At 42.2% G+C, this 115,343-nt stretch carries 99 protein-coding genes, 1 tRNA gene and 3 pseudogenes; 48 read left to right on the top strand and 55 right to left on the bottom strand.

Features of this window, described 5'->3' with window-relative positions; genetic code table 11:
* Nucleotides 1–227: 227 nt before the first annotated feature.
* The 8 genes from QUD05_RS11570 to fraI form a co-directional block, all read right to left on the bottom strand.
* A complete protein-coding gene (locus QUD05_RS11570; RefSeq protein WP_289796175.1) occupies nucleotides 228–1,142 on the bottom strand; it encodes a TauD/TfdA dioxygenase family protein in 915 nt (304 codons plus the stop codon).
* Nucleotides 1,143–1,420: 278 nt separating this feature from the next.
* A complete protein-coding gene (locus tag QUD05_RS11565) occupies nucleotides 1,421–2,221 on the bottom strand; it encodes an SDR family oxidoreductase (protein ID WP_289796174.1) in 801 nt (266 codons plus the stop codon).
* Between the two features lie 29 nt (nucleotides 2,222–2,250).
* Nucleotides 2,251–2,598, bottom strand: coding sequence for a hypothetical protein (locus QUD05_RS11560; RefSeq protein WP_289796173.1), 348 nt, complete (start codon nucleotides 2,596–2,598; stop codon nucleotides 2,251–2,253).
* A 130-nt stretch (nucleotides 2,599–2,728) separates the two neighbouring features.
* Nucleotides 2,729–3,058, bottom strand: coding sequence for a hypothetical protein (locus tag QUD05_RS11555; RefSeq protein ID WP_289796172.1), 330 nt, complete (start codon nucleotides 3,056–3,058; stop codon nucleotides 2,729–2,731).
* Nucleotides 3,059–3,330: 272 nt separating this feature from the next.
* Complete coding sequence (acsF, locus tag QUD05_RS11550; RefSeq protein ID WP_289796171.1) at nucleotides 3,331–4,386, bottom strand: magnesium-protoporphyrin IX monomethyl ester (oxidative) cyclase; 1,056 nt, start codon at nucleotides 4,384–4,386, stop codon at nucleotides 3,331–3,333.
* 71 nt (nucleotides 4,387–4,457) lie between these two features.
* Complete coding sequence (locus QUD05_RS11545; RefSeq protein ID WP_289796170.1) at nucleotides 4,458–4,649, bottom strand: hypothetical protein; 192 nt, start codon at nucleotides 4,647–4,649, stop codon at nucleotides 4,458–4,460.
* A gap of 59 nt (nucleotides 4,650–4,708) precedes the next feature.
* Nucleotides 4,709–6,460, bottom strand: coding sequence for an ABC transporter ATP-binding protein (locus QUD05_RS11540; protein ID WP_289796169.1), 1,752 nt, complete (start codon nucleotides 6,458–6,460; stop codon nucleotides 4,709–4,711).
* Between the two features lie 245 nt (nucleotides 6,461–6,705).
* Nucleotides 6,706–7,356, bottom strand: coding sequence for a septal nanopore formation protein FraI (gene fraI, locus QUD05_RS11535; protein WP_289796168.1), 651 nt, complete (start codon nucleotides 7,354–7,356; stop codon nucleotides 6,706–6,708).
* Between the two features lie 403 nt (nucleotides 7,357–7,759).
* On the opposite strand from fraI, the gene galE reads away from it, so the two are divergent.
* The 3 genes from galE to QUD05_RS11525 all read left to right on the top strand — a co-directional run bounded on the left by galE (nucleotide 7,760) and on the right by QUD05_RS11525 (nucleotide 9,217).
* Entirely contained in the window at nucleotides 7,760–8,764 is a 1,005-nt protein-coding gene (gene galE / locus QUD05_RS11530; RefSeq protein WP_289796167.1) for a UDP-glucose 4-epimerase GalE, read from the top strand.
* Between the two features lie 94 nt (nucleotides 8,765–8,858).
* Nucleotides 8,859–9,035, top strand: coding sequence for a DUF6888 family protein (locus QUD05_RS34375; protein WP_373690607.1), 177 nt, complete (start codon nucleotides 8,859–8,861; stop codon nucleotides 9,033–9,035).
* Entirely contained in the window at nucleotides 9,032–9,217 is a 186-nt protein-coding gene (locus QUD05_RS11525) for a DUF6887 family protein (RefSeq protein ID WP_289796166.1), read from the top strand. The genes QUD05_RS34375 and QUD05_RS11525 overlap by 4 nt, the downstream gene beginning before the upstream one ends.
* A gap of 208 nt (nucleotides 9,218–9,425) precedes the next feature.
* Here the strand turns inward: QUD05_RS11525 and QUD05_RS11520 are convergent, their stop codons facing one another.
* Nucleotides 9,426–10,127: a hypothetical protein gene (locus QUD05_RS11520; protein ID WP_289796165.1), complete on the bottom strand. Its 702-nt coding sequence runs from the start codon at nucleotides 10,125–10,127 to the stop codon at nucleotides 9,426–9,428.
* Nucleotides 10,102–11,397 (bottom strand): annotated as a pseudogene (locus tag QUD05_RS11515) (urease accessory protein UreH domain-containing protein). Before QUD05_RS11515 ends, QUD05_RS11520 begins: the two are co-directional and overlap by 26 nt.
* A 596-nt stretch (nucleotides 11,398–11,993) precedes the next feature.
* Here QUD05_RS11515 and QUD05_RS11510 point away from each other — a divergent pair.
* Nucleotides 11,994–12,197, top strand: coding sequence for a hypothetical protein (locus QUD05_RS11510; protein WP_289796164.1), 204 nt, complete (start codon nucleotides 11,994–11,996; stop codon nucleotides 12,195–12,197).
* Nucleotides 12,198–12,229: 32 nt separating this feature from the next.
* Here the strand turns inward: QUD05_RS11510 and QUD05_RS11505 are convergent, their stop codons facing one another.
* The 3 genes from QUD05_RS11505 to QUD05_RS11495 all read right to left on the bottom strand — a co-directional run bounded on the left by QUD05_RS11505 (nucleotide 12,230) and on the right by QUD05_RS11495 (nucleotide 15,425).
* Nucleotides 12,230–14,545: a tetratricopeptide repeat protein gene (locus QUD05_RS11505; RefSeq protein WP_289796163.1), complete on the bottom strand. Its 2,316-nt coding sequence runs from the start codon at nucleotides 14,543–14,545 to the stop codon at nucleotides 12,230–12,232.
* Nucleotides 14,546–14,617: 72 nt separating this feature from the next.
* Nucleotides 14,618–15,049 (bottom strand): hypothetical protein, encoded by a 432-nt coding sequence (locus QUD05_RS11500; RefSeq protein ID WP_289796162.1) that lies wholly within the window; start codon nucleotides 15,047–15,049, stop codon nucleotides 14,618–14,620.
* Nucleotides 15,050–15,221: 172 nt separating this feature from the next.
* Nucleotides 15,222–15,425: a hypothetical protein gene (locus tag QUD05_RS11495; RefSeq protein WP_289796161.1), complete on the bottom strand. Its 204-nt coding sequence runs from the start codon at nucleotides 15,423–15,425 to the stop codon at nucleotides 15,222–15,224.
* A gap of 213 nt (nucleotides 15,426–15,638) precedes the next feature.
* Here QUD05_RS11495 and QUD05_RS11490 point away from each other — a divergent pair, with 213 nt between their 5' ends.
* From QUD05_RS11490 to QUD05_RS11475, 4 genes are all read left to right on the top strand, one after another.
* On the top strand, nucleotides 15,639–16,988 hold the full coding sequence (locus tag QUD05_RS11490; RefSeq protein WP_289796160.1) for an ABC transporter substrate-binding protein: 1,350 nt from the start codon (nucleotides 15,639–15,641) through the stop codon (nucleotides 16,986–16,988).
* 13 nt (nucleotides 16,989–17,001) lie between these two features.
* On the top strand, nucleotides 17,002–17,913 hold the full coding sequence (locus QUD05_RS11485; protein WP_289796159.1) for a carbohydrate ABC transporter permease: 912 nt from the start codon (nucleotides 17,002–17,004) through the stop codon (nucleotides 17,911–17,913).
* 3 nt (nucleotides 17,914–17,916) lie between these two features.
* On the top strand, nucleotides 17,917–18,801 hold the full coding sequence (locus QUD05_RS11480) for a carbohydrate ABC transporter permease (RefSeq protein WP_289796158.1): 885 nt from the start codon (nucleotides 17,917–17,919) through the stop codon (nucleotides 18,799–18,801).
* Nucleotides 18,802–19,035: 234 nt separating this feature from the next.
* Nucleotides 19,036–20,127, top strand: a complete 1,092-nt coding sequence (locus tag QUD05_RS11475; protein WP_289796157.1) for an ABC transporter ATP-binding protein — start codon at nucleotides 19,036–19,038, stop codon at nucleotides 20,125–20,127.
* 332 nt (nucleotides 20,128–20,459) lie between these two features.
* Here QUD05_RS11475 and QUD05_RS11470 read toward each other — a convergent pair whose 3' ends face one another.
* The gene (locus QUD05_RS11470) at nucleotides 20,460–20,774 is read right to left on the bottom strand and encodes a hypothetical protein (protein WP_289796156.1); all 315 of its coding nucleotides are present in this window, start codon (nucleotides 20,772–20,774) and stop codon (nucleotides 20,460–20,462) included.
* Between the two features lie 828 nt (nucleotides 20,775–21,602).
* Between QUD05_RS11470 and QUD05_RS11465 the strand changes: the two genes are divergently transcribed.
* Nucleotides 21,603–22,655, top strand: a complete 1,053-nt coding sequence (locus QUD05_RS11465) for a M28 family peptidase (protein WP_289796155.1) — start codon at nucleotides 21,603–21,605, stop codon at nucleotides 22,653–22,655.
* Nucleotides 22,656–22,803: 148 nt separating this feature from the next.
* Here QUD05_RS11465 and QUD05_RS11460 read toward each other — a convergent pair whose 3' ends face one another.
* Complete coding sequence (locus tag QUD05_RS11460; protein WP_289796154.1) at nucleotides 22,804–23,256, bottom strand: hypothetical protein; 453 nt, start codon at nucleotides 23,254–23,256, stop codon at nucleotides 22,804–22,806.
* Nucleotides 23,257–23,831: 575 nt separating this feature from the next.
* Between QUD05_RS11460 and QUD05_RS11455 the strand changes: the two genes are divergently transcribed.
* The 8 genes from QUD05_RS11455 (at nucleotide 23,832) to QUD05_RS11420 (ending at nucleotide 33,159) form a co-directional block, all read left to right on the top strand.
* Nucleotides 23,832–25,481 (top strand): alpha/beta hydrolase, encoded by a 1,650-nt coding sequence (locus QUD05_RS11455; protein ID WP_289796152.1) that lies wholly within the window; start codon nucleotides 23,832–23,834, stop codon nucleotides 25,479–25,481.
* A 911-nt stretch (nucleotides 25,482–26,392) separates the two neighbouring features.
* A complete protein-coding gene (locus QUD05_RS11450) occupies nucleotides 26,393–27,079 on the top strand; it encodes a DUF6875 domain-containing protein (protein WP_289796151.1) in 687 nt (228 codons plus the stop codon).
* Nucleotides 27,080–27,402: 323 nt separating this feature from the next.
* Nucleotides 27,403–27,867 carry a CYTH domain-containing protein gene (locus QUD05_RS11445; protein WP_289796150.1) on the top strand — a complete coding sequence of 155 codons (465 nt, stop codon included), beginning with the start codon at nucleotides 27,403–27,405 and terminating at the stop codon, nucleotides 27,865–27,867.
* Nucleotides 27,868–28,179: 312 nt separating this feature from the next.
* On the top strand, nucleotides 28,180–28,428 hold the full coding sequence (locus QUD05_RS11440) for a helix-turn-helix domain-containing protein (RefSeq protein WP_289796149.1): 249 nt from the start codon (nucleotides 28,180–28,182) through the stop codon (nucleotides 28,426–28,428).
* Between the two features lie 274 nt (nucleotides 28,429–28,702).
* A complete protein-coding gene (locus tag QUD05_RS11435; protein ID WP_289796148.1) occupies nucleotides 28,703–29,884 on the top strand; it encodes a hypothetical protein in 1,182 nt (393 codons plus the stop codon).
* A 710-nt stretch (nucleotides 29,885–30,594) separates the two neighbouring features.
* On the top strand, nucleotides 30,595–30,801 hold the full coding sequence (locus QUD05_RS11430) for a hypothetical protein (RefSeq protein ID WP_289796147.1): 207 nt from the start codon (nucleotides 30,595–30,597) through the stop codon (nucleotides 30,799–30,801).
* 319 nt (nucleotides 30,802–31,120) lie between these two features.
* Nucleotides 31,121–32,188 (top strand): NADPH dehydrogenase NamA, encoded by a 1,068-nt coding sequence (namA, locus tag QUD05_RS11425; RefSeq protein WP_289796146.1) that lies wholly within the window; start codon nucleotides 31,121–31,123, stop codon nucleotides 32,186–32,188.
* 290 nt (nucleotides 32,189–32,478) lie between these two features.
* Nucleotides 32,479–33,159 carry a RibD family protein gene (locus QUD05_RS11420; protein WP_289796145.1) on the top strand — a complete coding sequence of 227 codons (681 nt, stop codon included), beginning with the start codon at nucleotides 32,479–32,481 and terminating at the stop codon, nucleotides 33,157–33,159.
* 139 nt (nucleotides 33,160–33,298) lie between these two features.
* Here the strand turns inward: QUD05_RS11420 and QUD05_RS11415 are convergent, their stop codons facing one another.
* From QUD05_RS11415 to QUD05_RS11395, 5 genes are all read right to left on the bottom strand, one after another.
* Nucleotides 33,299–33,649, bottom strand: a complete 351-nt coding sequence (locus tag QUD05_RS11415) for a histidine triad nucleotide-binding protein (protein WP_289796144.1) — start codon at nucleotides 33,647–33,649, stop codon at nucleotides 33,299–33,301.
* A gap of 315 nt (nucleotides 33,650–33,964) precedes the next feature.
* Nucleotides 33,965–34,038, bottom strand: a tRNA-Pro gene (locus QUD05_RS11410).
* A 50-nt stretch (nucleotides 34,039–34,088) separates the two neighbouring features.
* The gene (locus QUD05_RS11405; RefSeq protein WP_289796143.1) at nucleotides 34,089–34,454 is read right to left on the bottom strand and encodes a DUF1818 family protein; all 366 of its coding nucleotides are present in this window, start codon (nucleotides 34,452–34,454) and stop codon (nucleotides 34,089–34,091) included.
* 56 nt (nucleotides 34,455–34,510) lie between these two features.
* The gene (locus QUD05_RS11400; RefSeq protein WP_289796142.1) at nucleotides 34,511–35,158 is read right to left on the bottom strand and encodes a hypothetical protein; all 648 of its coding nucleotides are present in this window, start codon (nucleotides 35,156–35,158) and stop codon (nucleotides 34,511–34,513) included.
* Nucleotides 35,159–35,240: 82 nt separating this feature from the next.
* Nucleotides 35,241–35,477, bottom strand: a complete 237-nt coding sequence (locus tag QUD05_RS11395) for a DNA-directed RNA polymerase subunit omega (protein ID WP_094351515.1) — start codon at nucleotides 35,475–35,477, stop codon at nucleotides 35,241–35,243.
* Nucleotides 35,478–35,627: 150 nt separating this feature from the next.
* Between QUD05_RS11395 and QUD05_RS11390 the strand changes: the two genes are divergently transcribed.
* Entirely contained in the window at nucleotides 35,628–36,047 is a 420-nt protein-coding gene (locus tag QUD05_RS11390; RefSeq protein ID WP_289796141.1) for a fasciclin domain-containing protein, read from the top strand.
* Between the two features lie 128 nt (nucleotides 36,048–36,175).
* Here the strand turns inward: QUD05_RS11390 and QUD05_RS11385 are convergent, their stop codons facing one another.
* Nucleotides 36,176–37,645: a glycoside hydrolase family 13 protein gene (locus tag QUD05_RS11385; protein ID WP_289796140.1), complete on the bottom strand. Its 1,470-nt coding sequence runs from the start codon at nucleotides 37,643–37,645 to the stop codon at nucleotides 36,176–36,178.
* Between the two features lie 637 nt (nucleotides 37,646–38,282).
* Between QUD05_RS11385 and QUD05_RS11380 the strand changes: the two genes are divergently transcribed.
* On the top strand, nucleotides 38,283–40,010 hold the full coding sequence (locus QUD05_RS11380) for a S8 family peptidase (RefSeq protein ID WP_289796139.1): 1,728 nt from the start codon (nucleotides 38,283–38,285) through the stop codon (nucleotides 40,008–40,010).
* A 331-nt stretch (nucleotides 40,011–40,341) separates the two neighbouring features.
* A complete protein-coding gene (locus tag QUD05_RS11375; RefSeq protein ID WP_289796138.1) occupies nucleotides 40,342–40,524 on the top strand; it encodes a hypothetical protein in 183 nt (60 codons plus the stop codon).
* 393 nt (nucleotides 40,525–40,917) lie between these two features.
* Here the strand turns inward: QUD05_RS11375 and QUD05_RS11370 are convergent, their stop codons facing one another.
* The 6 genes from QUD05_RS11370 to purS all read right to left on the bottom strand — a co-directional run bounded on the left by QUD05_RS11370 (nucleotide 40,918) and on the right by purS (nucleotide 44,148).
* A complete protein-coding gene (locus QUD05_RS11370) occupies nucleotides 40,918–41,235 on the bottom strand; it encodes a YciI family protein (protein ID WP_289796137.1) in 318 nt (105 codons plus the stop codon).
* A 64-nt stretch (nucleotides 41,236–41,299) separates the two neighbouring features.
* Nucleotides 41,300–41,440 carry a hypothetical protein gene (locus QUD05_RS11365; RefSeq protein WP_289796136.1) on the bottom strand — a complete coding sequence of 47 codons (141 nt, stop codon included), beginning with the start codon at nucleotides 41,438–41,440 and terminating at the stop codon, nucleotides 41,300–41,302.
* 9 nt (nucleotides 41,441–41,449) lie between these two features.
* The gene (locus QUD05_RS11360) at nucleotides 41,450–42,004 is read right to left on the bottom strand and encodes a pyridoxamine 5'-phosphate oxidase family protein (protein ID WP_289796135.1); all 555 of its coding nucleotides are present in this window, start codon (nucleotides 42,002–42,004) and stop codon (nucleotides 41,450–41,452) included.
* A gap of 116 nt (nucleotides 42,005–42,120) precedes the next feature.
* On the bottom strand, nucleotides 42,121–42,645 hold the full coding sequence (locus tag QUD05_RS11355; RefSeq protein WP_289796134.1) for a DUF937 domain-containing protein: 525 nt from the start codon (nucleotides 42,643–42,645) through the stop codon (nucleotides 42,121–42,123).
* Between the two features lie 402 nt (nucleotides 42,646–43,047).
* On the bottom strand, nucleotides 43,048–43,719 hold the full coding sequence (purQ, locus tag QUD05_RS11350; RefSeq protein ID WP_289796133.1) for a phosphoribosylformylglycinamidine synthase subunit PurQ: 672 nt from the start codon (nucleotides 43,717–43,719) through the stop codon (nucleotides 43,048–43,050).
* Between the two features lie 150 nt (nucleotides 43,720–43,869).
* Complete coding sequence (purS, locus tag QUD05_RS11345) at nucleotides 43,870–44,148, bottom strand: phosphoribosylformylglycinamidine synthase subunit PurS (RefSeq protein WP_099102896.1); 279 nt, start codon at nucleotides 44,146–44,148, stop codon at nucleotides 43,870–43,872.
* Nucleotides 44,149–44,293: 145 nt separating this feature from the next.
* Between purS and QUD05_RS11340 the strand changes: the two genes are divergently transcribed.
* Nucleotides 44,294–44,698, top strand: a complete 405-nt coding sequence (locus QUD05_RS11340) for a Fur family transcriptional regulator (RefSeq protein WP_289796132.1) — start codon at nucleotides 44,294–44,296, stop codon at nucleotides 44,696–44,698.
* Nucleotides 44,699–44,781: 83 nt separating this feature from the next.
* Here the strand turns inward: QUD05_RS11340 and QUD05_RS11335 are convergent, their stop codons facing one another.
* Together QUD05_RS11335 and QUD05_RS11330 are read right to left on the bottom strand one after the other, a co-directional pair.
* Nucleotides 44,782–45,789 (bottom strand): SPFH domain-containing protein, encoded by a 1,008-nt coding sequence (locus tag QUD05_RS11335; RefSeq protein WP_289796131.1) that lies wholly within the window; start codon nucleotides 45,787–45,789, stop codon nucleotides 44,782–44,784.
* 105 nt (nucleotides 45,790–45,894) lie between these two features.
* Complete coding sequence (locus tag QUD05_RS11330) at nucleotides 45,895–46,329, bottom strand: NfeD family protein (protein ID WP_289796130.1); 435 nt, start codon at nucleotides 46,327–46,329, stop codon at nucleotides 45,895–45,897.
* Nucleotides 46,330–46,710: 381 nt separating this feature from the next.
* Between QUD05_RS11330 and QUD05_RS11325 the strand changes: the two genes are divergently transcribed.
* Together QUD05_RS11325 and QUD05_RS11320 are read left to right on the top strand one after the other, a co-directional pair.
* Nucleotides 46,711–48,711: a protein phosphatase 2C domain-containing protein gene (locus tag QUD05_RS11325; RefSeq protein ID WP_289796129.1), complete on the top strand. Its 2,001-nt coding sequence runs from the start codon at nucleotides 46,711–46,713 to the stop codon at nucleotides 48,709–48,711.
* Between the two features lie 67 nt (nucleotides 48,712–48,778).
* Nucleotides 48,779–49,090 (top strand): hypothetical protein, encoded by a 312-nt coding sequence (locus QUD05_RS11320; RefSeq protein WP_289796128.1) that lies wholly within the window; start codon nucleotides 48,779–48,781, stop codon nucleotides 49,088–49,090.
* A 195-nt stretch (nucleotides 49,091–49,285) separates the two neighbouring features.
* Here QUD05_RS11320 and QUD05_RS11315 read toward each other — a convergent pair whose 3' ends face one another.
* The 9 genes from QUD05_RS11315 to QUD05_RS11275 form a co-directional block, all read right to left on the bottom strand.
* On the bottom strand, nucleotides 49,286–51,118 hold the full coding sequence (locus QUD05_RS11315; RefSeq protein ID WP_289796127.1) for an EAL domain-containing protein: 1,833 nt from the start codon (nucleotides 51,116–51,118) through the stop codon (nucleotides 49,286–49,288).
* A 37-nt stretch (nucleotides 51,119–51,155) separates the two neighbouring features.
* The gene (locus QUD05_RS11310) at nucleotides 51,156–52,571 is read right to left on the bottom strand and encodes a PAS domain-containing protein (RefSeq protein ID WP_289796126.1); all 1,416 of its coding nucleotides are present in this window, start codon (nucleotides 52,569–52,571) and stop codon (nucleotides 51,156–51,158) included.
* A gap of 624 nt (nucleotides 52,572–53,195) precedes the next feature.
* A protein-coding gene (locus QUD05_RS11305; RefSeq protein WP_289794349.1) for an IS1 family transposase occupies nucleotides 53,196–53,887 on the bottom strand; the annotation gives its coding sequence in 2 pieces (ribosomal slippage) (nucleotides 53,196–53,563 and nucleotides 53,563–53,887; 693 coding nt in all).
* A gap of 210 nt (nucleotides 53,888–54,097) precedes the next feature.
* A complete protein-coding gene (gene tmk, locus QUD05_RS11300) occupies nucleotides 54,098–54,727 on the bottom strand; it encodes a dTMP kinase (protein ID WP_289796125.1) in 630 nt (209 codons plus the stop codon).
* A 160-nt stretch (nucleotides 54,728–54,887) separates the two neighbouring features.
* Nucleotides 54,888–55,703 carry a nickel-dependent lactate racemase family protein gene (locus QUD05_RS11295; protein ID WP_289796124.1) on the bottom strand — a complete coding sequence of 272 codons (816 nt, stop codon included), beginning with the start codon at nucleotides 55,701–55,703 and terminating at the stop codon, nucleotides 54,888–54,890.
* Complete coding sequence (locus tag QUD05_RS11290; protein ID WP_289796123.1) at nucleotides 55,619–56,158, bottom strand: lactate racemase domain-containing protein; 540 nt, start codon at nucleotides 56,156–56,158, stop codon at nucleotides 55,619–55,621. Before QUD05_RS11290 ends, QUD05_RS11295 begins: the two co-directional genes overlap by 85 nt.
* 2 nt (nucleotides 56,159–56,160) lie before the next feature.
* Nucleotides 56,161–56,997, bottom strand: a complete 837-nt coding sequence (locus QUD05_RS11285) for an SDR family oxidoreductase (RefSeq protein WP_289796122.1) — start codon at nucleotides 56,995–56,997, stop codon at nucleotides 56,161–56,163.
* A 271-nt stretch (nucleotides 56,998–57,268) separates the two neighbouring features.
* A complete protein-coding gene (uxaC, locus tag QUD05_RS11280) occupies nucleotides 57,269–58,690 on the bottom strand; it encodes a glucuronate isomerase (RefSeq protein WP_289796121.1) in 1,422 nt (473 codons plus the stop codon).
* Between the two features lie 157 nt (nucleotides 58,691–58,847).
* Nucleotides 58,848–59,879 carry a LacI family DNA-binding transcriptional regulator gene (locus QUD05_RS11275; RefSeq protein ID WP_289796120.1) on the bottom strand — a complete coding sequence of 344 codons (1,032 nt, stop codon included), beginning with the start codon at nucleotides 59,877–59,879 and terminating at the stop codon, nucleotides 58,848–58,850.
* A gap of 199 nt (nucleotides 59,880–60,078) precedes the next feature.
* Between QUD05_RS11275 and QUD05_RS11270 the strand changes: the two genes are divergently transcribed.
* The 11 genes from QUD05_RS11270 to QUD05_RS11220 all read left to right on the top strand — a co-directional run bounded on the left by QUD05_RS11270 (nucleotide 60,079) and on the right by QUD05_RS11220 (nucleotide 72,751).
* Nucleotides 60,079–60,564 carry a gluconokinase gene (locus QUD05_RS11270; RefSeq protein WP_289796119.1) on the top strand — a complete coding sequence of 162 codons (486 nt, stop codon included), beginning with the start codon at nucleotides 60,079–60,081 and terminating at the stop codon, nucleotides 60,562–60,564.
* Between the two features lie 137 nt (nucleotides 60,565–60,701).
* The gene (locus tag QUD05_RS11265) at nucleotides 60,702–61,025 is read left to right on the top strand and encodes a DUF1815 family protein (protein WP_289796118.1); all 324 of its coding nucleotides are present in this window, start codon (nucleotides 60,702–60,704) and stop codon (nucleotides 61,023–61,025) included.
* Between the two features lie 387 nt (nucleotides 61,026–61,412).
* Complete coding sequence (locus QUD05_RS11260) at nucleotides 61,413–62,309, top strand: inositol oxygenase family protein (protein WP_289796117.1); 897 nt, start codon at nucleotides 61,413–61,415, stop codon at nucleotides 62,307–62,309.
* 109 nt (nucleotides 62,310–62,418) lie between these two features.
* Nucleotides 62,419–62,589 carry a hypothetical protein gene (locus tag QUD05_RS11255; RefSeq protein WP_289796116.1) on the top strand — a complete coding sequence of 57 codons (171 nt, stop codon included), beginning with the start codon at nucleotides 62,419–62,421 and terminating at the stop codon, nucleotides 62,587–62,589.
* Nucleotides 62,590–63,188: 599 nt separating this feature from the next.
* Nucleotides 63,189–64,190: an ABC transporter substrate-binding protein gene (locus QUD05_RS11250; protein ID WP_289796115.1), complete on the top strand. Its 1,002-nt coding sequence runs from the start codon at nucleotides 63,189–63,191 to the stop codon at nucleotides 64,188–64,190.
* Nucleotides 64,191–64,292: 102 nt separating this feature from the next.
* Complete coding sequence (locus QUD05_RS11245; RefSeq protein ID WP_289796114.1) at nucleotides 64,293–65,321, top strand: ABC transporter substrate-binding protein; 1,029 nt, start codon at nucleotides 64,293–64,295, stop codon at nucleotides 65,319–65,321.
* 420 nt (nucleotides 65,322–65,741) lie between these two features.
* The gene (locus QUD05_RS11240; RefSeq protein ID WP_289796113.1) at nucleotides 65,742–67,298 is read left to right on the top strand and encodes a sugar ABC transporter ATP-binding protein; all 1,557 of its coding nucleotides are present in this window, start codon (nucleotides 65,742–65,744) and stop codon (nucleotides 67,296–67,298) included.
* Nucleotides 67,295–68,293 (top strand): ABC transporter permease subunit, encoded by a 999-nt coding sequence (locus tag QUD05_RS11235; protein WP_289796112.1) that lies wholly within the window; start codon nucleotides 67,295–67,297, stop codon nucleotides 68,291–68,293. The genes QUD05_RS11240 and QUD05_RS11235 overlap by 4 nt, the downstream gene beginning before the upstream one ends.
* A 212-nt stretch (nucleotides 68,294–68,505) precedes the next feature.
* Nucleotides 68,506–69,906, top strand: coding sequence for a sugar porter family MFS transporter (locus QUD05_RS11230; protein WP_289796111.1), 1,401 nt, complete (start codon nucleotides 68,506–68,508; stop codon nucleotides 69,904–69,906).
* Nucleotides 69,907–70,040: 134 nt separating this feature from the next.
* A complete protein-coding gene (locus tag QUD05_RS11225; RefSeq protein ID WP_289796110.1) occupies nucleotides 70,041–71,087 on the top strand; it encodes a Gfo/Idh/MocA family oxidoreductase in 1,047 nt (348 codons plus the stop codon).
* A 50-nt stretch (nucleotides 71,088–71,137) separates the two neighbouring features.
* Nucleotides 71,138–72,751, top strand: coding sequence for an iron uptake porin (locus tag QUD05_RS11220; RefSeq protein ID WP_289796109.1), 1,614 nt, complete (start codon nucleotides 71,138–71,140; stop codon nucleotides 72,749–72,751).
* Nucleotides 72,752–73,276: 525 nt separating this feature from the next.
* Here the strand turns inward: QUD05_RS11220 and QUD05_RS11215 are convergent.
* Nucleotides 73,277–73,852, bottom strand: a complete 576-nt coding sequence (locus QUD05_RS11215) for a TIGR04376 family protein (RefSeq protein WP_289796108.1) — start codon at nucleotides 73,850–73,852, stop codon at nucleotides 73,277–73,279.
* Nucleotides 73,853–74,027: 175 nt separating this feature from the next.
* Between QUD05_RS11215 and QUD05_RS11210 the strand changes: the two genes are divergently transcribed.
* Nucleotides 74,028–75,527, top strand: a complete 1,500-nt coding sequence (locus QUD05_RS11210; protein ID WP_289796107.1) for a DUF3131 domain-containing protein — start codon at nucleotides 74,028–74,030, stop codon at nucleotides 75,525–75,527.
* Nucleotides 75,528–75,915: 388 nt separating this feature from the next.
* Here QUD05_RS11210 and QUD05_RS11205 read toward each other — a convergent pair whose 3' ends face one another.
* A complete protein-coding gene (locus QUD05_RS11205) occupies nucleotides 75,916–78,369 on the bottom strand; it encodes an ATP-dependent Clp protease ATP-binding subunit (RefSeq protein ID WP_289796106.1) in 2,454 nt (817 codons plus the stop codon).
* Nucleotides 78,370–78,702: 333 nt separating this feature from the next.
* Here QUD05_RS11205 and QUD05_RS11200 point away from each other — a divergent pair, with 333 nt between their 5' ends.
* Both QUD05_RS11200 and QUD05_RS11195 read left to right on the top strand, forming a co-directional pair.
* The gene (locus QUD05_RS11200) at nucleotides 78,703–78,999 is read left to right on the top strand and encodes a DUF3288 family protein (protein ID WP_094353136.1); all 297 of its coding nucleotides are present in this window, start codon (nucleotides 78,703–78,705) and stop codon (nucleotides 78,997–78,999) included.
* A gap of 849 nt (nucleotides 79,000–79,848) precedes the next feature.
* Nucleotides 79,849–80,811 carry a general stress protein gene (locus QUD05_RS11195; protein ID WP_289796105.1) on the top strand — a complete coding sequence of 321 codons (963 nt, stop codon included), beginning with the start codon at nucleotides 79,849–79,851 and terminating at the stop codon, nucleotides 80,809–80,811.
* A 517-nt stretch (nucleotides 80,812–81,328) separates the two neighbouring features.
* Here the strand turns inward: QUD05_RS11195 and QUD05_RS11190 are convergent.
* Nucleotides 81,329–82,840, bottom strand: coding sequence for an MlaD family protein (locus QUD05_RS11190; RefSeq protein WP_289796104.1), 1,512 nt, complete (start codon nucleotides 82,838–82,840; stop codon nucleotides 81,329–81,331).
* 86 nt (nucleotides 82,841–82,926) lie between these two features.
* The gene (locus QUD05_RS11185) at nucleotides 82,927–83,718 is read right to left on the bottom strand and encodes an ABC transporter ATP-binding protein (protein WP_289796103.1); all 792 of its coding nucleotides are present in this window, start codon (nucleotides 83,716–83,718) and stop codon (nucleotides 82,927–82,929) included.
* Nucleotides 83,719–84,352: 634 nt separating this feature from the next.
* Between QUD05_RS11185 and QUD05_RS11180 the strand changes: the two genes are divergently transcribed.
* The gene (locus tag QUD05_RS11180; RefSeq protein ID WP_289796102.1) at nucleotides 84,353–85,393 is read left to right on the top strand and encodes a threonine aldolase family protein; all 1,041 of its coding nucleotides are present in this window, start codon (nucleotides 84,353–84,355) and stop codon (nucleotides 85,391–85,393) included.
* Between the two features lie 167 nt (nucleotides 85,394–85,560).
* Here the strand turns inward: QUD05_RS11180 and QUD05_RS11175 are convergent, their stop codons facing one another.
* Together QUD05_RS11175 and QUD05_RS11170 are read right to left on the bottom strand one after the other, a co-directional pair.
* Complete coding sequence (locus QUD05_RS11175; protein WP_289796101.1) at nucleotides 85,561–86,001, bottom strand: thermonuclease family protein; 441 nt, start codon at nucleotides 85,999–86,001, stop codon at nucleotides 85,561–85,563.
* A gap of 150 nt (nucleotides 86,002–86,151) precedes the next feature.
* Nucleotides 86,152–86,700 (bottom strand): annotated as a pseudogene (locus QUD05_RS11170) (GAF domain-containing protein); the annotation flags it as partial.
* 539 nt (nucleotides 86,701–87,239) lie between these two features.
* On the opposite strand from QUD05_RS11170, the gene QUD05_RS11165 reads away from it, so the two are divergent.
* The 3 genes from QUD05_RS11165 (at nucleotide 87,240) to recJ (ending at nucleotide 91,414) form a co-directional block, all read left to right on the top strand.
* A complete protein-coding gene (locus QUD05_RS11165) occupies nucleotides 87,240–87,755 on the top strand; it encodes a DM13 domain-containing protein (RefSeq protein WP_289796100.1) in 516 nt (171 codons plus the stop codon).
* 277 nt (nucleotides 87,756–88,032) lie between these two features.
* Nucleotides 88,033–88,530: a quercetin 2,3-dioxygenase gene (locus QUD05_RS11160; protein WP_289796099.1), complete on the top strand. Its 498-nt coding sequence runs from the start codon at nucleotides 88,033–88,035 to the stop codon at nucleotides 88,528–88,530.
* 496 nt (nucleotides 88,531–89,026) lie between these two features.
* Nucleotides 89,027–91,414 (top strand): single-stranded-DNA-specific exonuclease RecJ, encoded by a 2,388-nt coding sequence (gene recJ, locus QUD05_RS11155; protein ID WP_289796098.1) that lies wholly within the window; start codon nucleotides 89,027–89,029, stop codon nucleotides 91,412–91,414.
* 187 nt (nucleotides 91,415–91,601) lie between these two features.
* On the opposite strand, the gene QUD05_RS11150 is transcribed toward recJ, so the two are convergent.
* The 11 genes and pseudogenes from QUD05_RS11150 to QUD05_RS11090 all read right to left on the bottom strand — a co-directional run bounded on the left by QUD05_RS11150 (nucleotide 91,602) and on the right by QUD05_RS11090 (nucleotide 104,680).
* A complete protein-coding gene (locus QUD05_RS11150) occupies nucleotides 91,602–92,948 on the bottom strand; it encodes an NAD(P)/FAD-dependent oxidoreductase (protein ID WP_289796097.1) in 1,347 nt (448 codons plus the stop codon).
* Nucleotides 92,949–93,450: 502 nt separating this feature from the next.
* Nucleotides 93,451–94,239 carry an SDR family oxidoreductase gene (locus QUD05_RS11145; RefSeq protein WP_289796096.1) on the bottom strand — a complete coding sequence of 263 codons (789 nt, stop codon included), beginning with the start codon at nucleotides 94,237–94,239 and terminating at the stop codon, nucleotides 93,451–93,453.
* 18 nt (nucleotides 94,240–94,257) lie between these two features.
* Complete coding sequence (locus QUD05_RS11140) at nucleotides 94,258–95,079, bottom strand: NADPH-dependent oxidoreductase (protein ID WP_289796095.1); 822 nt, start codon at nucleotides 95,077–95,079, stop codon at nucleotides 94,258–94,260.
* A 213-nt stretch (nucleotides 95,080–95,292) separates the two neighbouring features.
* Entirely contained in the window at nucleotides 95,293–96,411 is a 1,119-nt protein-coding gene (locus QUD05_RS11135; protein WP_289796094.1) for a sulfonate ABC transporter substrate-binding protein, read from the bottom strand.
* Between the two features lie 164 nt (nucleotides 96,412–96,575).
* The gene (locus QUD05_RS11130; RefSeq protein ID WP_289796093.1) at nucleotides 96,576–97,337 is read right to left on the bottom strand and encodes a class II aldolase/adducin family protein; all 762 of its coding nucleotides are present in this window, start codon (nucleotides 97,335–97,337) and stop codon (nucleotides 96,576–96,578) included.
* Nucleotides 97,321–97,995 carry a cysteine dioxygenase family protein gene (locus QUD05_RS11125; RefSeq protein ID WP_289796092.1) on the bottom strand — a complete coding sequence of 225 codons (675 nt, stop codon included), beginning with the start codon at nucleotides 97,993–97,995 and terminating at the stop codon, nucleotides 97,321–97,323. Before QUD05_RS11125 ends, QUD05_RS11130 begins: the two co-directional genes overlap by 17 nt.
* A 167-nt stretch (nucleotides 97,996–98,162) precedes the next feature.
* The gene (locus QUD05_RS11120; RefSeq protein ID WP_289796091.1) at nucleotides 98,163–98,369 is read right to left on the bottom strand and encodes an RRXRR domain-containing protein; all 207 of its coding nucleotides are present in this window, start codon (nucleotides 98,367–98,369) and stop codon (nucleotides 98,163–98,165) included.
* Nucleotides 98,370–98,739: 370 nt separating this feature from the next.
* Complete coding sequence (locus QUD05_RS11115) at nucleotides 98,740–100,068, bottom strand: IS701 family transposase (RefSeq protein ID WP_289796090.1); 1,329 nt, start codon at nucleotides 100,066–100,068, stop codon at nucleotides 98,740–98,742.
* 86 nt (nucleotides 100,069–100,154) lie between these two features.
* Nucleotides 100,155–101,861, bottom strand: coding sequence for an RluA family pseudouridine synthase (locus QUD05_RS11110; RefSeq protein ID WP_289796089.1), 1,707 nt, complete (start codon nucleotides 101,859–101,861; stop codon nucleotides 100,155–100,157).
* A gap of 788 nt (nucleotides 101,862–102,649) precedes the next feature.
* Nucleotides 102,650–103,959, bottom strand: a pseudogene (locus tag QUD05_RS34010) (NF041680 family putative transposase).
* 334 nt (nucleotides 103,960–104,293) lie between these two features.
* Nucleotides 104,294–104,680: a hypothetical protein gene (locus QUD05_RS11090; RefSeq protein ID WP_289796086.1), complete on the bottom strand. Its 387-nt coding sequence runs from the start codon at nucleotides 104,678–104,680 to the stop codon at nucleotides 104,294–104,296.
* A 293-nt stretch (nucleotides 104,681–104,973) separates the two neighbouring features.
* On the opposite strand from QUD05_RS11090, the gene QUD05_RS11085 reads away from it, so the two are divergent.
* The 7 genes from QUD05_RS11085 to QUD05_RS11055 all read left to right on the top strand — a co-directional run bounded on the left by QUD05_RS11085 (nucleotide 104,974) and on the right by QUD05_RS11055 (nucleotide 114,510).
* The gene (locus QUD05_RS11085; RefSeq protein ID WP_289796085.1) at nucleotides 104,974–105,390 is read left to right on the top strand and encodes a response regulator transcription factor; all 417 of its coding nucleotides are present in this window, start codon (nucleotides 104,974–104,976) and stop codon (nucleotides 105,388–105,390) included.
* The gene (locus tag QUD05_RS11080) at nucleotides 105,383–106,828 is read left to right on the top strand and encodes a response regulator (RefSeq protein ID WP_289796084.1); all 1,446 of its coding nucleotides are present in this window, start codon (nucleotides 105,383–105,385) and stop codon (nucleotides 106,826–106,828) included. Before QUD05_RS11085 ends, QUD05_RS11080 begins: the two co-directional genes overlap by 8 nt.
* A gap of 30 nt (nucleotides 106,829–106,858) precedes the next feature.
* On the top strand, nucleotides 106,859–108,946 hold the full coding sequence (locus QUD05_RS11075) for a PAS domain-containing protein (protein ID WP_289796083.1): 2,088 nt from the start codon (nucleotides 106,859–106,861) through the stop codon (nucleotides 108,944–108,946).
* 25 nt (nucleotides 108,947–108,971) lie between these two features.
* A complete protein-coding gene (locus QUD05_RS11070) occupies nucleotides 108,972–109,382 on the top strand; it encodes a sensor histidine kinase (protein WP_289796082.1) in 411 nt (136 codons plus the stop codon).
* A 123-nt stretch (nucleotides 109,383–109,505) separates the two neighbouring features.
* Nucleotides 109,506–109,883, top strand: a complete 378-nt coding sequence (locus tag QUD05_RS11065; protein ID WP_289796081.1) for a response regulator — start codon at nucleotides 109,506–109,508, stop codon at nucleotides 109,881–109,883.
* A gap of 117 nt (nucleotides 109,884–110,000) precedes the next feature.
* Entirely contained in the window at nucleotides 110,001–110,408 is a 408-nt protein-coding gene (locus QUD05_RS11060; RefSeq protein WP_289796080.1) for a response regulator, read from the top strand.
* A gap of 385 nt (nucleotides 110,409–110,793) precedes the next feature.
* A complete protein-coding gene (locus QUD05_RS11055) occupies nucleotides 110,794–114,510 on the top strand; it encodes a diguanylate cyclase domain-containing protein (RefSeq protein ID WP_289796079.1) in 3,717 nt (1,238 codons plus the stop codon).
* Nucleotides 114,511–115,343: the final 833 nt, after the last annotated feature.

Here is a 115,343-nt window from a genome sequence, read left to right as displayed (position 1 = left end):
AAGCTTAAATTGATGGGTAAGCAAGTTCATCGTAAGGACTTTAGCCCTTATTTTCTAAGCACTAAAGTCCTTACAACAAATCCTCAAAACTAGCTTGACAAAGTACTACTGGTCTATGGCATTAATTTTGTGGTGTTCAGATCCCCGACTTCTCGAAGAAGTCGGGGATCTGAACACCACTAACCTCTCAAAACTTTTGGGACTACTACTTTTTACGCGAGTCTCTATTACGCAGTCACCGCCTCACGTCGGTTGTACTCAGAAGCATCTCCTTTGATCGCTTCACTTTGTTTACCATCGATGCCAACGGGGAGATCGCCGACAATTGTGACTCGTTGAACGTGGCGGGGTTGATCGCCGTAATCTGCGATCGCATAATGTTGAGTAGCCCGATTATCCCAAAAGGCTACGTCACCAACTTGCCAACGCCACCGCACTGTGTTCTCAGGACGTGTGATGTATGCTTGCAACAGCCGCAGAATATCATCTGATTCAGTTGTTGATAAGCCACGGAACTGGCGCACAAATCCGCCGATGAATAGCCCCCGCTCCCCAGATTCGGGATGGACGCGCACAACTGGGTGCAGAGTCTCGTATACAGTCGAGGTGAAGACAGCCCGGTAAGCTTTGGCATCTTCAGGTAGGTCGAATCCAGTTGCATAATCGAAGGCATTGCTATGTACTGCCCAAAGTTCGTCTGCAAGATTACGCAAATGAGTAGGTAAATCTTGGTATGCAGTCACGGAGTTTGCCCAGATTGTATCGCCACCAGTTGGGGGAATGTCAAGCGCTCGTAAGATAGAGCCGAGAGGAGGACGGTCTACAAATGTTACATCTGTATGCCAGCTATTGGCGCGGGAAGTGGTGCGCCCATAATTCAAATCCAAGACTTCTGGATTTTCTGGCAGCGATGGTACGGTAGGGTGGGCTGTAGTGACTTCACCAAAACGACGAGCGAAGGCAACCTGTCCATCAGCATCAAGCTGTTGCTGACCACGGAAAAAGATAACTTTGTATTTGACTAAAGTCTTGCGAATATCGCTGATGATGTCATCGCTGAGGTTAGAACTCAGATTAACACCGATGATTTCAGCACCGATACGTCCTGCAACTGGTTTGATATCAAAGTATTGAGAACCCATGTTTTTATCTCCAATAAATTTATGTTTGGGACTAGCCTTTTCAAGTTGGGTGAAAATTCGCCTACAAGAAACTCCTCTTTAACCTCTTAACTCTTTGTTCTCTGTGCCTCTGTGGTTAAAGAAAAGATTTTTTAACCGCAGAGACGCGGAGAGCGCAGAGAGAAAAAAGAGATTTTGCAAGTCACCTTGAAAGGGCTAATGTTTTTACTTAGGTCGTCAGCAGTTATTCAATTTTGGATTGAAGGAAAAATCTGCTGATTTCTAATTACTTTCATCTGCTAAACACCAGGGGTAGATCCGCCATCAACGATAATCTCTGTTCCTGTAATCGATGCAGCAAGATCGGACACCAAAAATAGCGCCAGCGCGGCAATTTCTTCTGGCTGGGCGATTCTTTTTAAAGGAATACTTTGGATATTTTGTGCTTTCACTTCCTCGACGGTGATGCCTTGCGCTTGGGCATTTTGCCGCGCTAAAGTCTCAGCACGCTCTGTAGCTGTAGCACCAGGGGAGATAGCGTTAATGCGAATCTTGTACTCGGCTAGCTCTTTAGAAATGCCCTTTGTGAAGTTCAGCAAAGCAGCATTGCTTGTACCACCAGCTAGGAAGTTCGGACGAGGTGTCCGTCCTGCACCACCGACTATATTGACAATCCGCCCATCACCGCGACTTTTTTGATGGGGAACGACGGCTCTAACTAAGCGGATATAGCCCAATAATTTTAAGTTCCAAGCATCCAAAAATAAATCATCTGTGGATTCTAGGAAAGCCCCAGCACGGGCTGATCCGGCATTGTTAATCAAAATATCAATCTGATTAAATTGGGCCAATGTTGTGGAGACAACTTTCTCAACATCCTCAGCTTTAGTTAAATCAGCGCTGATGGCAATAACTTTGGCGCCTGGCGTGGGTAGAGACTGGATGTCAGCTACAGCCCGATCTAAGCGTTCTTGATTACGGGCTGCGATCGCAACATTCACACCCTCACTATAAAGTGCTTTGGCAGTAGCTAATCCAATTCCCGCACTCCCTCCTGTAACGATCGCAGTTTTACCTGATAGTTTTAGTTCTAAACTCATACAAACTTCCCCTCAAAAATCTAAGTAATTTAATTGCGAACCAATAATATTGCTGATTGAGAGCCTGTATTGTGGATATCCAAGATGACTCGGCTTTCCTCAGATGTACAACCTAGAAGTATCTTGATTTCTGTATCTCGTTTTTCCAGATCAACACTACAAATAACGGCAGTTACTCTTTGACTAGACAAGCTACCTATCCAGACATCAATATCAGATCCATCTCCAGAGCGAGTGTCTTGTAAATATCCATAGTCCAGGGGATAAACGAAAGATGGATAACGTGGATGTGATGCCCCTTTTGGGCGATCTATCTTGAGATTACTAAGTGCTACAAGCCGATCTAGTTTGAACCAGAAATCAGTACTATCCCTCATACCATCTGCGATCGCTCAATACTTCAAATCTTTGCAACTAGGTTAACGAAATTCAAAATATCGGTATCTTGATAAACTTACAGTACTTTGTGACTTGTAAAAAGAAAACTATCACAGACAGCCAGAAGAATCAAGCACCTTGTGGATAAATTCGCTGTTGACACCAATGCAGGATGCCCACCCCACAAGAATCATCCCTTAATTCAGCAACGCCACTTTTTGTAGCCCCGTAAGCTGCGATCGCTAACGCGTTGTAACAACAACTCGGTTTGTAATTCTTGTTCTTCTTGGCTTTTTGAAGGTCGCTTACTACTTCAATGACTGTATCTAGTGGAGTATTATTATTTGTTGGTAAACCAAAACCGCGTGTTGGACTGGCCAATGTGGGAATATTGGATGAGACAATGAGACAAGCGATGGATTCGTAAAATTTGATCTTTCTGTGTTGGGTCGCTTCCATGTAGGTAAAGGCAAAGCGGCTTGTTTTTTAATTTCGCTCATCTCTCAATTCCTACATTTTATAGATTAATTAGTGAACCTCTTATCTATTGCATTCCACGATTATATATATACAAAAATTTAACTATTTTATTGACATACTCATGTATAGAGTTTAGTCTAGTTTTGTCATTATTCAGCTACTCGAATATTCAAGAATTAACATCTGGTGAAATTAATTATGCGTTCTGAATAACACATAATTAATTTCACCAGTAGATGTCTAATAAATAGCTAACGAACCGTTCCCCGCAGGGCTTCAGTATCAATTGGTTTGATGAGGTAAATTAACAGCAGATTCCAAACAATTGCCGCAATCAAAGGTAGTTTGCGAATTAGCTTCACTAATTTCGGGTTATAACTGCCTTCAATCTCTGTAATTTTCAAGTTGTAACCTGCACAGCGTTGCAGACGTGGGAAAAACTTGGGATGTTCAGTATTCAACATTACAGGAAAAGCCCGTCCTGCGGTTTCATTGGTGTTGCGCACAACTTGGATATCAAATTCTGTGGCATCAAGTCCCAATGATTTGTAGAAGCCGGAACGTTCATGAACTGTCAGGGTGTGAGTAGCAAATACTGATAGCAAGAAAAAGCGACTCCACAGCCTAGATTTCCAGGTGTTCCAGAGTTGCGGTTGAGAACGCAATAATGCTTTGAATATATCTCCGTGGCGGTTTTCGTCCTGACACCAGCTCTCAAAGTAGCGGAATATCGGGTAAAACTGGTTTTCTGGGTGCTTTTCTAGATGCCTGAAAATAATAATGTAACGCCAGTAGCCGATTTTTTCTGAGAGGTAGACGGTGTAAAGTACCCATTCAATTGGGAAAAATGTATAAGTGCGGGTTTTGGTAACAGTGCCTAAATCAAGGGAGAGTTTAAAATCGGCCATGGCTTTGTTGAGAAATCCAGCATGGCGGGCTTCATCACGCGCCATCATTTGAAAGATTTCCGCTAGCACTGGGCTACGATTTTTTAGCTTGCGGGATAATTCCTTGAATAGCAAGAAGCCGGAAAACTCAGAAATGCAAGAGCGTTCCAAATACTCAATAAACGCCTGTCTTGCTTCACCGTCAATGTGTTCCCAAGACTGCTCAAACGCTTCATCGCGAACAAAATGGTGGCGGTTGTAGTCTGTCCGCATTTCTGTCAACATCGCCTGTAACTCTGTTTCCTGGGCAGACAAATCCAGGTTGGCTGCGGTTTCAAAATCTGTAGTGTAAAACCGGGGGGTGAGTACAGTTTCTTTACTGGGGGTTTTAGTTTCTGGCTTGGGTAGGGTGTTAACCATGAGTGATGAGGCGATCGAATCAATAGTTCTATAACTATAAAGTTATGACAAATGCAATTATTTTGCTAGACCTATTTACAATCCTTCAGTAAAGTCGGAATTTCGGAATTTTTCTTCAACGGGTCGCGGGATTCCCCAATTAGCCAAGCTTGAAGGTGAGTAATGGGCACTCTGGGACTGGTTACTGGGTACTGGGGAAGAAATTGGTTGGGGTCTGAATCCCCATTCAAATCTTGCCAATCCCCAGTCCCTAACTCAATCATAATTCCTTCCTTCTGCCCCCTGCCTCACTTCGACTACGCTCAGTGACCACCTGCTTCCTTCACCGCAGTAATTCCTCAACTTGATGTTGGCTCCACAAAGTTCTGTATAAACCCTGTTGTTGCAAAAGCTCCAAGTGATTTCCGATTTGCACAATTTTTCCCTTTTCCATGACAAAAATTCGGTCAGCCGCCGCCGCCGCTGATAATTGGTGCGTAATAAAAATTACTGTTTTGCGTTCAGTATCACTGGAGAGATTTTTGAGGATTTTCGTAGCTGTTTGATTATCTACACTAGAGAGAGCGTCATCCAAAATTAACACTGGAGCATTGACCAACATTGCACGAGCTAAAGCAGTACGTTGGCGTTGACCGCCAGAAAGATTAATACCGCGTTCGCCAACAATAGTTTCATATTGCTGGGGAAAATTCTGAATTTCTGATTCAATTTGGGCAAGTTTAGCGACAGATTCTACCTGCTGTTGTTCGCTAACTGGATCGCCGTAGCGAATATTATTTTTGATTGTAGTGCTAAATAGAAAGCTATCTTGAGGAACGTAGGCGATCGCACCTCGTAAATCTGTCAAAGCGATCTTAGTAATATCTACCCCATCTAAAAACAATTGTCCTGATTCAATATCCAACAAGCGCGGTAAAGCATTGGCCAAAGTAGATTTTCCCGAACCAATTGCCCCAACAATCGCTACAGTTTCTCCAGCAGCAATAGTAAAGTTAATATTTGCTAAAGCTGGGGTAGTGGAACCAGGGTAATTGTAGGTGAGATTTTTCGCTGTCAGTTCCCCTTTGAGTTCAGCCACAGGCAGATGTATGGCATCGGCTGCATCTTTAATTTTTGGTGTGACAGAGAGAATAGCTTCAAGCCTATCGATACTAACTTCACCGCGTTGGTAGGCAGTAATTGTGAATCCTAAAAGGGCAGTGGGGAAAACTAGACGCTCTACATAAATTAACAATGCTAAAAAATCGCCAACCTGAAGTGTCCCAGCAGACATCCGTGCCGCTCCCAGCCAGATGATTACCAGCGAACTGATATTAGCTAGCCCACCAATTAGCGGAAACAGTGTATTGCGGATTTTTGCCAATTCTAGGTTAGCAGTCAATAGCTGCTGATTTTTCTTGGCAAAAGCTCGACGCTCGTTTGCTTCTTGAGCATAGATTTTAATTAAGGCAATGCCACTAATATCTTCCTGGATGAGTTCGCTGATATCAGAGAGCTGCTCTTGGACTGCTGCTTGTTGTTTGCGTAAGCGATCGCTAAATAAACTCACCAACAAGAGCATAAAAGGATACACTGCTAGGGCGGCTAGGGTGAGATCCACACTAATTGCCAGCATTACTGGCAGTGTCAGGGCGTAGGCAAACATTGTATTTGCCAAACTCAAGACCGCAAAACCTAATAACCGCTTGATATTGTCCACATCACTGGTAGCCCGACTAATCAAATCGCCAGCAGTATTACTGGCAAAATAACCAGGCTCCAGCTTCAGTAAGTGTTCAAAAATCCGTTGTTTCAGGTCAAATTCCACCTGACGCCCCACCCCAAATAGCCAAATGCGTGATGCCATCCGCATTAGCCACATCGCCGAACTGAGCAAGACAATCACTACTACGTAATGTAGTATTTGGTTCCAGCTGAAGGTTGTCGAGAGTTTGTCAACACCAGCACGAATCAACCAAGGGATATAAACACCCAGTGCATTGACAGACAACAAAGCGAGAATACCCAAGGAGGCTTCCCGCCAATGGGGTCGTAAGTAAGCACTGAGTTTAGCGATTCGTCGAGATTTTGCCATTAAAGCAATTGTGCAACTTTATCATCTAGATTAACTGCTAGTCCAAGAAGGCAGCTATGAAGAGGAAATATCGCTTGTGATAAATTCAGCTTTTTTACCTCTTTTAACTGGATAGTTATTGCCGTTTGGTACTAGTAGTCCACCACAGCAACTTTAATGAAGAAATAAGTTCGTAGTAAGGACTTTAGTCCTTTGATTGATAGCTCAAGCGCTTACTACGAACTCAGTAAAGTTCTCTTGCCTGATTACCGCTGAACACGCAAGAACCTGTAAATTTCAACGAGATAACTTTCCCAAGTTCTTGTTGTCAATTGCAACGTTTCCGAATTTGGTACAAAGTCTTCAAGTCGTAAACCGCGTGTGCGAATATCTTGAGGATTTCCTTGTAATAAATAGGGAGGCACTCTCAAATTATAAGAAAGAATGCTATCCCCCCTTACATCTGAGATGTTCGCTGTGGTAGGTTGCCCTAATGCCACCAGTGTCCCAGATGTTGGTGTAGCAGTTGCGACAGATGTTTCACCCGTCATTGCCAGTGGCGCTCTATAAAGGAAATAGGCGACTGCTGGTGTACTTGCCAACAGCAAAATCGTTAGTGCCCAACCGATCAAGTATCCTCCTGGTTTCTCTATTCCACCTCCTTTGATTTTCTGAGCGGCAAGAATCATCAGTAAAACAGAGGCTCCTAGAGGCTTGAGTGGAAAAGATAGCATCCTCCACAACGACGCCACAGCAGGTTCATTGGGGTTAAGAAATGATAGGGCTACGATTACCAAGATAACGACTAAGATTAATCGCCCGACAAAGGTTCCAGAGGGATAAAATCGCTGGAACAGAGAATAAACGATAGTGCCAATCAGCAGCCACAGCAGTACCCGGCTTAACAATAGAAACATAGACTAACTCTCAAATTTGCTGGTGCGGTGAGCCAGTGTGGTGGTGTTCGCGTAGCGTCTCCGTCAGGAGAGGCAGTCCGTTTTGATCGGGGTTGCCCCCAGAAAAGACTGCCATACAGGGAAACCATGCATGAAACAACTGGCGACTTCTTACTGATAGCGACGTTAGAAGCGTCACCCGTAAGGCTCAACCTAGAGGTTTCGGGAAATGGATTTATTTTATTGTCAAATTGTAATCGCACTGTTTGACTTAAAATTTCTCAAACCTCACACCCAATGACTACCGTCGTAGTGATTTTAGTGCAATTTTTTGACACTGCGTCTATTATTTATAATTTTCCAGAAGAGTAATCGCGTACCGGTAAACTAAATTAATTAAGTAATCTACTCAAAAGGAAAAATTATGTCGCCTGGAAAGCCTACTATTCTGGTAACAGGGGGAGCTGGATATATTGGTTCCCATACAGTGCTTGCTTTGAAAAAAGCGGGTTATGGGGTTGTCATACTTGATAATCTGGTCTATGGACATCGCGATCTAGTAGAAAAGGTTTTACAGGTAGAACTAATAATTGGGGACACAAGCGATCGCGCTTTGCTGGATCATGTATTTAAAACCCACGATATTGCTGCGGTGATGCATTTTTCGGCTTATGCCTACGTAGGAGAATCGGTGAGCGATCCGGCCAAATATTACCGCAACAACGTCCTTGGTACTTTGACGCTGTTAGAAGCGATGCTGACAGCATCTGTAAAGAAATTTGTCTTTTCTTCTACCTGTGCCACCTATGGTGTACCAGAATTCGTGCCCATTCCAGAAAACCATCCCCAAAATCCGATTAATCCCTATGGCGCTACAAAGCTAATGGTAGAAAGGATTCTCTCTGATTTTGATGTCGCTTACGGTTTGCAATCAGTGCGTTTTCGCTATTTCAATGCTGCTGGTGCTAATCCCGATGGCTTACTGGGCGAGGATCACAACCCAGAAACCCATCTGATTCCCTTGGTGCTAATGACAGCTTTAGGGAAACGAGAATCCATCTCAATTTTCGGCACTGATTACCCCACGCCCGATGGTACGTGTATTCGAGATTATATTCACGTTAACGACTTAGCAGATGCCCATATTTTGGGATTGGAATATTTATTAAAAGGTGGCGATAGTGAAGTTTTTAATTTGAGCAATGGCAGCGGTTTCTCCGTCAGAGAAGTCATTGCCGCAGTCGAAGAGGTGACAGGAACTTCGATACCAGTAGAAGAACGCGATCGCCGTCCTGGCGATCCCCCAGTTCTCATTGGCACCAGCGAGAAAGCCAGAACCATCTTAGGCTGGCAACCTCAGTATCCATCCATCAAAGATATTGTCGCTGACGCGTGGCAGTGGCATCAGAAGCGACATCATTCGACTTGATGGCATTGAGCCGAGATGCGCGACGTGAAAGTTGTGCATCTCGGCTCAATGCCTTAGCGACTTACTTGATAGCTTTATTGAGAGTGGAGTCTAGATGGAACCAACAACAGAACAGTTGAGAGCGTTTTACAGTAGATGTGTGAGAGCAAGTAATATGTTTCAGCCTATCAACGTGGTGCGACTGGACGAAAGAACAAAGCGCATATACGTTTTAATTGGAGACACAATACAAATAGAGATATATCCAAATGGTGAGGTGACATTTCCATGACTAAACCTGATTATCAAGCTATGTCAGATAATGAATTAAGAGATTGGGTTAGATATCATCCACAGGACACCGAAGCATTCCATATTTTAATGGACAGGTTAGACCAACGACCAAAAGTCATCACTCGCACTGATGAGGAATTTGAAATCGAGTTACAACGGCGTATTAGCCAAGCTAGTTGACAGTAAATTAAAAAAGTTCGACGGCTTATGTAGTAACCGCCTAATTATGGTAAATATTGAAACCTTTAAGAGGTTTTACTACGCAAAACCATCCCTCTCCGACTCAGAGAGGGACAGACTTGAACTAAAGTTCAAGGCAGGGGGAGGTTTATCGAACTCACGTCTTATTTAGGAAACGCTATAACGACAAGGTTTTATGTGAGAACACTCACTCGCTACCCCCTCTCATGCTTCGCAGTACGACAACTAAGATGCCGATAAATCCCACAATTGGAAGTGCGATCGCCCAAGTTGGTAATTGTTGAGATTGACCCTCTACTAAATCACCATTGACATCTCGTAGGTTTCGTGTATTCTGTGTAGACCCGCCTCCTGCCACAGTCACTTCAAATTTGAACTCAAAGGGTTTGAATCTTGCCCCAGAAACAGGTTTTCCATTTAGTTGCAATTCATAAAGGCCTGGTTTAGGAAAGACAATTTCTGCACCTGGAATACCTTGATAGCGTTCGGCAGCCACAGGTTTTAACTGTGGTTCTAACAGCGGTGGCTCTCCGGCTGCATAAGGTTCGGCATAAACAGCTAACTGACAATTACACTGTGACAGAGGAATTACCTTTCCACCTCTGCGGGTAAGTGCAAACCAAGCTTGGCTTGGTTCTCCAGCACGGGGATTATCATTTGGTTCAATGTGGAGAGTACCGCCAACATCTGAGCTTACTTCCACCTTATGAGCAAAAGCAGGGTAAAGATTAGTTATTGATATAACTAAGCAACTCAGGAATAATAAATACTTTATTGTTCTTTGATTTTTCCAGAAAAGGCCTTTGAGGGGATAACGCCTCTGTTTTTGACTCGTTGAAACGGAGCCAGAAAATAAGGATGATTTACCGCGATTTGGTTGGGGGAACATAAAACTTTTCTACGGCTAACTTTGACCAGAAAAAGCGCGATGCCTACGGCAAGGGCTTCGCCCTACGCACTAGCAAGACACTGAGAGTAACAATTACCATCAGTACTGCCGCTAATTTATTTCCCCAAGTTGATTGCAAGGAACCCAGGTAATGGGAACCAATCAACACAGCATGAATGGCACTCAAGAGCAAGGCTGGCACACCCAATAGATGAATCTGTCGCCAACGCTTGCCCAAAGATTTTTGCAACGATTCCCAACTTGTAAAAGCGGCGGGGGACATTAATACCAATGCTACAGCACCCGCAGCCATCCCCCACTGAAATTCTGGTGGCAAAAACGAAAAGGCGGCAAAATTCCATTGCAATGAGTGTTCTATCATGTGGACGGTGTGAACCACAGAAAGCACAAAAGATCCCACACCCAAGCCGCGCCGATAACGCAGTGGTGAAGCCCACAAGCCACTAATCGGACGCGCAATTAACGCCAAAATTAAGCAGATTAAGGCGGCGTGTCCGGTGTAATCTACCATTGTGTCACCAGTCCGCAGCAAGGTGATAACGCCAATGGTGAGTGTTACCCAACCGCCTAATCGAAACAACTGACTACGCCTGTCTTTACTTACCAAAGATGTGGAAACGCCTACACCTAGCATCGTGGGTAAGGTTCCCAAGCCAAAAGCCAGCATAGTAGCTGTACTCATCCATAAATTGCCACTTTCAGCGGCTTTAATTTGGGCAGCATACAGGAAACCACAGGGCATTAAACCCCAAGTCATCCCCAAAAGCATTGGTGTCCACCATTTGGTTTTTAAAGAAAGTTTTACCATTCCGCTGCTGAGGCGATCGTGTAAACTACCTTGCAATAGGGGATGTAACACGGGAATGCGCGGTAGTAAATCGGGTTTTACTTGTCCTAAGCCAAACCAAATCAACATCACACCAGTCAGAATTGCCATCCAGCGCCGGAAGTCGCTGCCAACACCCGCTAGCTGTCCACCTTGCAGCAATACCGAACCTAGCGCCCCAATGCCAGCACCGACTAGAGCATAGCTCAACATCCGCCCCAGGTTTAGCAGGATATGGAATTTTAATTGCTGTTGCCATGTATCGGGCTTTTCTAAGGTTGATGTCCGTCCCAAAGAGGCTGTTTGTGGGCTTTTCGGCTGATGAGACAGAGAAAATGCCACTGTTAGCGGGCCACACATCCCAAAGCAGTGTCCAAAACTCCCCAGGAACCCCAGGATTGCGATCAGCAACAAATCTACCATAAAAAAAGTTCCGAGTTCTGAGTCATAAGTCCTGAGTGTAAGAATAAAGATTTTGAAGAAGTAATTAAGAAATTCTTTTCTTTTTTGCTCAGTATTCAGGACTCCTCTAGTGCGGAACTGTAGGTGAAATTGCGATCGCTGTCAAAAGACAAAGCGTCAAACTTGATGTTTTCTCTAGGAAATCTAAACTTTTGCCGACAATTGCCTAAATTCTGTTATCAAGCGCTAAGTAGGTATAGCGGTTCTTAGTTGAGTGAGATACAAGAACCCCACCCCCAACCCCCTCCCCGCAAGCCTACGGTGTACACACAAGTTTTGGCGCAGTGTATCTATCCCGCCTCGGAATCAATTCCGAGTCTCATAGCGCAAGTCCTCTAAAGAGGACTCAAAGAGAAATTCCATTTAGTCCACTTGAGTGGACTTTAGCTATTAGCCTAGAACTTAAGTTCTAGGCGGTATAAGGGTTCAGCATGAAAATGTTGGACTTGTGTGTACACGGTAGCCTTGTAGGAGAGAGGTTAGAGTGTATTGCATACAAACGAGAACTTTTATATTCATAACGCCATCATTCGACCTCAGAACTAAAAGATTCTCCTTTGCTGCAAGAACATTCTCACTGGAAACAGGAAGGTTCTCGTTTGAAACAGAAACATTCTCATTTAGAACAAGAACGTTCTCACTGGAAACAAGAATACTTTAGTTTGAAACAGGAACATTCTCGTTTGCAACACAAAAGTTCTGGTTCTGAACATGAAACTTTGTGTTCAAAACAGGAAACTTGGAGACAAAAGCTAGAGTGATGAGGTTGGGAAGGTAAATTTTCGTGTTCTCATTAGAGATAATCGCGCAAATTTGCTAAACTCTCACGACAAGTCACAGTATTAGGATGATTCTCTCCTAAACCTCGCTCTAAAATATTCAAAGCTTGGAGAAACAGGGGTTCGGCTTGGTCGTACTTTCCTTGGTAATAGTAAAGTAATGCCAAGTTGTTGAGGCTGGTGGCGACATCGGGATGATTGTCTCCCAGCAGGCGTTGTCTGAGTTCTAAAGCTTGTAGAAACAGGGGTTCGGCTTGGTCGTACTTTCCTTGAGAATTGTAGAGATATGCCAAGTTGTTGAGGCTGGTGGCGACATCAGGATGATTGTCTCCCAGCAGGCGTTGTCTGAGTTCTAAAGCTTGGAGAAACAGGGGTTCGGCTTGGTCGTATTTTCCTTGGTAATAGTAAAGTAATGCCAAATTGTGGAGGTTGGTGGCGACATGGGGATGATTGTCTCCCAGCAGGCGTTTATAGAGTTCTAAAGCTTGGAGATATAGGGGTTCGGCTTGGTCATACTTTCCTTGGTGATTGTAGAGATATGCCAAGCTGCTGAGGCTTAGGGCGACATGGGGATGATTGTCTCCCAGCAGGCGTTTAAAGAGTTCTAAAGCTTGGAGAAACAGGGGTTCGGCTTGGTCGTACTTTTCTTGGGATTCGTAGAGTAATGCCAAGTTGTTGAGGCTTAGGGCGACATGGGGATGATTGTCTCCCAGCAGGCGTTTAAAGAGTTCTAAAGCTTGGAGAAAAAGGGGTTCGGCTTGGTCGTACCTTCCTTGGGAATCGTAGAGTAATGCCAAATTGTTGAGGCTTAGGGCGACATCGGGATGATTGTCTCCCAGTAGGCGTTGTTTGAGTTCTAAAGCTTGGAGAAAAAGGGGTTCGGCTTGGTCGTACTTTCCTTGGGAATTGTAGAGTAATGCCAAGTTGTTGAGGCTGGAGGCGACATCGGGATGATTGTCTCCCAGCAGGCGTTTCAAGAGTTCTAAAGCTTGGAGATACAGGGGTTCGGCTTGGTTGTACTTTCCTTGGGATTCGTAGAGTAATGCCAAGTTGTTGAGGCTGGAGGCGACATGGAGATGATTGTCTCCCAAGCGGTTTTGTACTGTTGATAAACACTGCTGATACCAAGGTTCTGCTTGGGTATATAACCCTTGTCCTTCATAGAAGCGACTCAAGCCGAGGAAAGGCCAAATTAAATCTTCATCACTGACATATTGAATGAGATTGTTTGCTACTTCAGCTGTGTGTGGTGTGGCAAGGGAAACAGCGTTAATTTCCTCAAGGGTAGGAGTTTGAGGAATTTCTTGAGCCACTGTTACCATTACCTGACAAAACGATCGCTTAAATTCCTCTCCTTGCTCTAAACCTGTAAACTTAGATTGGAAAAATTCCCGCAGTAGGGGATGTAGTTGATAGATTCCTTCACCTTTGCGCTGGAGTAGATGCAGATTCAATAATTTATCATCCCGAATTTCCTCTAACTCATCCTCATCTTGCTCTGGTAAACACTGTTCTACTAAGTTCCAGGGTATGGGTGCGGTTGCAAATAAACTGAGTACACAGCCTAATTGCTTATCATCTTCTGCTAATTCCTGCCAACTCAACTCAAAGGCTGCTTGCACTCCCCTTTGTGCTGTCATATCGGCTTCTGGCTTGACAAGTGCAGGTTGTTCTAGTGGCTTTTCCTTTTCCTTTAATCGCCCCATCATTTTCGATATAGACAAATCCTGCTTCCGCGCCAGATATCGCCCCACCAACTCTAAACCCAAAGGCAAATACCCCAGCCATGCACACAACTGTTTTGCTACATCTAATTCTCTCTCAATTCGCCCTGGTGTTTCTGCCAGCAAAGACCGTAACAACTCCAACGCTGCATCTGGTTGTAATACATCTAAAGATAATTGCTTGATAGCTGCACCCAACTTTTTGCGCGTAGTCATTAACACTTTAAATCTGGAAGATGCGCCCTGTAGGTAAGGTTTGACTTGCTGGTAATCTGTCAGATCATCCACCACCAGCAGCACATTACCCTCACGCCAATTCCGCCAGCAGTATTGTACTTGTGCAGGTAAATCAAATTCTTCTGGTGGCTTTAAATCAAGCTGAGTTCTGGCAAACCGCACGACTTGAACGCCAAAATCCTCAACTTTCGCCTGTAACCAGCACAGTCCACCTTTGTAGTTTTCGCGCTGAGTCATGGCATATTGCAAGGCGAGTTCTGTTTTACCCAGTCCACCCATTCCCAAAATAGCCGCAATGGCTACTTGGTTATTTTCCTGCAATAGTTTGTCGAGTTCTTGCAGTTCTTGATCGCGTCCGACAAATTTCACTACCCCACTCAGGGGTAAATTTTGCGGTATTTCAGGATTTGACTTTACCCGTTCCTGTTCGGGCGACTGTAGTCAAAAGTTCTGAGTACCAATAAAAGTATTTCCCTGAAAGACGTTTTTAATAGATTCAGCTAACTTCGCATTATTGATCGCACCTGCTGGTTGTGAGTTGAGGTCATTTGCTAAAGCCTGAACCTTGGCTGCTTGTGGGTCAACGTTTACAGCTGCTTCTACTTCCCGTACTGATTGAGCAATTTCGGTATCTGTATCGGCTGCGGCTTTCAATTCCAACACAGCTTGACCATAATCTAACGCCTGCTGTGTATTTTCCTGTGACGTATTGGCTAAAAAGGGCAGCTTATTTTTCTGGCGTAGCTTTGCGATTAACTCGTTACTTTTTTCTAATGCTGCTTCTCCCAGCTTTTCGCCTGTTTTTTCTAAAGCCTTAGTTAAAACTATAGTAGCGATCGCAGTTCCTACGGCTGTTAAGGTCACTGGTTCCATAAGTTAAGAATAATATTACGAGATTATACTTATTTTTCTGAGCATAACAGTTTCTCAACAGAGAAAAAAGCACATATTATAACGGTTTGCGGTTGAATGGAATACAGACCTAACCCCTAACCCCTTCCCTACATTCGCGCAGCGTGTCGAAGACAGGGAAGGGGAATAAAACTCAAAGCCTCTCTCCTGGTAGGCTACGCACATCTACTGTATAAGTCCCCTCGCTGGGCTGTTGATTTAAGTATGTATACAGTGATTGAGTTTTTCCCACAAGGCGACGGTCAATGCGCGCTCTGACCAGCATATGATTGTCGTGATTTGGGACTGTGGCAAATTCCTCATACATATCGCTTTCGCGGTCGGCGATGTGAGTCAAAAATAAATGAGGCTAAAACCCTTTTATCTCCTGACTTCTACTTTCTCCCACGGGGAGACGCTAAAAGCGATCTGCTTACTGCCTCATTCCAACAACAAATATTTATGCCGACCTACTGATTAAGCCGTAAAAAAATAATACAGAATAATCTTTTTTGAGATATTTTATGTTTTTCTTTCCTAAGGATTACTACTAGCGATCGCTACATTAATAATGTTGTACCGAAAGCCAATAAACAATTTGCAAAAATTCATTCAAAAACAAAGTTATCTGCATATAGGAGTTTTTTTCGCAACTCTCTTGAGCATCATATTGTTCAGTTGGGTAGCACTCTCGCAGCAACCAGTTACCCTCAATCTGTTAATGACTGCTCCTGATGCCCAACCTTGGAGGCAGGGTTTAATTAGAGACTTCGAGGCTGAGAACCCTGGTATTCGCATTAACCTAGTTGAAGGGCCGAATGCCACAAATTTGCTCGAAGACTTGTATACCTCATCTTTTATCTTAGGTGAATCCCCTTATGACCTGATTAATATGGATGTGATCTGGACATCCAAGTTTGCTGCTGCTGGATGGTTGCTACCTTTAGGCGATCGCATTTCTAAAGAGGAGTTGGCAGCATTTTCACCCCAGGATGTAGAAGGGGGACGTTATCAAAACCAGCTGTACCGCATTCCAGTGCGTTCCGACGTGGGAATGCTCTACTACCGAGAAGATTTAATCAAACAAGCGGGATTGAAACCACCAGAAACCTTTGATGATTTGATTAGAATTTCCCAAGTTTTGCAGAAGAAAAAGCAGGTGAATTGGGGCTATGTTTGGCAAGGTCGCCAATATGAAGGACTTGTGGCGATGTTTGCAGAAATCCTCGATGGCTTTGGTGGCTTCTGGGTTAAACCCGACACCCTCGAAGTTGGACTAGATCGACCAGAAACATTACAAGCCATTGAGTTTCTACGTAGTACCATCAGCGAAGGCGTTTCTCCTCCTGGAGTCACAACCTATCAAGAAGAAGACACCCGGCGCTTGTTTCAAAGTGGTCAAGTAGCGTTTTTACGTAGTTGGCCCTATGCGTGGCCTTTAGCACAGGCAGAAAATTCGCCAATTCGGGGCAAAATAGCGATTAAACCGATGGTTCATGCTCCTGGTAAGACGGGAGCGGCTTGTCTAGGTGGCTGGGGTTTAGGGATTGCGAAATCTTCTCAACATCCTGAAGAAGCTTGGAAAGCAATAAAGTATTTTACTAGTCGGGAAGCACAACGCCGATTCATTTTCAGTGCAGGTTATGTACCAAGTCGCCGGGAACTGTTTACAGATCCAGGGATTGTTGCTAAATACCCCCACTATCCGCAGTTATTGCAGGTCGTGGACAATGCAGTTTTACGCCCACCGATCGCGCAATATGCTCAGACATCAGATATTTTACAGCGTTATCTCAGCGCCGCATTATCCGGTCGAATGAATCCTGAACGAGCAATGCAAGCTGCTGCTGCGGAAACACGCCGACTGCTGGCGGCAGGGGGCAGGAGGCAGGGGGGCAGGGAGCAGGGGGAGAATAACTAATGACAAATGACAAATGACAAATTTACATACACTTAGAAATCGAGAACAACAGACAGCCTGGATTTTATTAACACCCGCATTGCTGCTGTTGTTGTTTGTATTTGCCTACCCGATTTTACGAGCATTTTGGTTAAGCGTATTTACTAGAAATTTGGGAACAGAGTTACAACCTGTATTCTCTGGTTTAGAGAATTATGTGCGGATGGCGGGGGATGGTCGTTTTTGGCAGAGTTTGTGGGCGACAACCGTATTCACAACAGCATCGGTCATCTCAGAATTACTGCTAGGACTGGGGATTGCCCTTGTTCTCAATCAGGCGTTTGTTGGGCGAGGCATAGTGCGTACAACTGCCATTATCCCTTGGGCTTTGCCTACTTCTCTAATTGGTCTGGCGTGGTCTTGGATTTTTAACGACCAGTTTGGGGTTGTGAACGATATTCTGCTGCGCTTAGGGCTGATTAAGACTGGAATTAATTGGTTAGGAGAGCCAACGCTGGCGATGATCGCACTGGTTTTTGCTGATGTTTGGAAAACTACACCGTTTATCAGTATCCTATTGCTAGCTGGGTTGCAGTCGATATCACAAGACCTCTATGAAGCTTACTCGGTTGATGGGGCAACTGCTTGGCAAAGTTTCCGTAATATTACCCTGCCATTGCTGCTGCCGCAGATATTAATTGCAGTGCTATTTCGGTTTGCTCAAGCTTTCGGAATTTTTGACTTGGTTGCTGTGATGACCGGGGGCGGCCCTGGTGGCGCTACGGAAGTGGTGTCATTGTACATTTACTCTACGGTGATGCGCTACTTAGATTTTGGTTATGGAGCAGCCCTGGTAGTAGTGACATTCTTAATATTAATTGCGGCGGTGGCGATCGCTAGTTTCTTACTTAACAAATACCGTGCCAAAACATCAGGAGCCATTTAGCTTATGAGTGTAACTCCCCAAACAGTTTCAACGACTCCAAAACGAACAGGGGGAACCAAGTTTTCTCTGAAAAAAATCTTGCTGTTTATCATAGTTGTATTAATAGTGCTATTTAGCCTAGCACCAGCCCTATGGCAATTGCTGACCTCGTTTAAAGTGAATGAGGATATTGCCGCCGTTCCTACTGTCTATTTCCCCACACGATTCACTTTCAATCACTACATTGAGTTATTCACCCGTCGGCCATTTTGGCGCTACATCTTCAACAGCGCTTTTGTGTCGATTACTTCTACCGCTGTAGCTTTAGCGATCGGCGCACCTGCGGCTTATGCCCTGGCACGGTTACACCCTTGGGGTGAAAAAGTTATCCTCGCCAGTATTTTAATTGTTACCTTATTTCCTGGAATTCTCTTGTTCTTAGGACTATTAGAAATTATCCAAGCGCTGAAATTGGGCAATAATTATCTTGCGCTGATTATACCCTATACTGCGATCAATTTGCCGCTAACAATTTTAGTACTTAAAAGCTTTTTTGAACAATTACCAAAAGACTTGGAAGATTCTGCTAGGGTCGATGGCTACAACACTTTTCAACTACTGTGGCAAATCGTGCTACCCATGACCCTTCCCGCCTTAGTTACTACTGGAATCCTCACTTTTATTTTTGCTTGGAACGAGTTTATTTTTGCTCTCACGTTTATGACTCGTGAAGAGTTGAAGACAATTCCCGTTGCTGCGGCTCAGTTGGGTGGTGCGACAATATATGAAATTCCCTATGGCTCGATCGCTGCTGCAACTGTCATCGGGACATTACCCCTGATTTTACTAGTTTTGTTTTTCCAGCGCCGGATTGTCCAAGGTCTTACCGCTGGTGCTGTCAAGGGATAGGGGAAGCAGCACTTCGGCTACGCTCAGTGACCGAGGAGCAGGGGAAGCAGCACTTCGGCTACGCTCAGTGACCGAGGAGCAGGGGAAGCAGAGAGGAGAATAATAATTTCTGACCAATACTTCTCTACGAGAGGCTGCACTTCGACTAAGCTCAGTGACCACGTTAACGGCTTCGCTCAGTACAAGCGACAAATGACGAATGACAAATGAAAAATGACAAATGAAAAATGAAAAATGGCTAAACTCGAACTTAAAAACTTGAATAAAACCTACAGTCCTAAAGTCGTCCCTGTTAAAGACGTTAGCTTAACTGTAGATAACCATGAGTTTCTCACTTTACTTGGACCTTCTGGCTGTGGCAAATCCACCGTCCTACGCATGATTGCGGGTCTTGAAGAACCGACTCGCGGTCAGATCCAGATTGGGGATGTAGATGTCACCTATAAACGAGCAGCCGATCGCAATATTGCAATGGTGTTTCAAAGTTATGCACTCTATCCCCACATGACGGTGTACGAAAACCTCGCTTCTGGACTGAAGCTGAAAAAAGTACCACCGACAGAAATTAAACAGCGAGTGGCAGAAGTGGCAGAAGTTTTAGGATTAGCAGAGTTAATGAACCGTAAGCCTGGTCAGATGTCTGGAGGTCAACGGCAACGGGTTGCTGTCGGTCGTGCTTTGGTGCGTAATGCCGATGTCTACCTGCTGGATGAACCTTTAAGTAACCTGGATGCACTATTGCGGGAAAGAGTCCGAGCCGATATCAAGCAAATTTTTGCCGCCCAAAAAGTGCCAGTTGTCTACGTTACCCACGACCAAACTGAAGCGATGACGCTCTCTACGAAAGTTGCATTGCTCAACGATGGCTATGTCCAGCAACTCGACCCGCCTGACCGCATCTATAACCATCCCGCTAATCTATTTGTGGCTGGATTTGTTGGTAGTCCGCAAATGAATTTGTTGACTTTACCTTGTAAGGGACAATACGCAATCTTGGGTAATTTCCAAATACTTCTCCCAAATATACCAACTGTACCACCGCAGATTGTTCTGGGAATCCGCCCAGAAAATGTCCGCATTGCTCAACCAGGTGATACCCAGACTATTCAAGGGCGAGTGTTTTTAGTAGAAAATTTGGGTATGCACTATTTGGTTAGTGTCAGGGTTGAGGGTTCACAAACTGGAGCAATTACGGTACGTGCTTTGTTGCCAACAGACCAAAATTGGAGTAATGAGGATATTACATTAGCATTGCCCCCTGAAGATATTCACTGGTTTGATGTGCAATCTGGCCATGCTCTTGTTAAGAGACAAATGTTAAGTTAACGCAAGCAAGAGATGCGATGAATCGCCGTCTCTACAATACAGGTCAAATGACTTCTCCAAAAAATGTTATTTTTTGGCCTCTGCCAATCCCAAAAATAAACCTCGTGCTACGCGAGGTTCTACGAGGTGTTATTTACGGATGTGGAGGCAATGGTCGATTGATTGCGTGTGATGCGCTTAGGATTAGATTTGAACCTTTGTCACTAGTTCCATAACGACAGACAAAATCTTTAAAACCTTTTGCCTTCTGCATTAAAGCGCGTAACCTTTCATCATCACCAAAAGTTGCCGATAACTCTATCTCTTCGTACTCTTTTTCGGTGAAGGTATTGTTAAGCACATTTATTATATCTGGGACAGCAAAACAACTGAAACCTACCGCCAACACCAACTACAGTTCTTCCTCCGTTGGGACCAACGTCTACCCGTTTATCGGAACTGTTAGCTATATCAACTTTTATAGTAACTGTATAAGGACAGTTATTAGTTATAACAGTTCCACCACTAATATATTCTGCTGAAACACATCCTGGCAAAGGCGCTCGCTGATTTGATGAACATTCATCAGCTAAAGCAGGTGCAATAAATAAAATTTCTAAACATATTACACGGATAGTTAAATTGGAGTATTTTTTCAAAAAATTCATAAAACTTTCCTCCTTGAAAAAACCAAATGACTAGCGATATCTAAACATTCTCCAGCTATTAAAAATGAGGTACGAATTGAGTGTACCTGTGATTGCCTCTAACGCCTATATATCACGAATTTAGTAAGGGCAGGATTAACTGTCAAGGAAAATTGATGATCTGATAGAATGTTTATTGCTTGATATTACAATCTTACTTATTTTTTTGAAATACTCCTTTCGGTATACTTATTTTTTTGTGGTAATTAAACAGCGATCGCACCCAAGATTTTTAATATTTACCGTAAATCCAACATCTTTTTTAACAAAAGAATGAAAGGTTATAAAGTAGATAAAGCAGTAGTTTTAGCGATATAAAGTAAGGATTAAGGGAGTGAGATCGGCGTAAAAGCAATATTATTTAATCAAAATATTGAAGATAAGTAACTAATCTTTATCAAGAGTGAAGCTGGTAAGAAAAATAATTCCCGAATCTGAATTATTAGATGTCGTAAGTGTTAGCGGAGGTTTGCTAGACGTTCTAAAAGTTACCAGACTTATCACTCGCAAAGCAGTAGATATCACTAAAGAACTAAAACTACTTACCAATCTATAAATCAACCATGATGTGGATTATGATATTTGGTCGTTTCAGGCGCTTCGCATAACCCTGATTACTCTGAACTAGAGGAATTACATCAGAAGGTAGAGAAGTTTAACTCATGAATTGATCTGTCTTAAACAAGGCAAACACTAACACCTGTTGCCTGAATACTTCTGACATAACCCTCTTGTCCTCACCAAGGTTGATTTGCGCTACCCTAAGTCAGGAAGCCAAGGATAAATCAGATGAGAAAATGGATTTGGCTGATGCTGTTGGTGCTGATGACGGTTGCCGTGTTGGGTAGCAGAGGTAGCACGTTTTTTGAACAGCGTCCCTCACCGACAATTGTTGAGCGGATTCCAGTGAAAACACTCGAATCACAGCCAAAGTCAAGGGAAGTTGACATTACCCCGCAAGTGTCTACTGACAAGCTGTTAAACCATATCCAAAAGTTGAATTTTCAGCGCTACACCCCAAAAGAGCGATCGCTTACTCGCATTTATATTACAGCTGAACTGAAAAAAGCTGGCTGGAAACCTAAATTAGAAAAGTTCTCTGACGGTGTGAATATTTTTGCCGAACGTCCAGGAACTAATAAAGCCGCGAAAGCAATTCTTGTAGCAGCGCATTACGACACTGTTGCCTCTTCCCCTGGTGCTGATGATAATGCTAGTGGTGTAGCTGTAGTGCTGGAAGTCGCCCGGTTACTCGGTTCTCGTCCTACGCCACGGACGTTACAGCTAGCTTTTTTTGACCAAGAGGAAGCAGGACTTTTGGGTAGTCAGGCTTTTGTGAGTAAGACAGCACGCCTGCAAAATTTAGGCGGAGCGATCGTTATGGATATGGTAGGTTACGCTTGTTACACTTCTGGATGCCAGAAATACCCTGCTGGATTGCCTGTTACGCCACCTAGTGACAAGGGCGATTTTTTAGTGGTAGTTGGTGATACAGAACATTTGTCTTTGTTGAATGCCTTTCAAAACTCACAAAACATCCCCTCAACCGCCCTGAATAAAGAAGAATCAATGCCAGCAGTTCTAACACTACCAATTCCTTTTAAAGGTTTACTGACACCAGATACCCTACGCAGCGACCATGCACCGTTTTGGTATCAAGGTGTGGGTGCTGTGCTAGTGACAGATACCGCAAATTTACGTACTCCGCACTATCATGAACCTAGCGATGTACCAGCGACTATCGAGCGATCGTTCTTCACTGGAGCAGCACAAATTGTAGTTAATGCGACTAGTACCTTATTAGAAAAAGACCAGGTTTTGGAAACTCAACCACTAAGCTAATTGATAAATTATCAAACAGAATTCAGGAGTCAGGAGTCAGAATTCAGAATGAATTTTGTACGACTCGCTAACGCTACGCTATCAGTCGCGGGTTTGAATCCCCGACTGATTTATTCTGACTTCTGAATTCTGACTTCTGAATTCTTCTTCAAGAATTATTTTGACTAGCTTTTGGTTCAGGGAAAGTCAACGTCCAATTATTTTTATCATTCACCTGAGAATATAAACCTTGAAGAATGAGCCGCAGAGTTTTTCGAGTTCTAATCGGCTTCTTTACCAGATAAGTTCCTGGTTCAGCAAAGATATCATCAAAGTTTTGTTTATGACCAAATTGTTTTGAACAGTAACTACCAGCACCTTGGACTGTTAACACAAAAAATGGAGCTTGTTTGTATTCATCAGGAATCATAAATATTCCATATACATGGTGACGACCACGCCACGGCTGAACAATAACCTTAGTAGCATGTACTTGAAATTTTGTAGTTTTTGATGCGATAAAAGCCTCGAAATTGCAATCAGAATCATTCACAGCNCACCACAGTGTAATAATACTCAGAGAGAGCAGAAAAATTAAAATATATGGGAGTCTGCGACGCATAAAGCCAAGAAAAATTGTTGATGCGGCTGGTAGAATTTGATGAGTAACGATCTTGCAGCTACAGCAATCAGACTATTCACCTGCAACACCTCTGCAAAACGTTTTAAAGAGCAAAGACAAAACATTAAGCAGTTGGTTAAATTTCCCTGTCAAATAAAATTGCAGATTGTAGATGCGTTCTCCTGTTCTAGTAGCTCGTTACAGTATTAAACCTAGCNNNGAAACAATCGAGCTTTTGTGGCTGTTAACACTGATTGATGCTCAAATTTTGAATTGTGATGAATTCTACAATTCGTTACTTTTGTATGCTTGTAATATGGCTTTGTTTGCATTAGCAGATGCTTTGAGGAGATTAGACCATAGTCGTAGTCCGTACTTCTCTACAAGGCGCGACGCGTAACTTGCTTCTAAGTTCGTGGTGCCGTAGGCAAGTGGTACGACAGAGCTATGTGACCGTCGTAGACATTGCCATCAAGTTAAGAAAAAATTTACTTTTATTTCTAGACAATTATTGGGGTAGTCAAATACACAAATATCCGTTATATTCCCGTAAGTAACAATTGGTATAAAAGTTTATGGGAAAAAGTTGGAGAAGTCTTAAGACAGTTGCAGGTTTTTTTAGCGCCATCGCACTTACACAGTTCGGGACAAATACTTCGGCCATTGCAGCTGACACAGTTGTTATGCGTTTCGGTTTATTTACAGAATCCATCTCTGTTACTGAGTTGCAAAAGGCTGTAAAAACAGGGGAATTGCCTGGGAGTTTACAGTCTTTATCTGAAGAACAACGCCGCTTCTTCTTGGGGGCGCTGGGCATGAATATACCTATGAATGTTGTCACACTTGATAGGTTAATTAATACGCAGATTGGTACAACTATTCTCAGTGACTTCGCTACAGCCTTAGCCCGAAAAGACAAAGCTGGGGTACAAGCACTGAGGGCAGGATTGGTATTAGGTTCTACTGCACCGCAAGGTCTTTCTATACTGAGTTTTATTGCTGCTTATCCCAGTAAACGCTTAGAAATTGATTTGCCAAAGGCTTTCGCTGTTGCAGGGAATTTAAATACAGCTTTTTGGCGTACCCAGCAATTCATGTTAGCGATCGCTCCCCAACTCGACCCCATAACAGCACATCCGAGAACACCGCAGATTGCTTTCCCTTTTGATCCCAGCCAACCAGGAAGCGCCCAAGTAAAAATACTCAACTTAAATCTGAACGATCAAAAGCGCGACCGCAAAATTCCAGTTGATATTTACTGGTCAACTGCTGCAACTCCCGACAAACCCGTAATTGTCTTTTCTCACGGTTTCGCGTCAGTCCGCACGGACTTGCGTTACTTAGCAGAACATTTAGCATCCCACGGTTATGTAGTAGCAGCTTTAGAACATCCCGGTAGTAATGCGGCAAATATTGATTTAGCATTACAAGGCAAAACCAGAGTTATGAAGCCTCAAGAGTTTTTAAATCGCCCTCAAGATATTAGTTTTGTCCTCGACGAATTAGCAAAACTCAACCAAACAGCTAATCATCCCCTGCAAGGGAAACTTGCAACTACAAACGCGATGGTTGTTGGCTATTCTTTTGGTGGTGGTACAGCTTTAGCGCTTGCTGGAGCCGAGTTACAACTAGAACGTCTCAAACAACGCTGTAAAAAGAACCTGACTATCTTGAGTTTGGGAGAAAATATGCAGTGCATCGCTCAAGAACTACCAGAAAATAGCTATCAACTACGAGATCCCAGAATCAAACAAGCGATCGCTTTCAATCCGACAACTTCTCTGATTTTTGGCGAAACTGGGTTAACTAAAATACAAGTTCCTACCATCGTGTTAGCAGGTTCCGCCGATAAAACCACCCCAGCTTTAACTGAACAAATTGTCGGATTTGAAAAAATCCCATCCCCAAAATCGCTAGTTGGTATAATTGGGGGTACTCATCTCAGTGTCAAAGACCCCAGCACCACATTAGATCAGATCGGACAACCAAATACACCGATTAGTGGCGGTGAAGTTGTCGGTGAACAAGCAGCAGATGTTCGCAAGTACGTTAAAGCTCTAACCTTGGCCTTTGCTTTCCAGATGACTCCAGAAGCTAAAAACTATGCTATCTTCCTGACACCAGACTATGCTCAGTTTGCTTCAACTGCCGCATTTCCATTCCGTCTAATTACGCAGATTCCGCCTGATGCTATGGCAGTGGTGAAAGAATTTGTTGAGAAATAAGAGACTTCCAATTAAACAAATATAGGACTTACGTATCATACATATTGACTATACTAATTTTGGGCTTTGGAGCCATGTCTAACACCCAAAACAGTAAATATGCAGCAAAATCGGGGTTGCAATCAGCACCTAAAATATAAATTTGACTCAATGCATATTATGGGTAATTGGTATAGTACTGTAAGTCCTAAAATATTTAATTTTGTGAGTAGCTTACTTAAGAATAGGGATATAAACGGTAGAAGTCGCCGCTGATTCTGCCTTCCCCTTTGATTTTTATTTTTAAACCAAATATGCTGTGATTAATATACAGCTTATATAATTAGCCTTATACCAATTCTATGTAAACTTTTTACTTACTACAAGTATATTACCTTGATAGTAACCCTAAACTTGCTGTTGAATCTACACCAAATTTTTACAGTAAAAATAACTATTTACACATAAAATTTATAATGTGTTCATAAAAATAACAGAAGCTTAAGAGTGTAAAAAACTAGGAGCAGATGCCGAATAATGATGATACATACGTATACTATAGAAATCGTAAATTGTTTTTGAAAAAATCTGTCAAGCAATTGTAGGGTGTGTTAACAAAGCGTAGCACGCCCTACACGTGTTTCAAGATTCAAATATTACTTCTGAAGCTAACATATTACAAACTAATTTCAAAACAAATGAAAACAAGTTATTTGATGCGAAATATGTTTGTGTATGTATTGAGGTAACTTATTTTAAGTTCACGAAACCAAATGGGAGATCGTTGTTATCTTCTGCAAGCCACAGATAAACCAAAAATCAACAACAAAGGGCTTGTTTTATTTACTTAAATAATTAGTTTTGCAATATATCTGTAGGTAAAACTAATTTGGGATTCAGAATTAAACAATTATTTCATTTCACTCAAGCCTATGCAACTCTATACAACTCGTGAAATTGAACAACTCCAGCAACATGAAGACCTTTCTGCCTTAATTGAAATTATGGAGTGGGTGAAAAATTTTTTAGGAAGGTCTCATCCTAACTTAGGTAGACCCGGCGCAGTTTGCCCCTTTGTACCTTACTCTCTCAAATCAAATAGTATTCGTCTAGCAGTTATTCATACAAAAGATTTGTATCCAGAACAATTAGAAGAGATTGTTGGACGGTATCGAGATATATTTCTGCAAATAGATGCTAAAGAGCAGACATTAGCAATGAATAAAGCTTTTTTACTTATTTTTCCTGACATCCATATAGAAGACGCTTCTAAAGTAATAGATAGTGTCCAACAAAAACTTAAACCTTTGTTTGTTGAGTCAGGACTGATGATCGGAGAATTTCATAAACGTAATGACTGTCCTGGTCTACACAACCCAAAATTCCGTCCACTTCGTAGCCCTATCCCCTTGTTGGCTATCCGGTTCATGGTTGAAGCTGACCTCCCCTTTCTTCAGAATCCGGCCGACCCACACTTACGTATTCGGTATTTAGAAGCTTATTTAAAGAATTTTGAGCATAAATTTACAGATGAAACAAAGTTTAAAAATGCTCATCTAGCATTGGCTTTAGCAAAAGAACAAATTAAACAAGAAAATTTGGTGAGTTCTTATATATAACAAATGTTTGAATTCAGTGCTAGTGATTGAACATAGGTATGGAGTATTAACAGTCTTGTCAATTCACTGCACCTTTAAATAAGTGGGATAAAAATGACGAATTTACTGCTAGTTGCAATTGCTCAGTGCAGATAGCATCAAATCGTCATCAGGATATAAATTATCGTACTATAGTAGAAGCGATCGCTAATTATCAATTAGTCAATATCAATACTTCAACAACTTCACTCTAATTTGTAATAATTACACACATATTTTTGTGAAAAGATTTAAGATTGCTAGATTATTTGTGATATAAAAAAGCAAATAATTTGGTAAATAAAATGGCGAAAGAAATAGAGCGGAAATATTTAGTGAGAGGAGATAGCTGGAGAGGATTAGCTGAAGGTAGTGTATATCGTCAAGGATACATTGCTACACAAGACAAAGCAACTGTACGTATACGTATAGTAGGGGAAAAAAGTTATTTGACTATTAAAGGCCCCAATATTAAATATTCGAGATTAGAGTTTGAATATCCTATTCCTGTTAAAGATGCTCAAGAAATACTTGAGACATTATGTCAACGTCCCTTTATAGAAAAAACCAGATATAAAATAGAGTCTGGTGGTTTGATTTGGGAAATAGATGAGTTTGATGGTGTTAATAAAGGACTGATATTAGCAGAAGTTGAACTCACTGATGAAAATCAGCAATTTGAATTACCAACCTGGATTGGACAAGAAGTTTCTGATGACTCCAGATACTTTAACAGCAATTTAGTAAAATACCCATTTTCACAATGGTAATAGCCTGATTCTGACTCCTGTTAGCGGTAGCGGGGCGTTTAGCCCATTCTGAATTCTGAATTCTGACTTCTTCTTCAACAAATATTGATTTTAACTGCTTCTTGACAACAGGATGCTTATTTAGTTGCGTAATTGATTCCTTGGGAGTTTCATTAGGAAATACCGTATCTACGGACGTGTAATTACTTGGTTAGCAAATCAAGAAAGTATAAAAACTCTAGTATATTTTCGCCTATCAATTCAGCATTAGCCCCAATAGGATGTAGCGGAATACATATCACTCGCCAGATTAACAGGTGCGTTCTTAGCTAAATGACAATTAAGAAACCTTTGCTAATCAAGCAACCGGAAGTTAGAAAGTTCATCCGTGAACTTTGTGGCACAACTAGTCTTACCCAAGAACAGTTTGCAGCATCTTTAGGTATAACTTATTCGACGGTAAACCGTTGGGAGAAAGGACATGCCAAACCTTCATCTCTAGCTATGCAAAAGATTGAGGGAATGTTAAAGGATATGGGTGAACTGGGGCAGAAAGTGTCGGTGAAGTATTTGTCGAATTAGAAAGCAGCCAGAGAGGCAAATTAATTGAAGTTACTTTCCCTCAATTAACAGGTTATCGCTACGACATAACCACAAACAACTCAATTCTAATTTTACCGATGTTTGCAGATATGCATATTTTGCGGATTACTCAACCTTTGAGTTTGAGTTTACCGTAGCCGATATTTTCTGCACTTTTGAAGACGAGTTTAGCTTAAAAACGCGCAAAAACTTCCAAAATTCTTTTCTTAATTGAGCGCCAATATTTTTCAGTCAACTTCATTTGGACTGTACAATGTTTGATTATTCTACCCCCGCTTTAGCTACATATCTTAATATTTCTTCGCCAAGAGCAGCTTGCACTAACGGCAGCAAAGTTGCGGTCATCAATACTGAAGGTGTATGGGAAGTAGAAAGTAATGGGACGAAAAAACTAATCCCAAACTCTAATTACGATGCTCGTGACATTGTAGCAATTGATGGCAAAACTTATGTCTTAGCTGTTCCAACGGGATTAGTAAAACTAAAAACTGACGGAACTAGGCAAAAAATAGTTAGCAACACAGCTAATTCAAAAACACGAGTTAAATTTTTGCAAAATTGGATTATTTACCAGTCTGCAAATACTTTATCAATTTATGACAAAAACCTCAACTTTAAAGCCAAACAGAGTTATGGCGTAACTGAGGTCATGGATTTTGAGTATAAAAACGGGTATCTCTACACTAGTGGCTACCAACAACAAAAGAGGTTAGGTATTCCCGTCCAGATAGCTTTTCTTTACCGAATGGTTTTCGACGGAGCAAAAATATTTGCTTTGGCAAATTTAGCAGGAAATAACCAAGGCAAGCTTTGGGGCTACAATTCTGCCGATCTTGCTCACGACATGGCAGACACAAGACTTAACCGATTACAAATTTTTGAAGACAAGCTTTATGTCCTCGGTTCAGTTTATGGGGGTAACTCAATCTACAGGTGGAATGGCAAAGACTTATTAACAAAGACTTTGATCACCACAGACACTTATACCAATGCTGCACAGACTCGTGACGAAACAAAAGTATATATAGGAACTGTTAATCTGACTAATTTTACTGTCGAGCGTGGACAGTTAAGTGTTCCAAGAAGGCCTACAACTGCGGGGATGGGAGACGGTGCTAGCAATTTCCCTAAAACTATTTACTCAAATGGCAATACAATTTTTGTGGGTTCCTCTGCTGCTTATGCGATCGCCAATAGAGATAATCAAACCTTCATGGGTAAACGTATCTCGGCTTACCGCGGAGATGCATCTCTTTTAGTTGTCTCCAAAAACCTAATGACTCGCCACGCTTGGGTAACACCGGGAAATGGTGAAGTATTGCTATTTACTGATAAGTTTGCAGTAATCAAAACAGATAATAAAAGAAATGACTTGGCTACAAATGTAGGAACTGCCCAAACATTACCAACAAATACTTATTTCGTTAAGTTTTAATTGAGCAACGAGATTGTAGATAATCCCGTTGCTCAATTCTTTTGTGCAGAAAACTATAAGCAAGATTAATGATGAGTTTTGTTCGCGTAAACTATACGCGAACACTTTTTTGTCCAAAGTCTAATACGTACTTTACATAATTATAATATGCATAGCAGGCTTGTTAAGCTAAAAGTTTTGCCCTGTCTTATCTAACTCCTGTTCGACGCAGAACTTGTTATTTTAGCCATTGAGGACAAGTATAGTTCTTCTCCTTTACTTTTTGGAGAAATTTTTCACCACAGACTGCATTTTATTAAAGAGTAATATCAATAAATTTTAATAGCCTCTTGTTTTTTAGGGCAATCTATGCAAATCTCATAAATACATAATACTATAAATTGGTAAATATACCGTAGTTTATCAGAAAATTAGGTGGGTTAGCCAATAAACTCAAAATTTAGTGCCAAGTAAACTTTTTAGGAGATGTAATCGTGAGTGCATATCAATCTGAGTCAGGCAATAGTTCGACTTCGCAACTGAATTTAGAGACTGATGTACTAGTCATAGGTGGTCTGAAGTTGGAGATTTTCTTAACAAGCAGCATTAAGGGCGAATAGCACCTGTATTTTAAAGATAGCGAAAGAATGAAGAATGACAATTTTGTTACTTTGTCTTTCCTAAATTAGGAGTTACTAAACTTAAAATTGAAGATTCGTGGAGGTAAAATCATGTTTTCTGGAAAAATTGAAAAAGAATTATTTGGTGAAGAAATTTGGTCAATTTGGCAAACAACTAAATTACCAGATCATCTACAGTTATTAGTGGATCAAGAACTGGGAAAACGCGATATCTGGGAATTGCAGTCTCAAAAACCTGACAATCGATCTATTTATCCAAATCTCTATGATGACTCTAGTCATTCAACAAATATTTAACAAAAGAGGCAGTTCTTGCGTAGGGCAGGATAGCGTAGCGGTAGCGAGTCCGCGAGCGTCGGCTGGAGAAATACTACCCTACTCAAGAACTACTGTGATACCTACGGCGGTAAATTAGGCGCTGAGAGTAAGGGTTTAAGTCTCCCAGCAAATTCAAACTTTGCTGGGAGACTATAAAGTGGTGGGTCTAAATTTCCCACTGATTGCATTCTGAATTTTGACTTCTCTATTTAATTAATGCAAAATAATGCGAAATCGAATTCATGCTGCAAATCCCTCCCAAATTTATTTTTCGTAGCAAGAGAAGGAATCAATATTAATGGCACATCTATTTGAACCATTCAAGATTCGTGAAGTTGTTTTTCGCAACCGCATCGCCGTTTCACCGATGTGTCAATATTCCAGTACAAATGGATATGCTAATGATTGGCACGTTATTCATCTAGCTTCTCGCGCAGTTGGCGGTGCAGGTATAGTGTTCACAGAGGCGGCAGCTGTAGAGCCACGTGGACGGATTAGCCCGCAAGATTTGGGAATTTGGTCAGATTCACATATCGAAACTTTAGCCAAGACTGTGGCATTAATTCATAACTTTGGGGCTGTTGCAGGTATTCAACTTGCTCATGCAGGTAGAAAAGCCAGCACTGCCAAACCGAGTAAAGGAGGCAAAGCACTAGATGAATCTCAGGAAGGTTGGCGGCCCTTAGTTTCGAGTAGTGCGATCGCTTTTAGCCAAGATAGCCCAGTTCCAGAAGCCCTAAATCTTGAGGGAATTCAAGAAATTATTGACGCCTTTGTTCAAGCTGCCAAACGTTCTCTAGAAGCTGGTTTCAAGGTAGTGGAAATCCATGCTGCCCACGGTTATCTACTGCACCAATTTCTTTCACCTCTTTCTAACCACCGTCAAGATGATTATGGTGGCAGCTTTGAAAACCGGACTCGTCTGCTCAAAGAAGTAGTTCAAGCAGTCCGAGAGGTTTGGCCTCAAACACATCCACTCTGGGTACGCATTTCCGCCACCGATTGGGTAGACAATGGCTGGGACATAGATCAAAGTATCGTTTTAAGTGACAAACTCAAGTCTTTAGGAGTGGATCTGATCGACACTTCATCAGGCGGTATCATACCGGGCGTTCATATCCCAATTAAACCTGGTTATCAGACTCAGTTTGCCGAACGCATCCGCCGCGAAGCTAATATTCAGACAGGAGCCGTGGGCTTAATTACATCCCCTGAACAAGCTGACGAGATTATTCGTACAGAAGTCGCTGATATAGTCCTGTTAGGACGTGAACTACTCCGCAATCCTTACTGGCCACATCTGGCAGCCAAACAACTGGGACACGATAAACTCTGGCCTGTTCAATACGATCGCGCTTGGCTGTAAGCTTTCCTTGCTCCTATGCTCTGTATATTGGTGACAACTTAAAGCGATTTCTACGACGTAAACACTTACGCCAGAATGTCACGCAGGGTGTGGAAATAAGTACAAAGTGCTTCCGTGTAGGGATTTGGGTTGATATTTAATAATGCCCAAATCCAATACCAAAACCCAGATGTAGAGACGTGATTTATCGCGTCTTGAAAAACCAATTATCTACACTTGCAAGATGTCTACTCTAAAGTATTGAGGGGCTTCAAAAAGGTAAAATTATAAAGAATCGTTACAACATAATCATGTCAGCTATCCAAACAACTTTGGTTCTTGCCATGACGGCCGATGGAAAAATTAGTGCCGTAGATCCGAAAGCGCCCCGTGAACCTAATGTAGTCGATTATGCACACCTGGAATATCAAGTCTCTCTTGCCGATCTAATCCTGGTAGGAGCAGGGACAATTCGGGCTGAGGGGGGAACCTTTGCAATTAGCGATCGCGAATTGTTGGCAGCACGTGAGGTTCGGGGTCAGTCTCCTCAGCCGATTACTTGCGTTGTTTCAGGTTCTCTTGACCTATCGCCGGACTTGCCTTTTTTGAGTCAGGACATTGAGCGATGGATATTTACCACACGGACTGCTTTAGAGCGCAGTTCTGATACAACAACTTTGCAAAAACTGGCTGAGTTAATTGATTTGGGAGATACAGACCTGGACTGGGATCGAGCCTACACCTTGATGGCAGAGCGGGGTATTCGCAAAATCGTTGCTTTGGGAGGTGGCTCTTTAACAGCTGCTCTAGTCAAGGCAGGACGAATTGACGATTGGTGGTTGACCATTTGGCCGGTCATTTTTGGAGGAAAGCACGCCCCTAGCCCAGTGGAGGGAGAGGGTTTTCTTCCCGATGTTGCTCCTCATCTCCAACTCATAGAAACTCGTCAGGTTGGAAGTGATTTGTTTTTACATTACCGCACGGTTAAGTGAAAACGCGCTGCCTGAATTAAGCACTTATGATCTCGTTGATACTAGAAAGCAGGGGAGCAGGGGAGCAGAGGAGCAAGAAAGAAGTTGCAGTAAGTCTTTCCCCTTTGCCCCTCTGCCCCCTGCCCCCTCCTGCCTCCCATCAACCAGGGGGCCAATCCAACTGCCGCCCTCCCAAAATATGCAAATGTAAGTGATGGACTGTTTGACCGCCGTCATCACCAGCATTGATGACGACTCGATAACCATTTTTTAGTCCAGCTTCTTCTGCAACACGTTTAGCAGTTAACAAAAGATGCCCCAACACAGCATGATCCTCAGATTCAGCGTCAGCTAGTGTCGCAATGGTTTTTTTGGGAATGACGAGGATGTGAACGGGCGCTTGGGGATGGATGTCTTTGAATGCCAGGGCTAAATTATCCTCATAAACAATATCAGCGGGAATTTCCCGACGAATGATTTTGCTGAAAATCGTTTCTGTACTTTCACTCATGCCAATCTACCTACTAATCTGCTAGAGATTTTATATTAAGTCCGCCTAATTACTGATCATTGACAAAATTTGATTGTGCGGGTATACCCCCAATACTTTTCCGATAAACCCAACAATCTCTTTTTTGGTCTGGGGGAAAGGTTAAAGGGTATGGGGTAAAGGTAAATTCAAACCTTTTCCCTTTTCCCTTTCCCCCTTAACCGAAAAGTATTGGGTACACCCCGATTTACTGTTTGGTTCGGTTTTTTCAGGTAAACAGCTATTAAAAAACCTGCTAATCTTTTAAAAAGACTAGCAGGCATGGCTTATCATCAATCGGAGCGGCGGGATTCGAACCCACGACCTCCACTACCCCAAAGTGGCGCGCTACCAAGCTGCGCTACGCCCCGGTCAGAATTCCTATCATATAGCAAAACTGTAGGATAATCAAGAGGCAATTTTAAAAAACCTTAAGCATCCCACTAGCTTGCAGTAAATCTGGAACAGCAGAAGCATTCCATTTACCTTCTACACATCGCCCTGTATTCAAGATGAAGCGAAGGCTGTAATCATGAGGGTAGCCTTCCACTTCCATCCATAATAAATCGCTTTCGGCTTCACAAGTAATTTTTTCCTCTTCCATCAATTCAGTTGCGAGTTGCTTCATGGTGTCTGCTAGCTGTGCTAGTAGACGACAAAAATCATTTAACTCGGCTTCGGTTAACTCAATTGCCCAATCATCTGTACCAACTAAACCTTTAAACTCCGGTGTATCGGGGTTCCAGCCAATACGCCAACCCGATCCGGTTTTGACAACGCGTTCCATAAAAAGTGAGGAGTGAGGAGTTAGGAGTGATTAATTTACAACTTATAACTCTTCTATTACTTAAGTAGTTCAGCACCTCCTTGTTGCGGTGGTTGTGGGGTAGTTGATGTAGTTGGACTGGGTGTGGTGTTGGAGTTAGGGGGTACAGTGTTTTGGGAAGTAGGATTAAATATATTGACTAAGACTTGTACTAGGGCATCTCGTTGGCTGCGGGTGAGACTCTTGATGGCTTTGCGATCGCTTTCTATTGGATTTTTCTGTAGTGCATCATTTCCTGGATAGGTAGTATCATACATAATTTCATTTGCACCCAGGTAATCAGCTAAAGTCAGCTTCCAATCTAAGCGATAAATGGGGGCCCGCCCTTTGGTATAAATATGATATCGAATTAAGCGATTTGCTAAGGTGTTGCTTTCGGCAACTTTGCCATTTTCTTTACTGATATACTTATTTTCACGTGGGAAATCTGGCAATTGCTGATAAACTAGCTGCCAAACATCGCTAGGGGTGATTCTCTGGGCAGAAGCAGGTTGGATACTAAATAAATTTCTCTGTATTGATTTATCCGCTCCTGAACCTAAAACAATTACACTCACTAGTATTAAGGTAAGCAGTAGTGGTGTTAGCGGAACCGAGGCATTTCGCTTGTGCTGAGTTGTGAGTTTTGAGAAAATTGATTTAAACAGAAATTTTTTCTTTTTCATAGAACAATATTTTGGGCGTTGCTGAGTGAAAAGATGAATTTGCCTGATTCAGAATTCAGCACTCACCACTCAGCACTCAATCTTATAGTTCGCCGATAATTTCTGGTTGAGTCAATTCATCGGACATTTCGATTATTGCTCTTAGCACTGGCTTCATCATCGCATCTTCGTTACTTTCAAAGTCTTCGTAACGCCGACGTTTAGCACGATTTGCTACCTGAACCGTAATGCGGTATCGATTTGAGGCTGCACTAATCAGATCCTCAGCACGGTGCATAATCTGAGATTGAGTTGTCTCGAACTTAGAGCGCTTTAGCATAATCAGTGGTTCTTGGGGTCATTCTCCAGTGTAACAGTACTAAATCAGTCTACTGCTGTCTGTTAAATCGCCAGCAACCTCTCTATTGATAGAGGCTAAGATATTTTAGTCACTTTATAAGTAACTTGTAGTATTAAATAACGCACCCTCATGGCTGACCTTGTGGAAACTGCGATCGCAGCAGGTAATTTCAATACTCTAATAAAAGCTGCTGAAGCTGTAAATTTTATAGAAACTTTGAAAAGCCCTGGTTCTTTCACGCTCTTTGCACCAACTGACGAAGCTTTTGCTAATCTCCCAGAGGGAACTTTAGACGCGCTACTACAAGATATCCCCAAGCTCCAGAAAATTGTGGCGTATCATATCGCTAGTGGGGATGTTAGGTCTGATGATTTGGTACAGATTAACGAGGCAGAGACGCTTGAAGGGTCAATTGTCGCCATTGAATCTGCCGACGGTAAATTTAAGGTGAATAACGCCAATGTCCTCAAAACAGATATTCTGGCAGACAATGGCGTGATCCACGTTATTGATGCGGTGTTGATACCTGCAATGGTGGCAGGGAAGTAATGTATTGGGGCATTGGGCATTGAGTATGGGGAAAGGGGAAAGGGAAAGGGGTAAGGGGAAAGATTAAATTTATTCCTTTTCCCTTTAACCTTTAACCTTTTCCCCTGCCCCCCTGCCCCTTTTGTCCCCTACTCCCTACTCCCCACTCCCAGAATGCAGCCACTCCGTGCGGGAACAGTCAATGACAACTGTTGATCTCCTTTATCATTCCACTCAACTTCAGCATTACCATATAAAAGTTTGTTGGGTTGAGTATGCAAAGTGGAGACATCTGCATTCCCTGTTGCCGAACTTGTGCCAGCGTTAACAGCAATTATCAATTCTTCTGTGCCTAAAGTTCGTGCAAATATATAAAGTTGCCCTTGAGCATGGAGAACTTGGTAATCACCTGTACGCAAGGCTGGGTAATTTTGACGCAGGGTAATTAATTGACGGTGAGTATTAAAAATTTCCTGATTCCAGTTACTCTCTAAAGGAAAACCACGACGTGAGTCGGGATCAATTCCACCAGGTAAGCCAACTTCATCACCATAGTAAATGCTGGGGGCACCGGGAAAGGTGAGTAGTAGTAGAGTTGACAATTCTATACTGGCTATATCGCCGCCTGCAATTGTCATCAATCGGGCTGTATCGTGACTTGCAAGCAAATTGAGTTGAGTTAGCTGAATTTCCCAAGGGTAAAGTTGCAGTACTTCTTGGATTTTGGTGGCGTACTCGGCAGCAAATAACGGTGGGTACGGTTGATAGTCGCGGCTTTGGACTTGTTCTAAGACTACGCGATCGCCTGCCGCAAAGGCAATGGTTGGCCCGGCAAATAGATAATTCATCACACCGTCAAATTGCGTCCCATCTAGCCACTGGCGGGAATCTCCCCACACTTCGCCCACAATATAAGCTTCGGGATTGATAGCTTTGACGCGATCGCGAAATTCCTGCCAAAAACCAGGAGTTTTTATTTCAAATGGTACATCCAATCGCCAACCATCAATGCCGAATTTAATCCAATATTCGGCAATTTCCATAATGTATTCTCGTACTTCTGGATTATCGTGGTTAAATTCTGGCAAAGCACGATTTCCCGCCCAACCCACGTAGTTGGCAGGGAAATCACCATTGTATGCTGAAAGCGGCCAGCCTTCAATTTTGAACCAATTTACCCAAGGTGAATGGGGGCCATTCTCTAAAACGTCGTGGAAAAAGAAAAAGCCCCGGCTGGAATGGTTAAACACCCCATCCAGAACAACTTTGATATTCCGTTGATGGGCTGCATCGAGCAATTCCTTAAAAGCTTCGTTGCCCCCTAACATCGGGTCAACTTGATAATAATCGTGGGTATGATAGCGATGATTACTGGCAGATTGAAAAATGGGCGTGAAATAAATCGCGTTAATCCCCAAATTCTGGATGTAATCTAAATCCTCCATAATGCCCCATAAATCGCCGCCTTTATAGCCCTGGAGAGTTGGCATAGAGTCCCAATCTTCCCAACGGGCTTCTTGCAATAACCGTTTGCGCGGCTGTTTGCTTCTGGCAAAACGATCTGGGAAGATTTGGTAGAAAACAGCGTGCTTCACCCAGTCTGGTGTTTGAATTTGCATGAATAACTTTTTGTATGTTTAGAAGCGATCGTTGCAAATATTAGCTTCTTTATGGCTCTTACTTATGATAGAAAATCTGTTATTTCTCAGTATTCATTAGCGATTTAGCCTTTTCCATGCTGTTTTATACGCAAATGTTATCAGTCTTAACTATTTTGCCTACAATTTATTTTAGTTTTTAACAGTTCATCTACACAGACTCGTCACTGATTGCATTTTGAGTCTTAAATTATTCTTTAATAATTTTATTTATTACTTAATTATTCTTAATTTCATTTTCTTCACTTTGTCCGTAATTATTTCGGCAGACAATGGATTAGTTTAATAGCTTCATAAAAATTACCTGTTACCTCAGATTTAGGTAATTTTTAGATGCAACCGATCAAAGTCACGAACTACAGAAAATCACTATGAGGGAGACGTAATTACAGAACATGAGTTATGAATTAGCAATTGTCTTAGGAATAACTCTTACCTCCTAAACTTATTTGATGTTATCTATAAAATAAATGGATAAATATAGTCGCATCAAATAATCGAAGCTAAAAAGCTACATAGTCTGCGTTAATCCTAGAGCGACTTATCCTCCTAGAATCACTACTTTCTTGACGGCAACTCAATTTAATTTAAGGTAAAAATGAGACACGAAAAACTTTCTCCTGGGCTACTTTTGGCATTTCAAGACTATCAAAATGAAGGAGATCAAGCTTTAGTTACACATAAGCGATCGCTTGGCATCATTGCTCACAAAAGCCCAGTTAAGCCCACTAAGAGCGTCGTTTTTATCTACTGCGACCCTGATGCAGACTTAAGTTATCTATCACAATATAATATTGAAGTCAATCAAAACTCTGGGAGTGTGCGGACAGCTTTCTTACCCATAGATAGTTTAGATGTCTTATCTGAAGAAGATGTGATTCAGCGGATTAAGCCATCACGCAAACTTCATTTGAGGATGGATACTGCAATGGAAACAGTCAAACTGCCGGAATTTAAGAATCAAACCGGATTGACTGGTAAAGGAGTAATTATCGGCATTATAGACAGTGGTATCGATCCGAAACACCCCGCCTTTGCTGGACGAATTTTACACATTTGGGATCAAACATTGCCAGGTCCAGGAGTCACAGAGGGCGGCTATGGGGCTGAATTTAGCGGAGCGCAACTGACAGTTTCTCAGGATACTGGCGGTCATGGTACTCACGTCGCTGGCATTGCCGCTGGTGCCGATGCTAGTTATGGCGGTGTCGCACCAGAAGCAGAATTAGTTGTCGTCAGGTCAGATTTACAGGATGCCCACATTGCAGATGGTGTGCGTTACATTTTCCGAGTTGCTAGGGAGTTGGGACGCCCAGCAGTGGTAAATCTCAGCTTGGGCGGACACGCTGATGCTCATGATGGTAGCGATTCCCTATCCAAAGTTATCGATGCCGAAACTGGTCCTGGAAGAATAGTTTGCTGTGCTGTTGGTAACGAAGGAAACGATAACATTCATGGACAAGCGACCATACCCAGTGGACGCACTCGTGGTATGCGCTTCAATGTTCCTTTGAATCAAGTAGGCATCGTTTGGTTAAACGCTTGGTATGCCAAAGACAGCGAATTAGAAGTATCTGTGCGGAGTCCTAACGGTTTTGTCACCCCCTTTCAAAAAATAATTACTGACGGTAATTCCGCCCAAGATTACCAGTTACCAGATGCACGGGTGCAATTAGCGACACCAGCGCCAGACCAAGCCAACGGCGACCATAATTTCTTTGTGCAAATACGCGGTATTGGCCCCTCGCAAGTCATGGGAGGTGTTTGGCAACTGCGAGTCCGCAATACTTCTTCAACTGACACATGTTTAAATGTGTGGACACTAGATGATAGTTCATCAGTGTTTTTTACAGGTAAAAGTGTCAAGGATGCCTTAAAAATTGGTTCGCCGGGAGCCGCCAGCAGTGCAATTACAGTTGCCGCCTATACTACTAAAACCAAGTACACAGATATTGATGGCCAAGTGCGAGAAATGGGCTTAGAATTGGATACTATTTCGGAATTCAGTAGTGAAGGACCTCTACGCACTGATGGGCAGAAGCCCGATGTAGCAGCACCAGGAGCGATGATTATTTCCACGCTTTCCGCCGATGCTAATTTTGACCGCTCATCGATGATTAATTCCAAGTTTGTGGTTCAGGCTGGTACGAGTATGGCGACACCGTTTGTTAGTGGGTTAGTAGCACTGCTGTTGCAGCGAGATCCTAAACTCGATCCGGCTGCTGTGAAAGACTTGCTACGTAAAAATAGTGCAATTCCTGGCAAACCCGCAGGCACATTTGATGATAAATGGGGTTATGGAGTGATTAACGCAGCTAATCTGTAATTAGACTGAGAGACGCGATATATTAAAAACTATAGATATATCGTGTCTCTTTAGGGTTATAAAGGCGATCGCCTTTATAACCCTGTAAGTTAATACAAGTAACAAAATAATAAAATTATCCTTAACTATTCAGATAATTTTTAATTTTGTTTTTATATTTATTTTTTATTTAAGTAGTCAAATTTACACAAAATTTTGATAATTAATATCAATGGTTAAACTTCGCGTTCGAGAACTAGCACAAGAAAAGGTTTACCATCTACTTAGTCTTAGAGGATGTTTGAAAAGTTTCAAGTTGAGTAAAAAAGCTCTCAGGGCATAAGCTGTAAAGATGTCCTCAATTGCTGGCTTGTTAAATTCAGCCACCTTTACAACTACCTTGACAATAGTGGTCTGTCCCATTGATTTTGAAGGGCTGCTAGATCCCCGACTTCTTAAAGAAGTCGGGGATCTGAACACCACTAACCTCTCAAAACTTTTGGGACAGACTACTAGTACAGCACGGCGTAAATAAACATACCATTTCAAACAGGCACAAGCCTTGATATATGAACTTTTTGACTTTTGACTACTAAGCAAGATTTGGAAATTTTGCTCAAACGACAAAGGGAATTAAATCAACAACTTCAAGAACTCAACGAACGAGTTGACAGACCATCTGCTACAAAATAAGCATTCGACAGCAGTTAGTTTATGCGATGGCGGAAGCGCCTGCTTTATAGCGATCGCTCTTAATTATTAGAGGAAACCCCAAGCGTAGGCGTAGCCCGTCGCAGACATCGCTCCTCAGAATTTACCAGTCGTTTGCAGAAAGCTTTGGGTACAATAAGTAGGAAAACAGTTTAATTGGTAAGATTGGTTACGCACCTGTACTTGATTTGAGCCGTTAGGTAACGGGACATAGCTTCTATCTATTTACACTTTCAAAACGCTCATGTCCAATGTGAACCTGCCACTCCACAACTCTAGCAGAGTCTGCTAACATCCCATCCCGCACACGGGGGCTACTGTTGACAATGGCTTGAGCCGCTTCTAAATTCTCCGCCTGAATTACCCACAGCCCCGTTCCATCATGGGGAAAAAACGGGCCACAGCACAGTAGTGTTCCTTTGTCATACTGCTCACGAAACCAAGCCAGTTGATTTTGGTCATGTTCTGGGTGAGCGTTTTTATAGTCGTAATACTCTGGAACAGTTGCGACAACAACGGCAAAAAGTTGAGACATATCCTCTTGTTTACTGAGTGATTTGGGATGATGTTCAGATTTTATAAGTATAGTTGAAGCGCGTTTAGCATTGCAGTCGCATAACCCTTGCTTTCAAAGCGATCGCTCTTAAGGCGGGGTGTAGCCCATCGCTCTCAATCAAGCGAGGAAACCCCAATCGCTTAAAACCCGTATCGCTAATATATGGATTAATAGAATAATCCATCAGCCAAAGTTAGGGTAATTGGCTCAGTGGTGTCGCTAAACCGTCAATGCTGACCAGATTTTTCTTTTGTTGATATTCTCGAACTCCCTCTTCGCCTTTTTTACTAGCCCAATTTACTAGAGTCTGGCGCTGACCTTGATATTCATAGAGTGGTACGCCAAAACCACAGGAAGTCTGGATTTTTTCAATTTCAGCGACGATAATTTGACGAGTTCCAGGTATCGGCAAAAACTGAGAATACAGCGAATCCCACTCTGGAGAACTCGGTAAAATCGTGGTTCCTTGACCGTAAAGACGCAAGATAGACGCGGGTTCTTGAAAAGCACAAAACATAAAGGTTATCCGCCCATTTTCTTGCAAATGGGCTGATGTTTCGTTACCACTACCTGTTAGGTCTAAATAACCTACTCGGTTGGGAGACAAGATACGAAAGCAGTCCTGACCTTTAGGAGACAGGTTAACATGACCCGTAGAACTCAAAGGTGCAGAGCCAACAAAGAAAAGGTGTTGGGCAGCAATAAAGTCTTGCAGTTCTTCAGTAATACAGTCAAACAATTTAGACATAGACTGTCTGATTTATATTTGCAAATTGATCGTGTTCTCAGCCTATGTCTTAGCTAAAAATCTAGCAAGGTATAATTACCGATGTCTGGTTTATCGGAAGGGAGTGGGGAAAACTGTTACTGTCTCATATACCGACTAGCCATTTGGATGGCATCAGCAATATCGACATCACCATCACCATCAGCATCCAAGAAGGAATTTAGGACAGGATTTCCGCCAGCTTGGGGATTTTGAGCATTGGCTCCTGATTGCAAAAACTTTAGCACCAAAGGTACTGCCAAAGGCAGCAATTGTTGAACGATACCAGCATCCAACCCAGTGCGCTGGGCAGCAACTTCAGCTACTTGCTGTTGTATCTGAGGAGAAAACAACGAATTGACGGCTTGGGGGTTGGGAGAAGTACCAGCATATTGACTGACTAAATTTTGTGTGGCTTCATTACCATCTGTGGCTTGTTTGTCTTGTAAAGCAGAACGCACTTGACCACCCACAATTGACAAAACTGATTGGATGGTAGAAGGATCTGCACCTGTGCTACTGCTCAATTGCTGTACGGTATTAACAATGCTTCCTATTTGACCTAAGCTGCCCTGTTGATTGGGATTAGCGACAGCACCAAGAATTTGATCGAAAAGTCCCATAAGTTTGTTTCTCTACTTTGTTCTCAAAAACTTGCCAAAACTGGTTGGAAGTTTTTTGTGTACACGGACTTTTGTAAGTCTACTAAAAGATTAGAACACGTAAATTTATAATTAACGAATAAAATTTTAACAGCTACTAGCTCAAGTATGAGAAATCGATCGAGCGATCGCAAATTCTGTGCTTTGATTTAACTCAGATGTTTTTTACCACAATCTGAAATGCGTAGGCGTAGCCCGCCGCAGAAATTGCTAGCCTTAAACCCTTAATGCGTCGTGGTTTGGTTGTCAAAAATACTTCAATGTTCCCACTTAAAAAAAATAAATCGCTGTCTGTAGAAGAATGTTCATCTATCTTGCAGTCAGCGATCGCAAAACGCTCAACTTATTTGACCGATATTTGCTCTACGCTAATGCCGCTACTGTCTCTAGTAAGCCTTGAAACAACCTCAAGCCATCACTACCCCCTAACATTGCGTCTGATGCCCTTTCTGGGTGCGGCATCATTCCCAACACATTGCCCCGGCGATCGCAAATCCCGGCAATGTTGTTCAGTGAACCGTTGGGATTCTCTCCTTCATAGCGAAATATGACTTGCCCGTTATCTTCAATTTCTGCGAGAGTGGCTGCATCAGCGTAGAATCGCCCCTCTCCGTGGGCAATGGGCAAAGTGATAACTTCACCAGTTGCATAAGCTTGCGTCCATAGATTAGTACGCTCAACTTTCAAGGGGACGCGATCGCAAATAAAATGCAAATCCCGATTTCTGGTTAACACCCCTGGCAAAAGTCCAGCTTCAGTTAATACCTGAAAGCCGTTGCAAATACCGAGGACAAACTTACCCTTTTGGGCGTGTTCTACAACCTGCTGCATCACGGGTGAAAAACGCGCGATCGCACCACAGCGCAGATAATCCCCGTAACTAAAGCCACCAGGAATAATCACGACATCCAAATCAGCAATATCTGTTTCTTGATGCCAAACCATGCGAGTTGGCTGCCCCAGTAAATCTCTGGTTACATAAGCAACATCGCGATCGCAATTAGAACCGGGAAAAACAACAACACCGAATTTCATGATTGGGGAATGGGGAATGGGGAATGGGGAATGGGGAAGGGGGAAGGGGGAATGGGGAATGGGGAATGGGGAATGGGGTAATTGTTTATCTCCCCCTTACCCTTTGCCCCTTGCCCCTTGCCCCTCTATCTCTTTCCCATGCCCCAATCCCTAAAATACCCCAGTTTGAGTTTCGACCTCAATTAATTCAAAGCGGTAATTTTCAATTACGGGATTTGATAGCATTTGGTCACAAATGGTATCAAGGTCTTTACGCGCTTTCTTCTCTTCAGTTGAGGTGATGGTGAGTTCAATGTACTTGCCAATCCGCACCTGGTCAACGTTATCGTATCCCAGTTGCTTAAGACCGGATTGTACTGCCACACCAGCGGGGTCTAAAACTGAAGGACGAAGGGTCACGAAAATTTTGGCTAGATACTTGGTTTGCACGGGCTTTTGCTGAATGCTGCGATCGCTATACTATAACTTTCTGTTCCAACTGAGTGAAAATAAGATTACGAAGCGGTTAAAGTTAATCGATCGATTAGCTCATTTAACAGCTTCAAACTACAGTGCCATACTTAAATAATTGTCTATGAGAGCTATACGCACCCGCAGTCAAGAGCGTATTTTTACCCTACTGAAAACTATCAAAAAAGGCATTTCCGCCCAAGATATTTACGTAGAACTACGTAATACAAATCAGAGTATGGGTTTAGCAACAGTTTACCGTTCTCTAGAAGCCTTAAAACTAGAAGGCATGGTACAAGTTCGGAATTTGGCTAACGGTGAAGCCCTCTATAGCCTAGCACAACAAGATAAACACCACCTTACTTGCTTGCAATGTGGTGTCTCAATTCCGATTAATCAATGCCCAGTTCATGACTTAGAAGACCAGTTAGAATCCAGCCATAAGTTTAAAGTTTTTTACCACACCCTAGAGTTTTTTGGGTTGTGCAGTCAATGCCAGGTGAATCAAGGTACTGAGATTGGTCAATAGTCATATCAATTTTATGTGGTGTAGTTATTGGAAAAAGACAAGGAAAAAACTTCTTCCCTTGTCTCTACTCTCCACTTCTACTCCTAACCAGGGCGGTTATTTTCTAATCCTGGGATTTGCTTGGAAAACAACTCGTTAGAGTCAATCTGAGCATTTGAGATAACGGAACGCATACCCTCGAAAGCAGCAGGAATAGTGCGCGGATCTATAAATAATACCTTGCTGCTATCGCTTCTACCAATTGTCGCGCCCATATCCAAATAACCCAAAGCAAACAGTACTTCCACTGCTTTATTAGCATTGGAATTCGTTTGTAGTTTTTGGGCAATAATTTCTGCTGATTCTGCGATCGCTTGGGCTTTCAAAACCTGCTGCTGACGTTCTGCTTGAGCTTTCAGAACGAGCGACTTTTGTTCAGCTTCCGCTTGCAGAATTGTCGATTTTTGACGAGCTTCCGCATCCAATATTTGCGCCTCAGCTTTACCTCTGGCGCTATTGACAGCAGCTTCGCGTTCACCCTCAGAAGTTAAAATTGCTGCCCGTTTGCGTCGTTCTGCCGACATTTGCAATTCCATCGATTCTCGCACAGCTTGAGACGGAATAATATCTCGCAGTTCTACCCGTGTCACTTTCACACCCCAAGGATCGGTAGCAACGTCCAAATCTTGTAATAACAACTCACTGATGTGGGAACGAGCAGTAAAGGTTTGATCTAACTCTAGTTGTCCCATTTCGGCGCGAATTTGAGTCAGCACCATATTTATCATTGCCGACTGGAGATTTTCTACCTTATACCAAGCTTTTTCCATATCCACAATGCGCCAGTAAAATACCGCATCTACTTCAATGCCAACGTTGTCACGAGTGATGCACTGTTGAGGAGGAATATCTAAGACTTTTTCTTTGATAGTTTCTCGGTAAACAACTTTATCTAGGAAAGGAACGACAAAATTTAGTCCTGGTTCCAGTTTTTTGTTATAGCTACCCAATCTTTCAACCAAAGCTTGATTGCCCTGATTGATGACTTTCACCGAACCTGCCACAGCAGAACCACCAAGAGCTAAAAATACTAGTAAAAAAAACTGTTCCATTGTAAATCTCCTAATTTTTAATAAAGGGAGTGCGGAGTGGAGGAGATGAGTAAGCCGAGGAAGTAGAGTAAAAAGAACTCTTGAATTTGGACAAATGACAAATACTCAAGAATTCAACAGATTTTCTGGTACAACAATCAAAGTAGTACCTTCCCTTCTAACCACATAAACTCTTTGATGCGGTGGTATGGTAAATTTGTCATCGTCACATCTTGCTTGCCAAGAATTTCCCTCATACCGCACCCGCCCTGTTTTTCCAGGCAGAATTTCTGTTAAGGTTTCAGCTATGACTGCATCCCGAATTTTTGATTTGCGTTGTCTTGGTTGCAAAAACCGACGAGAAAGTACGATTAATACTGTGGAAAGCAAGAGCCAAACCACAATTTGCAACCATACACTTCCCATACCCACTCCAGACAGCAGCGCCACCACAAAAGCGCTAACTCCCATCATGAAGGCGACAAACGCCGATGGTAAAAACAGTTCTGTTAAACACAGAACTGCTCCTGCCAGAAGCCAGATTAAGGTAAAACTTGGCATAGCGCCATCCTAGTCTCTACATTGACGTAAATGCATTTCTACAATTAGATACAGCCAGACGTAAGTTATTTACAGAAAACAAAACTGGGTATTTCTACCAATAATTTTGATTAATTTCAGTAACAAGGTGTAGCTAGCGGTACACAAGTCCAGTTTATTCTAGCCTTCAATTCATTGCCAGCTAAAGTTCATCGAAGTTTATGTATAAATAAGAATTCAGAACTCAGGATTCAAGAGTCAGTAGAAATTCTGTAGACTCTTTGATAGCCCAGCGGTAGCGCAAAATAAGTATTAGATATTACAATTCTCAAACTCTATCCCTTTTTGGGTAGAGTATTCTAAATTCTGACTCCTGAATTCTGACTCCTGACTCCTATATTTATGATTTCTACTCAACTGATAATTTTTTGTATAAATCCACGCTGTAATAGCCCCATTAATCCGATGGGAGATAACGTTTGTGCTAGTTGCCAAACTCCTTTAGTTCACCGCTATCTTTGGGCAACTGGTTCATTGTCTGCTTACATCCCACCAGGCACAAAGGTAGCAGATAGGTATGAGGTAATTAAACAACAGATTTGGCTGGATACTCAACCGGGACTGCCGCCAGATGTACCTGAAGAATTGCCAACTGAAGTAATTCCTTATTTACAGTTATATCAAGAGCGGTTGCATCTGCCCCAGGCTTATGGGTTTGTTAGTAATCTTGAGCAAGATACAACAGATATCCTCTTATTGGAAAATGCACCGATAGATAGGACAGGAAATCTTTATCCAACTATTGTTGAGGCTTGGGAAGAAGCCACGGCAGTACGACAAGTTTATTGGTTGTGGCAAATTCTCCAACTTTGGACACCTCTAGCAGAATTGGGATTTAGCCACAGTTTACTAGTAATAGACAACTTGAGAGTCGAAGGTTGGTGTGTGCGACTTTTGGAACTCTACCAAACACCAAATGATGAAAAGTTGAGTTTACAAAATCTGGGGGAGTGTTGGCAGTTTTGGGTAGCTTCTGCAAAAGCATCAGTAGCCAAGGGGTTACAGAACATTGTCCAGGATATGTGTGAAACTGAGATTGAGTTAGAGGCGATTAATATTCAACTCAATAATTTACTACTAGCAGCTGCGGCAGAATTACCATTAGTTTTAAAGGTGGCAGGTTCTACAGATATTGGCCCAATGATGGCGCAAAATGAAGATGCTTGCTATCCCAATAGTTTGAGTGATTTAGATGAACCTTTATTGCGCCACTTGTCGATTGTTTGCGATGGCATTGGCGGGCATGAAGGCGGTGAGGTTGCGAGTCAGTTGGCAGTGCAGTCTGTAAAGTTGCAAATTCGCGCTTTACTAACTGAGGTGACAGAACAAACTGCACTTTTTCCACCTGAGTTGTTGCAGGAACAATTAGAAGCAAGCTTACGGGTGGTAAATAATGTAATTTGTGCCCGCAATAACGAACAAAAACGCCAGGGCAAAGAACGCATGGCTACAACTATTGTCATGGCGTTGCAAGTTCCACAACGAGTCCAGACAAGTACTGGGTGGCAATCAAATAATACCCATGAGCTTTACTTGGCTAATGTTGGCGATAGTCGTGCCTATTGGATTACTCGCAATTATTGCCAGCTACTAACAGTAGATGATGATGTAGCAACGCGAGAAGTACGCTTGGCTAAAAGCTTGTATCGAAAGGCACTTTTTAGACCAGATGCGAGTGCCTTAACTCAAGCATTGGGGACAAGAAATTCAGAATCTTTGCGTCTCAAGGTTCAGCGATTTATTGTGGAAGAAGATGGCATCTTGTTACTGTGTTCTGATGGCTTAAGTGATAATAACTGGGTGGAACATTCTTGGCAGGATTATGCAATACCCGTGTTAACAGGGCAAATGACAGTGGAAGATGCTGTATGCAACTGGATTAACTTGGCAAATGAAAAAAATGGGCGTGATAATACATCGGTTGTTATGACCTATTGCCGTGTTTCTCCAGAATACTTAATACCTGTGACTCCGGCGTTGCCAGAAGAGATTATAGAAGCAGAAATACAGGAAGAGGAATTAGAAGAACTAAAAGAATTAGAGGCATTAGAAGAACTAGAAGAACCAACTTCTTTTACAGAAAGTTCGCAAGCTTTACTAGATTTGGATCTAGATTTGGATCTTTCAGAGGAACCACCTCTCAACCCAGAAATTCCACCAACTTTAATTACAAAACCGAAGTGGGATAAACGTTTGGTCATGCTGGGGGGAGTGTTGGCGTTACTTGTGGGGGGTACAAGTCTGGGATTATTGGCTTGGTGGCAAATTAATCCTCAAGGATTACAGCAGATGTGTCGGCAATTTCCCCAAAAAGTGCAGTCAGTGTGTCCGATTGGGAAATAGATTATACCGAAATATTTTAATGTTGATGAGAAATATGGCAGTATTGATCAGGAATATTGTAATGTTGATGACGAATATTGCAATGTTTGGGATCAATGTTGCAATGTTGATGACGAATATTGCAATGTTTGGGATAAATGTTGCGATGTTGATGACGAATATTGCAATGTTTGGGACCAATATTGCAATATTGACAATAACTACTTGTACTGGCGTGTCAAGACTAAATTTGTGCATTAGCAAACTCTTGTGGGATGGGCTTCTAGCCCGTCCTAATTGGCGGGCAAGATGCCCGCCCCACAAGAAAATTTATTGCAACATTTTAGCCTTGACACGCCAGTACATTCAGAGTGACGAAGAAAAAAGTTGCGATCGCTAGCGAAAACTCTTTTAAAACTTGCTACTTATGGCGGCTCTGCCACCTGCAAGGGAGGCGGAGCCTCCAGGATGGCATTCCCAGTCGGAGACTGGGAACGAGGCAATCGCACCACAGATGACTTGAAATCACATCTTGCACTTGTATTATATCCGGCTAATTATTTAAACTCTTTTTCCCCTTCTCCCTTCCCCCTACCTAGCTCAATGGGCAAGGTATTCCAATGCCATATCCCTGTGCGTAATCAATTCCCAGTGACGTAATTCGCTCTAAAATTGCATCATTCTCCACAAACTCAGCAATCGTCTGAATACCCATCACACTGCTAATGCGCGTGATTGCTGTCACGATCGCATCATCCACAGAATTTTCAATAATGTTCCGAATAAAACTGCCGTCAATTTTCAGGTAATCCACAGGCAGAGACTTAAGATAGGCAAACGACGACATCCCCACCCCAAAATCGTCTAATGCGAAGCGACAGCCCATCTGCTGGAGTGATTCAATGAACTGCTTGGCTTTTATGAGGTTAGCGATCGCCACAGTTTCGGTAATCTCAAAACAGATGCGCTGGGGTAAGATCGGGTGTAAAGAAAACTGCTCATACAAGAAGTTAATGAACTGATCGTCGTTGATGCTAGAGCCAGAGAGGTTAATTGCATAGATACTTTGTTTATCGCCAACAACCCTTGGCCAATTCCTGAAGAGAGTCCGAATCACCCACCGATCGATCAGGTGCATCAAGTTGTAGCGTTCTGCTGCTGGAATAAACGCCATCGGCAGCACTAAATTTCCCTGCTCATCCCGGAGCCGCAGCAAGACTTCATAATGGTCGTTGTTTTGATCTGCTGGAGTAATAGCAGCAATTTTTTGAGCATAGAGACAAAACCAATCATTTTCCAAGGCTTGAGAAATGCGGCTAGCCCATTGCATCTGGCCACGCTGTTGCAGTCGCTCCTGATCGTCAGCCTCAGCAACATATACGCGATTGCGCCCCCGATTTTTTGCGGTATAGCAAGCTGCGTCAGCTATGCTGATAATCTCTGCAAGGCTCTCGCTATACCTGTCGATACCAACCAAGCCAATACTTGCCCCAATTGAGAATACCTGCTTTTCCCAAACAAACCGGAACTCTTGAACACACTCACGCAGCTCATTGGCAACTCGTAAAGCTTGCTCTGGCATACACTGATTGAGCAATACGCCAAATTCATCACCCCCTAACCGTGCCAGTGTGTCAGTTTTCCGAATCTTCTCCTGCAATAGGGCAGTAATTTGACACAGTAGTTCGTCTCCAGCCAGATGACCACAAGTATCATTTACAATTTTGAAGCGATCGAGATCCAAATAGCACAACGCATGAACCTGGTAGTCTGATTTGGCAAGGCATAATGCTTGTTCAACCCGCCGCTCAAATTCCTGGCGATTTACTAATCCGGTTAAGGCATCATGGCAGGCCTGCCAGGATAGTTGACGCGAAAGTTTACGGTTCTGAGTCACGTCATGAAATACCATAACTGCGCCAATAACTTTTCCCTCACGATTGCGAATGGGCGCGGCTGAATCTTCAATGGCAATCTCTTGACCATTTCGAGCAAGTAAGACGGTATGGTTGGCTAAACCCACAATTCGATTTTCCTGTAACGCTAGCTCAATTGGGTTCTGAACTGGCTCACGTGTTATTTCATGCACAATTCTAAAGATTTCTAGTAACGGCAATCCTTGTGCCGATGGTTCGCTACATCCAATCAGAGATTCTGCAACCGGATTGAGGTATTGAATCCTGCTAAAGGCATCTGTGGTAATAACTGCATCTCCAATCGATTGCAACGTCACCTGAGCTAATTCTTTTTCTTGAAAAAGTTTTTCTTCGATTTGTTTGAGGGCTGTGATATCGCGTCCCACTGATTGAAATTCGATAAAGCATCCTTGCTCGTCAAACAACATTCGGTTATGCCACTGAGTCCAACGCACCACATCTGCCACAATCACACGATTCTCAATGATGGCAACAGGATTATCAGCACTCATTGAAGCGACTACTTGCGCAACTCGCTCTCGATCTTCTTCAAAGATAGCTAGGTTGATAGCGGCTGCCGATCAGTTCCTCTGGCGATCGCCCAAAATAAAGTGCGTAAGCTTGGTTGACAAAGGTGAGTGTACCATCTGGTAAATATCGGGTAATGAGTTCAGTCTGATCTTCGACAATGGCACGGTAGCGAATCTCGCTTTCTTTCAGAGCAATTTCTGCTTGCTTGCGTTCTGTAACATCTTGGGCAGTCCCATAGAGGCGAATTACTTTTCCATCCGTGTTAAATTCTGCATGTCCAATCCCCTCAATATAAGTAGTAGATCCGTCAGTTTGAGGTGCGCGCAGAATAAGTTTGTAAGATTCGCCAGTTGACATTGCCCGCTCAACGGCTTCGTGTATTTTTTCTCGATCCTCTGGGTGGTATAACTGAAGATTTTCTTCATAGTCTAATTCAAGAAGTGTGGGATCTCGATTGAAGAGGGCAAAAAGCTGTTTTGACCAGGTAATTTTGCCACTGGCAATATCAAACTCCCAATTACCGAGACGAGCAACTCGCTGAGATTCTTCTAATAAGGCTTCACGCTTGCGTAGTGTTTCTTCAGCACACTTAAGATTGGTCACATCCACCACCAACCCATCCCAAACCACCCTTCCATCCTCGAATTGGCGTGGCGTGGAACGAAAATGGAGCCATTTAAGCAGACCACTGGGCGTTTGGATTCGCAATTGTATATCAAACACCGAGAGATTCCGCCGGGATTCCTCAACTGCTGCCGCTAAAAGTGGTGCATCCTCTGGGATAAATTGGCGATAGAGCAAACTTGAATCCTTAAGTGCATCTTCTGCCCTGACTTCCATCAGTCTTTCAATCCCCGCGCTAATATAAGCAAAGCGATCGCTACCATCCACTTCGCGGATTACTTTATAAATTGCCCCATTGGGCAGATTATCGCCAATTCGCCGCAACATAGCTTCCCGCTCTTGTAATGCGAGTTCTGCCTGTTTACGTTCGCGCAGCGCGGCTTGCCGTTCGTTAACTTCCCTCTCCAGTTCTCGATTGGCTGCCTCCAATTGTGCAGAACTGGGGAGAGCAAGCGCTTTTGGTATCAAAGGTATAAGTTCACAAGTTGTGTAAAGTGAAATTATGGCTGTAATAGCTTTAAGGCAACCACTCAACCAATAAGTTGGATACCAGAGCGTCCAAATCTCCATTAGGTGGGTAGTGCCACAAGTAACAATAAATATTGCAAATAGTATAAATACTCGGTTGAAGGGCAAATCTTGGCGTTTGCGGACAAAATAAAGTAACGTAATGGGAATGGAATAATAAGCAAAGACAATTAAACTGTCGGATACAATATGCAACCCCACTAATTCCGGTTTCCAAAGATAGCAATGACCGTGAGGAATAAACTGTTTATAAGCGAAAAGGCTTTTCCCTAATTCCAGCATCACGTTATTTCAAACACAAATTGTTTGCTCTAAATATTGGTTAGCTATACTACCAAAGCTTATTCAGTATTAAATAGCTTGTTGCCGCAGGTATCGCGGTTACTTTATCATAATTGGCTCATCCGTTAGCGGTAAAGGTTCCATCTTCGCCAAGTACGTTACAGAAAAGTCACCGTGTTCTTTATTACAACACTTAATTATCTGGCAAAAATCGGGATATGAGATTAGGGACTGACAAAAAATAAATTATCCCAAATTATTTTTACATTTGTATGGATTTACAGTTGTGCATTGGTGTCAACTTAACGTGAAAGCCCTATAATCACCCGGTATTAAGTCCACTCGCTTACCATCACTATCCGCGTCACCCCACCCCAGTTTTGTCTAAAGTCAAAACTTCCCCTCCTCAAGGCATCTACGGTGTACACGGTAGTAGGGAGAGGTAAAGTGTATGTGGAACAAGCGTTTGATATCATGTCCAGTTGAATAATTGTTATTGCGAACGAAGTTAAGCAATCTTGAAAACCTTGCGATTGCTTCATTCCACTTCGTTGCATTCGCAATGAAATATCATGTCTGCTAAATTACCCATAAAAAAAGGGCGTTGCATAATGGCGGTATGAATCATACTGAAACTGGAACATCCCAAAACTTGAGATAGTGAAGTAGCAATCGAATCGAGTATTTCAGCATTTGTGCTGATTTGGAATAACATAGCGTTTTTCGATGCAATCGAGCGAGATAGTGGCGCAACCGGGTGTTTTCCCCCTCAACTCGTGTCATGTAAGTCTTGCTCACAATCTGGTCGCCCTCTGGAATAAAGCCTGGATAGACCAACCATCCATCCGTGACATAGAAATAGCACTGCCAAGTACCTACAATATCCCATAACGGTCGAAAAGTTTCGGCGCTATGGTCGCCCAAAACCCACGCTAAAATACCTTGTGTGAAGTGGTTCACTGCTGTCCAAAGCCAAACTTTGTTTTTTTTGAGCCGACGAACGTTTCTAGTTCATCGAGTTCGCCAACTTCTGGAATTGTCTCTGGATCATAAACATCAGGTAGCAGTTCTCCTACAAGTTTTACCCAAGTAATCAATGTCGTGTGATGCACACCTTTGACCCGTTCAATGCCACGAAATCCCATACCATTAACGTACATTTTCAGGCATTCCCGTTTCACTTCATCACTGTATCCTTGAGGTGGTTCGTACCGATCAATAAATTGGCGATCGCAATTACAGCAAATGTGATTCTGTTTACCTCTTTTATTTCCGTTCTTACGGATATGAGACGACCCACAACGCGGACATTCCATCCAGTTTTACCTCAATTCATACCGCCATTATGCAACGCCTAGTTTTTGAGTTGTCGTTGTGAGAGACAATAACTCTACTACATCGGCCCTCTCTCCTCATCCTCTTATTTTGGCTAAGGTATTGTACTCATTACTTATTACTTATTACTCATTACTCCTTCTTAAGAGCGCCTTTAGGTCGGTGAGGATGTCAATGGAAGTCCCTTAGCTCTACAGGTGCAGGTGTGCGCGTAAAATTCCTTGAATTACTTGTTGTACAGCTTCTTTACTCAAACTGCCATCTACGCGAACAATTCGTGAGGGATGAGATGCTGCTAAATGTGCGTATCCTTGTTGAACGCGCCGATGAAAAGCGATTGTCTCCTGTTCAATGCGGTCTAGTCCTACTTTATCTGAGAGTTTGCGAAAAAGTCCAACCTCGACATCGACATCTAGCCAAATAGTTAAGTCACTTTCTAAACCACCAGTGGCAATATTATTAAGCTGATTGATTAAACTCATATTCAGACTCCGACCATATCCTTGATAGGCAATGGTAGAGTCAGTGTAGCGATCGCATAAAATATATTTCCCAGCTTGCAGTTGCGGTTTAAGTTCTTGTTCAACGTGTTGCGATCGGTCAGCAGCATACAATAAAAGTTCTGTCACCTCTGCAACTGGTTTATCTTCTGACTTTTCTAGTAGCAAGCGGCGAAGATGTAAACCCAACTCTGTTCCCCCTGGTTCACGAGTTACCACCACAGAAACACCTAGACTTTCCAACCACTCAGAACAAAGCTGCATTTGGCTGGTTTTGCCACAGCCTTCCACCCCTTCAAATACAATTAATTTGCCACCCATGCTTTTTTGTTCGCTGCTATAAACTGATTCGCTGACGTTTCATCAGATCAAGAATAGCGCGAAGTGGAAAATCATAAACTGCGATCGCAGTTTATGATTCAATACAGTTCAGATAAGACCAAAACACTTGTAGAGACGGCGATTTATCGCGTCTCAAAAACTACTGAAAATTACTGTCACTTAAACGGTACAGTATCTCGCCAGCTTTCGGCACAAGCAATATGCCTTCATCCTCTCGATTCGCCCATTCTGTCGGTCGAATAGTCGCCGGATCGCGATAGTTTAAGTTATGAGCAGCACAGCGTTCAGCAGAAATACCAGTCGCTAAAGTCACGCGAATCCGCGCTTGTTCTCCTTCTATAAGGTCAAAAGTACCCATTCCTTTTAAATGAGTACTATGGGCTAGCACTCCAGCAGGATAGTCTTGAAATTTATGCCACTGTTTGAGAAAGTAATCCCGCACATGATAGCCAACTTCGGATAAAATTTCGCCGTGTGTATAGCTAAACTCGGTAATATGAGGAGCATATATAATTAGTTCTCCTCCGTCAGCTACTACTGGCTCTAACTTGTACATGCCTTTTGCCGCTGTCCAAATATCATCGTACATTTGGGGCATGACTGAAAGCACTTGTTTAAAAGGTCGATCTACATATTTAATATTCAGTTTAGCTGATAATTGTGCAGCTGCTTCCCAGGCTGACTCTGGTTGATCTATATAGAGTCCAGCTAGCTGATTTGTTTTGGGTGCGACTACCATCGCTAAACAAAGTTTTGGGGTAGAAATCAGGTTAGCAGCTCGGTTAATCAAACGCCGGACTGGTGTGATTCCTAGCGTACCAATAATTTCGTAACAAGTAATTAAAGCACCTAACCAGTGCGAGAGATTAATTACTTCTTGACCACCAATGCCAGGGAAAAAATATTTATTTCCACCAGAAAAACCGACAACTTCGTGAGGAAAAACTGGGCGCAAATCACGATCAAATCGTATTCTGTTACCAGTTTATTAATATGCACATCAACTGATTGATGTAACATTCCACTACTAATTTCTGATATCTCTTCTGCCGAAATGACTCCGCAAGAAATAAAGGTATCCGGCTCATTCCAAAGATGGTTAAATATGCGAACTTTTTTAAAAGTTGTCTCTCGCTCCTCTGGTGTCACTCCTACCAAGTGATTGATTTGTTCTTCACTCATCGGATTATGTGTACCCAGAGCAATTAAAAAATCTAAAGCCGCTACTCTTTGACCCAACTCTTGATGAAGCAATCGAAACATTTGCGGGATAGGAGCAGTGCGGGTACTATCTGGAATTAACACCAAGATGCGCTTTCCATCAAACTTAGGGTCTGCGAAAGCTTGATGAATTAACTCAGAAACTTGCTCATCTGAAAGTGTCCCGTTATTTACAGCCAGTGAATACATTATTAAACTCCACTGTAGATACTAAATCCACCATCTACAGGCACAACTACCCCATTAACAAAACTAGAACCAGAACTACATAACCAGATCAAAGTGCTGAGTAATTCATCTGGTTTTCCGAAACGTCCGGCGGGGGTATGGTCAATAATTTTTTGCCCACGTTCGGTTAAACTACCATCTGCATTTAAAAGTAAATCTCGATTTTGTTCACCAATAAAAAAACCTGGTGCGATCGCATTTACTCGCATTCCATCACCATATTTTTGGGCGAGTTCTACCGCTAGCCAACGAGTAAAGTTATCTATCCCCGCTTTCGCAGCTGAGTAGCCAACCACCCGACTAATCGCTCGAATAGCAGACATAGAAGAAATATTCACAATGCAACCGTGAGGCTGACTTCTTTCCACCATTGCTTGACCAAAAACCTGACAAGGTAGTAAAGTCCCAACTAAATTGAGGCTAACTACTTCCTCAAAAGCTGTATGTGGCATATCAAAAATAGTCGCATCAGGAGAAATTGTGGCAGCCGGAATATTACCACCAGCCATATTTACCAAGATATCTATTTCACCCCAACGCTGTATAATAACATCCCTAGCGATTTCTAATTGGGAGCGATCGCTAACATCTGCTACCACAGCCATACTTTCTCCACCACCAGCAGTAATCTCAGCCACCACCGCCCCCGCCCTGACTTCATTGCGACCCAAAACCACAACTCGCGCTCCAGCCAGAGCCAAACCCTTTGCCATAGCCCCACCAAGCACACCAGAACCACCAGTAACTACTGCTACCCGCCCCGTCAAGCTAAAAAGTTTACTTAAAATCAAATCTGGCATTTAATGATTCCTCTGCTGATTCCAATTCGGAATTTTTAATTCGTAATTAAAAAAGTCAATATTTAATCTGGATTTCCAGGTTTTCTATCTAGCTAGGACTAGGGTGTGTTTTTAAAATACTCGTTTAGCCTCCTAACTTTTTAGATCCCCCTAAATCCCCCTTAAAAAGGGGGACTTTAAGAGACTCTTAACCCCCCTTAAAAAGGGGGGTTGGGGGGATCAAGATTTTGAAAACACGCCCTAGTCCTAATAGCTTGATTGTGGAGAATTGTCACTCCAACTTATAAGCAACCTTAGCGAGGTCATAAGCCAAAGCACGAGCCATCTCATACCCTTCCTCCTCCTCAACCAATCCCCGCGCAACCAATCCAGCCAACCAATTACAAGCTACCCGCCGCCAGACATTATGACGAGCCGGAATCGAAACAAAAGCCCGCGTATCATCATTAAATCCAGCAGTATTATAAATTCCCGCAGTTTCCATTACCTGATTGAAATAACGCTCCATACCATTTACGCTGTCATGAAACCACCAAGGCGGGCCAAGCAATACAGTAGGATAATGACCAGCTAAAGGAGCCATCTCGCGGCTATAAGCGCTTTCATCCATGCCAAAAATGATTAAGCGGAAGCGTGAATCATTACCATAAGCTGACAACAACGGACGCAGATTTTGAGTCCACTCTATTTTTACGGGAATATCAGCACCTTTATCAGCTCCAAATCTCTCAAATAAAGCTGGGTTATGATTACGCATCACACCACAATGCATTTGCATCACCAAGCCATCTTCCACACTCATCCGCGCCATTTCCATGAAGATATGACCGGTAAAATTTTCGACATCCCCTGGATTCAGCTTATTGGCTAATGCTCTCGCAAAGATAGCTTCAGCTTCTTGATCAGAAAGGCGTGTGGTATAAGGTGTAGCTGCACCTTGATCGGTAGCTGTCGCGCCCATTTTTTTAAAGAAAGCTCGACGTTCTTCTAGAGCTTGCACAAAATTCGCATAAGTATTAATTTCTCTACCGATACTGCTTTCCAACTTGCTAAGATTTTCCCGCCAACTAGGAGCATCTAGGTTAACTACTGCATCTGGGCGAAAAGTTGGTCTAATTTGAGTAAAACCTTCTTCGTGGAGCGATCGCTGATTCTCTAGGTTATCACTGGCGGCATCGGTAGTACAAAGTACTTCGATATTAAAGCGTTTGAATAAAGCACGAGGGGAAAACTCCGCTGAGGCTAACAAACCTTCTAGACAATCATAGATATATCCTGCGTTGCGAGAGTTTAAAGGTTCATCTAGCCCAAAGACGTTAGTTAGTTCTTCTTTCAGCCACAACCCAGACGGAGTACCCTGGAATAGATAAAAATGGTCAGCGAACAATTGCCAGATTTTACGGTGGTCTGTTTCTCTTGGCGAACCATCATTGCTTGGTATGCCCAAAGCTTGCAGAGATACGCCCTGACTATAGAGCATTCGCAACAGGTAGTGGTCAGGGATAATCAGTAATTCGGTTGGTGAACCAAAACGAGCTGCGGGATTAGCTAACAAAGCTGGATCTACGTGTCCGTGTGGGCAAACTAGAGGTAACGCAGATATGCTATCAAAAAATTGATGGGCTAGTCGTCTTTGAACTGGTTCTGGAGAGAAGCAGCGATCGGGAGATAAACTCGGTTTTTTAGTTAACATAATTTTTGTATAAATTGTTTTGATTTTTAAATTGTGGGGTTGCATATTGACGGGATGATTTTACTATTTTTGTGGGATGGGCAACATGAGCGTCCCTTGTATTTCCGGGCGGGCAGGATGCCCACCCCACAAGAATCATCCCTTAATTCAGCAACGCCTAAATTGTTAATAATGCTGCACTGCTACTACGCTTTAATAGAAAAGGAGATAAAACGCGGTTTTCCACAGTTTTTTCTTCTATTAAATCGAGTAACATTTGCATGGCATAGCCACCAATTTCCAGCATTGGCTGGCTGATTGTGGTCAGTGCAGGCGTAACGTAACCGCCTAAAGCAATACCATCAAATCCGACGATGCTTAAATTTCGCGGTACTAAAATACCTAATTCTTGGCAAGCTAACAGAGCGCCAATTGCTACCATATCGTTGTAACAAAATATGCCTGTAACTTCCGCAGCCAATAGTTTAGATAGCATATTTTGCCCAGTGTTCACATCGCTGGTTCTGATATCATATTCGTCACTAATTGAAACCCAATCAGTATTTTGTGGAATACCAGCTTCCGCTAGGGCCATTTGATATCCTTCTAGGCGCTGCTGGTTCGACCTGCTGCGATCGCCTACACCCAGATAACCAATAGCAGTGTGTCCCAGACTAATTAGATGCTCTGTCGCTAATTTAGCACCTAAGCGATCGTCTATTGCAACTGAATGAAATATTTCCGATTGATCTTCAGTCTGACTATTAATCAGAACTGTTGGCACAGCAATTTGTGTGAGTTGTTTAGTATGCTGTTTACTAATTCGCGAGTCGGCTATTAAGATCCCGTCTACCCTGCGGCGATGAAAAGTATCAATAGCTGCCATTTCCTGCTCAAAATCTCGGTGTGAAGCACTCAATAAAACACTCAAACCCGCTGGTTTGGCTATCTTTTCGATTCCTTCTACCACCTCAGCGTAAAAGGGATCTGAAATTGAAGTTACTACTACACCAATAGTATTAGTACGTTTATTTTGCAAGCTTTGAGCAATAGCATTTGGCACATAGCTCATTTCCTCTGCCAGTCGCTTAATTTCTTCTCGCACTTTCGGGCTAATGAGAGCGTTATCTCGCAAAGCGCGTGAAACTGTAGAATGAGAAACCCCTGCTCTGCGGGCAATATCTTCAATTGAAATTCTTCGTTTATTCATTATTTTATCTTAGCTTTTAAATATTGCACACGTGTGCATTTGTATGTATTATAGAAAATAATCGTTATTTGTCAAGAGATTTTAATACAACTCACATTTCGCACGTAAAGGAGTTAATAGTCCTGATTTTTACCTCCGTCCATGATTACAAGTTACAAATTACCAATTCCGAATTAGTTGAACTTTTATTAAGAAAAAAATGATTATTATCGTCATGGGTGTGTCTGGTTCTGGAAAAACCACCATCGGCAAACTGCTAGCAGACTCCTTAGAATGGGAATTTAGCGACGCTGATACTTTCCACTCGCCAGAGAATGTTGAAAAAATGCGGTGCGGTATCCCTCTGAGTGAAGATGACAGAATACCTTGGTTACAAGATTTGCAAACAGCTATTAAACACTGGCTACAAGAAAATAAAAATGTGGTGCTGGCGTGTTCGGCTTTAAAAGATAGCTATCGGAAATTTTTGGTATTGGATAGCGATCGCACCAAACTAGTTTACCTCAAAGGGTCTTATGAGTTGATTCAAATGCGCTTACAAGAGCGTAGCAATCATTACATGAGCGAGAAACTACTCGACAGCCAGTTTTATACCCTTGAAGAACCAGTAGATACTCTATCTATAGATGTTGCACAGCCGCCGCAGATAATTGTCCAAAACATTAGAACTGCTCTGGAAATTTAGCTGAGTGGTAACAACCGTAATATTAAGATTAATCACGTATCTGGGAAAACACGAACTTTTGGCAACTAAATCGCATCAGATGTAAGTCTAAATAAATATCAAAGCAAGCAGATAACTGTAATGGTAGGAGAAAACTAGTGTTTCTAAGATTAGCGCAACAGCATCAGCAATTCGTTCAAGACTTGGTAATGAACCTACAAGCCTTGACAATTATACTTGAGAGGCGTGGCTATACTGCCTCATGTTATACATGTGGCGATCAAATGAAAAGTGCTTCATTTATGGTTAGCCTAAGAGAAAAGCACCTGATTCGGTTTTTAGTATCTGATTACGGAATTACTTGGATGGAATTGTGGGACGATCGCGAATTAATGAAGTTGGAAGGTGCAGAAGCGATAAACCAGCTACAAGAGTTGGCTAATCTTATTAAATATTCTACTGCTGTACAACTGACAAATTGATACTAGACTAGTTAAGTCTGACATCAAAATTAATAAGTACAGATTTTGCACAAATGTGTCATACAAAAGATTAGCTTATATTTAGTAACTTAATGTATAGGTGTGCAAAAAACAAAAGTACCATTTTTTCGGAATCAAATAGATCGAATACAACCCAGATGTAGAGACGCGATTTATCGCGTCTTGAAACACCAATAACCCTTGACTAAACCATATTCGGATCAAACCGGGTGAAATAATCATCCTAGCAGTGCAAGTATGAAATGAAACTTAACACACATTTTTGCACACGTGTGCAAAAATAAAGCATGAGTTTAAAACAAGTTTATGCACACCTGTGCATAAAAGATTCCATTTAACAAATACAATATCGACAACTAGGAAGATATGTCTCAAACTTTAAATAATGCCATTGTTCAGGTTCAAAACAATCCCTTACATTCACTAGAAGAATGGGAAGAAGACTTACTTAATCGCTATCCCGATCCAGATAGGATAGTTAAAGAAGGTAAAACCACCGAAGAGTATAGGAATTACGAAACGACTGTTAGAAATACGGTCAAAGAGTTTTATCGGTTAAATCATATTAATCAAACATATAATTTTGTACTTCAAAAAGAAAAAGAATTTTTGAAGTTTGATAAAAAAGAAATGTCTGTTTGGGATGCGGTCGAATTTTTGAATCAATTAGTTGATGATTCCGATCCTGATACAGACATGGATCAGTTACAGCATTTATTGCAAACATCAGAAGCCATTCGCGCCGATGGTCATCCTGACTGGATGGTACTTACTGGCTTCTTTCACGATATGGGGAAAGTGCTTTGTCTATTTGGTGAACCTCAATGGGCTACCGTAGGCGATACTTATCCTGTAGGTTGTGCATTTTCTGATAAAGTTGTTTTCTCAGAATTCTTTAAAGAAAATCCTGATTATAATAACCCCGATTACAACACTAAATATGGCATTTATGAGCCTAACTGTGGATTGACTAATGTACATATGTCATGGGGGCATGATGAGTATTTTTATCAGATGATGAAAAACTATTTGCCCGAACCTGCATTGTATATGCTTCGCTATCACTCATTTTATCCTCAACATCGTGACAATGCGTATGAACATTTGATGGATAAACACGATAGAGAAATGTTTAAATGGGTACGTTTGTTCAATCCCTACGATTTGTATTCAAAAAACCCTATTCCTCCTGATTGGCAGAAATTAAAACCATACTATGAAGATTTGGTGGCTAAATATTTACCCGCAACATTAAAGTTTTAAACTGCTTGAAGAAGAACTCAGGAGTCAGAATTCAGGAGTCAGAATAGTTAGAAACTCAGAATAACTTTGATGAATAAATATACTAATTATTCTAGATTCCTTATAAATTATGACTCCTGACTCACCTCGGCTACGCCCTTCTCTACGAGAGGCTGCGCTCAGGACAGGCTCGGCGACCACCTGGGTGCTGAATTCTGACAATATTATCTTGTTTACTCCTCTATTGCCTGTAAGTGATGGAGGAGGAATAAGAAATAAATATGCTTGGCAAGCTGATTAGAGTTCATTTAGAAAATCTAACCAAAGGATGTTTACATTTTTCAAAATCTAGCATTCACAATCAAAAAGCTCTCTATTCTAATAATATCTTATCTGAAAAATATTAGTTGAGAAATGTTAACCTTTTTAACATTTACCCTAATATTGAATAGGCTAATTTATGTAGATACTTTGAAAAGAAGACCTTGGGTTCGATGGCGAGATTTAAAATCTTTTCCATTTGTAAAGTTCGATAAACAAAGTTAATGTTTGCACAGGAGCGGGATAAAATGAAAAAAGTCAAAACAAATAAAGATTGACAACTTTAATAAAACTAATTTTTGGAAGTTTCACTGAAAAGCTGTTTTCCAGCTATGAACTACGAAGTAACTTCACCAAAAAAATGTGATTATTTGAAGTAGTGTAATGTTCATGATTCTGCTTTAAGAATAAATCACTTTCTTTAGTGACACTAATAGTAATAATTCCAATTAAGTCACATCAAAAGACCTTTGGATTTGAAATGACAAAAACTATTAGTATCACTAGGTTAGGTCTAAGATTTTCAGGCCTATTTACATTGTCATGACCTTTGTCAAATTTAAATCCGTTGTTATAAATATGAAGAAAATTTCGCTCATAGTTGGCATATTAGGTTTTGCGGTTGTTAGTTGCACAAATGGCGTTAAAAATGATAACACTGCAACTAATACTAACAACAAAGCTACTAACATAAGTGCAGAGAGTCTTACTAGTCCAAATAAAAAATTGCAAACAATCGGCGTTGCTTTGGGTGATTTAGGCAATCCTTTCTATAATGCAGTGCAGAAGGGGGCTGAGACAGAAGCCCAGAAAATCGGGGGTAATATCAGAGTTAATGCGGTTTCTAGTGCCTTTGATTTGAACCAACAAACCAACCAAATCGAAAATTTTACGGCTGCGAATACTGACCTAATTATCCTCAGCGCTGTTGATAAAAAAGGAGTTAAACCAGTTATTGACCAAGCAAGGCTTGCAGGTAGGGTTGTGATTGCATTAGATTCAGCCGTTGATGCAGATGTAGATGCGATGATTAGTTCCAACAATACCCAAGCTGGTGAGGTTGCTTGCCAATATATTGCCGATCGCCTCAAAGGTCAAGGTAGTGTAGTCATCCTCAACGGTACTCCGATGGACTCAATCAATCAGCGAGTGAGTGGCTGTGAGAAATCATTGTCTAAATATCCGAATATTAAACTTATCTCTAAAGAGCAAAATGCCGAAGGGACAAGGGATGGAGGACTGAGAGTCATGAGCGATTTGCTGACAACCTTTCCGAAAATTGATGCTGTTTTTGCCACTAACGACCAAAGCGGTGTCGGCGCAGATTTAGCAGCTAAACAAGCAAGACGTAAAGAATTTTTTATTGTTGGGGTTGACGGATCGCCAGATGCAACCAAAGCAATGGAAGATAAGGATGGTGTATTTGCTGCAACTGCTGCTCAAAATCCCGCAGGGATGGCTGAAAAAGCGGTTCAGATTGGCAACGATATCATCCAGGGTAAAAAACCTGAGTCACCAAATATTCTGATTCCAGTCAAGTTGGTTACTAGAGAGAATCTTAGCAGCTACAAAGGCTGGTAATTTGTAATTCGTAATTCGTAATTACAAGACAGAGAGAAAGGCTTGATATACGAGGGTTACAATACTTGACCCTGTTTTTAGACATCTAGGAGATATATGAATATGGAAAGGAAAAAGATTGCGATCGCAGCTAGCTTATTAGGTATCATCAGTGGCAGTCTTGTCGGCTGTACAAATGGTTCTCCCGATGGCAACACAGCTACTAACACTGATACTAAACCTGCTACCAATACCAGTGCAGAGACTCAAACTGCCACTGGCAATGGAAAATTAAAATCAGTTGCCTTTACCGTTGGTGATTTAAGTAATCCCTTCTTCGTCCTCATGGGACAAGCAACTGAAGCAGAAGCCAAGAAAATCGGCGGTAAGGATGTCAATGTTACCGTAGTTTCCAGTGCCTATGACCTCAACCAACAAGCCAATCAAATTGAGAATTTCACGGCTTCCAATACTGATATCATTATCGTCAATGCTGCTGATAAAAGTGGCATTAAGCCAGCAATTGAGAAAGCTAAACAAGCAGGTAGAATTGTCATTGCAGTAGATACGGGTGCGGAAGGAGGTGTAGATGCCACCATTACAACTAATAATGTCCAAGCTGGAGAAGTTAGTTGCAAATATATTGCTGACCGCCTCAAGGGTAAAGGTAATGTTGTCATAGTTAACGGGCCGCCAGTGGACTCAGTGATTCAGCGAGTTAGTGGCTGCGAGAACGTATTGTCTAAATATCCCGATATCAAAATACTCTCCAAAAACCAAAATGCAGAGGGTAGTCGGGATGGAGGACTCAGAGTTATGACTGATTTGCTGACAACCTTTCCAAAAATTGATGCGGTTTTTGCCATCAACGATCCCAGTGGAGTCGGTGCAGAACTAGCAGCGAACCAAGCACAACGTAAAGATTTCTTTATTGTTGGGGTTGATGGTGCGCCAGAAGCAATAACTGCGATCGCAGCTAAAGATGGTATATATGCAGCAACTGCTACTCAAAATCCGCGAGGGATGGCCGAAAAAGCAGTTCAAGTTGGCAACGACATCTTAAATGGGAAAAAACCTAGCAGTTCTACCATTTTGATTCCAGTTAAGTTGATCACAAAAGATAACGTCAGCACAGAAAAAGGCTGGAAGTAATAAAAATTGTGAATTTGCAATTGGAAATTATGTCTTTTGATATAAGTCATTTGGTGCATTTGTAAAGTTTTTGCACATACCTAGAATGTCTGGCGGTTTTCACTTAAATTAATACCAAACCTCATCTTTATGCCTGTCTTTTCTTTAATAGAAAGATGGGTTTAGAAAGAGGTTAAAACTCTGCTGCACCCAATTGATAACCGCTATGTATGTGCATCAGTGGAAAGTTTGAGTGTCTATTTATAGCACTTAGACTTTCCCAAGAATCTCTCTGAACTAACGTTAACAACAAAGGATGAAAATATCTCTTTACAACTCCTAGTCAGCTTTTAAAACATGATTTTGCGATCAATCAAATATGAATTTATTAATTTCTAATTCACGCTCGCAAATTTTAAATAGTTTTTACAGGTTTTGTTCATGACAACAAATATTGAAACCTCACTTTCTGATACACCAACTAGCACCCCAGTGTTAGAAATGCAAGGAATTACCAAACGCTTTCATGGTGTATCTGCGCTCCAAAATGTTAACCTTACCATTTATCCGGGAGAAGTTCACGCCCTCATGGGTGAAAACGGAGCGGGCAAAAGCACATTGATGAAAATCCTGGCTGGGGCTTACATTGCCGATGAAGGAGAAATTCGCATCAATGGTCAACCCTTAAAAATTACTGATCCGGCGACAGCACGGAAGGCGGGTATTAATCTCATTTATCAAGAACTGAATGTTGCACCGAATTTAACCGTTACCGAAAATATGTTTATGGGTAGCGAGTTGCGGCGTGGTCAGCTTTTAGACCGCCAAGCGATGCGACTGGAAGCAGAAGAAGTGCTGGAAAGCCTTGGAGCCAATTTTACCGCCCAGACTATAGTTGGTACTTTGTCCATCGCCGAACAGCAGCAAGTGGAAATTGCCAGGGCACTGAAGGATAAAAGCCGCGTTTTGGTGATGGATGAACCAACAGCAGCCCTATCCGACCGCGAGAGCGACCATTTATTTGAGGTCATTCGCAAACTGCGGCGTGATGGCATTGCCATTATTTACATCAGCCATCGCATGGAAGAAATCTATGCCTTAGCTGACCGAATTAGCGTGTTGCGTGATGGTCAATATATTGGCAGTTTGACACGCAGCGAAATTTCTCCCCAGCGATTGGTGCAGATGATGGTCGGTCGCTCCATGCAAGACTTTTATGAACATCAACGGCAAATGAATCCTGGCCCAGTGGTGCTGTCAGTCAGAAATATGAGCGACGCCCGCAAGAAGATTGAGCTTACTAGTTTTGAACTTCATGCTGGGGAAATTTTGGGTTTAGCTGGGTTGGTTGGTGCCGGACGCACAGAACTATCCCGGCTGATTTTTGGTGCAGACCGCAAAGCTAGCGGTGAAGTATTCTTGAATGGCAAAAAACTGGAAATTAATACCCCCAGTGATGCCATTGCTGCCGGAATTGGCTACGTTCCAGAAGACCGCAAAGACCAAGGTTTATTTCTGGAGATGAGCGCCCGCAAGAATATTGCTATCAATACACTCAAGCAAGATGCAAAGGGTGGAATTGTTAACTGGCCTTCAGTGAATCGGCTGTCAACAGACGCGGTGGAAAACTTTAATATCCGCCTAGCCAATTTGGAAATTAGAGCATTGGATCTTTCTGGTGGTAATCAACAGAAGCTACTGCTAGCGCGTTGGTTAGCCATTAAACCGAGAGTTTTGATGTTAGATGAGCCGACACGCGGCGTAGACATCGGTGCTAAAAGTGAAATTTACCGAATAATGAGCGAATTAGCAGCACAAGGTGTTGCTATTTTAATGGTTTCCAGCGAACTATCAGAGATTGTCGGCATGAGCGATCGCGTCTTGGTGATGCGAGAAGGACAGCTCGTAGGTGAACTGGATGGCAGTCTTGGCAAAGAAATCACCCAAGAAAAGATTATGCACTACGCAACTGGAGCATCGGAGGTATTAGCATCATGAGTCAAACAGTCAGACCACCTATCAATAAATCAGCCAATAATTCCGCAGCTCGCAACCGGAAATCAATCAGCACTCTGTTAGAAGTTGCGGGTATTCTGCCAATCTTAGTAATTATCTGCATCTTATTTGCATTCCTTTCTCCCAACTTCCTCATGAGCGGTAACATCGTCAATATCTTGCGTCAGGCATCAATCAATATTGTGCTGGCGACAGGAATGACTTTTGTAATTCTCATGAGCGGTATTGACCTTTCGGTTGGATCAATATTGGCTGTTTCTGCGGTAGTTGCCCTGCTGGTATCACTACTACTGGCTTTAAGTTGGGCGGCTGTACCTGCTGCCTTGCTGGCAGGATTGCTCTTAGGCTTACTCAACGGTGCGCTTATTACCTTCTTAGATGTGCCACCTTTTATTGTCACCTTGGGTTCACTTACAGCCTTGCGGGGTGTTGCCTTTTTAATTGCCAAGGGTACAACCCTGATAAATCGGGACATAAATTTTGCTTGGGTGGGTAATACATACGTCGGCCCCATTCCTTGGCTAGTGATAATTGCGCTACTGACTGTGATAGCTAGCTGGTTTATCCTGCGGCAAACTGTTTTAGGAGTGCAGATATATGCTGTGGGTGGTAACGAGCGGGCAGCCAGATTAACAGGGATTAAAGTTAATCGGGTGTTGCTATTCGTCTATGGTATTAGCGGATTACTGGCAGGCTTAGGAGGAATCATGAGCGCCAGCCGTCTTTATAGTGCCAGTGGCGTATTAGGTCAAGGTTATGAATTAGATGCGATCGCAGCTGTTATTCTAGGTGGAACCAGCTTTACAGGTGGTATTGGTACTATTGGCGGCACACTTCTAGGTGCATTAATTATTGCGATTCTCAACAACGGTTTAACCTTGTTGAACCTATCTTACTTCTGGCAACTAGTCGTTAAAGGACTAGTAATTATTTTGGCAGTAATGATCGATCGGTTACGCAGACGTTCTAGACGGTGAAAAAGAGGCAGGGGAGCAGGGGAGCAGGGGGGAGAATGAAGAATTACACCAATTTGAAAAAAGAATGCGACAGATACATACTCCCAAACCTTTGTTCTGTCTGGCTTTCTTAATTTTGAATTTTGAATTTTGAATTGGTATTACCTCTTTCCCCCCTGCTCCCTGCTCCCTGCTCCCTTGCCTCTTGTGCCCAATTCCCAATATATAAACTTATGTCTACCACTACTGTTCGTCGTAAATCCAGCACATTCTATGTGATTTTAATTGCTGGTGCTGCTGCCCTCGGCGGTTTTCTGTTCGGTTTTGATACTGCTGTAATTAACGGTGCAGTTGGAGCCATTACCAAAGACTTTAACGCCAACAGTGTACAGATTGGTCTTGCGGTATCCCTGGCATTGTTGGGTTCTGCGGTCGGAGCCTTTTATGCAGGCAAGATTGCAGACCGGTATGGTCGAGTCAAGGCAATGGTTGCATCTTCGGTGTTATTTACCATCAGTGCCATTGGTTCCGGGCTGCCCTTTGGAATTTGGGATTTTACCTTTTGGCGGGTATTGGGTGGTATTGCAGTCGGTGCTGCTAGCGTTATTGCCCCAGCATACATTGCAGAATGTTCTCCCACGCATTTGCGAGGAAGATTAGGATCTCTGCAACAATTAGCGATCGTAGTTGGAATTTTCATTGCATTGATATGCGACTACTTTATTGCTGTGTCCGCAGGTTCAGCCGAATCGCCGTTTTTGTTTGGTATAAGCGCTTGGCGCTGGATGTTTTGGACAGAAATTCCTCCAGCCGTGCTTTACGGAATGTCTGCTTTAATGATTCCCGAATCTCCCCGATACTTGGTTGCCCAAGGACGAGAACCAGAAGCTGCTAACGTTCTGACCAAGATTTTGGGAGGTGATGTGCTGCCAAAAATTGAAGAAATTCGGCAGACAGTGCTTCGTGAGCGGGAACCTAGTTTTTCTGACCTTTTAAGCAGAAGTGGCGGACTCCTTCCCATTGTTTGGATAGGAATAGGCTTATCTGTATTACAGCAATTTGTTGGGATTAATGTAATCTTCTACTACAGCAGCGTTTTGTGGCGGGCCGTTGGGTTTTCCGAAAAAGATTCCCTATCAATTACGGTGATTACAGGAGCCGTCAACATTATTACAACATTGATTGCGATCGCCTTCGTAGATAAATTTGGTCGCAAGCCTTTACTTATAGTAGGGTCGATAGGCATGACCTTTACCTTGGGGACGATGGCTTATCTTTTTGGTAATGCTCCCCTTGATGCTGCTGGGAACCCCAATCTCACCGGAAGCGCCGGGACTACGGCTCTCATCGCAGCCAACCTCTATGTCTTTTGCTTCGGTTTCTCCTGGGGCCCAGTGGTTTGGGTACTGTTAGGAGAAATGTTTAATAACAAAATTCGAGCCGCTGCACTTTCAGTTGCTGCTGCTATGCAATGGGTTGCCAATTTCATCATTTCCACAACATTTCCTCCCATACTGCAATATTTCGGTCTAGGTTCTGCCTATGGACTTTATACAATTGCAGCAGCTACCTCATTCTTTTTCATTCTCTTTTTTATTAAAGAAACCAAAGGAATTGAGTTAGAAGACATGTAATTAGCATCCATCTAGTGGTCTGTCCCAAAAGTTTTAAGAGGTTAGTGGTGTTCAGATCCCCGACTTCTTGAAGAAGTCGGGGATCTAGCAGCCCCGCAAAATTAATGACATCGCTTCAGTCAATCATTAAAAAGATGGAAACTATCAATACGGCTCTTTGTTCATCTGGTTTATCCGGCATGGTATTTCATGCGCCGTTTATTGATTTGCATCCCGGATTTAAACTAGTAGGTTCTTGGGAAAGAAGCAAAAAGCTGATACAGCAACATTATCCTGATGTCAAAAGCTATCCTTCTTTGGAAGCATTGCTAGCAGATGATCAAGTAATCTTAGTGGTCGTAAATACACCCACTTATACCCATTACGATTATGCTAAACAGGCATTGCTTGCAGATAAGCATGTAGTGGTAGAAAAAGCATTCACCACAACGGTAGCAGAAGCTCAAAACCTGAAAGAATTGGCACAAAAACAGGGCAAAAAATTATCTGTATATCAAAACCGGAGGTGGGATAGTGATTTTAAAACAGTCAAAAAAATTGTCCAAGAAGGCTTATTAGGTGATATTGTTGAAGCAGAATTTCAATTTCAAAAATATAAACCAACCCTCAGTCATAAACAACATGTAGAAGTCCCGATTCCTGGGGCAGGAACATTAAATAATTTAGGGCCGCACTTAATAGATCAAGCTTTGCATCTATTCGGGATGCCTGATGCTATTTTTGCAGACATCCGTATAACTAGGCTGCGATCGCAGGTAGATGATTATTTTGAGTTGATACTATACTACGACAAACTGCGCGTCAAATTAAAAGCAAGCTTCCTTGTGCGTGAACCTGCACCAGCCTATATCATACATGGTACTCATGGTTCTTTTCTTAAAAGCAGAGCCGATAAACAAGAAGAGTATTTAGTGGCGGGGATGAAGCCCAACACACTTGATTGGTATACAGAGCCGGAAAGTGAATATGGCTTGCTGCATACAGAAAAAGACACAAAAGTAATTCGAGAAAAAGTCAAAAGTTCACAGGGGAGCTATTTAGGCTATTACGATGCCGTGTATAAATCTATTGTTAATAATCAGCCAATTGCTGTTACCGCCGAAGACGGAATTAATGTAATGCGAATTATAGAAGCGGCTATTAAAAGCAGCAATGAGCAGAAAGTCATAGCGTTGCTTTAAGTAACCTAAAACCTAAACTCAAAATTCAACCATCTTCAACTAATAAGTCAATGATCAAAACTCTTTTTTATAGTTTTTTTCTTCTATTTTTGGCAATTCCAGCAGTTTGGGCAGCACCTCCAGAAGATGATCCGAATGCAGCAGATGCTAATAGGAGTTTGCAGGGACAAGTCACTTCTGTTTCCCAGTTTTCTGATGTCCAACCAACCGATTGGGCGTTTGGTGCATTGCAATCACTGGTGGAACGCTACGGTTGTATTGCAGGTTATCCCAATTCTACCTATCGCGGGAACCGTGCTTTAACTCGTTATGAATTTGCCGCAGGTTTAAATGCTTGTTTGGATCGGATTAATGAGTTAATTTCTACAGCTACTAGCGATTTAGTTAATAAGCAAGATTTGGCAGTGATGCAAAAGTTGCAGCAAGACTTTGCCGCTGAACTGACAACTCTGCGCGGACGAGTAGATACCTTAGAGGCACATACAGCAACATTGGAGGCGCAGCAGTTTTCCACAACTACTAGGTTGAATGCTCAAATTATTACCGCTATTAGTGATACCTTTGGCGATAGGGTAGGTGGTGACGATGATGAATCCAATCTCTACTTTTCAAATCGGGGTCGTCTCAACTTTGAGAGCAGTTTTACTGGCAAAGACTTGTTGCGAGTCCGATTAGAATTTGGCAACTTTGCGAATTCCAATGGTGCAAGCCAAATTGCCGCAGCCACAGGCACAGGGATGACACGCCTGAACTTCGATTATGACAGCAACAATACACTTCTTGTCCCCCACATCCGTTATTACTTCCCAGTCAGTGAATCCCTTAACTTCGTTGTTGGGCCTACAGGCATTGGTTACACCGACATTACAACCACCGTCACTCCCCCCACAATCGCTGATGACGGCAATGGGGTTCCCTCACTTTTTGGGTCATACAGTCCCTTATTCCGGCGAGGTGGTGGTGGTGCAGCCGCTAACTGGAACATCACTAAAGATTTGGTTCTTACCTTGGGCTATTTAGCAAACAGTCCCAATGTGCCATCGGGGAGCAACGGCTTGTTTGATGGTGGCTATAACGCCTTAGCGCACTTAGCCTATTATGGTAAGCAAGGAGCGATCGGTGTTGCTTACTCTCATGGCTATACCCCTGCTGGAGTAATCGATCTCTCCGCTGGGACGGGTAGCGTCCTGTCAAACGCTCCTTTTGGCAACAACATTGCGACTTCCAACGATATTGTCGGCGCACAGGGATACTATCGCTTCTCCCCGAATTTCCAAGTCCACGCTTGGGGTGGATATATTTGGGCAAATGCCAAAAACTCTGGTTTTAGTGATGTTTCCAATGGCAGGGGTGGAACAGATTCTCTGTTTGTGAACAGTGGTGACAATGCCAATGTCTGGTTTGGGGCGATTGGGATGTCGTTTCCCGATGTGGGTGGTAGAGGCAATCTGCCGGGAATTCTCTTTGGTTTACCGCCGCGTGTCTCCAACAGCGATGTCCGTCAAGAAGGAGACAACGCTTACCATATCGAAGCATTTTATCGTTACCGACTAAATGACAACATCTCAGTGACTCCTGGTTTTTGGGTGATTCTCAACCCGGAAAACGACAGCAGAAATGATACGCAGTATGTGGGTGTGCTTCGCACAACCTTTGATTTTTAACTGAATAGACTCTGCCTTGAAAATAAGGCAGAAGGCAGGAGGCAGGAGGAAAAGACATTTTCATTGTTTCTTGTGAGCGCGAGCTCATGAAGTCTCTTGCAAAAATCCTTGAATCACCCCTCCCCAACCCTCTACGGTGTACACACAAGTGTTGGTGCAGTGTTCTATCCCGCCTCGGAATAAATTCCGAGTCTCATAGCGAAAGTCCTCTAAAAGAGGACTAAAGAAGAAATTTAGTTCAGTCCTCTAAAAGAGGACTTTCGCTATCAGCCCGGAACTTTAGTTCTGGGCGGGATATTTGCTCAGTGTGCGACTTTCACTTGAACAGAAATATTGGGTGGGTAGGATTTTTAGAGATGTGTGTACACCGTAGCCTTTATAAGGGGAGGGTTAGGGTGGGGTAAAACTGACGCGAAAATTCAAGTGAGTAAGCTATTTCTGGGGATGCCTACGGCTGGCTGCGCCTACGCATTTGCTATTTCAGCGATCGCATTTGTTACTTCGGCGTATTTTAGCAAATAGGCGCTACTTCTGCATATTCCGCTTCATTTGCTCTAACTCATCCTGAGTTTCCCAGCTACGGAACTTCTCTTCTAAGTCATCAAACCCACTAGAAAAATTGCTAGTTTGATTCGACCAACCACTGGTTTCAAAACGCTGCTGGGTTTGCGCTTTAGCACGGACTGTCTGTGCTTCGGCTGCTTTAGCTTGTACCTCCTGTCGCCGTTGCTGAATTTTTTGCAGTAGTTCCTGAGATTGGTTAATGCGTTCTTTCAGTCCTTGCATGTGTCCCCAGCGCTGATTTCCTTCGCGCAACAGGGCTGCTTCTCGCTCACCTGCCGCCGCTGCCAAATCCTCTCTCTTGGCGTTTTTGGCTTTTTGAATGCGGATATGCCAACGCTGAATTTCTTGCGCGGTGGAGAGAATTTCTTCTTCCGATTGCTTTTCTTGTAATTTTAAATCTGCGATTAGCTTTAATGTGTCTTCTTCTTGCTCACGCAGCTGTTCTAGCAGCGCCTCTAACTCCAAATGTGGATTGTTACGCAAGAATTCTTCTAAACGGTTTTCTAGAAACCGACTCAAATCATCAAATAAGCCCACTGCTAGAACTCCAGAGATCGGGTGCGTGACTATTTTATTGTAGTGGGCGGAATGTAAATTTTAATAGTTCCCATCGGGTGAACTCTGGATGTTAGTTAGATTTCAAAGTTGGGAAGAATGTATTTGATGAAACTACGCAAATAACACTGACTTACAAAATAAGGCTTTAATCAGTATGAGTTCTGACTTTCAACCGCCACCTAAGAGCTTGTCTATACTAGCTACTGTAGGAGGAGTCGTTACCGCTGCGATCGCGATCGCACTTTTAAATGGTTGGTCTAAGCAACTTTCTAATACTTCTATAAAAAAACCTGAAATATCAACATCCCCAATTGCTTCCCAACCAGAGAAACCCCAAAACCCTGTCTCTAGTGCAAAAGAAGCTGAAATAGTTGCCAGCCTTGATGCTAAATCCGTAGTTTTGCCAGGTCAACCGATTCCTAAAAATCAATTAACAGTAGCTATAATTCCATACGTTGCTCCTGGAGTTGGAAAACTTACCCCAGAAGAAATGACAACGGCCCGTCAAGCTTGGTCATACTTCCAACGCAACTGGAACGATGAAACTGGCTTAATCAATTCCGTTGATGGCTTTGCTGCTGTAAGTATGTGGGATCAGGCAGCAGCGATCGCAGCCTTAGTCAGTGCTAGAGAACTCAATATCGTGCCTGTGGCTGAATTTGAAGCCAAAATGAGCAAAATGTTGAATACACTGGCGTCAATGCCATTGTATAAAGGAGAACTACCCAACAAAGTTTATAATGCGAAAACTCTCGTACCCGTTAATTATGGTCAACTAGAAAAACGGGAAGAAATTGGTTGGTCAGCCATTGATTTAGGAAGAATGGCAATCTGGTTGAAGATTGTCGAGGCAAAGTATCCAGAAATGCGATCGCAAACAGCAGCAGTTTGGAAACATTGGCAAGTCAAGCGTCTGACCAAAAGAGGACAAATGTACGGTACTGCTGTCATCAAAGGCAAAGAACAATACAACCAAGAAGGTCGCTTGGGCTATGAGAATTATGCTGCTTATGGTTTGAAGCTTTGGGGCTTGGATGTTAATAAAGCCTTAGATTATCAGTCCAATGCTGCCTTTGTCGATCTTTACGGACAGGGAATTCCTTACGACAAACGGGACTATAAAAACTCTGGAGCCAATAACTACGTTCTTAGCGAACCCTATATCTTAGATGGCATCGAAACTGGGTTTCAAGCTTTGCCTAAAGCTTATGCCGATCGGATTTTAGCTGCTCAAGCAGCGCGTTATGAAGCGACAAAACAATTAACCGCCGTCACCGAAGACAACTTAGATCGCCCGCCATACTTTGTTTACAGCAGCCTATTTGTCAACGGGCAACCTTGGGCAACCATCGCCGATACTAGAGAACAGCACAACAATTTGCGATTCCTCAGTGCCAAGGCTGCGATCGGCTGGCATGTGCTTTATAACACTGCTTATACCCGTCAGTTATTTGATTTCGTTCAAGGCAATCTTAAGTCTCAAGAAGGCTGGTACAACGGCTTTTATGAGTCTCTGCGTCAGCCGAATAAAACTCTCACCGCTAACAATAATGGTGTAATTCTGGAAAGCTTACTGTATAAGCAAGTTGGGCAGCCACTCACTGTTTGGGCAGGAGTCAGGAGTCATAAGTCAACCGCGAAGACTATAAAGTAGGAGTCAGAATTCAGAATTCAGAATTCAGAATACTCTACGCCACTTGCGGGATAGAGTTTTGATTACGAAAAATATTTATTTTAGTTTCGCTTAACTTCGGGCGTTAGCGCAGCGGGACGTTCGCGGTAGCGTCTCGTAGAGAAGTCCGGTTTTAATCAATCTTCAGACGCTCGCAGACTCGCTATCACCTACTCGTACAGAATTCAATACTGAGTTCTGAATTCTTCTTATAAATCGCATAAAAAAACCCCTAGCATTTCTACTAGGGGTGAGAAATAATACCATTTCACTTGATGTTTGTCTGAGATGACCCTGTTTGTGCCTCTGCTCTACGCAAGAGGCTGGAGTGTTTCTCAAATATTACAGTAAAAAGCGATCGGGTATAAAATTAGCCAACATTTGCCAAGAGCAATTCTCGTTTTTCTGATTTTTGTACTCTCACTTGAGAGTCATCATCAACATCGATAAGGGCTGTGTCTCCATCTGTAATTTCACCAGACAGCATTGCTTCGGCGAGAGAATCTTCTAGGAGGCGCATAATTGCCCGACGTAATGGCCTAGCGCCGTAGCTGGGGTTATAACCTTCTTGTACCACAAGCTCTTTGAAGCGATCGCTAACTTCTAAGATAATTCCCTTTTCCGTCAACCGACCAGCAACTTCACGAAGCATAATTTCGGCGATTTGCTTCACTTCATCCCTAGAAAGCTGGGTGAAGACGATAATTTCATCAAGACGGTTAAGGAACTCTGGACGGAAGTAAGCTTTCAATTCTTCATTTACCAAGGTGCGGATGCGGTTATAACTAGCGTCGGCTTGAGTGTCGAAGTCAAAGCCTAAACCACTACCACCTTTTTCAATCACCTTGGAACCGATGTTAGAAGTCAAAATGATCAGCGTATTCTTGAAGTCCACTTTCCGACCTTTGGCATCGGTAAGATGACCGTCATCCAAGAGTTGCAGCAACATATTGAATACATCGGGGTGTGCTTTTTCGATTTCGTCGAATAGCAGCACTGAGTAGGGTTTCCGTCGCACGGCTTCTGTAAGTTGTCCGCCTTCGTCGTATCCTACATAACCAGGAGGCGAACCAATTAGCTTGGCGACGGTGTGGCTTTCCATGTATTCGGACATATCTAGCCGAATCATCGAGTCTTCCGAACCGAAGAAGTAGCCCGCTAGTGCCTTCGCCAATTCTGTTTTACCAACTCCAGTGGGGCCAGAGAAGATAAAGCTAGCAATGGGACGATTGGGATTTTTCAAGCCAACGCGGGCGCGACGGATACCGCGAGAAACAGCAGTGACTGCTTGCTCTTGTCCGATGAGGCGCTGATGCAGAGTATCTTCTAGGTGTAAAAGCAACTCTGACTCAGATTCAGTGAGCTTATTAACTGGTACACCAGTCCAAGAGGCAACAATTTGAGCGATGTCTTCTTCATCAACTACAGTCGAGTTGACAGGTTGATCGTTTGGTGTAAAAGTTGCTTGCAGTTGTTCTGCGAGTTTTAACTCTTGGTCGCGCAGTTCTGTAGCTTTGTCAAAATCTTGGACTCTGACTGCTGCTTCTTTTTCTTTGGTAACGCCAGCGAGTTCACGCTTAAGTTCTTTATTGGGAGAACTTTGGGAGTTCCGCAGACGAACGCGAGAACCAGCTTCATCAATCAAGTCTATTGCCTTATCTGGCAAGAAGCGATCGCTAATATAGCGGTCTGATAATTCTGCGGCTGCCACAAGTGCCGCATCTAAAATTGTGACTTTGTGGTGCTGTTCGTAAGCACCGCGCAAGCCGTAGAGAATTTGTACGGTTTCCTCTACCGATGGTTCCCCAACCTTAATCGGTTGGAAACGACGTTCTAGGGCGGCATCACGCTCGATATGCTTACGATACTCATCGAGAGTAGTTGCGCCGATGCACTGGAGTTCACCCCGTGCTAAGGCAGGTTTAAGGATGTTGGCTGCATCCAAGCCACCTTCTGTACCACCAGCGCCAACCAAGGTGTGAATTTCGTCAATCACCAGGATGATATTGCCGACAGTGCGGACTTCTTCCACAACTTTTTTGATGCGTTCTTCAAAATCGCCACGGAAGCGAGTTCCAGCTACCAATGACCCCATATCGAGGCTGATAACTTGCTTGTCTTGTAAGCTTTCAGGAACATCCTGATTGATAATACGTTGAGCTAGACCTTCGGCGATCGCAGTTTTACCAACTCCTGGTTCCCCAATCAATACTGGGTTATTCTTAGTACGGCGACCGAGAATTTGGATCGCCCGCTCAATTTCCTTCTGGCGACCAACTACGGGGTCGAGTCTGCCTTCTTGGGCTAATTTGGTCAAATTTCTGCCAAATTCTTCCATTGTTAGCGGTTGGGTGCGCTTTTGATTACCACTACCAGCAAAAGCTGGTGCATTTTCACCCAAACGGCGAACTATGGCACTGCGGACACTCTTGAAGTCAACCCCTAGATTTTGCAGTACTTTGGCGGCGACACCTTCACCAGCCTCGGTTAATCCTAAGAGTAAGTGTTCAGTGTTAATGTAATTCTGTCCCAAACTATGAGCTTCTTTAAACGATTGCTCGAAGAGGCTTTTTACTTTAGGAGTAAAAGGAATTTCTGGTGGTACAAAGCCAGAACCCCTACCAATAATTTTTTCTACCTCGCGACGTGCATCTTTGAGGGTAACGCCTAATTCAGCTAGCACTTTAGCAGCAACCCCAGTTCCTTCTCCCATCAAACCCAGGAGAATTTGCTCAGTTCCTACGAAGTTATGTCCCAGGCGACGTGCTTCCTCCTGAGCTAACATAATTACTCTAATGGCTTCGGAAGTGAAGTGTTCAAACATAATGGGTTATTGCTCCCTCGCTGCTTGGACTTTGGGTGAGATAAAATTCACCCTCATCTAAAGTTTTTTGTATTTTCTTAAGGACTAATGTAACTTTATTTAAAGTTAAGTGGCAGTGGTGAGAGCCGTAAGACATCAGGTGTACTTGCCGTCTAATGTGAGTTAGGAGTAATGAGTTAGGAGTGATGATTAAGTAAGGAGTTATCAATTTTACAATTACCTCTTGCGTGCAGAAGATTATTTTCTTTTGCCTTTTTGCTCCTCTGCTCTCGGCTAAACTTAAAAACCAAGACTCATCATTCTTAACTTATAACTCCTAACTCAGGACTGACAATGACTGAAGCAACGGCCGGTAAAGATCAACAACATCCACTTTATAACCGCGATCGCCCCCTTATTGATATTTTACTCGCTCAAGAGGCGACAGACTATAACTTAGCAGAATTGGCTAGACTGCGAATGCGCTATCAAGGGTTTCCAGGGGCGAGAGACATCCAAAAAGACCTAGATAAAGTCTTGCAACAGTGGGGTTTGACCGAAGCCGAGCTTTTTGAGAAAACTCGTCAAATTCACGATTTGGGTGGAATTTACAAAAGCCGTGGCAAGAAAGATGAACAGGATTGGAATTAGTTATTCTTTTCCATTCCTAACTCCTGACTTCGCGCTGGAATCGCGTTGGCAAAGCTCGCCGTAGGCATGGCTAATTCTGTGTCTTTGCTTAATTCAAATGTCACTGTGAATTGGACACCATGTTTTTCTTCTATAATCTACCGGTAAGTGGCTAATCCTAAATCAGTACCTTTACTTACTTATTTAGTGATAAATAGTCTAATATTTTTTAAATATTAAAATAAACCTTGCGATCGCTAGCTCGTTTTCAGAATTAGATGAGTTTAGACAAGTCTTCTCAGAAGTATAAAGCGTGTTTTACTCCTGAATTAGGAAGGTTTTGTTAAACAGGTTGTCCATTAAATCACACAAAATTCCCGGACTCCTTACATACTTTTCGGGTTTTGGGGAAAAGGGGAAAGAAAAAACCTTTAACCCTTGCTCTTTTTCCTTTTCCCAAAACCCGATTCCCAATTAAAAATGCCTAACCGAGAAATATTGGGACTCCTTAGAGGGAAAATCACAGTAAGTACAGAAGCGAAATTTTAAAGACATAATTTGCATTCCATGACTAAGCTCCGAGAATTTGGGATATCAACACAGGAAAATGTCGTTATGTCTGCGTTGGATATACACATGTAGTTGGTGCTGTCCCGTGTCACTCACTAAATCAGTTAGGGATCTTCCATCTTGGTGTATTCACTTTTTGACTTGCACCGTTGAGGGTATTATTGCTTACCTCATGAGCGAGAGAATGTATTTTATTACTAAGGATAGTTTTGAGTTGAACCAACTCGTATTTAATATAACAAGTACTGAAGAATCAACTTTGTCAGTGATTAATCTTTCCCCTGCGAGCAAGGAGTAATTATGGTTTTAAGTCAATATCAACGTGCTGTAGGCGTATTTACTCATCGGATAGATGCAGAGCGGGCAATACATGAGTTGAGAGATTCTGGCTTGGCGATGGAGAAAGTATCTATACTTGTGCAAAATTCAGATCGCAATCATGAGATTGCCAGTAATGAAGTGACAGAGGGCACTGGTGATAAAGCTGACGAAGGTGCAACAGTAGGAGGACTTTCAGGGGGAGCTGTTGGTGGATTAACTGGTTTATTAGTGGGTCTTGGGACTTTAGCAATCCCTGGAGTTGGCCCCATAATGCTGGCTGGGGCAGCGGCAACTGCTTTGGTTACAACCCTTGTTGGGGCAAGTATTGGTGCTGCCACTGGGACTTTTGCTGGTGCATTAGTTGGTTGGGGAATGTCGTCAGAGCAAGCTAGAGCATATAACGAGCGAGTAGAGGATGGACACTATTTAATAATCGTAGATTGTACATCTTTTGAAATTGCTAAAGTACAAGAAATACTACAGCGTTGGGGTATTGAAGAGTTTGGTATTTACGAGCATCTCAACAGTGAATCTGAAACTACAAATTATTTGACCACAACAACTTCTGCTACTGCCATTCCTAATAAAAGTGGGATGATGTCTAAGTATAGTGTTAGTTGCTTTAATAGCATAGATAATGCTGAAGCGGCAATTAAAAATATGTGTATCGCAGGTTTTTCAGTAAACCAAATTTCCTTAATTTGCAAAGACTTTTCTCAATTGGTTGGGTCAACAGGCATGAATTTAAGTGAACGCTTTGACGCTATGAGGTTAGGAATAGCAGATGAGTGGGCACGATTTTATAATGAGCAAATAGAGCAAGGCAATTACATACTTATCGTTAGCGGCACAGATCATGAGCAAGATATAGCTAGGTCTATTCTGTGTAATTATGGGGTTCAAGAGTCTCAAATTTATGACCCAATGTTAATTCGTTCTTAAAAGCGGGTGCTGTTATTAATGGGAGCAAACTTATTTGAATTGTGGAAGATACAGCAGAATTCAGGAGTAAAACACAATACAGTCCAGAATGAGCAACAAAACCCAGATGTAGAGACGCGATTTATCGCGTCTTGAAAGACCAATTATCTACACCAATAAGGGATCTGCAGGTTAATAGTGTCCCAGCCAGGAGGGTTTCGACACTTCGACTGCGCTCAGTGCATCGCTGCGCTCAACCCTCAGATGTCGAGAGTTGAGCGCAGTCGAAACTCGGTTTATTGGTACTTTATTTTCACGCAAGTCCGTAACCTTTAACCCAAGTATATTGGAGTAAAACACGCTTTATATCTGGGTAACAGACTTAGCTTGTGTATCTCACTTTCCTTTAAATCTGCTCTATGACTAAGCAATGGGTTTTGCAGCCTGAAAACTATACTATGCAAACAATCCACACCTTTCAAGGTTATAGCGAGTGGTGTCGATGAGCTTCAACACATTCACCTGACAGTAAAATATCTTACTTAAAATTTTCAACAGTTTGGCTTTGCTCAGGGTCAGCAGTAAGCGAAGCTGAAGGGTCAAGCTGTATTGCCTCTTTCTCCGTCTCCAGTTGCTCCCGTTGCTTGCCATATTCCCGCAGCTGCTTCAAAAGGTTTTCTTGGGATGAGTTCGGGATAGACGGACTAGGACTTGGTTGAAAGTCGGTATCGGTACTTGCAAAATTAGCCGCTGAGGGATTATTTTCGTAGACTGGTAGCGACTTGTCATTAAACATCGCCTGTTGGGTTGGTGCTGGGATAGGAATTAGATTCTTTGGTTTGCTCACAGCAGCTTTTACCGAATCTATAGTAGTAGCAACTTGCACTTGTTGCTGCATCTGTTGTGTAGAAGATACTAAACCACTTAAACCATTCACCAATTGCCGCAGATTTTTACGGAAATTAGGATCGCCTGTCAATTCATCTAAATCAGATGTAATTTTTTGGGTATTTTCAAAGGTTACTCGTGCTGAATCTAAAGTTTGTTGCAGCAACACCGCATTCTTTGGATCGTTTAAGGTTTTAGAAGCATCACGTAAATTAGCTGAGGCTTGGGCTGCATTTGCTGAAAGCGTTTCTAAATTGTTGAGTAATTCTCCTTGAGTCAATCGATTGACAGATGGTGATAAACTACTGACTGTAACACGCAATTGGTTGCTGGTTTCGGTGATATTGTTCAACGCACCAACCAGCGTCGAACGATTTGTTGTCAACAAATTATCCAGGTTGTTTAGCAACCGATTTGCTTGAGTTGCAGTTGCACCGAATTTATTTACTGTTTGATTTGCAGATGCATTAAGTTGGTTTGTCGCCCGTTGCACTGAATTAGCCGTAGCGGAAAATGTATTAAGTTGTAGTTGTAAGCTTTTGGTCAAACCTTGTAAATCCTGACTTAGCTCACTAAAACTGGATGCTGCGCCTGTGGTAGTTTCTAGAACCCTATTGACATTTCTATAAAATTTTGGATCGTTGTATGCGCCAGCTAGCTCAGTTGAACTACGAATTAGGGCATCAACACTGATGCCAACCTGACCTTTTAAGCGAGAGCCATTACAGACTATGAGGCTGGTATCACAACTTTTATCTAGGGGTTTAGCAACAACCCCAGCAGGCAAGGTTGTTCTTGGCGTGATATCGATAATACTTTCGCTAATTAATCCGCTTTGATTAGCTTCCACTACAACATTACGGGGAATAATGAGGTCAGTTTGGGCAATTTCAATCTCTACATCAATGGCATTCGCACCTGGTCGAACATGGGAAATAGTTCCTACTTTAACACCACGATAGCGAACTGCTGCTCCCTTTTGCATTCCGCCAGCGTTAGCAAATTCTACAATAATTTTGTATGAACGGCCAGCAGCGGTGAATCTATTTAACCACAGAAAGAGTAATCCAAATACCCCTAGTCCTAGCAGGAGTAATAACCCCACAGAACCTTCTCTAAATGTTCGCCCAGACGCGAAGCGGCTTGTCATAAGACCTCGCATTTTTTTGCCTCCACCAACAACCAATAATCAATTAGGTGTTAAAAATTAGGAGTTAGTAGTTAAATTTAACTCCTCACTCCTCACTTTTAAGTTTTTAACCTAGCGACTTTAATCAGGCCTTTAACACTTCCACTGATAAATTGTCTGATCAAGGGATGTTCTGTGTTGTATATTTCACTAACTGTACCTTGCCACTGCACTTTACCTTCATAGAGAAATATAAGTCTATCAGATGTACGGCGGATAGTGCTGTCCTGGTGAGTAACAACAGCATAAGTACTACAAACTCCATGTAAACATTGCAAGTGGCGGATTAAATCTTCGATGACTGTTGAGGCAATGGGATCGAGTCCGGCTGTTGGTTCGTCGTATAGTAAAACTTCTGGCCCTTCACTGGGATTATCAGGGTTAGACATAATCGCCCGGGCAAAACTTACCCGTTTGCGCATTCCCCCGGAAAGTTCGGCTGGGTAGAGGTGGCCTATTGCTGGCAAACCTACCATCTCCAATTTTTCTTCTACCAAATCTCGGATGCGCGATCGCGGCAGCTTTGAATTTTGATAAAGTAAAAATCCCACATTTTCCTCCACTGTCAGCGAATCAAATAGGGCCGCCTGCTGAAACACCATACCAATGCCAACCTGCTGGCCACCATCCTCAATCAAACCGTCTCGCCGCTCTCCTTGCACATAAATTTCTCCTTCATCAGGACTAAGTAACCCCGCTATTACTCGTAAGATAGTTGATTTCCCAGTCCCTGATGGCCCAATAATTCCCAGTGCTTCTCCCCGGTAAATGGTCAAGTCTACATTATCTAGAACTTTATTGCTACCAAAGGACTTAGAAACACCTTTCAGTTCAATCAATGGTTCAGTCATTAGTTATTAGTCATTGGTCACTGGTCATTGGTCATTAGTCAGTAGAAAATAAACAAATGACCACTGAGAACTAACAATGGACAAATATGCCCAATAATGATTTCATACTTACTTGGTAGGAAATTATTATTGTATAGTATATTATAAGTACATAATTAGCATTCTGATTAACAAACTTTATTTTTTTAGCATAATATTTAGTTATTTGCGATGTTTAACGTCTCCAAATACGCTCAACGCAAGGTTGACGAAAACACCGTAGTAATTAAACATCTCAGTAACGTGAAAATAAGATTCCAGTTTTCTGTAGACATAAGCAAAGTCATTTAATAGTATTACTATACTACTTAAGGTTATAACTAATTCAGAGAAAACTTACAGCAAAAAAAGCTAATTAAGTAGGTTGATACAAGATATAAAAATCAGGTTTAAGTTGTAAAAATCAAAAAATCCAGACTTCCAAATTTTTATGTAAGCCAAAAACCTGTTTTTCATAAATGATGAAGTATGGCTAATCACAATTATTAGATAATTGTAGAGGTTAATAGCATTATCCGCCAATCTGAGAATTGGCAAAGTCAAAAATTATTTACTAGTATTGTAAAAAATACTGTTAAAAATCAAAGTAGAAATTATGAGTAGCCAATTAGAGCAGTTTGCAAGTGATAATTCCTCTGGTATTTGTCCTGAAGCACTGGAATATATGATTAGGGCAAATCAAGGTAGTGTTCCAGCTTATGGAAATGATGAATGGACTCAAAAAGCGGCAGATTATTTTCGGGAACTCTTTGAAATTGATTGTGAAGTATTTTTTACCTTTAACGGCACAGCTGCAAATTCTTTATCTTTAGCTGCTCTTTGCCAGTCATATCACAGCGTCATTTGTCATGAGACATCTCACATAGAAACAGACGAATGTGGCGCACCTGAATTTGCATCTAATGGCTCTAAACTGCTACTTGCTCACGGTAAAAATGGCAAATTAACATCAGAGTCTATAGAGTCGATTGTTACTAAACGTACTGACATTCATTATCCCAAACCTAAAGTTATTAGCATTACACAATCAACTGAATTAGGAACTTTATATTCTATTGAAGAACTTTTAAGTATTAAAGAAGTTGCAAACAAATATAACTTAAAGATTCACATGGATGGCGCTCGTTTTGCAAATGCAGTTGCCGCTATGAATAAAAGCCCTGCTGAAATTACTTGGAAAAGTGGAGTGGATGTATTGTGTTTTTGTGGTACTAAGAATGGAATGGCATTAGGTGAAGCCATTCTTTTCTTCAATAAAGCGCTAGCAGAAGATTTTGATTATCGATGCAAGCAAGCAGGCCAGCTAGCTTCAAAAATGCGATTTATTTCGGCTCCTTGGTTGGGTTTGTTAGAAACTGGTGCTTGGTTAAAAAATGCCAGACATGCCAATCAATGTGCTGAATACTTAGAAAATCAATTATTAAACATAGAAGGTGTTGACTTGATGTTTCCTAGAGAAGCCAACGCCGTATTTGTGAAATTACCTGAAGAAGTCATTCACAGCTTAAAAGCCAAAAACTGGCAGTTTTATACATTTATTGGTGTGGGAGGAGTACGTTTTATGTGTTCTTGGAACACTACTCAATCAAGGATTGATGAGTTGATTGGTGATATTAAAAATGCAACAATCAAATAAGTGCAGCAATCCTAAAATTTAATACTATTTAGTTAAGGGTTATTGGTGTAGATAATTGGTCTTTCAAGACGCGATTTATAGCGTCTCTACATGAGGGTTTTGTTGCTCATTCTCAACTGTATTGTTTTAAAATTGCTTCTGCTTATTATAACTGATCGTGTCAGCGCTTACTTGGTATGTAACTTCAATTGTAATTTTGATTGTTGCCACAAACCCAAATGCTTATTTTTAGCATTAGCTTCTGCAATTAAAAATTGGGTTTTGCTCTCATAGCAATTTTGTAAAGATTCTTGGTCAACGACGGCATTACCTGACTCTACTAAAAGTAAATTTACTGACCGATTATCTACAAATACTTCACCCGCTGGACGACCACTTTTAATTTGTTCTGTGCTTCTAATCACGACAGGAGTTTGAGGTGGTAATAGCTGTTTTAGCCTTTGTGTTGCTGCTAAACCATAGCGCTTGTCAGTTGCCTCTGGTGCATTAATACACGCTAACTTGACTATAGTTGTTTGTCCTGCATTATCTTTAACCAAAATTGTGTTCCCATCTGTAACACCAACGACTGTACCTAACACCAACATTAGTTGAAGTAATTCCATCATTTTATATGTAATATTTTATGCACACATAGAATTTTATTTCGGTGCTTAGGTTACTAGTGTGATTTAGCTCACAAGTTGTAAATAAAAACAAAAGTAAAAAATATTATCAGTGGCAAAATATGGCGTTTATATGAATCAAAATTTCATTTAAGCTTCTAGAATATGATTAAATTTGCACTGTTGTTGATAGAGATGATAATTATCAATAGCTGTTGCAGCTCTTTCAGCAAACAATTCCACAATTTGGATGTCTTCTTTTATAAAATCACGTGGTAGACGATTAAAAGAACAGATAGTACCAATCACTTCACTTTCAGCAGTCTGCAATGGTATCCCTAAATATGCACAATAACCTTCTGGAGCCTGTCCATCTTCTGGGTGTTTTTGAGCATCTTTTACTGCTAATGATTGACCCATTTTGATAACAGTACCAGTTAGTAAACCATGTAGTGAATAAACATGTTCGCCTTCGCCCATTTCAAGGGTACTGGCTAGAACCGTTTCAAACCCCTCTTGGCAAAAGGTAACAACTGTCCAATCAACTCCAATGAGTTCGCTGACTCCGCAAGCAATGTTGTGCAAATAGCTACCCAGTTCGCCAGTTCGATAGTTCAAAGAAGATAAACGTGCTATTATTTGCCGCTCACGATGCCAAGTTTGCTTGTGCAACAACATTTCGTCATCACTGGTTTTGCTCATGGATGCCTATTGCATGGGTTTTGAAGCCTGTTTCCGCAAGTTTGATTTGGGTAGCGGCGATTTTAATCGTTAAGTGTAAGAGTACTCCAAGTAAAAAAATACCCAATTGTCATTGCGAGCGAACGCAATGATGGGTTTTGGCTCATTTATTTTTTGGAACACTCTAAGTTGATAGAAAGATTCTACTAAAGACATCTGCTATTTGTATACAACAAAATTATGAAATTTTACTTAACTAAATTTAAAATTATACAAGAATTAAATAAGTAAAAATAAGCGGTATCATTGTAAGCAAAGTTAAATAATTTTAGAAAATTATGCTTGGTTGACTTCAGTCTGTTACGTTTTTGATAATTCAATTGTGTTTATTTATACCTAACCACTTGCGATAAGTTTAGATTTTGCTGAGAAATCTATAAGAACTTTTTAAACAAAATCTCAGCTTTTTAGAGATTAATCCTTAGATATCCATAATTTTATGACTAATTATATAAGCAATAATTAGTTCAAATCTCAATTCAAAACCTATATTGTTGTTTATGAAAATCAGAAATTTATTAATACTAATTTTGTCTTCTATTGTCATGATTAGTTGTGTCCGAGAAGTATCAAATAATGAGTCTAAAGAAGTTGCGATCGCAGTGAATACATCTATTCCCAAATCTTCAACTCCGGCAAAGTCTTTAACCCCTTCGGTACAATCTCAGAAGTCAGGTACTTTTGTTTCTGGAGAACATACAACTCAAGGAACAGTCAGTATTCTTAACAAAGACAGTAAATCATTTCTAGAGCTTGGAGAATCGTTTAAAACCTCGGAATCAGGCCCGGATTTAGTCGTAATTTTGCACCGTTCAGATAATGTAATTGGTTCAACGAAGCCGCCAAATTATTCTTTAAAAAATGGGGACTATATCATTCTTGCTCCCTTAAAAAAATATAGTGGCGCTCAAACATATTCTATTCCTAACAATATAAATTTAGCAGATTACAAATCTGCTGCTATCTGGTGTCGCAAGTTCAATGCTACTTTTGGTGCTGCTAAGTTGAGTAGTTAATAATTAACTAAAAAGTCATACAAAGTAAGGAAAAGTATAGTGAATTACTTGATAAAATATACATAAATTATGAATTAGTAATTCTTCGTTAATCTAGCTAGTACAGCATGGCGTAAATAAACATACTATTTAAAATTGCGCCAGAAGCTCGGAATATATTTTTGTTGATTTTTTGACCCTTCGACTGTGCTCAGGGTCAACTTTTGACTCCCGCCTTGCGGTACTAGTGAGCAACAAATTATCTAATTCCTAAAAAACATCCCACAAGGAAATCGCTATGACAGTCAATTTACAAGGAATATTACAGCAACCAGGACAAGGTTCTTCATATTGGGTGCTTGGAGATTTGTATACCTTTAAAGCGGTAGGTGAAGAAACTGGTCAAGCTTATGCTCTAATTGAGATCGCTGTTCAACCACAAAACGGTACACCTCCTCACATTCATAGTCACGAAGATGAAGCTTTTTATATTCAAGAGGGAGAATTAGAATTTCAGCTTGATAACCAGATTATCTTAGCAATTCCTGGAACCTTCCTTCATTCTCCTAAAGGTCAACTCCACAGGTTTACAAATATCAGTACAAAGCCAGCAAAATTACTTTGCTGGTTCACACCAGCAGGGTTAGAGAAGTTTTTTATGGAAGTAGGTGTGCCAGTCTCGGAAAGGACGCAATTACCTCGCGTTAATCCCGCAGATATCGAAAAAGCTTTGGCTGCTGCTTCAAAATATGGTCTTGAAATTATTCCCCCTTCTGCTGAACCTTCGCAGTTATAGCAATTCGATTTGAGGCGTTGCTGAATTAAGGGATGATTCTTGTGGGGTGGGCATCCTGCCATTGGTGTCAACTTAAGCTAGAAATAGCTTCGCTGCGGGCTTCATAACCCGCCAGAGAATTTATTCTCTGGCTCATAGTTAAAGTCTACTGAAGTAGACTGAATATTTTTGGGGATATCTAGTCATCTTCAGATGACTTTCGCTCTGATTCTTGGAACTGAAGTTCCTTGCGGGACATAGTTTTTGCGTTAAGTTGACACCAATGGCAAGATGCCCACCCCACAAAAATAGTAAAATCATCCCGCAAATATGCAACCCCCGATTTGATTCCTGAATCTAATGTGGAGGCAGGGAGTAGAGACTAGGGAATAGAAAGGAAGAAGTTTTATAATACGATCAGATTTAAGTCGTAGGATTTTAATTGCTTGACTTGCTGGAGATATTTTTAATTCTGTGATTTTAAAAGTTTTAACTTCTAAATCCTAACTTTGTTTGTATGCCAGAACAACAGCAGTGGACTATAACAGCAACTGAACAACCACCAGAGTGGTTTATCCAAGCAGTGAAACAGTATACACCTGCATCAAATGGACTGTATGCAGCGCAGTTGTTGTGGCAACGGGGTATTAAAGATCGTCAACAATTAACAGCTTTTATCAACTATAAAGTTTATCAACCAGCAAGTCCCTTTGAGTTTGGGCAAGAAATGCATCTGGCGATCGCACGGTTGCAACAAGCATATAATACTAAAGAAAAGATTGCCATCTGGGGAGACTTCGATGCTGATGGCATTACCGCCACATCTGTACTTTGGGATGGATTGGGGCAGTTTTTTGCTCAAAATACTCAGTTAGTTTACTACATTCCCAATCGTCTGAAAGAATCCCACGGACTTAATAATCAAGGGATTGATAACTTAGCAAAAGAAGGTTGCAAATTAATTGTTACTTGCGATACAGGTAGCACAAATGTTGAAGAAATTATTTATGCTAAACAGCTAGGTATAGATGTAATAGTTACAGACCATCATACCTTACCAGCCGAACGCCCACCTGTTGCAGCGATTATCAATCCTCGCTATTTTCCAAAAGAACATCAGTTATTTAATCTTTCTGGGGTGGCGGTAGCTTATAAGTTGGTGGAAGCACTATATCAAAGCTTGCCCAATGTTGCAAAATATCCGTTAGAGGATTTATTAGATTTAGTTGCAGTTGGATTAATTGCCGATTTGGTGCAGTTAAGTGGAGATTGCCGTTACTTGGCACAGATGGGAATTCAACGACTACAAGAAGATTTTAAACAGCCAGCAGCAGCGCGGCGGCGGCCAGGGGTGGGGCGATTATTAGAATTGTGCCAGAAAAGTGGCGATCGCCCCACAGATATTTCTTTTGGTTTGGGGCCAAGAATTAACGCCGTTAGTCGTATCCAAGGTGATGCTAGTTTCTGCGTGGAATTACTAACTAGTCGGGATGTCAAACGTTGTAACGAACTCGCCGAAGTTACAGAACTCGCTAACGCCCGCCGCAAATCTTTACAAAAAGATGTGCAAGCACAAGTGGCGCAAAAACTTACTCAATTAGATTTATCAACCACCAGCGTTATTGTCTTAGAAGATGCCCAATGGCCTGCGGGTGTATTGGGCTTAGTTGCGGGACAGATAGCACAAGAAACTGGACGCCCGACGATTTTGTTGAGTACGGAAGGCGCAGGGGAGCAGGGGGGCAATTCTTCTCCTCTGCCCCTCCGCCCCTCCGCCCCTCTGCTTGCAAGGGGTTCTGCTCGTTCGGTGAATTCTGTCGATTTATACCAACTGGTGAAAGAGCAAGCACATTTGTTACATCGCTTTGGGGGACATCCCTTTGCAGCGGGTTTGAGTTTGTTGGTGGAGAATATTCCTTTATTTACAGCGGCGATTAATCAGCAGTTGCGGCAATCTTTGGGTAGTACAACTCTAACGCCAACTGTGCAAGCAGACTTGACGGTAACGGTAGCAGATTTGGGGAAAGAGTTATTTTTGGAACTCAAACTCTTAGAACCTTGTGGAATGGGTAATCCTGTTCCGAAATTGCTAATTCAAAACTGCTGGTTTGAAAATTCTTGGCATCGTAATCAGCAGGATTGGCAAGGGAAAAAGGTACAGTACATTAAAGCTGAGTTTGATATTCGAGATGATTCTAGCAGAAGTGCTTTTCCTGGCTTATGGTGGGGACATTACAAAGATGAATTGCCTATAGGAAGGTGTGATTGCATAGCAGAACTAGACTATAACACCTTCAAAAAACGTTATGAAATCAGATTGATTGCCGTGCGTTCTTCTGCTAATTCAGCACTCAACACTCAGCTATCGCTAACACCCTTCATCCTAGACTTACGGAATCAGGAACACTCAGCAACTCAGCACTCAGCACTGATTATTGAAGATTGTCCCACAAATTGGGATGATTTACGTATGTGGTTGCGGCGATGTTTGGCGAGTAGCCGCTCTACGTCTGGGCTTGAGAATCAGCAACAATTAGCGATCGCTTGGTCTAAACCTAAGCACCAACCACCTAATCAAATTTGGCTGACTCTTGTCGGAATTGCCAAATATCTCAGTCGCACAAATCAACTAGTTACCCGCGGACAACTTTTAGAGAAAATCGGCATCAGCGACCAAACCTTACTTGTCGGCATCAAAGCCTTAAAATACTTAGGGTTCACAGTTCAACGACAAGACCGTTCTTTACAAATTACCTGGAATCCAAACGATAGTGTAGAAAACCTTGCTGACGAAGCAGTTGCAAGATTTTTAGCCGCTGTCCGAGAAGAGCAATTTCAGCAACAGTATTTTGCAGAAGTTCCCTTATCTACGATTGTGGCGATCGCCAGCTACGACAGTAAATAATTTAAAGGGTTCACAGCGTTTGCTACACAGCCTCTTTCCCCCTGCTCCCCTGCCCCAACTCATTACTCATTACTCATTACTCATTACTCATTACTCATTACTCATTACTCATTACTCATCTGCCCTCCTGCCCCCTAAAGTCTTTAGCAGGACACGATACAAGTACTATCGGTTGCGAACCCTGAAGTTAAAGAGGTGTCCCCGAAGGCTCTTTCAGCCTATTGTTAACAGTTTTTCCTTCTACAAAACCATCTCGACCTGTAATCAATCTGGAGCGACGATTACGAGTAATATAATTCCATCCCCACTGAATTGCTACTACTACTTTAGTGTCAAACTCGATTAAGAAGTAGATGTGAATTACTAGCCAAAAGAGCCAAGCAATGAAACCTTTGAGTTTGACTAAGCCTAAATCTACAACAGCTAAATTTTGCCCAATCATTGCCAATGTACCTACGTCATTGTAACGAAACTCTGGCAAAGTCTCACCTTTAAGCCTACGTTTAATGAGTTTTGCTACATACTCTCCTTGTTGTTTGGCTACAGGTGCAACACCAGGTAAGGGTTTACCATTTTGATGGGAAAAGTTGCCTAAATCTCCCACTACAAAAATGTTGTTATAACCCCTGATAGACAAGTCTGGTTCTACAATCACACGTCCAGAGCGATCGCACTCTACACCTGTACTTTTTGCTAGGGCTTTCCCCATCGGCGAACCTTGAACACCTGCTGCCCACAAGATAGTTTTTGAGGTAATTTCTGTCAATTCATCGCCTTGTTTGAAAGTAACGATGTTACCTTCAATATTTGTCACTCTGGTGTTGGTATAGACAGCCACACCCAACTTTTGCAAAGATTCTGCTGCTACTTTCGATAATTCTGGTGAAATGTGTGGGAGGATGCGATCGCCACCTTGCAATAGTAAAATTCTCGCTTCTGAGGTATTGATACTGCGGAAATCTTCTGTGAGAGTTTGGTATGCTAATTCTGCGATCGCGCCGGATAATTCTACACCGGTAGAGCCACCCCCGACAATCACAAAAGTCAACAAAGCACGGCGAATTTCTGGATCGGTTTCTTTTTCTGCTGCTTCAAATGCCGAAAATATCTGGCGACGCATTTCTATAGCATCTTCAACAGTTTTCAAGCCAGGAGCAAATTCTTTCCAGTTATCTTTACCAAAATAGGAATGGTTAACACCTGTGGCGACAATTAATGTGTCATAAGGTACTACTTCATCACCCAGAATAACTTGTTGCGCTTTTGGATCAATATCATTTACCTCTCCCAACAGCACTTTTGTATTCTTGCTTTTGCTGAATACAGATCGCAATGGTGCAGAAATATCAGCAGGTGATAGCGTACCTGTGGCAACTTGATATAAAAGCGGCTGAAATAGGTGAAAGTTACGTTTATCAATGAGAGTAACATTTACATTTGCTTTCTTCAAAGCTTTTGCTGTATATAGTCCACCAAAGCCGCCACCAACGATAACAACCCGATGTGGTGCATTCTTTTCAAGTGAGACTTCCATAAGAGATATTTCCTTGTGTTAAGAACTTGTAACTATTCTTAACAAAGATGTAACAGCATTATGATATTGGTTGCTGTCTATTTAGAACATTTGAAAAAATGATGAAAGTAGTCAAAGTTAGTTTTTATATCAAGTCCGGCTAATTTAGTTATGATTCCCACAGTCATCGCACCCCACCCCCAACCCCTCCCCGCTTGCGGGGCTACGGTGTACACACAAGTCTATATCTTTCTTTATTAATGAATCTCGCACTGTGTTTTGATCCCGCCTCGGAATGAATTCCGAGTCTCATAGCCCAAGTCCACTGAAAGTGGACTGAATTAATTATTTAGTCCACTTTCAGTGGAGTTTCGCTATCAGCCCAGAACTGAAGTTCTGGGCGGGATATGGGTGGGCGTGACAGTTTCACTGTAGAGAATTTTTCGACTTGTGTGTACACCGTAGGCTTGCGGGGAGGGGAGACAAAGCATAGCTTTGGCGGGGGTGGGGTGGATCGAGCCGCTCAAAATGTGCTTTGAATAATTCCGCCATCTACTTGCAGCATGACTCCGTTCACAAATGAGGCTGCTGGTGAACTCAGAAATACCGCAACATTGGCAAACTCTTCTGGTGTCCCCATACGACCCAAAGGGACTGTCCCATTGATTCTAGCAATTTCTGCTTCTTTCGTTTCACCACTTTTAGCAATGCGGGCATCGATCAATTCTTCCACCCGTTCTGTATATGTCCAGCCTGGTAGAATACTGTTGACGCGAATTTTATCGCTACCCAGTTCTTGGCTGAGAGTTTTCGTTAAACCAATCACTGCTAATCGAATGGAATTAGATAAAACCAGATTTTGGACTGGTTGTTTAGTTGAGGTTGAGGTGATGGTCAGAATTGCTGGTGCGGTAGATTGGCGTAAGTGAGGTAAAGCGTACTTTACCAGACGTACCGCACTCAGCAAAGTCAAATCGAGCGAAGTTTCCCAAGTTGCCAAATCAATATCATCAAAAGTGCCAGCAGGTGGTCCTCCGGCGTTGGTAACGAGGATATCCAACCCGCCGAATTTTTCTACTGTGGCGTTAATTACTCGTTCAATATCTTCTTGACTAGTAACGTCCGCACGCAGAGATAGCACTTCTGTACCTGTTTCGCTTGCAATCTCCGCAGCAATTTTGTCAATTAACTCACTGCGGGCGCAGATGACAACTTTTGCACCCTCACGGGCAAATTGCCTCGCTGTAGCTTTGCCCAAACCTTTACTAGCAGCTGTCACTAAGGCGACTTTGCCACGGAGTTGCAAATCCATAATCTTGATTTTTCTTGTTTACAGCAATTTGAAGCCAAGGTTATTGAGAGCTTCACGCAAGCGATCGCGTCCTCTCAATGATTCTACAGTGGCGATGCGCTGGGCTGAGTGTTCTGACCAATCGCCAGCAACATTCATCTTTTGTTCAGTATAGAATTCTTTGATGATGTCGTTGTAGTGAGCGATCGCTTCTTCTTGTTCTGCCAATTTATAGGTTTCACGATGCAGCACAGCTGACTGGGGCAACCTTGGCTTAATTGCCGCTTCTACTTCAGGATTTGGATAGCCTACACACAGCCCAAATACAGCATACACAGAGGAGGGCAAATTTAAAATCTCCGCTACCTCTTGTGGGCGGTTCCTGATTCCACCGATATATACTGTTCCTAAACCAAGTGACTCAGCTGCAACTGCTGCATTTTGCGCCGCTAACGTTGCATCAATTGTCGCCATCACAAACATTTCCAAATATTCCAGTGCATCATGAGATATGCCGCGACTGTCAGCAACATGACTTAGACGCGCCAAATCTGCTAACCAAACCAAGAATAAAGGAACCTGCTTAATATGTGCTTGGTTTCCCGCCAGCTTGGATAACTCCTCTTTGCGCTGTTGATCTTCGACTGCTACCACACTCCAGGTTTGCAAATTCGAGGAAGTAGATGCAGATTGGGCGGCTGCAATTAGCAACTCCAGAGTTTCCGGTGGTAAAGGCTCGGCTAGATAAGACCGAATTGAACGGTGAGATAGTAGTGCTGTTAAAGAATCATTCCATGCAATTTCGGGGTTGAAGGGAATTTCACCGTAACGCGATCGCAGTAGTTCTGTAGGATTAGTCATAATCAATTCCAGGATTCAAAATTCAAAAATTGTCAGTTGTTTTATTGCTAACACCAATTTCATTTTTATTAGTATCGTTTGGTTTTATTCTGCCAACATACTTACACCCGATTCATTGTACTTCTTGGCATTGTAGGGAAAAGGAATAAAAAACCTTTTCCCTTTTCCCCCTCTTGCAAAAATATATTTTTGCAAGAGGTCTATTGTACTAGTTTAAGTTTTTGGTGAAAATGCTGCATATTCTTCTTTTGTCAACATTGCATCCTTTACATTTACCTCTTTGGGAATTAACTTCAATTTGTAATATGTATCTGCAACACCTTGTTGTAGATTTATCAAATTGTCGTCAATTGGTACAATCCCAAAAGTCCGCCTGTTAGTTGCTTTTTTCATCGTTTCCAAGTCAATTCCTAACACAGGTGCAAGAGTTTTTGCTACCTCTTCTCGATTCTGTTTAGACCATTCTTCAAGATTTTTAATTTCCTCCAGTATTGCCTTGACAGTTTGAGGATTTTCAGTGACAAATTTGCGAGTCATCAAATAATATCCTCCCTGTTTATTAATTCCTGTGCCATCAATTAGGACTCTGGCTTTAGTCGCCTCTTGAGCCGCTGCATAAAATGGGTCCCAAATTACCCAAGCATCTACACTCCCTTTTACAAATGCAGCACGGGCATCAGCCGGAGCCAAATATTTAGGTTCAATATCTGTATATTTCAATCCAGATTTTTCTAAAGCTTGGACTAATAATAAGTGGGCACTAGATCCTTTTTGAAAAGCGACTCTTTTGCCCTTCAAGTCAGTAACTTTTTGAATTTGTGAATTTTGAGGAACAAGAATTGCTGAACTAGCCGGAGTAGCGGCAGTACCAACAACATAAGTTAGTGATGTCCCCGCTGCTTGGGCAAATATTGGCGGTGATTCTCCCACAGGGCCAATGTCAATACTACCCACATTCATGGCTTCTAGTAGTTGTGGCCCCGCTTGAAATTCAGTCCACTGTACAGTGATACCTTCTGGCGCTAAACGCTTTTCTAAAACACCCTTAGTTCTAAGCAAAACGGTCGTTTTTTGATAGCCAAATCTGACTACTGTTGCTTTACTGGAAGTAGAATTACCCTGAGATGTAGCACTGAGATTAGGTGCATTAACAGTCGGTGTCGATGAACAAGCAGCAAATAGCAAGCTCAGACAAAGACCTGTAACAAAAGCCCCCACTATTGGCAAAGGAAAAGAAAAGAATAATTTCTGTTGGTTGTTAAACGGGATATTCCTGAATTCTATCAACAATATCCACTTGGGAATTAAGCGGCGAAAGATTTGGTTAATCATCAAAATGATTTCTCTGAACTATAGCAATACTATAAACTTATAGGTTTACCGGAGTATATAAATAAAATTAGATAATTTAGTAGATATAAATGACATCACAATAGCGGGAAGTGGGTTAACTTGATACTTCCCCGCCTATTATCCCAATGCCAAAAAACACAGTACTAATTTAGTAAATCGGGTTCTTCGCGCACAATCCGGTCGTAAAGGGGCTGGAAACTGAACCATCCACTTACATGTGACCCCACTTGAGTTTGTGTTAAACGGGCTGTTTCGTGTTTGATAGCAGTAGGTCTACCCGCAGCTTCTGCCAACAGTTGACCTTGGCACGATCGCTCTAAGCTAATGTACCAGAAGGCAGCTTCATCGACTGTATGTCCCACAGTTAAAATACTATGGTTACGTAGGATTATGGCTTTCTTTGGCCCCAAAGTTTGCGCCAATCGCTGACCTTCAGAAGTTTCTAAAACAACACCTGTAAAATCGTCAAACAGGGCATGGTCTTCGTAAAAAGCACAAGAATCTTGAGTCAAGGGGTCAAGAAGACGCCCCAAACTAGACCAGGCTTTACCATAAAGTGAATGGGCGTGAGCTGCTGCGATGACATCAGGTCGAGCTTCATGAATCTGAGAATGGATGGCGAAAGCAGCTTGATTTACCTCAGCATCGCCTTTAACCACCTCACCTTCTTTGTTAACTAGAATCAGGTCAGAAACTCGGATATGACCGAAGTATGCCCCGAATGGATTGACCCAAAAATGGTCTGTAAACTCAGGATCGCGAGCCGTAATATGGCCTGCGATTCCCTCGCTGAAGCCAAACTTACCAAACAGGCGAAAGGCAGCGGCGAGGCGTTGCTTACGGTGCAGGCGTTCGTCTTCAACTCGCTCGAAAACTGGGGGTTTTGGTCTAATATAATTGGCCATGTTCTTTTTCCTCCTCTTCTTTACAGGGAGCGTTGGAATATCCAGAGCGAAAGGATTTGACGCTGTGAGATGCTGGGATGAACTGGTGACGCAAGACGCAACCAGTATCATTACCCAAGGTATGAATGGATACAGATGCACTCTGAGATGTGGTTTTGACGGCGTGGATATCACCATCTGGGGGTAAGAGACGGTAGATATCCCCTGGTTGAAGGCTACGCACTTCAGTTACTTGTAATTGTGCGTGTCCTTCGTCATTACCGCTATCTACACGGCGATAGACTGTTTCTTCTTGATTACCCTTGTATAAACCAATCAATCCCCAAGCTAAATGATCGTGGACGGGAGTCGTTGAACCTGGGGGAATCACCAAACTGAATACTGACAGGGAACGGTCTTTAGCACGATAAAGCAGCCACTGACCAATACCGCCACCCATACGGCTTTCGGGATTGACTTGGGCAAACTCTTTCGGTAGCCATTCCTGTTGAGCAAGCAGTTCTTGAAAATAGGGTTCTAGTCTAGCGAGAGTTTGGGTGCGATCGTCAACAGTGCTAGCGCTAATTTCCCGCACTGTTGCGACAAAGGATCGTAGTTCTTGGCTCTCAATAAACCATTGGTCTTCTGGTAACGGTTTTAAAATAGTGTGGTTCGTCATCTATATTCCTCTGTTTAGGAGGCGACTAAGATTAACTAATTACTAATTCGTAATTCGTAATACAACTCTTGGAGAGGCTGCGCCCGAAGCGTAGCTATGCCGCAAGCTTTACGGCTACGCGGTAGTTGAGCGCAGTCGAAACTCAGTACAAGTTCGTAATTAAGAATTCAATTACGATTTATTTTAATACTAGGATGAATTTTAAAGCCAAGTTGCTCAAGTTTTAGATGAGAAAGGGACTCCTTCAGAATGATAGTAAAAGGATATCGCTGGAAGACAGTAGCTTTACCTTGTGACAATAGCAGCCTAGCATGGCTGATGCGTACTGGATATAACGGTTGTCTGTTGGCATCGAGAATGAATACTTTAGTCATACAATTTTAAATTTTAGATTTGCGATCGCCAGATTGATAATTGGGGACTGGGCACAGGAGTTTTTATTGGGAAGCCTCTTAGCTATATTAATTTCTATAAGTACTGTAAGTCGGTCGGATAACCGTTGAATTAACTACAAGCAGAAACTATCACATACAAATTTAAAAAGCAATAGGCTAGCTGTTAGGGGAGATAAAGCGTAGCTTTATCTCTTTGGGGTTCTTGGGATTTCAAGGAATCAAGCTGATATACAGCAGAATTCAGGAGTAAAACGGGTAACAGACTTAGCTTGTGTACCTCACCGACTTGAAATCTGCTGTAACCCTCTTCTGTCACTCTCCGGAATAAGCAAGTAGTTCAGGAGCTAAATCATCCAGAAGCATAAAAGGGTTTAAATTGATTCATGGCTGCAATTAAATGATTGAATCCCAGTAACAACTGTGAATTAGGGAAAATACTTAACCAGGGATAAATTAACCAAAATAGTAAAAGTGGTTGGATAATGAGACGCAGATTATTTAAAGTATTCTTCCATCCTGATTCATGATTCCATTGCGGATGATTAGAAAAATCAACATCACTATTTTCTTGTGCTTCAGTCTCAAGTTGACGAGATTGATTGAAGCCTAAGAAGACTGGAGAATTTAAACTAATCATCGTGTAAACACAAAAAATAATCTCCCACCATCTCTCAATATGTTGGAAATTAGTGAAACGGTAATCTGTCCAGCCTAGTTCCTGTTTACACTGTCGAAACCCATATTCTACCCAGGTTCTTAATCCATATAAATCGCCTAAAGTCTTCTTCAAATTCCCTTGAAGATTCGTCATCACGAAGGAGGTAGAATTTTCTGGCATAGTTTCTGGGTCAGTAGTTATTTCCCAGTAAGTTATGGCTCTTTTTTTACCATAAATTATTTCCCTAATGTATCTAATTTCTGATTTCTGATTGCTAAATGTTCTCTCAAATTTACACCACTTATTCGCCCTAACCCTCTGTCCTGCTGGCAACCAGACTCCATGATTACTTCTTATCGCTACGACATAATCTAATTTATACTCAGCTATTTTTCTAATAAATTGGCTACTTTCACCATATAAACTATCTGCTAATACTAATTCAATATTAAAGCCTAATTCGATTAATTCAGTAATAATTTCTGATGCCAACTCTATTTTAGTTTTATATTTATCTGACTCCTTTAGGGTTCCTTTGGGTTTGAATACTTTTACAATTAATGGAAAAGTTATGTTAGAGCAAATTCCATAAGCATTGACTGAAACTATCCCATTATCTACCTTACCCACACTTCCTAAATATTGCCTAGCCACATAATCAGTCTTTTTACCTTTTTTCCTATCTCCTGTTTCATCTATTACTACTGTAATTGCCTGACCATCTAATTCTTTCTTTAATTTATTTAATCTTCGTTGTTTTAACTTATTTACTGACCAATCTGAATTGGCTAGAAAATGATGTAACGACTGTGCAGAGTTTATACTTACTACTTTCGCTATCTCTGGTAATGATTTTCTTTGAATTTGGGACATTATTCCCAGATGTAAATATTTGAAGCACTCATAATTTCTTACTTCTTTAAATAGGTCTTCATACTCTGCACAATATTCATCTATCGTGGCAACTGTTGGGTGAGCGTCTCTTGCCAAATGTTTCAGGATTTGTAATTCTACATCCATTGCCCTGCTTACCTTCCAGAGTTTTTTCTTTTAATCCTTTTATTTAGATTACTCGGAAAGTGACAGAAGAGGGGTAATATGACTAGTCAAAATGGCGTAATTGCTTGTAAATGCAAGGTTTTTTCTAACTGCGGATGCTCGAAGCGAAGTTCTCTGGCGTGTAGATGTAACCTACTAGTAACTGCACAGCATCCATAAAGGCGATCGCCTAAAATAGTTATCCCAAGTCCTCGTGTATCAGCAGCATGAACCCTCAACTGATGAGTGCGTCCTGTTAGTGGTGTAAATTCTACGCGGGTATAATCTCCTTCTCTCGCCATTACCTGAAAGTGTGTCAAGCTGGGCTTACCGTGTTGCCAATCAACTTTTTGCTCAGGGCGATTTTCAGGATCTCCCCATAATGGCAGTTCAATTTTACCTTGCTCAATTGTCAAAACACCCGAAAGTATGGCTTCATAAACCTTGTGAATCCGCCGTTGCTGAAACTGCTGGCTGAGTTGCCGATGGGTTTGACGATCGCGTGCTAACAACAAAATCCCAGAAGTTTCTTGATCTAGGCGATGCAGAGATATAAGCACCATACCATCAGGTAACAAATTACGTAAGCGACTCAAAACACTATCTTGGCGATCGCGATAACGACCGGGTACTGAAAGTAATCCAGCAGGTTTGTTGACAGCAATCAGCCATTCATCTTCATAAATAATCGGTAAAGTGACCTCTCCCCAAACCCCCACCCTATCAGGGGAGGGGCTTCTCCCTCCCCCTTCCCTGCGAGGGAAGGGGGCTGGGGGGTTAGGTCTTAACCCTGAAAGTAAAAACCCCATTAATGGCTGACATCGCTCGGCACAGGCTCCATAAAACTCTCCTTGAACTTTATCCTGATTTACGGACGACTCACCCCACCAAAATTCTGCCATTGCCAATGGTTTGAGATTATGTGTTGCTGCATAATGCAGCAGCTTTGGGGCACAACAGTCTCCTGTACCAGTGGGCGAACCTCCTGGCATCAATTGTTGCAATGATTGCGATCGCCCGGAAAAATTAGTCAGACTGTAGCTAGCGTGCATTTGAGCTTGCAATTGACCAGAAAGTGCTTTGCGCCGTTGTTTCAATTCGCTAATTTGCGCATCCGCCGCTGCAATTACCTTTTGTAGGGGCTGTAATACAGCATTTTGCTGGCGTTTAAGTTGTCGTCGCTCAATTCCCTGCTGACGACTCTCTTCGTCAAGTTGTTCAAGGGCAATAGTAAGCGCTTCGGGAGTGAGTGTATTGCAGATTAGCTGACGTTTTTCTTGTCGTTGATGTTTGCAATAGCGATGGCGATCGCTCATTGCTTGTAACTGCTGCTCAAAGCCATTAAACAGGATTTCATACTGCTGGCGTTCGGTTAGTTGCTTCAAGGTAATAATTTCTTGCTTAATCGCGTCCAACTGTGCCAAAGTCCGGTTTTCCTCAAAAGCAACTTCATCTCGTCCAGGAATTGGCGGCACCCAGCCTTCAACCACACTGCAACCATTCAAAAGACCAGAAAAAGCTTTTAGTACTCGTTGTTCGCCATTAGGCAGTTCAACTAATAGTATTCCATACATCTTCCCTTCACGAGAATAACAGTCATTCTTGGCAAGATGTTGCATTAGTCCGTGGGCGATCGCTTCGGACATTGAAGTGCGGGGTAATTTTAGGCGATCGCCACTTTGCGGACAACGCCCTTCGTACCAATAGCTACAAGATGAGTTGGCGATCGCAAAATCGCAGTCGATGAAATCTGAAAGTGGGTGCAGAACTACCATACAAGGTATGATTGCAAATCTAGCCGATCCTTCTAAATATATATAGCGTTTATGTAAGAAGTCTATTAGACTTCTTGGCATTGTGGGGAAAAGGGTAAAGGGTAAAGGGTAAAGGGTAAAGGTATGAAATTTTTCCCCTTTAATCTTTAACCTTGCCCCAACATCTTGCAGTTACTTTTGCAAGATGTCTATTTGTGTTTAGTGCTTTTGGCAATTTGGCATCCAAAGTTTTTCTGTTGCAGTTTTAATTTATATATCAACAGGGTTACAGGGACATTGAGAAAATTCTCCAAGGGATTAATTCCCGTCTCAAAATCCCACCCAATGGCCAGTTGTTGACGTTTACGCTCTCCGAACCACCTTAAGGTGGATGCAGCACAAGCGTCACCGCTTCTCTACGAGACGCTGCACGAACACCACAACTGGCTAGAAATCAAACAGAAAATATATATATAGTACAAATACACTGGCACAGATTTAATACCAGTTAAAAAAAAAGAATGCGACAAATAGACCATTTGTAGAGACGCGATTCATGAGCCAGCGCGTTGCGGGGGTTCCCACGGCAGTCGCTCATGGGGGGAACCCCCAAGACCGCGCTGCCTCCCCGTTGTAGCGACTGGCGTCGCGTCTTCACCCAAGGATGTGTTGCAATCATTAATTGAATTGGTATAAGTTGGGGATGGCAGTGTTTGATTCTGTACTGGAGTTTAGACTAAGCCATGCAAAATGACCCAGCAGGGCTGAGTTAATCAGAGACTTAGTGAAATTATCAATAATCTTGAGTATTAAACTGCAATTGATGGTTCTTTGCGTGGTCGTGTTACAGTTTTTTTAACAATCGGACATCGGTTTTTACGGTGACGCTTTTTTCCTGGTTGCCAACCAGGGGACTTTCCACGAGGTTTGGGTGCAGAGGTGGGAGTACCAATGGCCGCGAAAACTCCACCCATAGCTTGAGCAACTCTTCCAGGGGTCAAATTACCCTGAGACTTCTGCCAAGGTAAAGGATTGTCAGTTACAATATCACGGGCTAACCACAATTCCCAAGTCATCAGAGGCATGAGGTCACTCCATCTTTCACAATGCTATTGGAGTACTGAACTGTGGCACTGTCCAATGTAGACGTTGCTTTAAAAAGCGATACCAATGGTCAATGGTAAAGCGACGCAAGTAGAGACACCAAACTTCCTCTAATGGTGGGATTTCTTCTCCTACCCAAGCTAACCACAAAGGTTTGGATACTCGTTCATTGCCTTGTGCGTCGAGACGTTCAACCCGCAGGAGTAACATTGGGCGTGTAGCAGCCTGACGGAAGTGTAAATCTTTCCACAAGCTAACACGCACACGCCCTAATTTTGGGTCATTCATTTCCAACACAGATGTGGCTTCACTCCATGTTATTGGTTCATTGAGCTTAAATTTATCACCATGCTTCTTGGGACGGCTCAATCCCTGGATAAGCTCCTGGTTCACCCCATAAACACAAATTTGAGCGCAACCGAACGAGAATATCTGCGGGAATACTGGCAGTTTTTAAGACAAAAGGGGCGCATCCATATTCACTATCCCAAACTGAAATCGGTCTAACAGGTAAATATTTACACACCTGTTTAAGTTGCCAAACCGCTTTCCCTATTGGACTTTCCCCACTTGTGATCCGCTCATGTCTCAAAGGTAATGCCCAACTGCCTGATTTTTCAGGTATCCAGGCAATTGTGCTATATCCTTGACCAATGGTAATCGGTTTATTTCCAGCTATGGATGTGCCACTATGTTCATAAGTTCTCTCTTGTAACGTTACTGCATCTGGGCGTGACCAGTTTGTATGGTCTCCTGCTAACAATGGTCGTCCCTCTGCTGGGATCTGTTTGATGTATAGCTGCATCAATTTTTGTCTTTGTGGTCTGCTATCTTGTAAGGCTTCATAGATGCTTGGCCACTTGCGTCTAAATACTGGTGATAAGGATAAATCTGCTAAGGAATAAACATTGCGAGTCAGCAATATGGCATCTGTTAATTCAAACGTCGCATCTTTAGCTCTACCTAAATATTTGTAAGCTACTTGACGAAACTCTTCAAGTCTGGCATTTTTCATGTTGGCAGGTGAGTAATGGTAGTTCTTTTCTCACTTTCTGCCAAAAGGGGGGCTGTATTCAATTAGACACCCCTTTTTTCTTGCTCATTATCTGATAATGATAATCGAATAAGGGGGTGGGAGAGAAACGAGCGATGCTCGTTTCTCTCCCACCATTTTCATGATTATCATTATTGTATTATTTTCTCGGCAAGCATACTACACAAAAATTGTTCAAGGTCGCGGATGCTTTGAGGCTGACAAGATAATATTTTTAACCTCTAATTCCTTTTGATTTGCGTTCTCTCATATCGCTTTTAGTCTAAACTCCAGTCTGTAATTGTCTAAGTTTATGTCAAGCTAAGTTTTGCGGACAGTAGCCCAATCCACGGATATAACTTTGTCGGAATATTTCAATTTCATTGGGTTGCGGTCTACCATGAGAAACTACTGCTACCTTATAGCGTTCCATAACATTAATTGCTGATTCTCCAGCTTCCAAACTGCTCAGAACATTACTTATGAATTCGGGTGGTGAGTAAATAATTCCCACTTCGCTCAAGAAAGCTTTAATATCTTTATCTTTTTGTTCCGGTACAAAAGATTTAATTTTGACGTTGATTACCCAACCATGAAATTGATTAAGTACAGTAATAAATTCCACATAAAAGTCATTCCTACTAAAATATTCCACAACCCGCAGTGTCAGACTAGCATTGGCCAAATAGTATAGGTATTGCATAATTTCTAGAGCAGAATTGAGACTTTCAAAAAATAATCTATAAATCTAAAGATTTAATGAGGATTATAATTTTTTACAGACAAAATAATTAGATAAATTTCTCATAATCCAAGTAAAGGGAAATACTACTTTATCTATTAAGGTTTGCAAAGAAATATGTCAGATTACAAAATATAAATTAACTTGTTGTGTTGTTTGTAACAATATATTAAAATTATACAAAAGTTTGACCACGCAGAGGGTGTATCCTGCGATCGCGAAGATGCCATAAGCATCTTCTTTTGATACGACTTATGAAAATTTTGTTGGTAGAGGATGACGTATTACTGAGTACAGCACTCTTCGAGTTGTTGAGTGCAAATCGTTATACTATCGACATCGCAAGCAATGGACAAGCGGGATTAGAACTAGCGCTATCGACTGAATATGAGTTGATTTTGCTGGACTGGCTAATTCCGAAACTGGATGGGATTACCTTGTGTCGGCAACTGCGATCGCAAGGCTACTGTAAATCTATTCTGTTGTTAACAGGGAAAAATTCTAATGCAGATATTGTGGCGGGGTTAGATGCCGGAGCAGATGATTACGTCATAAAACCCTTCGACCCAGAAGCATTACTAGCCAGAATTCGCTCTTTATTACGACGCAATGGGGCGATCTCATCATCCACATTAACCTGGGGAAATCTCTCTTTAGATCCAAGTGCTTAGCAGAGTAACTTGTAATGAGCAGGAAATTCTCCTCACAGCCACAGAATACAAATTGCTAGAGTTGTTTTTGCAAAACCCAGACCGGATCTTTAGTCGTGCAGTAATTCTAGATCGGCTTTGGGGATTTGGGGATGCACCGACTGAAAATGCAGTTACGACTCATATTAAAGACTTGCGAAAGAAACTGAAAACAGCAGGTATAGCAGAAGAATTTCTAGAAACGGTATATGGTATGGGCTATCGCATCAAGCCTCCACCTAGTTGCTCCATCTCTGTTGGGGAAAAGAATCAAGATGGCAAGAAAAAACCCAGCCCCAAAGATATGACTTCTGTAAATCGGGTGCTGGAGCGATTTCGTAATTCCTTTGTTGGACAGGTTGCAGTGCTGGAGCAAGCAAAAACCGCACTCTTGGCAGGGAATTTACATGAAGATTTACAGCAGAGGGCATTGCGTGAAGCCCATAAGCTAGCAGGTTCAATGGGGTCGTTCGGTTATCCAGAGGGTTCCCGGCTCGGACGGAAAATAGAACATTTGCTGCTTGAAAATTCCTCCCTATCTCCAGAGCAAATCTCTAATTTCTCGCAACTGGTAACAGCATTACAGCAAGAGTTAACCAAGCCTGCTGTCACTTCCACTGCTCCAAACGTCCCGATGAAGCAAACTCATCGGCTGTTAGTAATCGATAATGATACTATGCTGACACAGCAGTTGCAGGCAGAAGCCGATTCATGGGGAATCAGGATGAAGGTTGCACCAAACTTAGCAACCGCCCGATCGCTTTTTTCGCTAGCAAATCCTGACGCTGTTTTACTGGATTTGAGTTTTACAGAAATAGAGGAAGACGGATTAATATTATTGAGCGAGATCGTAGAGCGATCGCCAAATATCCCAGTAATTGTTTTTACCGGACGAGATACCCTAGCAGATCGACTGAAAGTATCGCGTTTAGGAGCTAGACAATTTTTGCATAAACCGGCGACAACCGAGGAGATTTTTCAAGCGATCGCTCGTGTCTTACCTCAACCGAAAACTTCCGAAGCCAAAGTTTTAATCGTAGACGATGACCCTGTAATACTGGCTGGATTATCGGCGTTGTTAACTCCTTGGGGGCTGGAAGTAATCACCCTCTCCCAATCACAACAATTTTGGAAGGTGCTGATTGCAACATCTCCTGATTTGGTGGTGCTAGATTTAGAAATGCCGATAGTGAACGGGTTAGAGTTGTGCAAAGTCGTGCGCCAGGATGTCCAGTGGGGAGATTTACCGATTTTAGTAGTTACAGCCCATACCGAAGCAGAATTTCTTCAGCAAGCTTTTGCTGCCGGAGCCGATGATTTTATCAGCAAGCCAGTGCTAGGGCCAGAACTTGTGACACGGGTACTGAGCCGCATTCAAAGAACGCGTTGGCGCTCTCAGGCAGGGAGAAGTAAAGCATGATGAGAAATTATCAGCAATTATTAGCCTACAGTGTGGCTATTGGTTCAGCCTGCGATCGCCCTGCTGCTGTCACTCTGGTTAGAACCGCTTATTTCCCGAACCATTGGTGCTTTTTTCTATATAGCTATTATTGTCAGTACTTGGTATGGTGGCTTTCGGCCAGGGATCGTTACACTTGTCCTTTCGACAGTAGCAATTGATTATTTATTGATGCATCCGCGATCCCAAATCTGGCTCGGTCAACCAGAAAAATTATTGCGGCTAAGTATCTTTTTACTGGTTGCCTTGGTGATTAACCTAATCACTAGCAATCTTCAGTACAGCAGACGGAAGATTCAACAACTCAATCAACAATTGTCTCAAGAAAATGCCGAACAACTGCGGATGGCTCTTAACGAGCGCAAACAAGCACAAGAAACGCTGCAACAGCAATTTGAGCAACAGCGCTTAGTGATGGAGATGACCCAGCGTATCCGGCGATCGCTAAATTTACAAGATATCTTGCAAACTACTGTCGATGAAGTGCGGCAATTTCTGGAGTGCGATCGCGTCACTATCTTCCAATTTTATCCAGGTTGGGGTGGAACGATTATTGTTGAGTCTGTTGCACCAGAATGGATGGCTCTTTTACCACTCCAAATTCATGACCCTTGCATTGGTGAAGAGAACGTCGAACCCTTTAAACAAGGCTTAGTCACTGCGAAAACTGATATTTATACTGCTGGAATTAGTCCCTGTCACGTTGCATTTTTAGAAAGTCTCCAGGTGAGGGCAAATCTGGTCGTTCCCGTTTCCTTGGGAGATGAATTGTGGGGATTATTGGCAGCTCATCAATGTAGGGGTCCTCGTGAGTGGCAATCTTCAGAAATTGCTCTGTTGCGGCAATTAGGAGCGCAGGTAAGCATTGCTATCCAGCAAGCAGATTTGTTCAAACAGTTACAGACAGAACTAATAGAGCGCAAACAGGCAGAAATTGACCTACAACGACTGAATGCCGAACTTGAGCAACGGGTGCAAGAACGCACTGCCCAACTGACAGAAACGAACGATCGCCTACAAAAAACAGTCATACAGCAGCAACAAACTCAACTCACACTTTTAGAACAAGCGCAAATGCTGGAGCTTCAGGCTGTAATCACCCGAAATATGGGGGAAGGCATTTGCTTGGTGAGAATTGATAATGCAATCATTGTCTATGCCAATCCGAAATTTGAGCAGATGTTTGGCTATGACTCTGGTGAACTCAACGGCCAACACGTTTCGATTATCAACTATGTCACCAGATCGGTAACTAATGAAAATGTAAATCAAGCCACTCTGTCTACCGTTTTACAAAATACAGAAGCTACCTATGAAGCCCAGAATCTTAAAAAAGATGGTACGCCATTTTGGTGTAGTGTGACGGCTTCTGTATTCAGGCATCCCGATTACGGCGACGTTCTGGTTGCGGTTCACCAAGATATCACTGAGCGCAAAGGCATCGAAGAAGCTTTACGCGAGAGCCAAGAAAAGTTTCGTCAGATGGCAGAAAACATCCAAGCAATATTTTGGATCAAAGATATTCGCAATCAACAAGTTCTATACGTGAGTAATGCCTATGAAACGATCTGGCAAAACAGTTGTGAAAACTTGTATCATAACCATTCAAATTGGTTAGATGCAATTCACCCAGAAGATCGTCAGCGGGTCGAAATTGAATTCATTGAAAAGTTCAGAACAGGGCACTATGATAACAAATATCGCATTATTCGCCCTGATGGTTCAATTCGTTGGATTCGCGATCGCGCATTTCCGATCAAAAATGAACTCGGCGAGTTAGTTCGGATTGCTGGGATTGCCGAAGATATCACTGAACTAGAACAGATTAATTTGATCAAGAGTGAGTTTATTGGCATCGTTAGTCATGAACTCCGCACTCCCTTAACTGCAATTCGTGCAGCACTAGGCTTACTACAAACTGGTATCTACGACAAAAAACCAGACAAATTTAAGCGGATGATTGAGATTGCAGCCATCGATAGCGATCGCTTAGTGCGTCTAGTCAACGATATTCTCGATTTGGAACGCTTAGAATCGGATCGAGCTCGTCTTAGAAAAAACCACCTGCAATGCGGCTGATTTAATTCAACAAGCAGTAGCCGTAGTGCAAGCGATCGCTAATCAGCAAAATATTACTTTTCAGATCCACCCTACCAATGCTCAAGTTTGGGCGGCTGCTGATGCTATTGTGCAAACACTCACCAATTTGTTAGGTAATGCAATTAAATTCTCACCTGCCGATTCTACTATTACTCTCAGTGTCCAACAGCAAACAGACCGCGTACTATTCCAAATAACGGATCAAGGCCGAGGTATTCCAGCAGATAAGTTAGAAGCAATCTTTGGAAGATTTCAGCAAGTAGATGCCTCTGATTCTCGCACCAAAGGCGGCACAGGCTTGGGATTGGCTATCTGTCGTAGTATTATTGATCGGCACGGTGGGCAAATCTGGGCTGAAAGTACTCTTGGTGCTGGCAGCACGTTTTTCTTCACTCTACCATTGCCGGGAAGTTAGGCAGGGGGGCAGCACTTCTCTGCGAGACGCTGCGCGAACGGCTCATTTCGGCTACGCTCAATGACCAATGCTCAGTGACCGAGGAGCAGGGGAGAATAATAAATGACAAATGACAAATGACAAATGACTAAAAAATTTTTAATTGTGGATGATGAAGAACGAATCCGCGAATTAGTACAAGCTTGTTTAGAAGACTTGGGAGGATGGGACACCCTGACTGCTGTATCAGGGTCAGAAGGACTAAAAATCGCCCAGACAGAAACCATTGATGCCATTCTACTTGATGTCTCTATGCCTGACATGGATGGCTTTGCAGTCTACGAAAAACTTCAGGCAAATTCAGCAACCCAAGGGATTCCAGTGATTCTATTAACAGCGAAAGTCCAAGGAAGCGATCGCGCCCGTTTTGCGCAGATGGGAATTGCCGGGATTATCACCAAACCTTTTGAACCCACCTCTATTTGCAACGAAGTTAGTGAGATTCTGGGGTGGAACGATTAATAGTGAAGTTTGGTAACAAAATCTATATCTTTATTAGTTTTTTATTTTTGTAATGTATTTTTTTTGATTACAGATAAAAGATTTTTATCTGTAACTAAGAAAGGTATATGAAATCAAATGAACATGCTAGAGGAGGTAAATATAATCGGCAAAACGATATTGCTCATTGATGATGAACTGCATGTCCGTGAGACAGTAAAATTTTGCCTCCAAGATTTAGCTGGTTGGAATGTGGTGACAGCAGATTCTCCATTAGAAGGATTGCAGAATGCAGTACACCATACTCCTGATGCGATTGTATTAGATATCTCAATCCGCGATCTGGCTAGTTTTGAGTTTATGAATAAACTAAGAAGTCATCCAGAAACTCAAGCTATTCCTGTAGTGTTGCTCAGTGCGAAAGCGCGATGGTTGGATTCGCAAATTTTGCGACAGTATCAAGTTGCAGGTGTAATTCTTAAACCCTTTAATCCAGTTACCCTCCCGGCTCAAGTTGCTCAATTGCTGGGTTGGAATTTTACTTGACTAAAAAATTAAACAAGAATAGTTATTACTAATAATAGCAATCTTAAATTATTAGTAATAAATAAAATCGCTGCAACACTTATAGATAATTATTTTTTGCCTATACATTTTATCACGTTTCAATTTGGATTGCTACAGCGGATTTCAAGGAAAGTGAAGTACACAAGCTAAGTCTCAAAGCCATGTATAAAGCCTGTTTTACTTCTGTTAGCGCAGCCCATTCTGACTCCTGTTAGCGGTAGCGGGGCGTTTAGCCCATTCTGAATTCTGCTGTATATCAAGTTTAAGCTTAAATTTAACTTAACGTTTTAGGTAATTTGGCATAAAATTAAATACTAGAGAAAAATTTTACATCTAGCTAAGTGCATATACATAGATTATTACTATGCTCTTCAATCGTCTATCGGGTTCTGAAATTGATTTAAAGCAAATCCTCGCTCAAATTAGGATGCTGGCCGATCAAATTCATCAGTCACTTGAAGTGAGTGAAATTCTCAAGATTATTGTCAGCGAAGTTAGAACAACATTAGAAAGCGATCGCGCCATTATCTATCGTTTTTTGCCGGATGGAGATGGAATCATCGCAGAAGAATCTGTAAGTAATGGATGGAAATCGATTCTAGGGCAATTAATTTACGATCCTTGCTTCAATGCGACATGGGTAGAGCGATATCAAGATGGAAGCGTTGGTGTTATTGAAGATATTCATACTACAACCCTTGACCCTTGTTACAAAAAACTATTAATAGACTTACAGATTCGAGCTAATTTAGTAGTACCAATTTTAGTAAACAATCAAGAACTTGATGGAGTTTCTAGTACATATCCTCATTTATGGGGTTTGGTAATTGCTCACCAGTGCAGTAGCTCACGTAAATGGAGTTCTTTAGAAATTGAGTATTTCCAACTGATAGCCGCAGAGTTAGGAATCGCTCTTGGGGAAGCAGAACGCCATCAGCAAAAGGCTACATCCTCCCAACAACTAACGCTGCAACTCAATCAAAACCTGAAAAATTTGACAGTTCAGCCAAAGTTGAAGTCAATCAAAAGAACTCTGTATCAGAATTTTAGAGGTTCCATTATCACAAAAACAGCATTGCCAAAGAATATATCAGTTGCAGACTTGATTGCATTTGACCGATTACAAACTCCAGTTTGGATTTATGATATTCAAAACTTGCAGATGTGGTGGGCTAATCAATCCGCTCTGCATATTTGGAATGCTGAAAGTCGAGAAGAATTGCTCAGTCGCAACTTCAGTGATGTTTCTCAGTTTACTCACACTCGAATGCAAAGCTATTTGCAAGAATTTCAGCAAGGGAAAACCATCACTGAAAACTGGACATTTTACCCAGAAGGAAAACCTATTTCTCTGCGCTGCATCTTTTCTGGAATTCAAATTGAAGAAGGGCGAATGGCGATGTTGGTTGAAGGATCAACAGAAATTATCAATCAGATCGATCGAGAAACACTCAGATCAATTGAAGCCCTACGTCACACCACAGTAATGATCTCGCTTTACACGATGGATGGTGTACCTTTGATGCAAAATCCGGCAGCCCTGCGCTGTTATCGGGATACCCTGTACCCTAACTCGTCAGATGAGAATATTTTCCTGAGTCACTTTGTTGACAAGAGTGTTGGACAACAAGCTATGAAAGCGATTAATTTCAGTGAGATGTTCAGCATAGAGGCTCAGGTGTTCACCACTGAAGGGATTCAATGGCATGGGGTGGATATACGATGCACCCGCGATCCGGTAACGGGTAACTCCATCATCCTCGTCAACGAAAAGAATATTACCAAGCAACAAGCTGCACTACAAGAACACCAGCGTGCAGAATCAGAATTGCGCTGGCGGGAAGCTTTACTGCGTTCCATGACTGAAACTTCTTTGCTGGGATTTTTTGTTGTTGACAATCACACCGATGAAATCCTTTATTTCAATCACCACTTCTGTAAAATTTGGGGCATAGAACATCTAGAAGACCAAATGCGTTTGGGTGCTTTAAAAAATAATGACATCATTCCTGATTGCATATCTTCAATTGTCGATGCATCGGCATTTGTCGAATCCTATAAACCGTTGCAGTCTGAAGAAAATCGTTGCACGATTGAGGATGAAATTTTATTTGTCGATGGGCGAACGATTCGCCGCTTTTCCAGTCAAATTCGGGATACTCAGGATCGATACTTTGGGCGGTTATACATTTTTGAAGACATCACTCCTCGTAAACAAATCGAAGCCGCACTCAAAACCAGTGAAGAAAGATGGCAGTATGCCTTGGAAGGAAATGGCGATGGAGTTTGGGATTTAAATGCTGAAACTAACGAAGTCTTTTTTTCCCGACGATGGAAAGAAATGTTAGGGTTTGCAGAGCATGAAATTGGAAATACCCTCAGTGAATGGGAACAGCGGGTTTACTTAGATGATAAAGCGAGGGTTTACGAGGAGATTAGCAAGCATTTGTCCGGTGAAACCCAACAATATGTCAGTGAATATCGGATTAAGTGCAAGAATGGAACCTATAAGTGGATTCTAGATCGGGGTCAAGTTTCGAGTCGCTCCAAGAATGGTTTTCCCCTACGGATGCTAGGAACTCATACTGATATTACTGAACGCAAGCGTATTGAAGAAGCGCTGCGAGAAAGCGAACAACGCTATCGTTCCGTAATTACAGCGATGGCAGAAGGTATTGTCCTACAGCAAGCCGATGGACGCATTACCACCTGTAATGACAGTGCCGAAAGAATTTTAGGGTTAACAGCCGATCAAATGATGGGGCGAACTTCCATCGCTTTGCTATGGCGAGCGATTCATGAAGATGGTACTTCTTTTCCAGGCGAAACTCACCCCGCCATAGTCACCTTACGCACCGGAAAACCTCAATTTCATGTGATTATGGGAGTTCATAAACCTGATGGCAGTTTGACTTGGATTTCAATCAATTCTCAACCACTGTTTGAATCCGATGAATCAAAACCATCTGCGGTGGTGACATCATTTACAGATATCACAGACCGCAAACAAGCACAAATTGCCCTGCAACAGCAAACAGAACGGGAACGCATGGTTTATGCGATCGCTCAACATATCCGTAGGTCTTTAGACTTAGATGAAATCTTAAACACAACTGTTGCTGAAGTTAGACATTTTCTGCAAACTGATCGCGTCATCATCTATCGCTTTAACCGTGATTGGAGTGGTGTGGTTGTCACGGAGTCTGTAGCAGCAGGTTGGCAATCGATTTTGAATATGGAAATTACAGACAACTATTTTGTCAAAATACAGGGACAGTCTTATCAAGAAAGTACGCTCAGAGTTACTCCAGACATCTACACCGCCGGACTTGCCCCTTGTCATGTAGAGTTATTAGAACAGTTGCAAGTCAGAGCCAAGCTAGTTGTACCAATTTTACAGGGCGATCGCCTGTGGGGTCTTTTGGTTGCTCATCATTGCAGCGCCCCGCGTCAGTGGCAACCTTGGGCAAGCGAACTGCTTCAGCAATTGGCAACACAGGTAGCGATCGCTATTCAGCAATCTGAACTTTATCAACAATTGCAGCGTGCCAACCAGCAGCTTGAAAATATGGTAATGGTGGATGAATTAACTCAAATCGCCAATCGCCGATGTTTTGATATTAAGCTTAATTCTGTCTGGCAATATCTTTTACGAGAACAAGGTTTTATCTCACTACTTTTATGCGACATTGATTATTTTAAACAATATAACGATACTTATGGTCATGCGACCGGGGATGATTGTTTGCGCTTTATTGCCCAAGCTATCAAACAAAGTGTCAAACGTTCTAAGGATTTAGCTGCTCGTTATGGCGGAGAAGAGTTTGTTGTTATCTTGCCTAACACTCCTAGTGATGGGGCTTTTCACGTTGCCCAAGAAATTCATAAAGCTATCCAACAACTAAATATTCCCCATGCTGCATCGCCTGTGAAGCACCACGTCACCTTGAGTATCGGAATTGCCACAGTGATTCCCACATCTAATATGGTTCCTTTGGATTTGATTGAGGCAGCAGATCAAGCCCTTTATCAAGCCAAAGCAAACGGGCGTAATCGTTCTTGTATAAATAGACTGTCTTAGAGAGTGAGCGATACCTGCGGTTCTTGCTACCCTAAGCTAATCAAGTAATTGTTAATATTTTCTAAAGTTTTTTAACTACCGTCATTTCTTTATTAGTTCTTTATTTTCTGTTTATAAATTAAAGCTGTTGGTAGTTAAGCCAAGAGCAAACTACTTATTTGTGTTTAACTTTTTTAATAAAACAACAATACTATGACAAACTGCCCTTGCTGTTCTAACCAAATGCTTCGTCACATTCGTTTACAAGAAACCTACTGGTTCTGCCGCCACTGCTGGCAAGAGATGCCTAACCTGAATTTAGATAGAAGTACTTTAAATTTGACTAGAAAAAACACATTATTAGCCAGAGAACCAATTTCAGTCAACCACAAACTTTTGAAAATGAACGTCAGAACAGAGCTTTGTGCCTGAGTAAATCAGGAAGCAAACACCAAACGAGCTACGCTTACGCTTTTAGAGGATGTTTGAAAAGTCTAATTTATTATTAACTGGCAATTGGAAATCTTGGCTACACAGGCAAAACCCTTTTTTGTATTAGTCTACGGAAGTGGAAGAGAGTTTGTGGAAGCTAAACCACATCTAGTTTGCATATCTAAAATTTATATAACTCTTGTGGGGTGGGCATCTTGCCCGCCGTAATTATGCAATTTAAATGTGGAACAGCTTATTACCGAATCCTATTCGCCCAATACTTTTTAAATATCCTCTAAAATAGCTAGATGTATCGTCTCAATACTGATTAATAAATTAAAAGATAATATCTCTATATTTACAGAATATTTTCAGTGAGTTAAATACACAACCTAAGTCTTAAAACCAACTATAAAGACTGT

Source organism: Nostoc sp. GT001 (assembly GCF_030382115.1).
Taxonomy (GTDB): Bacteria; Cyanobacteriota; Cyanobacteriia; order Cyanobacteriales; family Nostocaceae; genus Nostoc.
This window is presented reverse-complemented; position numbering and strand designations above follow the sequence as displayed.

Bases quoted from the DNA above. Each gene is read 5' to 3' on its own strand.
- QUD05_RS11570 (WP_289796175.1), bottom strand. From the start codon at position 1,142: ATGGGTTCTCAATACTTTGATATCAAACCAGTTGCAGGACGTATCGGT.
- QUD05_RS11565 (WP_289796174.1), bottom strand. From the start codon at position 2,221: ATGAGTTTAGAACTAAAACTATCAGGTAAAACTGCGATCGTTACAGGA.
- QUD05_RS11560 (WP_289796173.1), bottom strand. From the start codon at position 2,598: ATGAGGGATAGTACTGATTTCTGGTTCAAACTAGATCGGCTTGTAGCA.
- QUD05_RS11555 (WP_289796172.1), bottom strand. From the start codon at position 3,058: ATGGAAGCGACCCAACACAGAAAGATCAAATTTTACGAATCCATCGCT.
- acsF (WP_289796171.1), bottom strand. From the start codon at position 4,386: ATGGTTAACACCCTACCCAAGCCAGAAACTAAAACCCCCAGTAAAGAA.
- QUD05_RS11545 (WP_289796170.1), bottom strand. From the start codon at position 4,649: ATGATTGAGTTAGGGACTGGGGATTGGCAAGATTTGAATGGGGATTCA.
- QUD05_RS11540 (WP_289796169.1), bottom strand. From the start codon at position 6,460: ATGGCAAAATCTCGACGAATCGCTAAACTCAGTGCTTACTTACGACCC.
- fraI (WP_289796168.1), bottom strand. From the start codon at position 7,356: ATGTTTCTATTGTTAAGCCGGGTACTGCTGTGGCTGCTGATTGGCACT.
- galE (WP_289796167.1), top strand. From the start codon at position 7,760: ATGTCGCCTGGAAAGCCTACTATTCTGGTAACAGGGGGAGCTGGATAT.
- QUD05_RS34375 (WP_373690607.1), top strand. From the start codon at position 8,859: ATGGAACCAACAACAGAACAGTTGAGAGCGTTTTACAGTAGATGTGTG.
- QUD05_RS11525 (WP_289796166.1), top strand. From the start codon at position 9,032: ATGACTAAACCTGATTATCAAGCTATGTCAGATAATGAATTAAGAGAT.
- QUD05_RS11520 (WP_289796165.1), bottom strand. From the start codon at position 10,127: ATGTTCCCCCAACCAAATCGCGGTAAATCATCCTTATTTTCTGGCTCC.
- QUD05_RS11500 (WP_289796162.1), bottom strand. From the start codon at position 15,049: ATGGAACCAGTGACCTTAACAGCCGTAGGAACTGCGATCGCTACTATA.
- QUD05_RS11490 (WP_289796160.1), top strand. From the start codon at position 15,639: ATGTTGTACCGAAAGCCAATAAACAATTTGCAAAAATTCATTCAAAAA.
- QUD05_RS11485 (WP_289796159.1), top strand. From the start codon at position 17,002: ATGACAAATTTACATACACTTAGAAATCGAGAACAACAGACAGCCTGG.
- QUD05_RS11480 (WP_289796158.1), top strand. From the start codon at position 17,917: ATGAGTGTAACTCCCCAAACAGTTTCAACGACTCCAAAACGAACAGGG.
- QUD05_RS11475 (WP_289796157.1), top strand. From the start codon at position 19,036: ATGGCTAAACTCGAACTTAAAAACTTGAATAAAACCTACAGTCCTAAA.
- QUD05_RS11470 (WP_289796156.1), bottom strand. From the start codon at position 20,774: ATGAATTTTTTGAAAAAATACTCCAATTTAACTATCCGTGTAATATGT.
- QUD05_RS11465 (WP_289796155.1), top strand. From the start codon at position 21,603: ATGAGAAAATGGATTTGGCTGATGCTGTTGGTGCTGATGACGGTTGCC.
- QUD05_RS11455 (WP_289796152.1), top strand. From the start codon at position 23,832: ATGGGAAAAAGTTGGAGAAGTCTTAAGACAGTTGCAGGTTTTTTTAGC.
- QUD05_RS11450 (WP_289796151.1), top strand. From the start codon at position 26,393: ATGCAACTCTATACAACTCGTGAAATTGAACAACTCCAGCAACATGAA.
- QUD05_RS11445 (WP_289796150.1), top strand. From the start codon at position 27,403: ATGGCGAAAGAAATAGAGCGGAAATATTTAGTGAGAGGAGATAGCTGG.
- QUD05_RS11440 (WP_289796149.1), top strand. From the start codon at position 28,180: ATGACAATTAAGAAACCTTTGCTAATCAAGCAACCGGAAGTTAGAAAG.
- QUD05_RS11435 (WP_289796148.1), top strand. From the start codon at position 28,703: ATGTTTGATTATTCTACCCCCGCTTTAGCTACATATCTTAATATTTCT.
- QUD05_RS11430 (WP_289796147.1), top strand. From the start codon at position 30,595: ATGTTTTCTGGAAAAATTGAAAAAGAATTATTTGGTGAAGAAATTTGG.
- namA (WP_289796146.1), top strand. From the start codon at position 31,121: ATGGCACATCTATTTGAACCATTCAAGATTCGTGAAGTTGTTTTTCGC.
- QUD05_RS11420 (WP_289796145.1), top strand. From the start codon at position 32,479: ATGTCAGCTATCCAAACAACTTTGGTTCTTGCCATGACGGCCGATGGA.
- QUD05_RS11415 (WP_289796144.1), bottom strand. From the start codon at position 33,649: ATGAGTGAAAGTACAGAAACGATTTTCAGCAAAATCATTCGTCGGGAA.
- QUD05_RS11405 (WP_289796143.1), bottom strand. From the start codon at position 34,454: ATGGAACGCGTTGTCAAAACCGGATCGGGTTGGCGTATTGGCTGGAAC.
- QUD05_RS11400 (WP_289796142.1), bottom strand. From the start codon at position 35,158: ATGAAAAAGAAAAAATTTCTGTTTAAATCAATTTTCTCAAAACTCACA.
- QUD05_RS11395 (WP_094351515.1), bottom strand. From the start codon at position 35,477: ATGCTAAAGCGCTCTAAGTTCGAGACAACTCAATCTCAGATTATGCAC.
- QUD05_RS11390 (WP_289796141.1), top strand. From the start codon at position 35,628: ATGGCTGACCTTGTGGAAACTGCGATCGCAGCAGGTAATTTCAATACT.
- QUD05_RS11385 (WP_289796140.1), bottom strand. From the start codon at position 37,645: ATGCAAATTCAAACACCAGACTGGGTGAAGCACGCTGTTTTCTACCAA.
- QUD05_RS11380 (WP_289796139.1), top strand. From the start codon at position 38,283: ATGAGACACGAAAAACTTTCTCCTGGGCTACTTTTGGCATTTCAAGAC.
- QUD05_RS11375 (WP_289796138.1), top strand. From the start codon at position 40,342: ATGTCCTCAATTGCTGGCTTGTTAAATTCAGCCACCTTTACAACTACC.
- QUD05_RS11370 (WP_289796137.1), bottom strand. From the start codon at position 41,235: ATGTCTCAACTTTTTGCCGTTGTTGTCGCAACTGTTCCAGAGTATTAC.
- QUD05_RS11365 (WP_289796136.1), bottom strand. From the start codon at position 41,440: ATGGATTATTCTATTAATCCATATATTAGCGATACGGGTTTTAAGCGA.
- QUD05_RS11360 (WP_289796135.1), bottom strand. From the start codon at position 42,004: ATGTCTAAATTGTTTGACTGTATTACTGAAGAACTGCAAGACTTTATT.
- QUD05_RS11355 (WP_289796134.1), bottom strand. From the start codon at position 42,645: ATGGGACTTTTCGATCAAATTCTTGGTGCTGTCGCTAATCCCAATCAA.
- purQ (WP_289796133.1), bottom strand. From the start codon at position 43,719: ATGAAATTCGGTGTTGTTGTTTTTCCCGGTTCTAATTGCGATCGCGAT.
- QUD05_RS11340 (WP_289796132.1), top strand. From the start codon at position 44,294: ATGAGAGCTATACGCACCCGCAGTCAAGAGCGTATTTTTACCCTACTG.
- QUD05_RS11335 (WP_289796131.1), bottom strand. From the start codon at position 45,789: ATGGAACAGTTTTTTTTACTAGTATTTTTAGCTCTTGGTGGTTCTGCT.
- QUD05_RS11330 (WP_289796130.1), bottom strand. From the start codon at position 46,329: ATGCCAAGTTTTACCTTAATCTGGCTTCTGGCAGGAGCAGTTCTGTGT.
- QUD05_RS11325 (WP_289796129.1), top strand. From the start codon at position 46,711: ATGATTTCTACTCAACTGATAATTTTTTGTATAAATCCACGCTGTAAT.
- QUD05_RS11320 (WP_289796128.1), top strand. From the start codon at position 48,779: ATGACGAATATTGCAATGTTTGGGATCAATGTTGCAATGTTGATGACG.
- QUD05_RS11315 (WP_289796127.1), bottom strand. From the start codon at position 51,118: ATGAGTGCTGATAATCCTGTTGCCATCATTGAGAATCGTGTGATTGTG.
- QUD05_RS11310 (WP_289796126.1), bottom strand. From the start codon at position 52,571: ATGCTGGAATTAGGGAAAAGCCTTTTCGCTTATAAACAGTTTATTCCT.
- tmk (WP_289796125.1), bottom strand. From the start codon at position 54,727: ATGGGTGGCAAATTAATTGTATTTGAAGGGGTGGAAGGCTGTGGCAAA.
- QUD05_RS11290 (WP_289796123.1), bottom strand. From the start codon at position 56,158: ATGTATTCACTGGCTGTAAATAACGGGACACTTTCAGATGAGCAAGTT.
- QUD05_RS11285 (WP_289796122.1), bottom strand. From the start codon at position 56,997: ATGCCAGATTTGATTTTAAGTAAACTTTTTAGCTTGACGGGGCGGGTA.
- uxaC (WP_289796121.1), bottom strand. From the start codon at position 58,690: ATGTTAACTAAAAAACCGAGTTTATCTCCCGATCGCTGCTTCTCTCCA.
- QUD05_RS11275 (WP_289796120.1), bottom strand. From the start codon at position 59,879: ATGAATAAACGAAGAATTTCAATTGAAGATATTGCCCGCAGAGCAGGG.
- QUD05_RS11270 (WP_289796119.1), top strand. From the start codon at position 60,079: ATGATTATTATCGTCATGGGTGTGTCTGGTTCTGGAAAAACCACCATC.
- QUD05_RS11260 (WP_289796117.1), top strand. From the start codon at position 61,413: ATGTCTCAAACTTTAAATAATGCCATTGTTCAGGTTCAAAACAATCCC.
- QUD05_RS11255 (WP_289796116.1), top strand. From the start codon at position 62,419: ATGACTCCTGACTCACCTCGGCTACGCCCTTCTCTACGAGAGGCTGCG.
- QUD05_RS11250 (WP_289796115.1), top strand. From the start codon at position 63,189: ATGAAGAAAATTTCGCTCATAGTTGGCATATTAGGTTTTGCGGTTGTT.
- QUD05_RS11245 (WP_289796114.1), top strand. From the start codon at position 64,293: ATGGAAAGGAAAAAGATTGCGATCGCAGCTAGCTTATTAGGTATCATC.
- QUD05_RS11240 (WP_289796113.1), top strand. From the start codon at position 65,742: ATGACAACAAATATTGAAACCTCACTTTCTGATACACCAACTAGCACC.
- QUD05_RS11235 (WP_289796112.1), top strand. From the start codon at position 67,295: ATGAGTCAAACAGTCAGACCACCTATCAATAAATCAGCCAATAATTCC.
- QUD05_RS11230 (WP_289796111.1), top strand. From the start codon at position 68,506: ATGTCTACCACTACTGTTCGTCGTAAATCCAGCACATTCTATGTGATT.
- QUD05_RS11225 (WP_289796110.1), top strand. From the start codon at position 70,041: ATGGAAACTATCAATACGGCTCTTTGTTCATCTGGTTTATCCGGCATG.
- QUD05_RS11220 (WP_289796109.1), top strand. From the start codon at position 71,138: ATGATCAAAACTCTTTTTTATAGTTTTTTTCTTCTATTTTTGGCAATT.
- QUD05_RS11210 (WP_289796107.1), top strand. From the start codon at position 74,028: ATGAGTTCTGACTTTCAACCGCCACCTAAGAGCTTGTCTATACTAGCT.
- QUD05_RS11205 (WP_289796106.1), bottom strand. From the start codon at position 78,369: ATGTTTGAACACTTCACTTCCGAAGCCATTAGAGTAATTATGTTAGCT.
- QUD05_RS11200 (WP_094353136.1), top strand. From the start codon at position 78,703: ATGACTGAAGCAACGGCCGGTAAAGATCAACAACATCCACTTTATAAC.
- QUD05_RS11195 (WP_289796105.1), top strand. From the start codon at position 79,849: ATGGTTTTAAGTCAATATCAACGTGCTGTAGGCGTATTTACTCATCGG.
- QUD05_RS11190 (WP_289796104.1), bottom strand. From the start codon at position 82,840: ATGCGAGGTCTTATGACAAGCCGCTTCGCGTCTGGGCGAACATTTAGA.
- QUD05_RS11185 (WP_289796103.1), bottom strand. From the start codon at position 83,718: ATGACTGAACCATTGATTGAACTGAAAGGTGTTTCTAAGTCCTTTGGT.
- QUD05_RS11180 (WP_289796102.1), top strand. From the start codon at position 84,353: ATGAGTAGCCAATTAGAGCAGTTTGCAAGTGATAATTCCTCTGGTATT.
- QUD05_RS11175 (WP_289796101.1), bottom strand. From the start codon at position 86,001: ATGATGGAATTACTTCAACTAATGTTGGTGTTAGGTACAGTCGTTGGT.
- QUD05_RS11165 (WP_289796100.1), top strand. From the start codon at position 87,240: ATGAAAATCAGAAATTTATTAATACTAATTTTGTCTTCTATTGTCATG.
- QUD05_RS11160 (WP_289796099.1), top strand. From the start codon at position 88,033: ATGACAGTCAATTTACAAGGAATATTACAGCAACCAGGACAAGGTTCT.
- recJ (WP_289796098.1), top strand. From the start codon at position 89,027: ATGCCAGAACAACAGCAGTGGACTATAACAGCAACTGAACAACCACCA.
- QUD05_RS11150 (WP_289796097.1), bottom strand. From the start codon at position 92,948: ATGGAAGTCTCACTTGAAAAGAATGCACCACATCGGGTTGTTATCGTT.
- QUD05_RS11145 (WP_289796096.1), bottom strand. From the start codon at position 94,239: ATGGATTTGCAACTCCGTGGCAAAGTCGCCTTAGTGACAGCTGCTAGT.
- QUD05_RS11140 (WP_289796095.1), bottom strand. From the start codon at position 95,079: ATGACTAATCCTACAGAACTACTGCGATCGCGTTACGGTGAAATTCCC.
- QUD05_RS11135 (WP_289796094.1), bottom strand. From the start codon at position 96,411: ATGATTAACCAAATCTTTCGCCGCTTAATTCCCAAGTGGATATTGTTG.
- QUD05_RS11130 (WP_289796093.1), bottom strand. From the start codon at position 97,337: ATGGCCAATTATATTAGACCAAAACCCCCAGTTTTCGAGCGAGTTGAA.
- QUD05_RS11125 (WP_289796092.1), bottom strand. From the start codon at position 97,995: ATGACGAACCACACTATTTTAAAACCGTTACCAGAAGACCAATGGTTT.
- QUD05_RS11120 (WP_289796091.1), bottom strand. From the start codon at position 98,369: ATGACTAAAGTATTCATTCTCGATGCCAACAGACAACCGTTATATCCA.
- QUD05_RS11115 (WP_289796090.1), bottom strand. From the start codon at position 100,068: ATGGATGTAGAATTACAAATCCTGAAACATTTGGCAAGAGACGCTCAC.
- QUD05_RS11110 (WP_289796089.1), bottom strand. From the start codon at position 101,861: ATGGTAGTTCTGCACCCACTTTCAGATTTCATCGACTGCGATTTTGCG.
- QUD05_RS11090 (WP_289796086.1), bottom strand. From the start codon at position 104,680: ATGCAATACCTATACTATTTGGCCAATGCTAGTCTGACACTGCGGGTT.
- QUD05_RS11085 (WP_289796085.1), top strand. From the start codon at position 104,974: ATGAAAATTTTGTTGGTAGAGGATGACGTATTACTGAGTACAGCACTC.
- QUD05_RS11065 (WP_289796081.1), top strand. From the start codon at position 109,506: ATGACTAAAAAATTTTTAATTGTGGATGATGAAGAACGAATCCGCGAA.
- QUD05_RS11060 (WP_289796080.1), top strand. From the start codon at position 110,001: ATGAACATGCTAGAGGAGGTAAATATAATCGGCAAAACGATATTGCTC.
- QUD05_RS11055 (WP_289796079.1), top strand. From the start codon at position 110,794: ATGCTCTTCAATCGTCTATCGGGTTCTGAAATTGATTTAAAGCAAATC.